The 115,343-nt window shown below is 44.4% G+C and carries 119 protein-coding genes, 1 pseudogene, 1 riboswitch and 1 other annotated feature (2 of these 122 cut by a window edge); of the genes and pseudogenes, 24 read left to right on the top strand and 96 right to left on the bottom strand.

What is annotated here, in order from left to right; all coding sequences use genetic code 11:
* The 6 genes from OKX00_RS04860 to cspD (OKX00_RS04835) all read right to left on the bottom strand — a co-directional run.
* A protein-coding gene (locus OKX00_RS04860) for a phosphoglycerate kinase (protein WP_053357094.1) crosses the window boundary here: on the bottom strand, positions 1-961 show its 5' portion. 224 nt of this gene lie to the left of the window's left edge; 961 of the gene's 1,185 nt are visible here — the first part of the coding sequence; it begins with the start codon at positions 959-961; the stop codon falls past the left edge of the window.
* 237 nt (positions 962-1,198) lie between these two features.
* Positions 1,199-2,206: a type I glyceraldehyde-3-phosphate dehydrogenase gene (gene gap, locus OKX00_RS04855; RefSeq protein WP_091002994.1), complete on the bottom strand. Its 1,008-nt coding sequence runs from the start codon at positions 2,204-2,206 to the stop codon at positions 1,199-1,201.
* An 82-nt stretch (positions 2,207-2,288) separates the two neighbouring features.
* Entirely contained in the window at positions 2,289-3,311 is a 1,023-nt protein-coding gene (locus tag OKX00_RS04850) for a sugar-binding transcriptional regulator (protein ID WP_053357092.1), read from the bottom strand.
* Between the two features lie 170 nt (positions 3,312-3,481).
* Positions 3,482-3,733, bottom strand: a complete 252-nt coding sequence (locus OKX00_RS04845) for a glutaredoxin family protein (protein WP_053357091.1) — start codon at positions 3,731-3,733, stop codon at positions 3,482-3,484.
* A gap of 195 nt (positions 3,734-3,928) precedes the next feature.
* Entirely contained in the window at positions 3,929-5,245 is a 1,317-nt protein-coding gene (rpoN, locus tag OKX00_RS04840) for an RNA polymerase factor sigma-54 (RefSeq protein WP_265409639.1), read from the bottom strand.
* A 150-nt stretch (positions 5,246-5,395) separates the two neighbouring features.
* Complete coding sequence (gene cspD / locus OKX00_RS04835; RefSeq protein WP_053357089.1) at positions 5,396-5,596, bottom strand: cold-shock protein CspD; 201 nt, start codon at positions 5,594-5,596, stop codon at positions 5,396-5,398.
* A 273-nt stretch (positions 5,597-5,869) separates the two neighbouring features.
* Between cspD (OKX00_RS04835) and yvfG the strand changes: the two genes are divergently transcribed.
* The gene (yvfG, locus tag OKX00_RS04830; protein ID WP_053357088.1) at positions 5,870-6,082 is read left to right on the top strand and encodes a protein YvfG; all 213 of its coding nucleotides are present in this window, start codon (positions 5,870-5,872) and stop codon (positions 6,080-6,082) included.
* 211 nt (positions 6,083-6,293) lie between these two features.
* Positions 6,294-6,893 carry an ATP-dependent Clp endopeptidase proteolytic subunit ClpP gene (gene clpP, locus OKX00_RS04825; protein WP_053357087.1) on the top strand — a complete coding sequence of 200 codons (600 nt, stop codon included), beginning with the start codon at positions 6,294-6,296 and terminating at the stop codon, positions 6,891-6,893.
* Between the two features lie 210 nt (positions 6,894-7,103).
* Here clpP and OKX00_RS04820 read toward each other — a convergent pair whose 3' ends face one another.
* The 17 genes from OKX00_RS04820 to OKX00_RS04740 form a co-directional block, all read right to left on the bottom strand.
* Complete coding sequence (locus OKX00_RS04820) at positions 7,104-7,322, bottom strand: hypothetical protein (RefSeq protein WP_265409638.1); 219 nt, start codon at positions 7,320-7,322, stop codon at positions 7,104-7,106.
* Positions 7,323-7,328: 6 nt separating this feature from the next.
* Positions 7,329-7,586 carry an HPr family phosphocarrier protein gene (locus OKX00_RS04815; RefSeq protein ID WP_265409637.1) on the bottom strand — a complete coding sequence of 86 codons (258 nt, stop codon included), beginning with the start codon at positions 7,584-7,586 and terminating at the stop codon, positions 7,329-7,331.
* Between the two features lie 40 nt (positions 7,587-7,626).
* Complete coding sequence (gene whiA / locus OKX00_RS04810) at positions 7,627-8,571, bottom strand: DNA-binding protein WhiA (RefSeq protein ID WP_265409636.1); 945 nt, start codon at positions 8,569-8,571, stop codon at positions 7,627-7,629.
* Between the two features lie 86 nt (positions 8,572-8,657).
* The gene (locus OKX00_RS04805; RefSeq protein WP_062237976.1) at positions 8,658-9,605 is read right to left on the bottom strand and encodes a gluconeogenesis factor YvcK family protein; all 948 of its coding nucleotides are present in this window, start codon (positions 9,603-9,605) and stop codon (positions 8,658-8,660) included.
* Positions 9,606-10,481, bottom strand: a complete 876-nt coding sequence (gene rapZ / locus OKX00_RS04800; protein ID WP_062237974.1) for an RNase adapter RapZ — start codon at positions 10,479-10,481, stop codon at positions 9,606-9,608. It lies immediately after the preceding gene.
* Between the two features lie 87 nt (positions 10,482-10,568).
* Positions 10,569-11,027 (bottom strand): NUDIX hydrolase, encoded by a 459-nt coding sequence (locus tag OKX00_RS04795; RefSeq protein ID WP_053358469.1) that lies wholly within the window; start codon positions 11,025-11,027, stop codon positions 10,569-10,571.
* 238 nt (positions 11,028-11,265) lie between these two features.
* Positions 11,266-12,210, bottom strand: coding sequence for a thioredoxin-disulfide reductase (gene trxB / locus OKX00_RS04790; RefSeq protein WP_062237972.1), 945 nt, complete (start codon positions 12,208-12,210; stop codon positions 11,266-11,268).
* Positions 12,211-12,311: 101 nt separating this feature from the next.
* Positions 12,312-13,913 (bottom strand): tetratricopeptide repeat protein, encoded by a 1,602-nt coding sequence (locus tag OKX00_RS04785; protein ID WP_265409635.1) that lies wholly within the window; start codon positions 13,911-13,913, stop codon positions 12,312-12,314.
* A 279-nt stretch (positions 13,914-14,192) separates the two neighbouring features.
* Entirely contained in the window at positions 14,193-15,437 is a 1,245-nt protein-coding gene (gene tyrS / locus OKX00_RS04780) for a tyrosine--tRNA ligase (RefSeq protein WP_265409634.1), read from the bottom strand.
* A 43-nt stretch (positions 15,438-15,480) separates the two neighbouring features.
* Positions 15,481-15,708: a binding site (T-box leader), on the bottom strand.
* 223 nt (positions 15,709-15,931) lie between these two features.
* Positions 15,932-16,714: a phosphoribosyl-AMP cyclohydrolase gene (gene hisI / locus OKX00_RS04775; protein ID WP_265409633.1), complete on the bottom strand. Its 783-nt coding sequence runs from the start codon at positions 16,712-16,714 to the stop codon at positions 15,932-15,934.
* On the bottom strand, positions 16,711-17,469 hold the full coding sequence (gene hisF, locus OKX00_RS04770) for an imidazole glycerol phosphate synthase subunit HisF (RefSeq protein WP_053357078.1): 759 nt from the start codon (positions 17,467-17,469) through the stop codon (positions 16,711-16,713). The genes hisI and hisF overlap by 4 nt, the downstream gene beginning before the upstream one ends.
* Positions 17,470-18,198 (bottom strand): 1-(5-phosphoribosyl)-5-[(5-phosphoribosylamino)methylideneamino]imidazole-4-carboxamide isomerase, encoded by a 729-nt coding sequence (hisA, locus tag OKX00_RS04765; RefSeq protein WP_265409632.1) that lies wholly within the window; start codon positions 18,196-18,198, stop codon positions 17,470-17,472.
* The gene (gene hisH, locus OKX00_RS04760; protein WP_053357076.1) at positions 18,195-18,830 is read right to left on the bottom strand and encodes an imidazole glycerol phosphate synthase subunit HisH; all 636 of its coding nucleotides are present in this window, start codon (positions 18,828-18,830) and stop codon (positions 18,195-18,197) included. Before hisH ends, hisA begins: the two co-directional genes overlap by 4 nt.
* Complete coding sequence (gene hisB, locus OKX00_RS04755; RefSeq protein WP_265409631.1) at positions 18,831-19,421, bottom strand: imidazoleglycerol-phosphate dehydratase HisB; 591 nt, start codon at positions 19,419-19,421, stop codon at positions 18,831-18,833.
* Entirely contained in the window at positions 19,414-20,694 is a 1,281-nt protein-coding gene (gene hisD, locus OKX00_RS04750) for a histidinol dehydrogenase (protein WP_265409630.1), read from the bottom strand. The genes hisB and hisD overlap by 8 nt, the downstream gene beginning before the upstream one ends.
* On the bottom strand, positions 20,691-21,335 hold the full coding sequence (gene hisG, locus OKX00_RS04745; RefSeq protein WP_091002974.1) for an ATP phosphoribosyltransferase: 645 nt from the start codon (positions 21,333-21,335) through the stop codon (positions 20,691-20,693). The genes hisD and hisG overlap by 4 nt, the downstream gene beginning before the upstream one ends.
* Positions 21,332-22,513, bottom strand: coding sequence for an ATP phosphoribosyltransferase regulatory subunit (locus OKX00_RS04740; RefSeq protein ID WP_265409629.1), 1,182 nt, complete (start codon positions 22,511-22,513; stop codon positions 21,332-21,334). The genes hisG and OKX00_RS04740 overlap by 4 nt, the downstream gene beginning before the upstream one ends.
* Before the next feature lie 258 nt (positions 22,514-22,771).
* Here OKX00_RS04740 and cax point away from each other — a divergent pair, with 258 nt between their 5' ends.
* The gene (gene cax, locus OKX00_RS04735; protein WP_265410472.1) at positions 22,772-23,830 is read left to right on the top strand and encodes a calcium/proton exchanger; all 1,059 of its coding nucleotides are present in this window, start codon (positions 22,772-22,774) and stop codon (positions 23,828-23,830) included.
* 152 nt (positions 23,831-23,982) lie between these two features.
* Here cax and OKX00_RS04730 read toward each other — a convergent pair whose 3' ends face one another.
* Entirely contained in the window at positions 23,983-24,225 is a 243-nt protein-coding gene (locus OKX00_RS04730) for a zinc ribbon domain-containing protein (RefSeq protein WP_265409628.1), read from the bottom strand.
* Between the two features lie 99 nt (positions 24,226-24,324).
* Between OKX00_RS04730 and OKX00_RS04725 the strand changes: the two genes are divergently transcribed.
* Positions 24,325-25,332 carry a peroxiredoxin family protein gene (locus tag OKX00_RS04725; RefSeq protein WP_265409627.1) on the top strand — a complete coding sequence of 336 codons (1,008 nt, stop codon included), beginning with the start codon at positions 24,325-24,327 and terminating at the stop codon, positions 25,330-25,332.
* A gap of 64 nt (positions 25,333-25,396) precedes the next feature.
* Here OKX00_RS04725 and OKX00_RS04720 read toward each other — a convergent pair whose 3' ends face one another.
* The 12 genes from OKX00_RS04720 to OKX00_RS04665 all read right to left on the bottom strand — a co-directional run bounded on the left by OKX00_RS04720 (position 25,397) and on the right by OKX00_RS04665 (position 32,652).
* On the bottom strand, positions 25,397-25,666 hold the full coding sequence (locus OKX00_RS04720; RefSeq protein WP_265409626.1) for a hypothetical protein: 270 nt from the start codon (positions 25,664-25,666) through the stop codon (positions 25,397-25,399).
* Positions 25,632-25,901: a hypothetical protein gene (locus OKX00_RS04715; protein WP_265409625.1), complete on the bottom strand. Its 270-nt coding sequence runs from the start codon at positions 25,899-25,901 to the stop codon at positions 25,632-25,634. Before OKX00_RS04715 ends, OKX00_RS04720 begins: the two co-directional genes overlap by 35 nt.
* 43 nt (positions 25,902-25,944) lie before the next feature.
* Entirely contained in the window at positions 25,945-26,526 is a 582-nt protein-coding gene (locus tag OKX00_RS04710; RefSeq protein ID WP_265409624.1) for a hypothetical protein, read from the bottom strand.
* An 87-nt stretch (positions 26,527-26,613) separates the two neighbouring features.
* Complete coding sequence (locus OKX00_RS04705; RefSeq protein WP_265409623.1) at positions 26,614-27,129, bottom strand: acyltransferase; 516 nt, start codon at positions 27,127-27,129, stop codon at positions 26,614-26,616.
* 1 nt (position 27,130) lies between these two features.
* Positions 27,131-27,772 (bottom strand): pyrophosphatase PpaX, encoded by a 642-nt coding sequence (ppaX, locus tag OKX00_RS04700; RefSeq protein ID WP_062237938.1) that lies wholly within the window; start codon positions 27,770-27,772, stop codon positions 27,131-27,133.
* A 62-nt stretch (positions 27,773-27,834) separates the two neighbouring features.
* Complete coding sequence (gene lgt / locus OKX00_RS04695) at positions 27,835-28,650, bottom strand: prolipoprotein diacylglyceryl transferase (protein WP_091002960.1); 816 nt, start codon at positions 28,648-28,650, stop codon at positions 27,835-27,837.
* 287 nt (positions 28,651-28,937) lie between these two features.
* The gene (gene hprK / locus OKX00_RS04690) at positions 28,938-29,873 is read right to left on the bottom strand and encodes an HPr(Ser) kinase/phosphatase (RefSeq protein ID WP_062237934.1); all 936 of its coding nucleotides are present in this window, start codon (positions 29,871-29,873) and stop codon (positions 28,938-28,940) included.
* Positions 29,874-30,044: 171 nt separating this feature from the next.
* Positions 30,045-30,488 (bottom strand): GNAT family N-acetyltransferase, encoded by a 444-nt coding sequence (locus tag OKX00_RS04685; RefSeq protein ID WP_322114350.1) that lies wholly within the window; start codon positions 30,486-30,488, stop codon positions 30,045-30,047.
* A gap of 130 nt (positions 30,489-30,618) precedes the next feature.
* On the bottom strand, positions 30,619-30,990 hold the full coding sequence (locus tag OKX00_RS04680; RefSeq protein ID WP_053357062.1) for a phage holin family protein: 372 nt from the start codon (positions 30,988-30,990) through the stop codon (positions 30,619-30,621).
* Entirely contained in the window at positions 30,991-31,185 is a 195-nt protein-coding gene (locus OKX00_RS04675; protein WP_265409622.1) for a PspC domain-containing protein, read from the bottom strand.
* 11 nt (positions 31,186-31,196) lie between these two features.
* The gene (locus tag OKX00_RS04670) at positions 31,197-32,255 is read right to left on the bottom strand and encodes a DUF4097 family beta strand repeat-containing protein (RefSeq protein ID WP_062237928.1); all 1,059 of its coding nucleotides are present in this window, start codon (positions 32,253-32,255) and stop codon (positions 31,197-31,199) included.
* A gap of 94 nt (positions 32,256-32,349) precedes the next feature.
* A complete protein-coding gene (locus OKX00_RS04665; protein WP_265409621.1) occupies positions 32,350-32,652 on the bottom strand; it encodes a hypothetical protein in 303 nt (100 codons plus the stop codon).
* 201 nt (positions 32,653-32,853) lie between these two features.
* Here OKX00_RS04665 and OKX00_RS04660 point away from each other — a divergent pair, with 201 nt between their 5' ends.
* Positions 32,854-33,057 carry a hypothetical protein gene (locus OKX00_RS04660; protein ID WP_053357058.1) on the top strand — a complete coding sequence of 68 codons (204 nt, stop codon included), beginning with the start codon at positions 32,854-32,856 and terminating at the stop codon, positions 33,055-33,057.
* 106 nt (positions 33,058-33,163) lie between these two features.
* On the opposite strand, the gene uvrA is transcribed toward OKX00_RS04660, so the two are convergent.
* Both uvrA and uvrB read right to left on the bottom strand, forming a co-directional pair.
* Entirely contained in the window at positions 33,164-36,040 is a 2,877-nt protein-coding gene (uvrA, locus tag OKX00_RS04655) for an excinuclease ABC subunit UvrA (protein ID WP_416054301.1), read from the bottom strand.
* Positions 36,041-36,051: 11 nt separating this feature from the next.
* Entirely contained in the window at positions 36,052-38,034 is a 1,983-nt protein-coding gene (gene uvrB / locus OKX00_RS04650; RefSeq protein ID WP_265409620.1) for an excinuclease ABC subunit UvrB, read from the bottom strand.
* Between the two features lie 194 nt (positions 38,035-38,228).
* Here uvrB and OKX00_RS04645 point away from each other — a divergent pair, with 194 nt between their 5' ends.
* Positions 38,229-39,101 carry a sulfite exporter TauE/SafE family protein gene (locus tag OKX00_RS04645; RefSeq protein WP_265409619.1) on the top strand — a complete coding sequence of 291 codons (873 nt, stop codon included), beginning with the start codon at positions 38,229-38,231 and terminating at the stop codon, positions 39,099-39,101.
* Between the two features lie 11 nt (positions 39,102-39,112).
* Here OKX00_RS04645 and OKX00_RS04640 read toward each other — a convergent pair whose 3' ends face one another.
* Complete coding sequence (locus OKX00_RS04640) at positions 39,113-39,343, bottom strand: DUF2198 family protein (protein WP_062237917.1); 231 nt, start codon at positions 39,341-39,343, stop codon at positions 39,113-39,115.
* A 254-nt stretch (positions 39,344-39,597) separates the two neighbouring features.
* Here OKX00_RS04640 and OKX00_RS04635 point away from each other — a divergent pair, with 254 nt between their 5' ends.
* Both OKX00_RS04635 and OKX00_RS04630 read left to right on the top strand, forming a co-directional pair.
* Complete coding sequence (locus OKX00_RS04635) at positions 39,598-39,870, top strand: hypothetical protein (RefSeq protein ID WP_053357053.1); 273 nt, start codon at positions 39,598-39,600, stop codon at positions 39,868-39,870.
* A 65-nt stretch (positions 39,871-39,935) separates the two neighbouring features.
* Positions 39,936-40,073 (top strand): hypothetical protein, encoded by a 138-nt coding sequence (locus tag OKX00_RS04630; protein ID WP_265409618.1) that lies wholly within the window; start codon positions 39,936-39,938, stop codon positions 40,071-40,073.
* 20 nt (positions 40,074-40,093) lie between these two features.
* On the opposite strand, the gene OKX00_RS04625 is transcribed toward OKX00_RS04630, so the two are convergent.
* The 4 genes from OKX00_RS04625 to OKX00_RS04610 all read right to left on the bottom strand — a co-directional run bounded on the left by OKX00_RS04625 (position 40,094) and on the right by OKX00_RS04610 (position 42,900).
* A complete protein-coding gene (locus OKX00_RS04625; protein WP_265409617.1) occupies positions 40,094-40,717 on the bottom strand; it encodes an HAD-IA family hydrolase in 624 nt (207 codons plus the stop codon).
* A gap of 130 nt (positions 40,718-40,847) precedes the next feature.
* Positions 40,848-41,267: an anti-sigma regulatory factor gene (locus OKX00_RS04620; RefSeq protein WP_265409616.1), complete on the bottom strand. Its 420-nt coding sequence runs from the start codon at positions 41,265-41,267 to the stop codon at positions 40,848-40,850.
* A 467-nt stretch (positions 41,268-41,734) separates the two neighbouring features.
* On the bottom strand, positions 41,735-41,914 hold the full coding sequence (locus OKX00_RS04615) for a hypothetical protein (RefSeq protein ID WP_053357050.1): 180 nt from the start codon (positions 41,912-41,914) through the stop codon (positions 41,735-41,737).
* 86 nt (positions 41,915-42,000) lie between these two features.
* The gene (locus OKX00_RS04610; protein WP_265410470.1) at positions 42,001-42,900 is read right to left on the bottom strand and encodes a cation diffusion facilitator family transporter; all 900 of its coding nucleotides are present in this window, start codon (positions 42,898-42,900) and stop codon (positions 42,001-42,003) included.
* A 252-nt stretch (positions 42,901-43,152) separates the two neighbouring features.
* On the opposite strand from OKX00_RS04610, the gene OKX00_RS04605 reads away from it, so the two are divergent.
* A complete protein-coding gene (locus tag OKX00_RS04605) occupies positions 43,153-43,494 on the top strand; it encodes a YmaF family protein (RefSeq protein WP_053357048.1) in 342 nt (113 codons plus the stop codon).
* A 15-nt stretch (positions 43,495-43,509) separates the two neighbouring features.
* On the opposite strand, the gene OKX00_RS04600 is transcribed toward OKX00_RS04605, so the two are convergent.
* The 9 genes from OKX00_RS04600 to OKX00_RS04555 form a co-directional block, all read right to left on the bottom strand.
* Positions 43,510-43,947, bottom strand: coding sequence for a GtrA family protein (locus OKX00_RS04600; RefSeq protein WP_265409615.1), 438 nt, complete (start codon positions 43,945-43,947; stop codon positions 43,510-43,512).
* 41 nt (positions 43,948-43,988) lie between these two features.
* Entirely contained in the window at positions 43,989-45,689 is a 1,701-nt protein-coding gene (locus tag OKX00_RS04595; protein WP_265409614.1) for a DUF6044 family protein, read from the bottom strand.
* A gap of 43 nt (positions 45,690-45,732) precedes the next feature.
* Positions 45,733-46,626, bottom strand: coding sequence for a UTP--glucose-1-phosphate uridylyltransferase GalU (gene galU, locus OKX00_RS04590; protein WP_265409613.1), 894 nt, complete (start codon positions 46,624-46,626; stop codon positions 45,733-45,735).
* A gap of 174 nt (positions 46,627-46,800) precedes the next feature.
* Entirely contained in the window at positions 46,801-47,787 is a 987-nt protein-coding gene (locus OKX00_RS04585) for a Gfo/Idh/MocA family protein (RefSeq protein WP_265409612.1), read from the bottom strand.
* Between the two features lie 226 nt (positions 47,788-48,013).
* Positions 48,014-49,006: a CobW family GTP-binding protein gene (locus OKX00_RS04580; protein ID WP_265409611.1), complete on the bottom strand. Its 993-nt coding sequence runs from the start codon at positions 49,004-49,006 to the stop codon at positions 48,014-48,016.
* 632 nt (positions 49,007-49,638) lie between these two features.
* Positions 49,639-49,738, bottom strand: a riboswitch (SAM riboswitch).
* Between the two features lie 182 nt (positions 49,739-49,920).
* Entirely contained in the window at positions 49,921-50,811 is an 891-nt protein-coding gene (locus OKX00_RS04575) for a manganese catalase family protein (protein WP_062237897.1), read from the bottom strand.
* Positions 50,812-50,871: 60 nt separating this feature from the next.
* Positions 50,872-51,096: a YuzF family protein gene (locus tag OKX00_RS04570; RefSeq protein WP_265409610.1), complete on the bottom strand. Its 225-nt coding sequence runs from the start codon at positions 51,094-51,096 to the stop codon at positions 50,872-50,874.
* Positions 51,097-51,217: 121 nt separating this feature from the next.
* Complete coding sequence (locus OKX00_RS23210; protein ID WP_322114349.1) at positions 51,218-52,951, bottom strand: glycine betaine ABC transporter substrate-binding protein; 1,734 nt, start codon at positions 52,949-52,951, stop codon at positions 51,218-51,220.
* On the bottom strand, positions 52,948-54,156 hold the full coding sequence (locus OKX00_RS04555; RefSeq protein WP_265409609.1) for a quaternary amine ABC transporter ATP-binding protein: 1,209 nt from the start codon (positions 54,154-54,156) through the stop codon (positions 52,948-52,950). Before OKX00_RS04555 ends, OKX00_RS23210 begins: the two co-directional genes overlap by 4 nt.
* A gap of 367 nt (positions 54,157-54,523) precedes the next feature.
* On the opposite strand from OKX00_RS04555, the gene cls reads away from it, so the two are divergent.
* Entirely contained in the window at positions 54,524-55,972 is a 1,449-nt protein-coding gene (gene cls / locus OKX00_RS04550; protein WP_265409608.1) for a cardiolipin synthase, read from the top strand.
* A 281-nt stretch (positions 55,973-56,253) separates the two neighbouring features.
* Here cls and cccB read toward each other — a convergent pair whose 3' ends face one another.
* Together cccB and OKX00_RS04540 are read right to left on the bottom strand one after the other, a co-directional pair.
* The gene (gene cccB / locus OKX00_RS04545; protein ID WP_265409607.1) at positions 56,254-56,577 is read right to left on the bottom strand and encodes a cytochrome c551; all 324 of its coding nucleotides are present in this window, start codon (positions 56,575-56,577) and stop codon (positions 56,254-56,256) included.
* Positions 56,578-56,594: 17 nt separating this feature from the next.
* Positions 56,595-57,473, bottom strand: a complete 879-nt coding sequence (locus tag OKX00_RS04540; protein ID WP_265409606.1) for a LysR family transcriptional regulator — start codon at positions 57,471-57,473, stop codon at positions 56,595-56,597.
* Positions 57,474-57,581: 108 nt separating this feature from the next.
* On the opposite strand from OKX00_RS04540, the gene OKX00_RS04535 reads away from it, so the two are divergent.
* Positions 57,582-58,688 carry a citrate synthase/methylcitrate synthase gene (locus OKX00_RS04535; RefSeq protein ID WP_416054300.1) on the top strand — a complete coding sequence of 369 codons (1,107 nt, stop codon included), beginning with the start codon at positions 57,582-57,584 and terminating at the stop codon, positions 58,686-58,688.
* A 229-nt stretch (positions 58,689-58,917) separates the two neighbouring features.
* Here OKX00_RS04535 and OKX00_RS04530 read toward each other — a convergent pair whose 3' ends face one another.
* The 8 genes from OKX00_RS04530 to OKX00_RS04495 all read right to left on the bottom strand — a co-directional run bounded on the left by OKX00_RS04530 (position 58,918) and on the right by OKX00_RS04495 (position 68,188).
* Positions 58,918-59,466, bottom strand: coding sequence for a bifunctional transcriptional activator/DNA repair enzyme AdaA (locus OKX00_RS04530; RefSeq protein WP_265409604.1), 549 nt, complete (start codon positions 59,464-59,466; stop codon positions 58,918-58,920).
* Between the two features lie 24 nt (positions 59,467-59,490).
* Positions 59,491-60,531 (bottom strand): methylated-DNA--[protein]-cysteine S-methyltransferase, encoded by a 1,041-nt coding sequence (locus tag OKX00_RS04525; protein WP_265409603.1) that lies wholly within the window; start codon positions 60,529-60,531, stop codon positions 59,491-59,493.
* Between the two features lie 132 nt (positions 60,532-60,663).
* A complete protein-coding gene (locus tag OKX00_RS04520; RefSeq protein ID WP_265409602.1) occupies positions 60,664-61,710 on the bottom strand; it encodes a hypothetical protein in 1,047 nt (348 codons plus the stop codon).
* 74 nt (positions 61,711-61,784) lie between these two features.
* Positions 61,785-63,062, bottom strand: coding sequence for a murein hydrolase activator EnvC family protein (locus tag OKX00_RS04515; RefSeq protein WP_265409601.1), 1,278 nt, complete (start codon positions 63,060-63,062; stop codon positions 61,785-61,787).
* A gap of 1,323 nt (positions 63,063-64,385) precedes the next feature.
* Positions 64,386-64,691 carry a cytochrome o ubiquinol oxidase subunit IV gene (gene cyoD, locus OKX00_RS04510; RefSeq protein ID WP_265409600.1) on the bottom strand — a complete coding sequence of 102 codons (306 nt, stop codon included), beginning with the start codon at positions 64,689-64,691 and terminating at the stop codon, positions 64,386-64,388.
* Complete coding sequence (gene cyoC, locus OKX00_RS04505) at positions 64,692-65,291, bottom strand: cytochrome o ubiquinol oxidase subunit III (protein WP_248253877.1); 600 nt, start codon at positions 65,289-65,291, stop codon at positions 64,692-64,694.
* Positions 65,291-67,249, bottom strand: coding sequence for a cytochrome aa3 quinol oxidase subunit I (qoxB, locus tag OKX00_RS04500; RefSeq protein ID WP_265409599.1), 1,959 nt, complete (start codon positions 67,247-67,249; stop codon positions 65,291-65,293). Before qoxB ends, cyoC begins: the two co-directional genes overlap by 1 nt.
* A gap of 27 nt (positions 67,250-67,276) precedes the next feature.
* A complete protein-coding gene (locus tag OKX00_RS04495; RefSeq protein WP_265409598.1) occupies positions 67,277-68,188 on the bottom strand; it encodes a ubiquinol oxidase subunit II in 912 nt (303 codons plus the stop codon).
* Positions 68,189-68,446: 258 nt separating this feature from the next.
* Between OKX00_RS04495 and OKX00_RS04490 the strand changes: the two genes are divergently transcribed.
* Together OKX00_RS04490 and OKX00_RS04485 are read left to right on the top strand one after the other, a co-directional pair.
* A complete protein-coding gene (locus tag OKX00_RS04490) occupies positions 68,447-69,043 on the top strand; it encodes a cupin domain-containing protein (RefSeq protein WP_265409597.1) in 597 nt (198 codons plus the stop codon).
* A 43-nt stretch (positions 69,044-69,086) separates the two neighbouring features.
* Complete coding sequence (locus OKX00_RS04485) at positions 69,087-69,266, top strand: hypothetical protein (RefSeq protein WP_265409596.1); 180 nt, start codon at positions 69,087-69,089, stop codon at positions 69,264-69,266.
* Between the two features lie 127 nt (positions 69,267-69,393).
* Here OKX00_RS04485 and arsC read toward each other — a convergent pair whose 3' ends face one another.
* From arsC to OKX00_RS04435, 10 genes and pseudogenes are all read right to left on the bottom strand, one after another.
* Positions 69,394-69,813: an arsenate reductase (thioredoxin) gene (arsC, locus tag OKX00_RS04480; RefSeq protein WP_265409595.1), complete on the bottom strand. Its 420-nt coding sequence runs from the start codon at positions 69,811-69,813 to the stop codon at positions 69,394-69,396.
* Between the two features lie 23 nt (positions 69,814-69,836).
* Entirely contained in the window at positions 69,837-71,135 is a 1,299-nt protein-coding gene (locus tag OKX00_RS04475) for an arsenic transporter (RefSeq protein ID WP_265409594.1), read from the bottom strand.
* 15 nt (positions 71,136-71,150) lie between these two features.
* Complete coding sequence (locus tag OKX00_RS04470; RefSeq protein ID WP_265409593.1) at positions 71,151-71,498, bottom strand: ArsR/SmtB family transcription factor; 348 nt, start codon at positions 71,496-71,498, stop codon at positions 71,151-71,153.
* A 126-nt stretch (positions 71,499-71,624) separates the two neighbouring features.
* Positions 71,625-71,882: pseudogene (locus OKX00_RS04465) on the bottom strand (VOC family protein); the annotation flags it as partial.
* A 118-nt stretch (positions 71,883-72,000) separates the two neighbouring features.
* Complete coding sequence (locus OKX00_RS04460) at positions 72,001-73,197, bottom strand: PDZ domain-containing protein (protein ID WP_265410468.1); 1,197 nt, start codon at positions 73,195-73,197, stop codon at positions 72,001-72,003.
* Between the two features lie 394 nt (positions 73,198-73,591).
* Positions 73,592-75,052, bottom strand: coding sequence for a S41 family peptidase (locus OKX00_RS04455; protein WP_265409592.1), 1,461 nt, complete (start codon positions 75,050-75,052; stop codon positions 73,592-73,594).
* A gap of 152 nt (positions 75,053-75,204) precedes the next feature.
* On the bottom strand, positions 75,205-76,410 hold the full coding sequence (locus OKX00_RS04450) for a murein hydrolase activator EnvC family protein (RefSeq protein ID WP_265409591.1): 1,206 nt from the start codon (positions 76,408-76,410) through the stop codon (positions 75,205-75,207).
* 255 nt (positions 76,411-76,665) lie between these two features.
* Positions 76,666-77,559 (bottom strand): permease-like cell division protein FtsX, encoded by an 894-nt coding sequence (gene ftsX, locus OKX00_RS04445; protein WP_053357018.1) that lies wholly within the window; start codon positions 77,557-77,559, stop codon positions 76,666-76,668.
* Positions 77,549-78,235, bottom strand: a complete 687-nt coding sequence (gene ftsE, locus OKX00_RS04440; protein WP_062237838.1) for a cell division ATP-binding protein FtsE — start codon at positions 78,233-78,235, stop codon at positions 77,549-77,551. Before ftsE ends, ftsX begins: the two co-directional genes overlap by 11 nt.
* A 460-nt stretch (positions 78,236-78,695) precedes the next feature.
* Positions 78,696-79,568 carry a YitT family protein gene (locus tag OKX00_RS04435; RefSeq protein ID WP_231689207.1) on the bottom strand — a complete coding sequence of 291 codons (873 nt, stop codon included), beginning with the start codon at positions 79,566-79,568 and terminating at the stop codon, positions 78,696-78,698.
* 499 nt (positions 79,569-80,067) lie between these two features.
* Here OKX00_RS04435 and OKX00_RS04430 point away from each other — a divergent pair, with 499 nt between their 5' ends.
* Positions 80,068-80,322, top strand: a complete 255-nt coding sequence (locus OKX00_RS04430) for a hypothetical protein (protein WP_265409590.1) — start codon at positions 80,068-80,070, stop codon at positions 80,320-80,322.
* A 225-nt stretch (positions 80,323-80,547) separates the two neighbouring features.
* Here the strand turns inward: OKX00_RS04430 and prfB are convergent.
* The 5 genes from prfB to hpf all read right to left on the bottom strand — a co-directional run bounded on the left by prfB (position 80,548) and on the right by hpf (position 87,498).
* A protein-coding gene (prfB, locus tag OKX00_RS04425) for a peptide chain release factor 2 (protein WP_265409589.1) occupies positions 80,548-81,646 on the bottom strand; the annotation gives its coding sequence in 2 pieces (ribosomal slippage) (positions 80,548-81,582 and positions 81,584-81,646; 1,098 coding nt in all).
* A 130-nt stretch (positions 81,647-81,776) separates the two neighbouring features.
* Entirely contained in the window at positions 81,777-84,293 is a 2,517-nt protein-coding gene (gene secA, locus OKX00_RS04420; RefSeq protein ID WP_265409588.1) for a preprotein translocase subunit SecA, read from the bottom strand.
* Positions 84,294-84,615: 322 nt separating this feature from the next.
* A complete protein-coding gene (locus OKX00_RS04415) occupies positions 84,616-85,869 on the bottom strand; it encodes a dicarboxylate/amino acid:cation symporter (protein ID WP_265409587.1) in 1,254 nt (417 codons plus the stop codon).
* 79 nt (positions 85,870-85,948) lie between these two features.
* The gene (locus OKX00_RS04410) at positions 85,949-86,773 is read right to left on the bottom strand and encodes a GNAT family N-acetyltransferase (RefSeq protein WP_265409586.1); all 825 of its coding nucleotides are present in this window, start codon (positions 86,771-86,773) and stop codon (positions 85,949-85,951) included.
* Positions 86,774-86,940: 167 nt separating this feature from the next.
* Complete coding sequence (gene hpf, locus OKX00_RS04405; RefSeq protein WP_053357012.1) at positions 86,941-87,498, bottom strand: ribosome hibernation-promoting factor, HPF/YfiA family; 558 nt, start codon at positions 87,496-87,498, stop codon at positions 86,941-86,943.
* A 183-nt stretch (positions 87,499-87,681) separates the two neighbouring features.
* On the opposite strand from hpf, the gene OKX00_RS04400 reads away from it, so the two are divergent.
* The gene (locus tag OKX00_RS04400) at positions 87,682-89,106 is read left to right on the top strand and encodes an amino acid permease (protein WP_416054299.1); all 1,425 of its coding nucleotides are present in this window, start codon (positions 87,682-87,684) and stop codon (positions 89,104-89,106) included.
* Positions 89,107-89,235: 129 nt separating this feature from the next.
* Here the strand turns inward: OKX00_RS04400 and cspD (OKX00_RS04395) are convergent, their stop codons facing one another.
* Positions 89,236-89,433, bottom strand: a complete 198-nt coding sequence (gene cspD, locus OKX00_RS04395; protein WP_053357010.1) for a cold-shock protein CspD — start codon at positions 89,431-89,433, stop codon at positions 89,236-89,238.
* 322 nt (positions 89,434-89,755) lie between these two features.
* Here cspD (OKX00_RS04395) and OKX00_RS23305 point away from each other — a divergent pair, with 322 nt between their 5' ends.
* Entirely contained in the window at positions 89,756-90,043 is a 288-nt protein-coding gene (locus OKX00_RS23305) for a YqhV family protein (RefSeq protein ID WP_416054298.1), read from the top strand.
* On the opposite strand, the gene OKX00_RS04385 is transcribed toward OKX00_RS23305, so the two are convergent.
* The 6 genes from OKX00_RS04385 to OKX00_RS04360 form a co-directional block, all read right to left on the bottom strand.
* On the bottom strand, positions 89,954-90,364 hold the full coding sequence (locus OKX00_RS04385) for a hypothetical protein (RefSeq protein WP_265409585.1): 411 nt from the start codon (positions 90,362-90,364) through the stop codon (positions 89,954-89,956). The two genes, OKX00_RS23305 and OKX00_RS04385, sit on opposite strands and share 90 nt — an antisense overlap.
* 61 nt (positions 90,365-90,425) lie before the next feature.
* Complete coding sequence (locus OKX00_RS04380; protein WP_265409584.1) at positions 90,426-92,438, bottom strand: methyl-accepting chemotaxis protein; 2,013 nt, start codon at positions 92,436-92,438, stop codon at positions 90,426-90,428.
* Between the two features lie 153 nt (positions 92,439-92,591).
* Positions 92,592-93,839 carry a site-2 protease family protein gene (locus OKX00_RS04375; RefSeq protein ID WP_265409583.1) on the bottom strand — a complete coding sequence of 416 codons (1,248 nt, stop codon included), beginning with the start codon at positions 93,837-93,839 and terminating at the stop codon, positions 92,592-92,594.
* 252 nt (positions 93,840-94,091) lie between these two features.
* On the bottom strand, positions 94,092-94,235 hold the full coding sequence (locus OKX00_RS04370) for a Fur-regulated basic protein FbpA (protein WP_265409582.1): 144 nt from the start codon (positions 94,233-94,235) through the stop codon (positions 94,092-94,094).
* A 17-nt stretch (positions 94,236-94,252) separates the two neighbouring features.
* Complete coding sequence (locus OKX00_RS04365; protein ID WP_256224591.1) at positions 94,253-94,954, bottom strand: LrgB family protein; 702 nt, start codon at positions 94,952-94,954, stop codon at positions 94,253-94,255.
* Positions 94,951-95,313: a CidA/LrgA family protein gene (locus OKX00_RS04360; RefSeq protein ID WP_234293321.1), complete on the bottom strand. Its 363-nt coding sequence runs from the start codon at positions 95,311-95,313 to the stop codon at positions 94,951-94,953. Before OKX00_RS04360 ends, OKX00_RS04365 begins: the two co-directional genes overlap by 4 nt.
* Before the next feature lie 211 nt (positions 95,314-95,524).
* Between OKX00_RS04360 and OKX00_RS04355 the strand changes: the two genes are divergently transcribed.
* From OKX00_RS04355 to dhaM, 5 genes are all read left to right on the top strand, one after another.
* The gene (locus tag OKX00_RS04355; protein WP_053357005.1) at positions 95,525-95,854 is read left to right on the top strand and encodes a MerR family transcriptional regulator; all 330 of its coding nucleotides are present in this window, start codon (positions 95,525-95,527) and stop codon (positions 95,852-95,854) included.
* A 130-nt stretch (positions 95,855-95,984) separates the two neighbouring features.
* Entirely contained in the window at positions 95,985-97,580 is a 1,596-nt protein-coding gene (locus OKX00_RS04350; protein ID WP_265409581.1) for an APC family permease, read from the top strand.
* Between the two features lie 192 nt (positions 97,581-97,772).
* Positions 97,773-98,759, top strand: a complete 987-nt coding sequence (gene dhaK, locus OKX00_RS04345; RefSeq protein ID WP_265409580.1) for a dihydroxyacetone kinase subunit DhaK — start codon at positions 97,773-97,775, stop codon at positions 98,757-98,759.
* 1 nt (position 98,760) lies between these two features.
* Positions 98,761-99,363: a dihydroxyacetone kinase subunit DhaL gene (gene dhaL / locus OKX00_RS04340; protein WP_265409579.1), complete on the top strand. Its 603-nt coding sequence runs from the start codon at positions 98,761-98,763 to the stop codon at positions 99,361-99,363.
* Positions 99,356-99,721, top strand: coding sequence for a dihydroxyacetone kinase phosphoryl donor subunit DhaM (gene dhaM / locus OKX00_RS04335; protein ID WP_265409578.1), 366 nt, complete (start codon positions 99,356-99,358; stop codon positions 99,719-99,721). Before dhaL ends, dhaM begins: the two co-directional genes overlap by 8 nt.
* Before the next feature lie 56 nt (positions 99,722-99,777).
* On the opposite strand, the gene OKX00_RS04330 is transcribed toward dhaM, so the two are convergent.
* The 4 genes from OKX00_RS04330 to OKX00_RS04315 form a co-directional block, all read right to left on the bottom strand.
* Positions 99,778-100,476, bottom strand: a complete 699-nt coding sequence (locus tag OKX00_RS04330) for a hypothetical protein (RefSeq protein ID WP_091002878.1) — start codon at positions 100,474-100,476, stop codon at positions 99,778-99,780.
* A gap of 27 nt (positions 100,477-100,503) precedes the next feature.
* Complete coding sequence (locus OKX00_RS04325; protein WP_265409577.1) at positions 100,504-101,649, bottom strand: pre-toxin TG domain-containing protein; 1,146 nt, start codon at positions 101,647-101,649, stop codon at positions 100,504-100,506.
* Positions 101,621-101,947 carry a hypothetical protein gene (locus OKX00_RS04320; RefSeq protein WP_265409576.1) on the bottom strand — a complete coding sequence of 109 codons (327 nt, stop codon included), beginning with the start codon at positions 101,945-101,947 and terminating at the stop codon, positions 101,621-101,623. Before OKX00_RS04320 ends, OKX00_RS04325 begins: the two co-directional genes overlap by 29 nt.
* A gap of 188 nt (positions 101,948-102,135) precedes the next feature.
* Entirely contained in the window at positions 102,136-103,311 is a 1,176-nt protein-coding gene (locus tag OKX00_RS04315) for a styrene monooxygenase/indole monooxygenase family protein (protein ID WP_265409575.1), read from the bottom strand.
* Positions 103,312-103,578: 267 nt separating this feature from the next.
* Here OKX00_RS04315 and OKX00_RS04310 point away from each other — a divergent pair, with 267 nt between their 5' ends.
* The gene (locus OKX00_RS04310) at positions 103,579-104,817 is read left to right on the top strand and encodes a helix-turn-helix domain-containing protein (RefSeq protein ID WP_053356997.1); all 1,239 of its coding nucleotides are present in this window, start codon (positions 103,579-103,581) and stop codon (positions 104,815-104,817) included.
* A gap of 81 nt (positions 104,818-104,898) precedes the next feature.
* Positions 104,899-105,654, top strand: coding sequence for a Nif3-like dinuclear metal center hexameric protein (locus OKX00_RS04305; RefSeq protein ID WP_265409574.1), 756 nt, complete (start codon positions 104,899-104,901; stop codon positions 105,652-105,654).
* Positions 105,655-105,723: 69 nt separating this feature from the next.
* Here the strand turns inward: OKX00_RS04305 and OKX00_RS04300 are convergent, their stop codons facing one another.
* The 3 genes from OKX00_RS04300 to OKX00_RS04290 all read right to left on the bottom strand — a co-directional run bounded on the left by OKX00_RS04300 (position 105,724) and on the right by OKX00_RS04290 (position 108,585).
* Positions 105,724-106,491 (bottom strand): SDR family oxidoreductase, encoded by a 768-nt coding sequence (locus tag OKX00_RS04300; RefSeq protein WP_265409573.1) that lies wholly within the window; start codon positions 106,489-106,491, stop codon positions 105,724-105,726.
* Between the two features lie 209 nt (positions 106,492-106,700).
* Entirely contained in the window at positions 106,701-106,973 is a 273-nt protein-coding gene (locus OKX00_RS04295; protein ID WP_265409572.1) for a hypothetical protein, read from the bottom strand.
* Positions 106,974-107,079: 106 nt separating this feature from the next.
* Entirely contained in the window at positions 107,080-108,585 is a 1,506-nt protein-coding gene (locus OKX00_RS04290; RefSeq protein ID WP_265410466.1) for a malate:quinone oxidoreductase, read from the bottom strand.
* A gap of 514 nt (positions 108,586-109,099) precedes the next feature.
* Here OKX00_RS04290 and OKX00_RS04285 point away from each other — a divergent pair.
* Entirely contained in the window at positions 109,100-109,816 is a 717-nt protein-coding gene (locus OKX00_RS04285; protein ID WP_265409571.1) for a DUF4163 domain-containing protein, read from the top strand.
* A 41-nt stretch (positions 109,817-109,857) separates the two neighbouring features.
* Here the strand turns inward: OKX00_RS04285 and OKX00_RS04280 are convergent, their stop codons facing one another.
* From OKX00_RS04280 to OKX00_RS04260, 5 genes are all read right to left on the bottom strand, one after another.
* Positions 109,858-110,124, bottom strand: coding sequence for a hypothetical protein (locus OKX00_RS04280; RefSeq protein WP_265409570.1), 267 nt, complete (start codon positions 110,122-110,124; stop codon positions 109,858-109,860).
* A 143-nt stretch (positions 110,125-110,267) separates the two neighbouring features.
* Positions 110,268-113,642 carry a hypothetical protein gene (locus OKX00_RS04275; protein WP_265409569.1) on the bottom strand — a complete coding sequence of 1,125 codons (3,375 nt, stop codon included), beginning with the start codon at positions 113,640-113,642 and terminating at the stop codon, positions 110,268-110,270.
* A gap of 173 nt (positions 113,643-113,815) precedes the next feature.
* A complete protein-coding gene (locus OKX00_RS04270) occupies positions 113,816-114,190 on the bottom strand; it encodes a hypothetical protein (protein ID WP_265409568.1) in 375 nt (124 codons plus the stop codon).
* 37 nt (positions 114,191-114,227) lie between these two features.
* Entirely contained in the window at positions 114,228-114,836 is a 609-nt protein-coding gene (locus OKX00_RS04265; protein ID WP_265409567.1) for a hypothetical protein, read from the bottom strand.
* A 17-nt stretch (positions 114,837-114,853) separates the two neighbouring features.
* On the bottom strand, positions 114,854-115,343 hold the end of the coding sequence (locus tag OKX00_RS04260; RefSeq protein ID WP_265409566.1) for a glycohydrolase toxin TNT-related protein. Its footprint extends 719 nt past the window's final position; the window shows 490 of its 1,209 coding nt (coding positions 720-1,209); its start codon lies beyond the right edge, outside the window; it ends in the stop codon at positions 114,854-114,856.

Genomic DNA, 115,343 nt, shown 5'->3' with positions numbered 1-115,343 from the left:
CACCCATCGGTCCGTTCCATATTACAAGTTTCGAATTCTGAATGGTATTTCGGTACTTTTCAATCGTTTTAGAACCGATATCAAGCCCTTCCCAATCAGACGGGATGGCATCGATGCCCACAACCTTCGTGTTTGCATCGTTTGAGAAGTCATCGGCAACAAGAATATCTTCAGGAATGAGGAAGTTAACTCCCTTTTCCTTCGCTTTTTCCATGAAGCCTTTAGCTGTTTCAATCTTATCTTCTTCCAATAAAGATTTACCTACATCGTGGCCTAAAGCTTTGATGAACGTGTAGCCAAGCCCTCCGCCGATGATCAGGTTGTCCACTTTATCTAGCAGATTATTGATCACGTCGATTTTGTCTTTAACTTTGGCACCGCCAATGATAGCAGTGAAAGGACGGTCAGGATTGGATAGAGCCTTTCCAAGCACATCAAGTTCTTTTTCCATCAGGAATCCTGCAACAGCTGGAAGGTGTTTTGCAACGCCTTCAGTAGATGCGTGCGCACGGTGGGCTGCACCGAATGCATCGTTCACATACACGTCAGCGAGTTCAGCAAATTTCTGTGCTAATTCAGGATCATTTTTTTCTTCTCCAGGATAAAAGCGGACGTTCTCAAGAAGAATGACGCCTCCGCTGTCAAGGCTTGACAGCGCACTCTTCACTTCTTCGCCGTATGCTTCGTCCGTTTTTACAACTTCTTTGCCAAGGAGATCGCTTAAGCGCTGTGCCACTGGGGTCAAGCGAAGCTCTTCGGCCACTTGGCCTTTCGGGCGTCCGAGATGGCTCGCCAATAAAACTTTGGCACCTTGCTCTGTTAAGTATTGAATCGTTGGGAGTGCCGCACGGATTCGAGTATCGTCGGTAATTTTCCCATTTTCCATCGGAACGTTAAAGTCAACGCGGCAGAAGACCACTTTTCCATTAACATCGATGTCACGAACTGTTTTCTTGTTCATAAGTATAACCTCCTGACAGTCTTAAATTAGAGAAGAAGAGAATCCCTTTTACACACCCTAGTTTAACCTAAAATGCGCAGGTGAAAACGGGAAGTTCCGGTACTGCGCCCGTCTTCCGTAAATCTTAAGTTTAAAAGAAAAGCTTTTAGCAACATGAAACTGCTAAGAGTTCCTTACAAGGGAAAGAGGGTAAGGGCATCTTTCAACCCTTCCCCTCTACTTTAAATCTCTCTATTATTAAAGTCCTTTTTTAGCAATAAAGTCAATAAGGTCTACAACACGGCTGGAGTATCCAGTTTCGTTGTCGTACCAAGAGATCACTTTAACCATGTTGCCTTCCATAACCATTGTAGAAAGACCGTCAACTGTAGAAGAGTTAGTGTTGCCGTTATAGTCAGTTGAAACAAGCGGCTCATCGCTGTAGCCAAGAATGCCTTTTAGTGGGCCTTCAGCTGCTTCTTTCAATGCTGCATTGATTTCTTCTGCAGAAACTTCTTTGTCGAGTTCAGCAACAAGGTCTACTAATGATACGTTTGGAGTTGGAACACGCATTGCCATACCGTTTAGTTTTCCTTTTAGTTCAGGAAGTACTAGAGAAACAGCTTTTGCAGCACCAGTTGTTGTAGGAATGATGTTTTCTGCAGCAGCACGTGCACGACGGTAGTCTTTATGCGGAAGATCAAGGATTTGCTGATCATTTGTGTATGAGTGAACAGTTGTCATCATACCGCGTTTGATACCGAATTTTTCGTTTAGTACTTTAGCGAAAGGAGCCAGGCAGTTTGTTGTACAAGAAGCGTTAGAAATTACATCGTGGCTTCCAGCATCGTATTTGTCTTCGTTAACACCCATTACTACAGTGATATCTTCGTCACTTGCAGGAGCAGAGATGATAACTTTTTTAGCGCCAGCTTCTAGGTGTTTAGCAGCGTCAGCACGTTTTGTGAAACGTCCAGTAGATTCAACAACTACTTCTACACCAAGGTCTCCCCATCCTAATTGAGCAGGGTCACGCTCAGCCAATACTTTGATTTCTTTGCCGTTTACGATCAGCGTATTTTCGCCGACTTCAACAGTCGCATCAAGCTTTCCGTGTACAGTGTCATGCTTCAATAGGAAAGCAAGCATGTTTGCGTCTGTTAAATCATTAACAGCCACCACTTCTACGTTAGGGTTGTTTAGCGCTGCACGAAATACGTTACGGCCAATACGACCGAATCCATTAATACCAACTTTAGTTGCCATTTAAAATGACCTCCTTATAATTAGAAAGAAAAATATAGTTAAAGGGAAAACCCTTTAGTCACACAATAAGTTACATAGTCTTTCACAAGCTTGCAAGAAGTTTGTTTGCTGCCCCTTCATCGGTGATCAGCACCTTCTTGGGGCCATGCTTCATGAATGCCGCGATCGCTTCTGCTTTCGAAGCACCACCTGCAACAGCCATGATGAAATCACTATTTTTCAGGTCATTCAATTGAAGACCGATCGTTCGAACACGATGCACTACTTCTCCATGATGGTCGAAGTAATAGCCGAAAGCTTCCGCTACCGCTTTTTCGTGTTCGAGTTTTTCCAGCACAGCAGAAGAAGAATTCCTTCTGTTGGCCATTGTTTTAGCATCGCCAATTCCATGGATGACTATACTTGCTGAACGGATCAGCTCCATGACTTCTTTTACCCCGGGTTCCTCAATCAGTGAAAGGTAAGTTTCCTTACTAAGTTGATCCGGTAAATGAAGCAGACGGTACTCACCTCGTGCTTTTACAGCCATCGTTGAACAGATGGTGTTTGCCTGATTTTCTACCTTTTCGCCTAGACCGCCTCTGGCTGGGACAAACAGAAGGTCTTGGTCCTTGTTTCCAGGAGTCATCATTTCAGCAACAGCAGCGATGGTTGTGCCGCCGGTCACTGCAATGACATTATTGCCTGTTAACTCCTGTTTCAGCCTCATTACTGCCGCCTTGCCCATTTCACTTTTAATCCAAGGATCTTCATCACTGTCGCCAGGAACGATAATCACTTCAGACAGGTTTAAGTTTTCCCTTAACTTCATTTCTAAAACGCGAAGTCCGGCGAGTTCATTCATTAGAACTTCCAGCCGTTCAAGAACATCTAATCCGTCAGGAGTAAGCGACATACCGCCCGGCAGGATGGAAAGCAGCCCCTGGTCTTTCAAAAAGCTGACCTCCGCACGGAGAACCCTTTCCGTCATATTGAGGTTGATGGCAAGGCTTCGTCTGCCGATGGGTTCATGAAAGCGAACAATTTTAAGTATGCTGTATCGTTTTCTCATAACCTCCAGAAGATCAGGCAAAAGCTTCTTCTGTATTTCTATCAAATCGTTCATCATGCATTCCCCTTGTCTTTTTGTACGGCAGAACATAAGAGGAGTCCAATACTTCTAGGGACATTTTTCGTCCCGGTTAGCCATTTTACGTCCCAATGATGCTATAAAAAAATGACTATGTTTAAGTCTCCTTCATTCTAACAAAACATGTGACAACATTTCAACAAAAATTACTTATCAATTGTAAGTAAACGCTTTCTTAATGATTCCTTATGAATCTGCCCGTACTGAATCTCTTCATCCGCTACCGTAATCACCGGGATCATCATCCCATATTTTTCGATGAGTTCATCTGATCGGTAAATATCAACTTTTTGGATCTCCATCGGAATTTCCTCTTGAAGTTCCTCTAATATAGTATGCGCTTTATCGCAGAGCGGACAATGGTGTTTTGTATAAAATGTGATCGAAAGTGGACTCATACTCAACATTCCCTTTTCATCTTTTTTTATTCGTACTCTTGTTATCAATATAAATTAAAAACAAAGCACCTGGCTTGGCTTAATAAGAAAAGCGCAGGCGCCCGGTTTAGGTCCGACAAGCGCTGGAACTATTGCCCCGCAACACGCTTTTTGTGTTGAAGGGCAAGAGTGAAGCATCGCTTCTACGCTCGGGTGTCAGGAATATCTTTTCCGCTTGGAAGAGGAAGCGATGTTCAGCTCCTCTCTGTACTTGGCGACCGTACGCCTTGAGATGCTCAAGCCCTTTTCGCTGGCAAGCATTTCGGCAATCGCCTGATCAGACAGCGGCTTTGCTTTATCTTCTGCTTCAATTACTTTTCTTATGGCAAGCTTGGCCGTTTGGGCAGAAGCGTTCTCTCCGTTTACCGTTTCGATTTTTGCTGTAAAAAAATATTTCAGTTCGAATGCGCCTTTCGGTGTTTGAATGACCTTGTTTTTAACCGCCCGGCTGACTGTTGATTCGTGCATGCCGATCCGTTCAGCTACTTCCCTTAAGGTAATCGGAACGAGATGTTCAGGGCCCCTTTTTAAAAAGTTCTGCTGAACTGAGACGATCTCTTTGGCGATCATGATGAGCGTGTTCTTTCTTTGTTCAAGGCTCTTCTGCAGCCATTGAAGCTTTTGATAATATTCCTGCAAGTACTGTGCAGCACCGCTGGCCTTTGATTTTAATAAATGAGCATAGCTTTCATTCAGCTGCACTTTGGGCGTGAAATGATCGTTGATGGCGAGTTTGTACGTTCCATTATCTTCAAAGACGGAAAGGTCTGGATACAAGTATCCCAGTTCACTGTGGCTGGACAGTTTTTGCCCCGGCTTCGGATCAAGAGTCAGAATAAAGTCGGCAGCCTGTTCTACAGCCTGTACATTCGTTCCAAGAGCAGCAGCAATCTGCTTAATTTTTCGGTCAGCGAGCTGATCAAGGTGAGTATCAGCGATAAGGTAGGACAGATCATCCTCCATGCCAAGCGATTTCAATTGCAGTAGAAGACATTCCCTAAGGTTACGGGCTCCAATGCCTGACGGCTCCAGCTGATGAAGCCAATCTATGGCTTCATCATATCTTTCGGTGCTGATTCCGAAACGCTGTTTAATCTCATCTTCCGTTATATCCAGGTATCCGGCCTGGTCTATATTTAAGATGAGATAGCGGACAACAGCTGCAATCTCATCTGATGCAGGTATGGCTAACGCTTGATGAAGCAGGCGGTCGTGCATGGTTTCTTCAGCAGGCTGCATCATCCCGATTACATCCGCATCTTGCGTTGTTTTACTTTTTTGAAGCGCTTTCTTTTTATCGGTATTAAAAAAGACTGGCGAATCCACCAACTCAATGAGGGGATTTTCTACCGCTTGTTCTTGTAAAAATTGAGAAAGTTCATAGCAAGGATATTGCAGGATGGCAATGGCCTGGCGAAGCTCTGCAGTCATGACAAGACTTAAATTTTGTTGTTGAAATAATCCCAGCTCCATTATAAATCCCTCCCGTTACTATGATACTATAGAATGTCAGCAGGCAACACTGAAAAAGATTTGAAGTTCCTTCCATCAGGTTAACACTGCTGGAGCTTGCGATTTTTGGGCACAAAAAAAAGGACCATTACTGGCCCTTTTATCACGCTATTAAAGTTTAGTAACGTTAGCAGCTTGAGGTCCGCGAGCACCATCAACGATTTCAAAAGATACTTCTTGACCTTCGTCTAAAGATTTGAAACCTTCAGATTGGATAGCAGAAAAGTGTACGAATACATCGTCTCCACCTTCAACTTCGATGAAACCGAATCCTTTTTCTGCGTTGAACCATTTTACTTTCCCGTTTTGCATGGGTATATCCTCCTGTCGGCGCGTTAAAGCGCTTTAAAAATTGGAACCATGTGACAATGCTACAAAAACTAAAAGAAAACACATATTGTTTACATCCAGTCATAATAACACGTATATGGTCAGCACAACTATATCATGGTAATTTCCAATTGTCAAAACAAGTCGCTTAATTTATTCTTGGTGCCTGTCACCAAGAAAATAATTTTCTGTTTTGGTGCCTGGCACCGGAATCTGATACTATATAAACAGTTGAAACGAAGGAGTGCTGCAACCATGGCTGAACAATTTTCAGTGGCTTTTTTTGAAGAAAATTTCAAACAATACATCGAACGGAACAAAGACGTGTTCACGAAATCGCACGCAATGAATGCCTATTACCGATCCATTGTCGGAACCCTCATCAATGACCATCTCAACAAAAACGCAGAAATCGTCCGCCGGATCCGAAATCTCGAAACAGCTTATACAAATGTAAAGAATAGCTGATCCTCTTTAACTACAAAACTTTTGACGTGCCATACGTTTAAAACCTGGTGTCGCGGGAATGATGATGATAGTCTAAACATATTGTTAAATAAAGGATTGTGAAGCCTCTACATAGAATTATCAACAAAGAAGCTTTTCGTTTGACCTTTTTTGACCTTTTTTGTATGATGTCAGTAACACATGAAAACACACCATAAAAGGAGGATTATTCATGAATTTAATTCCTACAGTTATTGAACAAACGAACCGTGGCGAACGTGCATATGATATTTACTCCCGTCTGTTAAAAGACCGTATTATCATGCTTGGAAGCGGCATTGATGACAATGTATCCAACTCTATCGTAGCTCAGCTGCTCTTTCTTGCTGCCGAGGACCCTGAAAAGGATATCTCCCTTTACATAAACAGTCCTGGCGGATCCATCACAGCAGGTATGGCGATTTATGATACGATGAACTTCATCAAGCCTAACGTTTCCACGATCTGCATCGGTATGGCGGCTTCCATGGGAGCATTCTTGCTTGCAGCCGGTGAAAAAGGAAAACGCTATGTACTTCCAAACTCTGAGGTTATGATTCACCAGCCTCTAGGCGGAACACGCGGACAGGCAACAGACATTGAAATTCATGCTCGCCGTATCATCCAAATGCGCGAACAGCTTAACAAAATTCTTTCTGAAAAAACAGGCCAGCCTCTTGAAGTGATCGAGCGCGATACAGACCGTGACAACTTCATGCTAGCTGAGGATGCTGTAAAATACGGACTTGTTGACCGTGTCATCTCTTCCGTAGAAGATCCTAAAAACATTTAATGAAATGAAAACAAGAAAGCCGCTCATCTTTTTACGAGCGGCTTTTATTTTGGGGAGATGATCATGAACCTATACAATGTCCTGGTTTCCATCGGAGTCATCTTCATCGCAATTTTAATATTGGCGATGTTCGCCCGGACAAAACGGTAAAGCTTCTTCGGTATCAGGGCTTTCTAGCAATGGGAGACAGTTTACTTAATATGTGTTTGGCTAGTATTTCTTATATTTTGGCCAGAAAATCCGCAGTTTCGGACAGTAAATATCATTTCCAGCCAGTATTTCTTCGTTTTGGCCAGTAACCGGCAATCTGCGAACCCTACATGCGGCAAAACGCCCCATAACAACAAAAAAACAGGGCAAAAGCTCTTCGATGATGATAGGATCATATCGAACCCGCTTTTGCCCTTTTACTTCTTCTATTTTCTTCAATAAAACCTAGTTCTGCTCCGTAATGAAGGCTTCAAGCCCCTTGATCGCTTCTTCTTCATCATGTCCGCTAACAGAAATGGTAATATCGACGCCAGATCCGATGGCCAGGCTCATGATTCCCATAATACTTTTTGCATTGACTTTTTTTCCGTCTTTTTCTACAAATACTTCAGAGTTGTAACGGTTCGCTTCCTGCACAAATAAGGCAGCCGGACGGGCTTGCAATCCGGTTTTCAATTGAACAGTTACCTTCTTCTCGATCATTGCTGTTCCTCCTTTTAAAGATTAGTGTGTAGTTTTGTTTTTATTTCGAAATGGGTTGTCCTAACCGAATTTTGTCAGCGATTTCATCAATTTTCCGAAGCCTGTGGTTGACGCCCGATTTGCTTACTGCGCCTGAAGAAACCATCTCACCTAGCTCTTTCAGGGTAATTTCCTGATGGGCGACGCGGAGTTCAGCGATCTCGCGGAGTTTGTCAGGAAGAACTTCGAGACCAACCTGGTTTTCAATAAATTTGATATTCTCGACCTGCCTCATTGCTGCACCCACTGTTTTGTTCAAATTGGCGGTTTCGCAGTTTACGAGGCGGTTGACGGAGTTTCTCATATCCTTCAAGATCCTGACGTCCTCAAAATAGAGCATAGCGTTGTGCGCTCCAATTAAAGTAAGGAACTCAGATATCTTTTCCCCGTCTTTCAAATAAATAATGTATCCTTTTTTGCGTTCAAGCATTTTTGCCTTTAGATCAAAGGTGTTCATCAGCTCGCACAGGGCTGCTGTATGTTCCTCATACATTGAAAAAATCTCAAGATGGTAACTCGTTTCCGGATGATTGATAGATCCTCCGGCAAGAAAAGCACCTCTCATGTATGATCGGCGGCAGCAGGAATTCTTTTGAATGTTTTTTGCGATCCCCCTGTTGAACGTGAAGGTTTCATCTATGATATTTAAATCCTCTAGAAGAGCTCTTGCTTCCTGAGTGAGCCTGACGATGTACACGTTGTTTTTCTTCAGCCTCATTTTTTTCCGGACCAGGAGTTCCACATGATAGGAGTACACTCTCTTGATCAATGTATAGATAAGCCGGGCAATGGCGGCATTCTCAGTTGGAATATCCAGAACGATCTGGCGGTTCGAAAAAGAGATAGAACCATTCATTCGGATCAGCGCTGCCAATTCCGCCTTTGCACAGCAATCTTTCATCTCCAGTTGGGTCAGTTCTTTTTTTGTTTCTGCCGCAAAAGACATCTTTTTCACCCCTCTTCTATCCACTACGGTAACGTGAGGGTTAGATAGCTGTTATTCAGCCTTCAATTTCTGAAAAAACTACTCCTTTATCCCAGTAATGAAAGAAGCAGTTCAGATACACGTTTCGCATCATGGCGCACTAAAGTGCCATATTGAATTATATTATCACTAATGATCTTAAAACCAAAAGATTTTAAAAGATCCATATCGCAGGTAACCTGTTCGGCTCCCTCTTCGCGATAGAGTTCCAAAAATTCTTCAGGAATAATTTCATTGTTAACGATCACGACATCAACAATTTTATCGCCGACGTGATCAATCAGTGCCTGGACATGGTCACTTGCTGAAAAGTGGTTCGTTTCCCCTTTTTGAGTCATGGCGTTACAAACATAAACTCTAGGCACCGTTGACTTGAGAACGGCATCCCGAATACCGCCAACCAATAAATTGGGCAGGATGCTCGTATAAAGGCTTCCGGGTCCCACAACAATCAAGTCAGCCTCATTGATCGCGTTTACGCTGGCCTCTAATGGTTCGATATGGTCAGGCGTAAGAAACACACGCTTAATTCGTTTATTGCGGAGAGGAATTTTGGACTCCCCGGTAATAAATGAACCATCTTCATATTCTGCGTTTAAGATGACGCTTTTATTAGCCGCCGGCAGCACTTGCCCTCGGACATTCAGCACCTTGCTCAGTTCCCTGATCCCCATGACAAAATCCCCGGTGATGTCATGCATGGCAGCCAGCAGCAAATTCCCCAGGGAATGGCCGGTAATGCCGTCACCTGTCGTAAAACGATGCTGAAAAAGCCGTTCCACTAGAGGTTCAACCTCAGAGAGTGCAGCAAGGACGTTGCGCACGTCTCCCGGTGGAGGCATATCGTAATCTTTTCGGAGTCGGCCAGAGCTGCCTCCATCATCAGCAACGGTAACGATCGCCGTAATGTCTACGGGAAAGCTCTTTAAGCCTCTGAGAAGAACGGAAAGCCCGGTGCCTCCTCCCAGAACGACTATTTTAGATATAGGTTTCATTTAAGACTTATCCTTTCCCATGTCACGATGGCTGCTCAATGTAACAAACTCTTTGGACAAAGCATTCTTAATGTACTCTGCCAGAGCAACCGAGCGGTGTTTTCCGCCTGTGCAGCCAATTCCGATAATCAGCTGGCTTTTCCCTTCCCGCTTATATTGTGGAATCATAAAATTTAATAGATCGATAAGCTTTTCAAGAAAAGTCTTTGTTTCAGGCCACCGCAATACATATTCTGAAATATCCGGTTCTAGTCCAGTTCTTGGCCGCATGTGGTCAATGTAATGTGGGTTCGGCAAAAATCGCACATCAAATACGAGATCGGCATCGATCGGCATCCCGTATTTAAAACCAAATGACATGACATTTACGGTAAATGGATGGGACTTTTCCGAAGAAAATCGCTCAATAATCTTTTCGCGGAGCTGAATCGGTTTAAGATCCGTTGTATCGATCACTTGCTGTGCAAGGCCTTTTAGCTCTTCCAGCATTCCACGTTCCTGCATGATTCCCTGAAGAGGATTTCCGCTTTTCGCCAGGGGATGCGACCGTCTTGTTTCTTTGTATCTGCGGACGAGCGCTGCATCCTTGCTTTCAAGGTAAATAATCTGTGGCTGAATGTGAGAGTGGACAGGCAGCTGATCAAGCGTTGAAAACAGCTGGTCAAAAAACTCGCGTCCCCTTAAGTCCATGACAAGTGCCACTTTATTCAGCTTTCCATGTGACTCCTCCATAAGCTCAACAAACTTTGGCAATAATGCGGGAGGAAGATTATCAACACAAAAGAAGCCCAGGTCTTCAAAACTCTGCATCGCTACTGTTTTTCCTGCCCCGGACATCCCAGTTATAATTACCATTTGAACGTCCTGCTGCTCCATAACCGTTCCCCCCTCTTATTCTAAAAATCGTTAAAATATCGTTGATGTATTGTATGTGTTTAATCCTGCCGCCGTGTAAACTGCCGATCAAGCCGGATCGAGGCGATAGGACAGCAGTTCAAAATCCGGTGTATACGTGAACGTTCCAAAAATCATTCCCGTCCCGGTGAGAACATAATCCAAAATATGATGATCTCCAGGCGCCATCGGCAATGAACGTATTTCAGAGGCCTTTTTCCAGGCTAGAATCCCTTCATCAGACTCTTCCAGTGCCTCTCCTTCAGCTTCGGTTGCCAAAAAGGTGAACATCATCCATTCAGAAATAATCTTGTCTTTTTCTTTGATAATAAAATTAAATACACCCTTCAACTGAGGGTTTTTAATATAAACTCCTGTTTCTTCACGGTATTCCCGAATGACAGAATCCCTGATGGATTCCTCTGACTCCATCTTGCCGCCAGGGGCAACCCACCAGCCTCTTCTTGGTTTCTGCAAGAGAAGCACTTCGTTTTCTTTGACTAAAACACAGTTTGTTACTCTTTGCACAATGTTCACCTCAATCACCTGTTACATTAACTTTAGTATACTAAAAAATGCCACTCCTCACAATGAACACGTATCTCCATTATTAAGGATAGAACTAGTATTCCACAAAAAAAAGGCGCGGAATGCTTCCGCGCCAAAAGTCTTGCAATTTATAAAAAGGGGGTCAATTTCTTATTATTTATAGTACCCCATTTTTATTTCACCACTGTTACAGTCTGATTAAAACAGAATTACGAATTTACGCTTTCATTCTTTCTTTTAATTCCTCGACAAAATGCTGTGCCGATTGGGCGGCAATACTTCCGTCCCCCGTAGCTGTAACGATTTGGCGAAGTGTTTTTTCCCTTACATCGCCTGCAGCAAAAATGCCGGGAATCCTTGTTTCCATAAGCTCATTCGTTTCAACATAACCCGCTTCGTTTGTAATCCCCAAATTGACGAAAGCGCCATTCAAGGGAAGCATACCAACGTAGATGAATACGCCGTCTGCAGAAAACTCACGCTCTTCACCAGTCTCGGTGCTGACAAGCGTTAATTTGCTGACCTTATTGTTCTCACCGTGGATTTCTTTAACGGTATGGTTATATAAGAAATCGACTTTCTCATTATCAAAAGCACGCTGCTGAAGAATCTGCTGGGCACGCAATTTATCACGGCGATGCACGATGGTTACTTTGCTCGCAAAACGTGTAAGGTAGACACCTTCTTCAACCGCAGAGTCTCCCCCGCCGACAACAACGAGCTCTTTATTTTTAAAGAACGCTCCGTCACATACCGCACAATAGGAAACGCCGCGTCCGCCAAGTTCCTTTTCACCTGGTACTCCTAGCTTTTTATATTCTGCGCCCGTTCCTATAATGATCGATCTTGCTTTAAATTCTTTCCTTCCGGATACGACCGTTTTGTATTCCTCGCCGTCGATGATCTCTTTCACATCACCGTAAGCATACTCCGCGCCGAATTTTTTTGCATGTTCAAACATTTTATTGGACAGTTCAGGCCCCAAGATTGTTTCAAACCCTGGATAGTTCTCTACATCTTCCGTATTGGCCATCTGTCCGCCCGGGATTCCGCGCTCAAGCATCAATGTGCTGAGGTTTGCCCTGGACGTATAGACAGCCGCAGTCATGCCCGCAGGACCTGCTCCGATGATTATAACGTCGTAAATTTTTTCTTCACTCATCATGATCCACTCCTTTGATCCTTCCCCAGAACATCTGTCTGCAAATCTTTATATTGTAGTTACATGGTATCGGCCAAAGGCTTTTTCGTCCATAGATTTGCTCAATCTACCCGTTCAAGACCTCTTTTGATAAATTGAATGCGCGAGGAGAGCATGGAAACCGTTATCCCATACAGCTCGGCGATCTGGCGCTGGGTTGCTCCGTCTTTTCGTTTTCTGGATACATAATCAATAGCCGCAGCAATCGCCTTATCATTTCTGAGCAGCGAGCTGTCAGAACGAGCCAGAATCATCGTTTCCAGCCATAAGAACGTCACATCGTCATCAATGGAAGCTCCATTTTCCTTCATGATAGAAAGGATGCTCAGCCCACTTGCAATGGTCGGAGAAACATTCTCAATGATCTGCTCTCCATCTTCTCCTTGAATAGAAACCTTTGTACCCGGACTCATCTCTACTAAAAGACTGGCCGCTACTTCTTTAAGGACGGTATGTTCATCATCCCTTGTGCAAAATTCCTGTAGGGTTTCAATATTTTCTTCGCTATTATTCCCACGCAGTAAGGTTAAATGCACCAATTTACTTTTTTGCAGACCGCGTGCCACGTTATTAAAGCGCTGCATGAAATCCCTTTTTTGGGCATTCTCCTGTTTCACATACGAAGGCGCCCGGTATTGATAATCAGCACCCGTGACAGTCAGATCGTCATTTTGTGCTTTCTCAAGGTAATAAGAAACGACCTGGCTTTTCGGATCAAGTTCCTTTGCCTTTGACCAGCAGTTCATTGCCCGCTCGGTCCGGCCAAGCGCATAGAATGAAACAGCCAGTAAATGAAGATAGGAAGGATCATTGTAGTAGTAATGTTTGTTGATGGATGCCAGCCAGCGGTTAGCCCAGGCATGCTCATTAAAGATGCCGAACGTGCTGCCGAGTTTATAGCGATGGTCCGGATGAATTGGATAGACCTTTTTCATCCCCTCAACCAATTCAGCAGCCTCTTCTTTTTTCCCCAATTGCTCGTAAAAAATAGCAAGATTACAGAGGGCATTCAAATTGCCCGGATTTTTATCCAGGATGGACGTGAGCACGTTCAATGCTTCCTCAAATTCATTTAAATAAAAATGAGTAAGAGCAAGATTGTTATACGCAGCCCAAAACGCAGGATGCTTGCTGATGAGTTCAGCCAGCTGTTTTTTTGCTTCCTTCAAGTCGCCTTTTTCAATACTGTGCCGGGCCTCTTCATGGCCGATGATCAATTCCTCTTCCTCTGTTAAAGCTTCACTTCCGTTCTCAAAATTGATCAAATCGATCAGTTCAAGTGCATCATCAAAAAATTCACCGTCAGGATCTTTTTTCATATAAAGCGAGGCATAGGTTTCGGCTTCTGAAAACATTCCCAAATGCGCATAGTTGTTTGCCATAAAAAAGTAACACTCACTAATGTCCTGTCCCATTGTTTCAAGCACCTGCACTAAATACAGGTTAGATTTATCATATTCACCCAGCTCGGCCAATGTGGATGCAAGCTGGCAATAAAATGCCGGTTCTTCGGGCTGCAGGTACACAGCTCGTTCAAATAATTTTCTTGCTTTATCTAAATCCTTCTTTTGGTAAGCTTTAATACCCCGGTGGAAATAATATTCTCCATCCTGCATGAAAGGAAGTATGCGCATGTCACTTTCCGCGTGATTTTCCTTTTTCATTCTTTCCTCCAATTTCTATGTAAAAAGCATATTACATAGCCTTTATTTCTAGCCGTTCGTTTTCAACCCAAAAAAGTATACCATACACCAAAAGCGTCTTACATACCCTTTTTAAACTTTGTCAATGAAACTTTCGACAAAGGTTTTATTAAGATTTCATTTTAATCTATGGATCTTTAAAAAACAGCAAGCAAATGGAAAAAATATTGCTGTTTTTGTCCAGAAGCTTCTTATGACAGAAAACCACCGTCTCCTGAAGCTGAAAACGGTGGCCTCAATTTATACAGTTAATTTAACAAACTTTCTTTTTCCTACTTGAACGATTGTATCATCTTTTATCTCAATCTCAAGTTTTACGTCTGACACCTTTTTTCCATTAAGCTTCACCCCGCCGTTCTGAATCATTTTCCGGGCTTCACTTTTGGAACTTAACAACTGCAGATCAACAAGAAGTTCAACGACAGCAACATTTCGATCGCCATTCCACTTCACTTCCGGGATTTCTTCAGGCAATGCTCCTTTTTGGAAAACACGCAGAAAATGCTGTTCTGCTTTTTCTGCTGCTTCCTTTCCGTGGAACATCCGGACAAAAGTCTTGCCTAGCTGGATTTTCGCGTCACGAGGGTGAAGGGTGCCTTCATTTAGATTCTCTTTCAGCTTGTTCTTTTCATCCACCGTGTAGTCTGTGGCCAAATCAATATACTTCGGCATCAGTTCATCAGGAATGGACATCGTTTTGCCGAACATCTCATTCGGCTCTTCATTGATTCCAATGTAGTTGCCTTTTGATTTTGACATCTTTTCAACACCGTCAAGACCTTCAAGTAAAGGCAGCAGCATCACGGCCTGCTTCTCTTTTTTATAGTGTTCCTGCAGGTGCCTCCCCATCAGCACGTTAAAATGCTGATCGGTTCCCCCGAGTTCAAGGTCACTTTCCAGAACAACAGAATCATAGCCTTGCATGAGCGGGTAAAAGAATTCATGAAGAGAAATCGGCTTGCCCGTAGAGATCCGCTCTGTAAAATCATTTCGTTCAAGAAGCCGCGCAACGGTTATTTTGCCTGCCAACTGGATGACATCCTCAAAGTTCAATTTGGAAAGCCAGTCGGCATTATAATGAAGCTCCACCTTTTCCATATCCAGCACTTTGCCGAACTGCTCAAAATAGGTCTTCGCATTGTGTTCCACTTCTTCATCAGTAAGCTGCTTCCGTACAGCGGATTTGCCGGTAGGATCCCCGATCTTGCCTGTAAAATCACCAATAATGAGCTGGATAATGTGCCCGTTTTGCTGAAACTGCTTCAGCTTCTGCAGAACGACCGTGTGTCCGATATGAACGTCCGGAGCAGAGGGATCCAAGCCAAGCTTTACTTTTAAAGGCTTATTCTTAAGCAAAGACTTCGCGATTTTCTGTTTAAACTCGTCAGCAGGAATGATCTCTTGTACACCATTGGCATACAGTGCATATTGCCGCTCCAGCTCGCTTTTTTGGTCAGCTGACAATAGTTGAATCAAGTCTTTCATCCTAATCATTCCTCCTTAAAAATATAAAAAACCACATCCCTAAAAAAGGGACGTGGTTTTTGCACGCGGTACCACCCTTGTTGAAGCTTAAAGCTTCCACTCAAGCGAATTAACGGTTCAGGCCGTTCTCTGCTACTGATCTGAAATCATAGACCCGTTCACAAAGAAAGTTCGAGGAGGTAATTCATACTTATCTGTGACCGGTTCTCACCACCCACCGGCTCTCTGAAACAGGGAGATAACTACTACTGATTCCTCTCATTACTTTTATCTCTTTTGGCTTTTAACTAGTTTAGTGTATTCAGCGGGAGAATTCAAGTTAATTCCAGGTGTTTTGGTTTGGAGGCGGTTGTTGTGGTGGTGAAGAAGTCTGAATAGTTAGATTGGATCAATTAAGTGCTTGTTTGGCTCAATTATCCCTGATTTACACTCAATTCCATCATTTCATCGCACAAAAAGGCCGCCGAACATCCCGGCGGCCCCACAATTACTCTTTATTTTCGATCCTTGGAAGTATGTCGCTCTTCCAATACGCCCAAAACTTCAGCAAACGGAAGCTTTTGTTCCTGCAAAAGGACAAGAAGGTGATAAATCAAGTCGGCGGCTTCCCATTTCAGTTCTTCTTTGTCGCGATTTTTCGCAGCAATGATCACCTCTGAAGCTTCTTCTCCAACCTTTTTCAATATCTTGTCCACACCTTTATCAAAAAGATAGGTAGTGTATGCTCCCTCAGGCATCTGCCGCTCTCGCTCGGCAATCAGCCCCTGCAGCACATTAAGTATTTCAGGAGATTTACTTCCTCCTGCTTTACCCGGAACAACATCCCCGTAGGATGTTTTCCCTTCAGTGGCTGATCCATCGGTGACTGGCACGTCGGTGGCTGGCACGTCGGTGACTGGCACCGAACTTATGGTGCCTGTAACCGAACCTCGCAGGGACTCACCTGTAACCGAACCTCGCAGTGATGATTCCCCAGAAAAACAACTCTCAGCCCCGGTATGGCACGCAGGCCCCTTCGGATCGACAAACACGATGAGCGCATCCTGGTCGCAGTCCATGCGGATGTCCACGACTTTTTGCGTGTTGCCGGACGTTTCACCCTTGTGCCAGAGCTCCTGGCGGGAACGGCTGTAGAATACCGTTTCACCAATCTCGAGTGTTTTTTTCAGCGACTCTTCATTCATATACGCAAGGGTAAGCACCGTTTTCGTACGGGCGTCCTGAACGATGGCCGGCACCAGCCCTTTTTCATCAAACTTTACGGAAGACACATTCATCGGATCACCACTCCTTTTTCTTTTAGCTCTTTCTTTACTTCTCTAACCGACGTTTCCTTATAATGAAAGATGCTGGCAGCAAGACCTGCATCTGCTTTTCCTTCTGTAAAAGCTTCATGGAAGTGCTGTGCATTCCCCGCTCCGCCGGATGCGATGACCGGAACCGTAACTGCTTCACTTACTGCTTTTGTCAGTGCCAGATTAAAACCGCTCTTTTCTCCGTCCTGATCCATGCTCGTCAGCAAAATTTCGCCTGCACCCCGCTTGACCGCTTCTTTCGCCCATGCCGTTACTTCCCACTCGGTCGGTTTCCTGCCCCCATGAGTATAGACACGCCAAGAACCAAGAGATTCATCATACTTGGCATCGATCGCTGTGACAATACATTGGGAACCGAAGTAATCAGCGCCTTCTGTAATGAGCTCAGGGCGCAAAAGTGCAGCTGTATTAACAGAAACCTTATCAGCGCCTGCTCGCAGCACACGTTTCATGTCTTCCAGTGAATTGATGCCGCCACCTACCGTAAACGGGATGGCGAGCTGGCTCGCCACCCGGTCCACAACATCGATCATCGTCTGCCGGCCTTCATGAGAAGCGGAAATATCAAGAAAGACAAGCTCATCCGCGCCTTCCCGGTCATAAAAAGCTGCAAGCTCGACCGGATCACCAGCGTCAATGAGGTTGACGAACTGTACGCCTTTTACAACTCTGCCTTCTTTGACATCAAGACAGGGAATGATTCGTTTTGTCAGCATTTATTTCACCTTCTCCAGCGCTTCCTCTAGTGTCAATCTGCCTGTGTACAGCGCTTTCCCGATAATCGCACCGCCGATGCCGCGGTGGTCTTTTTTCAGCGCCTCAAGATCAGCCAGAGAGCTGATTCCTCCTGATGCGATCACGTTTTTACCCGTTAGACCGGCTAGCTGGCCAATCGCTTCGGTGTTCGGCCCTTGCAGGGTACCGTCCTTCGAGATATCTGTAAAAATAAACGTCTCTGCTCCTTCATTCGATAGCCGCTCAGCAAGATCAGCCGCTTTGATCTCAGACATGTTCAGCCATCCTTCAGTCGCCACATAGCCGTCTCGAGCATCAATGCCAATTGCAATCTGTTCTCCGTAAGTACGAAGCATTTTTAGTACAAACTCCGGATTGGAAATCGCCGCGCTTCCCAAGATTACACGGTTCACTCCCTCTTCCAGATAGAAGGCCACATCCTCTTCCGTGCGTATTCCGCCTCCTATTTGTACAGAAACCTGAAGTTCTTTGGCGACTCGGACAGCATGCTGGTGATTGACCCTCTCCCCCGCCTTTGCACCATCAAGATCAACCATATGAATCCATTTTGCACCTGCTTCCGCGAATTGCTTGGCCATGTCAAAAGGGGAATCTCCATAAACGGTTTCCTGATTATAATCTCCCTGCAGCAGCCTTACACATTTACCGCCGCGCATATCAATGGCTGGATACAATAAAAATTCACTCATGCCTTCGCCTCCTCTGCCAGATTGCAAAAATTGCTTAAAATCGTCATGCCTACTTCTGAACTTTTTTCCGGATGAAATTGTGTACCGAAAATATTGTTCTGTCCGACTACAGCGGGCACGCTTTGGCCACCGTATTGGGCCTGGGCAATCAAACAATCGCTGTCACCCGTTTGGACCGCATAGGAATGAACAAAATAAACATAGCCTTCATCCAGGTTTTCAATCAGCGGAGAAGTTCGGTTGTACTCAAGCTTATTCCAACCCATATGCGGCACTTTGTACGTCTCACCGCTGCTCGTTTTTCCTGAGAAACGTTCGACTGTTCCGGGAAGCAGACCTAACCCTTTGGTGATGCCATTTTCCTCGCTTTCTTCAAAAAGAAGCTGCATGCCGAGGCAGATACCGAGCAGCGGCTTTCCTGCAGCGGCTTCTTCTTTAATAAAATCTGCCAGCCCTGTTCCGTTTAAAATGGCCATGGCATCCTTAAACGATCCTACACCCGGCAGGAGAAGCTTATCTGCTTTTGCCAGCTCTTCTTTTTGATCAGAAAGAAAGTAAGGCTGATCAAGGCGTTTGAGGGCGGAACTTACGGAGTGCAGGTTCCCCATCCCGTAATCGATAATGCCGATCATTTATAACATCCCCTTTGTTGAAGGAACACCCTTCACACGGGGATCGATAAGGGTCGCTTCATCTAACGCTTTCGCGAAGGCCTTGAAGACGGCTTCAATCATATGATGGGTGTTTGTCCCGTAATGAACAATCACATGAAGATTCATTCGTGCTTCCAGTGCAAGCTTCCAGAAAAACTCGTGCACAAGCTCCGTATCAAATTTCCCTACCTTTTGAGAAGGAAATTCTGCACGAAACTCAAGATGAGGACGGTTGCTTAAGTCGATGGCCACTTGGGCCAGGGTTTCATCCATCGGCACAAAAGCGTTCCCATAGCGCTTAATCCCCTTTTTATCGCCAAGTGCTTCCTTGATTGCTGTTCCAAGACAGATTCCAACATCCTCAGTCGTGTGGTGATCATCAATCTCCGTATCGCCTGTGGCTTTCACCGATAGATTAAATAAGCCATGCCGGGTAAACCCGTCCAGCATGTGGTTTAAGAAAGGAACAGGTGTGTCGATATCCGATTGTCCTTCGCCATCAATGGAAAACTCCAGGGCGATCTGCGTTTCTTTTGTATTTCTTTCTATTGAATAGGTTCGGTTACTCATGTTCGGTTTCCCCCAATCGCTTCTCTACTGCCCGTGCGTGTGCTTCCAGTCCTTCGAGCCGGGCAAATGCGGCTATCTTTTTAGCATTATCCTTAATGGCTGTTTCACTGTACATGATGACACTTGATTTTTTCGTAAAATCGTCCACATTGAGCGGCGATGAAAAACGTGCGGTTCCACTGGTCGGCAAAACATGGTTGCTGCCGGCAAAGTAATCGCCAACAGGCTCTGAGCTGTTCGGGCCAAGAAAAATTGCTCCCGCATGTTTAATTTGCCCCAGCAGTTCCATCGGGCTTTCCGTCATCACTTCCAAATGCTCAGGAGCAATCTCATTGATCAAATCAATACCTTCTTTTAAGGTATCCACAAGATAGATGGCTCCATAATTCCGCACCGCTTCTTCTGCGATCTCTCTGCGTGGAAGCGTCTGCAGCTGCTTGTCCACTTCTTCTGCCACTTGTTCTGCCAGGACTTCTGATGTTGTTACCAAAACAGCCGCTGATCTCGGATCATGCTCCGCCTGTGACAGCAAGTCAGCCGCAATGTAGGAAGGATTGGCTGTCTGGTCCGCCAATACGGCGATTTCACTCGGACCTGCAATCATATCAATATCGACCGTTCCAAATACTTCACGTTTCGCGAGTGCCACATAAAGGTTTCCGGGTCCAACAATTTTATCTACGTTCTGGATCGTTTCTGTTCCATAAGCAAGAGCCCCGATGGCCTGTGCTCCGCCGCTTTTAAAGATCGCAGCCACTCCGCTTTCATTGGCGGCTACCAGTACACCAGCCGGGAGCTTGCCGTTTTTGTCAGGCGGAGAAATCAGCACGATCCGCTCTACGCCAGCCACCTTTGCTGGTGTTACACCCATAAGCACAGACGAAGGATAAGCTGCTGTACCACCGGGAACATACACACCTACGGAATCAAGCGGTGTAATTTTCTGGCCAAGCACTGTACCATCCTGTCTAGTAAAAAACCATGATTGCTTTTTTTGCTGAACATGGTATTCCTCTATGTTTCTGGCGGCTTCTTTTATGATTTCAACCATTTCATCGTCGATTTCATCGTATGCCTGCTGAATTTCTTCTGGTAACACCTGCAATTCCTTCAGCTGTACCCCGTCAAACTTCTCTGTCAGCTCAAAAAGCGCGGCATCTCCCTGTTCTTTTACCTGGTTTAAGATACTTTTAACAGAAGTAAGCTGTGCTTCAGAATCCTGATCGATGTTTCGCTTTAAACTTTTTAAGTCTATCGCTCTCTCAATCTTCACAGTACTTCCTCCTTGCTCTCTACCACTTTGCTAAGACGTTCGACCAGCTCATCAATAACCCCTGCTTTCATGCGGTAGCTCGCTGGATTGACGATAATTCTGGATGTAATTTCCCGGATTTTCTCCATTTCTACAAGGCCATTCTCCTTCAATGTTCTTCCGGTAGAAACGATATCGACAATGCGGTCCGCCAATCCGATCAGCGGAGCGAGCTCAATGGATCCATTCAATTTGATGATCTCCACCTGTTCTCCCTGCTCCCGGAAATACTGTGCCGCCACATTCGGATATTTCGTCGCAATCTTGGGTGCCACTGAGTTTTCTCTTTGTCCGGGAAGTCCGGCCACAGCCAGATAACAGTCGCTGATTTTCAGGTCCAGGACTTCATATACATCCCGTTCTTCTTCAAGCATTACGTCTTTTCCAGCGATCCCTGCATCTGCAACGCCGTGCTCCACATAAGTGGGAACGTCCATGGGCTTGGCCAGGATAAAACGCATCCCTGCTTCTTCTATTTCAATAATGAGTTTTCTCGAATCTTCAAATTCGGGAGGCAGCGGATAACCCGCCTGGCGCAAAAGCTCTACTGCTTCCTGAAAAATCCGCCCTTTTGGCATTGCTACCGTTAATAAGCTGCTCATTGTACCTCCCCTTTCTCCGGTTTGCCGATATAATAAATGACTTCTTGAAAACGGCCGCTGTATTCATCAACGTTGCCGACCCCTGAAATATCCTGAACAATAGCAGATAGCCCTTTTTCGCGAAGTTCTCTTGATTTTTCGATGGCTTCTTTTCTGCGTTCCGGACTAAAAACGATGCATGTCCGAGGGTTAAGTGGCTCTTTCACGTTCAATGCCTCTATCAAGTAATCAAGCCGGATACCGAAACCGATCGCCTGCGCACTCCTGCCGAATTCACCGAGCAGCTGATCATACCTCCCTCCGCTGCATAGCGGAAAGCCTAGCTCATTGGTATATCCTTCGAATACGATACCCGTGTAATAGCTCATATGGCTGAAGAGCGTAAAATCAAGGACGACTTTATCTTTTACTCCGTACAAATCTAAAATTGAATAAAGCTCTTGTAAATCAGCAACTGCTTTTTTCCCTTCAGGTGCTGACATACCTTTGGCCTCATCCAGGATCTCTTCCCCCCCTCGCAGGTGAAGCAGATCCAGCAATCGTTTTTTATCAATGGACGACAGTGCCAGGTTTTTCACATGACTGGCGTAGCCTACATAATTTTTTTCATATAAATATCGCAAAAGTTCTTCTGCTCGCTCAGCGTTTCCGAGCACTTCAAGAAAAAGTTCATTAAGGAACCCAATATGCCCCACGGCCACTTTACATTCTTGCAGTCCTGCCTTTGAGAGGGCTGACACCATGAGCGCAATAACCTCCGCATCTGCACTTGATGTTCCATCGCCAATCAGTTCGACGCCTACTTGTTCAAATTCTGCAGGGCGGCCTCCTTCCCGCTGCTGTGAACGGAATACAGCCGAATCATACGCCAGACGAATGGGATACGAAACATCTTTCATGCTCGAAGAAACCACTCGGGCGATCGGCGCTGTCATGTCTGGCCTGAGGACGAGCGTTTTTCCTTCTGAATCCATTAGTTTAAAGAGCTGCTGATCCAAGATCGCAGATGCTTCGCCTACTGTATCGTAATATTCTAAAGTAGGGGTTTGAATGAACTGATAGCCCCATCCTTTGATCTCTTGTTCCATCACCTTACGAACCTGCTGCTTTACTTGATATAACACGGGAAGAGTATCTCTCATCCCCATTGGTTTTTCGAAAACAAACGGCTTTGACATTGACTCACACCTTCACTTCGCTTTAGTTCGCTAATATACTACCGAGTTAAAATATACGTTGTAGTCTACACCTCTTTTTGTCATTCGTCAACCGAAAGAGCGGGAAGGCAACACTTGCAGGCTTGACCCTTTTATCGATAAAATACGTTACAGACGGATGAAAAAGGGAATACTTGATGGGAGCTAAAAACATAGGAATCACTGCAGTTAATTTAGTATTTCACAAAAAAACTCTACTATAAAGGAGCATACATATTGATTAATCGCATTTTTTTCATCGGAATTATACTAGGAATTCCTTTATCTGTCGCCGCCAGCCTGATGCATTGGCCGGCAGTTGCTTCATTTATTATTTACTGTGTAACGATTGTTGCCCTGGCTTCATTCATGGGAAGAGCGACCGAGAGCCTTGCCATTACAGTTGGCCCCAGGGTCGGAGGGCTGCTTAACGCCACCTTTGGCAATGCCGTAGAACTGATCATTTCTATTTTCGCCTTAAAAGCTGGATTAGTTTCAGTCGTGCTCGCATCTTTGACAGGTTCAGTATTGGGGAACCTTTTGCTTGTCGGGGGACTTTCGTTCTTTATGGGCGGCTTGAAGTTTAAAAGGCAAAAGTTTAATGTGCATGATGCCCAGCACAACGCGGGATTAATGATTTTTGCTATTGTTGTAGCTTTTGTTTTCCCTGAAGTATTCTCATTGACACTTGATAATCACGAATCTTTTACATTAAGCATATGGGTTTCTGCGATCATGATCGTCCTTTACTTGGCTGCCCTCTACTTTAAGCTTGTGACTCATCGCGGCGTTTATGCCTATGACGAGGAAAGCGGAGAGCATGATGAAGAAGAAGCAGCAGAGTGGACGAAGAAGAAATCAATCAACGTTCTATTCCTCGCAACCTTGGCTGTTGCGTACATTTCAGAAAACCTCGTGCATACGTTTGAAGAAGTAGGCAGAGCACTTGGCTGGAGCGAAGTATTCATCGGGATTATCATCGTCGCAATCGTTGGTAATGCAGCGGAACATGCTTCTGCTGTATTGATGGCCTACAAAAACAAAATTGGAGTAACTGTTGAAATCGCCGTCGGTTCAACACTCCAGATCGCCATGTTTGTTGCTCCTGTTCTAGTTCTTGCTTCCATGTTTTTTGAGAAGCAGATGTCACTTGTCTTCTCACTGCCTGAACTCGTTTCGATGGTCTTGGCTGTATTCCTGACCATCTCCATTACGAATGATGGGGATACCAACTGGTTTGAAGGCTTGACCCTTCTCGCAGCCTACCTGATCATGGGTGTCGGATTCTATCTTTTGTAACAAAAGACATATTGTTTATCCAAGATGATGAATAAGGGTATGTTTGGATGACTTGAGGGGCTCTCTCAAGCATCAGTATGAGAGGTTTGACATGTCAATCGTAAAAAAAGCTTCAACAGCGAGAACATGATGTTCCGCTGCTGAAGCTTTTTTCATCCGAAGAAGATGTCCAAGATCGTCCCGAGCTGCCCTTTCTTCCCTTCCAGAATGGACGGATTGTAAACCTCCACATATCCGCAGTTCTCACACGAAACAAACAAATAATGGTTATGCTGGATATCGAGAAGCTTGCTTAAGCCCGATCCTGTCATGGCAAGTTCCTTCGTTTGACATTGGTCATGCTGGCATTTCACACATTTAAATCTTGAGCGTATTTCATCCGTTACACGACTCATTATTCATCACCCTTTTTATGATTTTCTCTATCATACTTGTCCCTTACCGTGGATAAGGTAATAGTAATCATATGTTTTTAAGGAAGGCGGTTATGATCGATGCCAGAAGTTATTCAGCTGGGGCTCTTACACTTGAACACTCAGCTTTTGCTCCTATTGTTATCTGGAATGTTTGCTTATGGAGTGGTGCATTTTAAAGCCAAAGAGGAAAACAAAGGGTATGCAGAAATCAATCTAGTCTGGAATGCCGCAACCCTTATCCTTTTCATATGGAAAATAAGCTATTTTTTTCTACACCCGTTATTGACGATTAAGCACCCCAGTTACCTTCTCTATTTCTCAGGAGGCACACCGGGGCTGGTTTTTGGGACGATCGCTGCTGGTTTGTATGTTTTAATTGCTCTGAGCAGAACGCATGCATCAGCATCCTCTTTATTATTCACTGGCACACTCTCCGGAACTGCCTTCTACATGTTTTACGAGGGTGTTCATGCTTTCTATGAAAAAAGCATCGTGTCCGCTGCCTTTTCCACCGTATCATGCGGGATATTTTTTGTTCTTCTTTTCATGAAAAACAAACGTGTTCACAGACTCAGCTCGCTTGTACTAGCAGCTCTTGTTTTGCTTTCTTTAGCAGGAACCGGCACTATCGAGAATAAAAAGCTTCCAGCTGCTGAAGCAGGAGTATCAGGTTTGAAAAGAGGCAACACCCCGCCTGATTTCAAACTAAACTCTTTGGACGGAAAAACGATCTCACTTTCCCAATATAAAGGAAAAACAGTGTTTCTGAACTTTTGGGCCAGCTGGTGCCCTCCGTGCCAGGCTGAGATGCCGGAGATGCAGCGGTTTTATAAAGAACATCGAAGCAAAGATGTGGTCATTCTCGCCGTGAATCTTACATCAGAAGATTCACGTGAAGCGGCCAAAACATTTGCCAAAAAGCATCACGTCACCTTCCCTGTTTTATATGATGAAAAGGGGAAGGTGGGTGGAAAGTATCATGCGTTTACCTTACCAACGACGTATGTCATAGACAAAAGCGGCACGATCGCCCAGCTTCATATTGGTCCCCTGAACGCAGACATGATGGAATCACTCATTCAATAGATCATTCACAGCTTTTTTCCAGGATAATCTTTGGCTCTCCCTTGCTGTCGGTACACGTCCTAAATTATATCAAAACCACATTCTGTTCATAGCCCATCTTAAATCCAGCCAGCTCTCCATTCCGTGAAACGGCAAGGATGGAGAGATTTTTCTTGCCCTCAAACCCCGCGAACAATATTTTTCGGTCCTGTCCAAAAATATCTTCATAGAGCTGATGCAGTTCTTCATGATGGACGGCTTCAGATTCCGATATAAAATGATATAAAAAAGGGGCTGTCCAGAAAGTCGAAAATTGACCTTCAGGCAGCCCCTTTTTGGCTTGAAAAATCTTCAATGAAAAGTTGATTTAAGTGGAAGATGCGAGACTCCTCGAAAATGAATTTCACATTTTCTTCGTGCGATATAACGCTGCCGAAGCCTTCCTTGTCCTGCGGGACTAGAGTGACAAGTGAGACTCCCGTCGGTGCTTGCACCAAAAAGTAGGCGTTCACGCCGGTAAGGCTCACCGCACGCCCCGCGAAAGTAGGAGCTCGCGCCGGTAAAAGCGAGCAGCCTGGAACGGAAATCAACAGCTTACAGACTTCTTGGACAGCCCATTTTTCTCAGCAAAATTTAATGTTTTCTGCGCAGCCTTTTAACTTTTACAAATTGAGATACGAATTTTTCCACTTCTAAATCCCGGCATAATAAATAAAACCGGTGATGGTGTCCGTCCTTCATTTCAGACAGATGGCAATCCAGGTGTTCGTCCAATTCGTCCCGTGAAACGTTGACTGTATATTTTTTACCATGGTTCGGAATTTCGATGGTTACATGATTAAGGAAATGGAGTTCTTTCAGCAAATAAACCGTGGAATCAAGGAGTAGTTGGTACACTGCTTCTTCAGTGCCTAAGTAGTGTAAGTAGTCTTCCTTCCCGAGTGCAGAATGAGGTACTAGCCTGCGATAGGATGCATAATCACCATAATAATAGATACTGGCTTTATCATCATGCAGCTCATAGTGCTTTACAAATGCACTTCCTTTTAACCGGGAAACTGTAGTGCGAAAACGGTAAGCGTCTCTTGTTGCAAGAAGTTCTGTGTTGCTGCTGGCTTGGGATGCAGAATGTTGACCGATGGTGCTATCGTCCATGAGATGGCCTACTTTGAATGTATCTCTTACAAAAAATATAGAAAAAGATTTTCGATTCAAGTTTCTTCCCTCCTGCTTACCGAGTTGTCTTGTTTCTAGTATACTCCTTGCGCAATAAAAACCCAAGAGCCGAAAGCACGACAAAATTCAACTTTTTTCCCGCTCCCGGCCTTCCATTTCTTCTTTCGTATAAATGATTTGCATGGGATTTCCGCCGACAAAGGCCCCTGCGGGTACGTCTTTATGAACGAGTGTGCCTGCAGAAACAACTGCACCATGTCCAATCGTGACCCCTGGAAGGATCGTGCTGTTTGCACCGATCATCACTTCATCCCCGATGGTCACATCACCAAGCCGGTACTCCCGGATCAAGTATTCATGTGCGAGAATCGTCGTGTTATAACCGATGACCGTATTTCGGCCAATCGAAATCCGCTCGGGAAACATGATATCCATCATCACCATAAGGGCGACCGCTGTATCTTCTCCTACCTTCATCCCGAGAAAAGTTCGGTAGATCCAGTTTTTCACGGGCAGAAAGGGAGTATAGCGCGATACCTGGATGGCAGCAAAATTCTTTGCCACCTTCCAAAAAGGCACCGTGGCATAGACCTGGTAAAGCGAATTTTTGCCTTGAACAGGGTACCGTTCCGTTTTTCTCACTTTATTTCTCTCCTAAAATGGCCAGCAGGTCCGTCATTTCATCCAGCATATAATCTGGTGAAAACTCCTCAAGATACTCACGGCCACGGATGGTCCAGGCCACTCCTGCTGTTTTTGTCCCCGCATTTTTTCCTGACAGAATATCATACTTGCTGTCACCAATCATAATAGCTTCCTCGGGCTTGGCATTCAGTAGAGCCAGTGCTTTTTCCACAGGTTCCGCATCAGGCTTGGCCCTCTCCACATCATCGAGCGTAACGATCGTATCAAAATAGCAGTCAAGACCGGCAAGTTTAAGCCCCAGGTTAACGGAACGTCTCATCTTTGTGGTCACGATGCCAAGTTTGTAGCCGTTTTTATGCAGCGTCTCGATCGTTTCAATCACCCCTTCAAACTCTGTAACGAGTTCATCATGGTGAGAAAGGTTATGGTCTTTGTACGTTTCAATGAGCTCTTTGACTTGGTTCTTGTCAAAGTGCTCCATCGTTTCGGTCAGGGGCATCCCCATCAGAGGAATAATATGTTCGCGATTGTATTGTTCAGGGAAAAACTTATCAAGCGTATGAAGATAGGAGGCAATGATTAGTTCGTTCGTGTTGATAAGCGTTCCGTCTAAATCAAATAAAGCCGTATTGATTTTCATAGCATGAGAGTCCTTTCGTGTTTGTTCTGTCTGGCTTTTACTTAAAGGGCAGCCGAGAGGGCTTACCCTTCCAGGTAGCGCTTCTCAGACAGTCCCGCTTTGCGGCGGTAGATGATTAAAATGATTGACACGGCGATCAGGACGAGAGAGATCACTTGAGCGATCCTTAATGTTGAGGTGAGCATCAAGCTGTCCGTCCGCAGTCCTTCAACAAAAAATCTTCCGATCGAATACCAGATGACATAGCTGAAAAACAGCTCACCCCGTTTGAGATTAGCTTTTCTTAACAACATCAGGATCACAAATCCCGCCAAGTCCCAAAGTGATTCATATAAGAAAGTAGGGTGATAGTACGTTCCATTAATGTACATTTGATTCACGATAAAGTCGGGTAGGTGCAGGGTGTTTTCCAAAAAGCTGCGGCTGACGGGGCCTCCGTGTGCTTCCTGATTCATAAAATTGCCCCAGCGTCCGATTCCCTGGCCGAGTATGATACTGGGAGCCGCGATGTCCGCCAGTTTCCAGAACGAAATGCCACGGATTTTTGAAAAAATAAAAGCGGTTAAAAAAGAACCGATGAGCGCCCCATGGATGGCGATGCCGCCTTCCCAGATGGCAATAATTTTTTCGGGATGCTTACTGTAGAAATCCCATTCAAACGCAACATAATATATCCGTGCACAGATAATGGCGATCGGCACTGCCCACATAACAACGTCCACGAACATATCTTTCCCAAGCCCGCGGCGTTCAGACTCCCTGACGGCAATCCAAAGCCCGAGCAAAGCTCCAAGCCCGATAATAACCCCATACCAATAGACGGTAATGGGGCCTAGTTCAAATGCAACCCGGTCAATCGGATGAATACTAGCGTCCACGATTCACACTTCCTTCTATCTATCTTTTTCTATGATTTAGGCTGTTTCCGTAAAATTTGTTGCCCTTGGTAGTAGTTGATTTCCGTTTCAGGATGCTCGCTTTTACCGGCGTAAACGCCTACTTTCGCGGGGCGGGCGGTGAGCCTTACCGCCGCAAGCGCCTGTGGGTCTCACCTTTCCCGCTTCTCCTAGCCGTAGTCTCGCCCCTTGCACTCCAATCAACTTATCAAAGAAGATTCTTTACTAAATCGTCCCAAAGCAAAAATCATTTAGAAAAGAGCCATGATTTATAAATCTTCTTCATCGCCAGACGCAATAGCATCTGTCAGTCTGTCGTTAAACTGCTTGGCAGCATTCATACCCATTCGTTTCAGGCGGAAGTTCATCGCAGCCACTTCTATAATGACAGCAAGGTTACGTCCCGGACGGACGGGCACCGTTAAAATCGGCACCTCAGCGTCCAGAATTGGCATGGTCTCTTCTTCAAGTCCAAGACGGTCGTATACCTTTTTGGAATCCCAGGTTTCCAGGTTGATAATGAGAGAAATCTTTTTATAGTTTCGAATCGCTCCCGCACCAAACAGCGTCATGACGTTGATGATACCGAGACCTCGGATCTCCAGCAGATGCTGGATCAGTTCTGGCGCACTTCCGACGAGAGTCTCTTCATCTTCCTGGCGGATTTCTACAGAATCATCCGCAACCAGACGATGTCCCCGTTTCACTAGCTCCAGCGCAGTTTCACTTTTTCCTACCCCGCTGTCTCCTTTAATGAGCACTCCGATTCCATATATATCAACCAATACACCATGAACAGCAGTCATTGGTGCTAGGCGGCTTTCCAAATAATTGGTCAGTCTGCTCGACAGGCGGGTAGTGGTCATTTTCGTCCGCATGATCGGCACGCCTGTCCCATGAGAGGCAATCAGCAGCTCTTTAGGCACTTCCATTTCCCTTGAGATAATAATGCCCGGTGTTTCATCCGTACACAGCTGTTCCATCCGCTCTATGCGAATTTGAGAAGGCAGCTCGCTGATAAAAGAAAGTTCTGTTTTTCCAAGAAGCTGAAGCCGTTCAGCAGGATAATAAGTAAAATACCCAGCCATCTCAAGTCCCGGACGGGAAATATCACTGGTCGTAATCGTGCGGTGCACACCTTCTTCCCCGCTGACCAGTTCAAGCTGAAATTTATCGATCAACTCTTTTGTATGTACTTTCGCCATGGTTTCCTCCTATTTTTCTTCCATTCAACTATTATTGTACACTAAGGGCAATAAGGTAACAAAATTCATTTTTCAAAAATATTCATATCCTTGCCATCCTGTAGCCCTAGTGTCTGCTATTATCCTGAAGCATAAATACGAGTACGGCTTCCGTTAAAGAACACCGTTTTTTCATAGGCCATGCCGATTTTTTTTTGCCACAGCAATGGACGCAGTATTCTTGGGATGAATAAGAGAGATCATCCTTCCATACTTCAGCTGAATCTTTCCGTAGGACATGAAAAAGGCAGCTGCTTCTGATGCAAACCCCTTCCCCCAAAAAGGTTTTGCGAGCCAATAGCCGATCTCCGTCTCTCTTCTCCCCTCCACAATCTGCCGGACCAGGCCAGCGTGCCCGATAGGCTCCCCTGTCTCTTTATGCAGTATGATATAAAGGCCCAAACCATTTTTGTAGCCTGGAAGGATCCAATTCTCTAAACTTTTCGTGGCTTCCTTTTTTGTTTTTGTTAACCCTTTCCCTATGTATTGAACAACATCAGATTGTCCCCATAGAGAAGCATAAAACTCCAAATCCTCCATCGAATACTCCCTAAACTGCAGCCTTTCAGATTCCATTTTTCGCCTCCTTCTGTTTGCTGTAAGCAAACTTGGTGCCTTGGTGCCTGGCACCGAACAAAACTAAATCACCCCATTGCAAAGGTGCCTGGCACCAAACCTCCTCGATTTAACTACCAAAAAAGCGCCCCTATCTGGAACGCTTCTTTTTTTGCATAGGTTCAATTATAAAATTTTGAATCAACAGGTTTAATACTGAGATAATGATCGCTGCCAAAAAGGCGGCGCCAAATCCGTCGATATTAAACTGATCTCCCATGACTTTCGCTGTCAGCATAAGCAGAATGGCGTTGATCACGATAAGAAACAGACCGAAAGACAATACGGTGACGGGGAGCGTCAGCAGGATCAGTATGGGCTTGATAAATAAGTTGAAAATGGAAAGGATGATGCTGGCTAAAAAAGCAGCACCGACCCCTTCCAGGTGAAAAGGCGGATAATAGCCTGCAACCACCATAAGAACTACAGTGTTCACAAGTAAAGAGATTAACCAGTTAAACATTTAGTGCACTTCACTTTCTTCAGGAATGATAAATATGGCAATCAAATAGCCGATAACAACAGGGGCTATAGCTGTCGCGATAAGGGCAACAATAACGATCAGACGAACAATTACAGGATCAATGGCGAAATAGTCCGCAATGCCCCCGCAGACACCGGCTAATTTCCGGTCACTAGAACGAACAAGTCTTTTCATGATGTCACTCCTTATTTAACCTTCAGGATGGCAATGGAGCCTGTCTTGGCTTCCGCTTCCATACGGTAAGCCGGTTCGTTTCCTTTATTAGCAATAAAACGAAGAAACTTCTTGGTTACTTCCTTTTTTTGCTCCAAGACTTCCATTCCGTCAAAATCACTGACAAGACCGCCAACATAGGTTTTTAAACTAGCCTCTACTTCCAGTGATTCAGGTAATTCTGCTTCTATTTTACCCGTGACAGTTTTTAATGATGCATACCCTGTCGCCGGAGTGTCTAAACGATAATAAATGGAGCCGTTGATCGTTTCGATTCGAATGTCATCCACCTGCCCGTTCAGCCGCACGGGACCGTTCATCGTCTCGGCGATCAGCTCTTTCCATTGGCTTTCCTTTAAGGTGATGCTGCCGTTTGACGCTTCGGCCTTCAGCTTCTCTCCACTGCAATTATTGACGAAAAGTGAGCCGATCGTGGTCTTTAAGGCCATCTGCCGGCCTTCACAATCACCGATCTTAATTCCGCCGTTGAACGTGACGAGCTTTACCTCCTGATAGTTTTTCCGCGGTACAGAGATGACCGCATTCACTTTCTGATGTTTATTTCTTGCATAAAAGCGAAGGCGAGTCGCATCACAATCATAAAACGTTTCGTTGCGGAACTTTGTTTTTGCTGCTGTCCCTTCAGGAATCTTGTAAACTTCCGCCTCACATTCAATCTGGACGTCATTCCTGTCCCATGGAACAATCGTAATAGATCCATTATAAATCTCGATATCTATGGCTTCAAACATGACATGCCGGTCTTCAAAAATGTAGTGAACGTCCTCATGCGGGCCAAAATTCAGATCAAAATCAACCGTCTTGATCCGCTTAACGACCCTGTTGAAGAATTTGCCCATTTTAAAGCCCTTAGAAGGATCCTTTTTTGTATCCTTTGGTTTTTTAGTCAAAGTCCCGGATGGCAGCGCAAACGCTTTTTTATGGTTAACAGCAAGCAATAGCTTTTCAGCTTCCTCTGCTGAAATCTTGCCTTCATTAAGCATGTTTAAAATCATTTTTCGCTCTTCCATGTGAAATTGACGCCCCCTTCAATGTTTTAAAAACCGGCGCCGGCTGATTCTAGGCTGCTGTCTTCTGTTCCGGTCAATGGATGCTGAACTGCATCTATCGGGTAAAAACTTTAATTCCCTGAATAATATTCCACACCATCACGGCAAACGAAGTAAGGCCGAATAGAATAACACTGATAATAATAGCCGTCATGTTGAATTCCGTTTCAGCTGAAATGATAATCCCGAGCGGTATAGCAATGAGTGGAAAAAGGTGCGATAAAAATGAGCGTTTGGCATGGTAGGTAATACCATGGTCCTGCACAGCGAAATAAACCACTGCCGGGAAAAGAAAAGGTGCAAAAAACAGACTGAAATAACAAATGGCCGATAAAATACGCTTTACTTTTGGATTCATGCTGTGTTTCCTCCTGAACTATAGAACAATGAAAAGGACTACTTCTTGTAATTCTACTTAAGAAATATACATCCTTTAAAAATTCACATGTCGATTTGTTTTTCTCCCTTATTATAGGCTATCTTAGATGAGGATACTTCTTTTTTGGCATCCAGACCTTCCCTACCCATTCTTGTAAGGGAAATCATATTGGAGGATAACATGTTTTCAACCCAAAAAGCGATAAAATCTTTCTTTACTTTTTTAACGATACTTATGCTGGCCGGAATCATATTTGGAGCCCTGGGCGATTCCAGCGCCGATTATTCTGCAGGAGAAAGGCTCATCGCGGCTATTGTAGGTAGCCTGATCGTCCTGTTAATAAACTTTCTTATATACAAGCTATTACTTTTCCTAAAAAAATAGAAGAGCTCTGCGATTTATTTTATCGCAGGCTCTTAAATTTAAAGTGCCAGGCACCACCATTACACACTTGTGTAATCGCGGTGCCTGGCACTCGCTGTGAAAAGATTTATTTAGCCACTGATTCTTTTTGTTTCAGAATAGCGTCCATTCGCTTCTTATCGCGTTTGATGATCGGAGCAAGATAGCGGCCGGTATGTGATTCAGGTATGCCAGCCAGTTTCTCCGGCGTCCCTGCACCGACGAGTGTTCCGCCTTTGTCTCCGCCTTCAGGACCAAGGTCGATCAAATAGTCACACTGCTTGATGACATCAAGATTGTGTTCAATGACTACAACTGAATCTCCATTATCGACTAAGCGCTGCAGCACCTTTAACAAACGGGAGATATCATCCACATGAAGGCCGGTTGTCGGCTCATCCAGAATGTAGATCGTTTTTCCGGTAGAGCGCTTATGAAGCTGGGATGCCAGTTTCACCCGCTGTGCTTCTCCTCCGGAAAGGGTAGTTGCCGACTGGCCAAGCTTGATATAGCCTAGACCAACATCTAAAATAGTAGCCAGCTTACGGTTAATCTTAGGAATGTTGGCAAAGAAATCTACACTTTCCTCAACCGTCATATCTAGAATATCCGCAATGTTCTTCCCTTTATACTTCACTTCAAGCGTTTCACGGTTGTACCGTTTTCCGTGGCATACTTCGCAAGGCACGTACACATCAGGAAGGAAATGCATCTCGATCTTGATGATCCCGTCTCCACGGCATGCTTCACAGCGGCCGCCTTTTACATTAAAGCTGAATCGGCCTTTTTTGTAGCCTCTGACCTTCGCTTCGTTGGTGGAGGCAAAGACATCCCGGATATCATCAAAAACACCTGTATAGGTAGCCGGATTGGAACGCGGTGTTCTTCCGATAGGCGACTGATCGATGTCAATGACTTTGTCCACATGTTCCAAGCCTTTAATTTCTTTATGAGCTCCTGGTTTATCCTTGGCTTTATGAAGCTTTTGAGCCAATGCTTTATGCAGGATTTCATTAACGAGCGTACTTTTTCCGGAACCGGAAACACCTGTTACCCCTGTAAAAAGTCCAAGAGGAATCTTTACCTTTACATTTTTCAGGTTGTTTTCGGAAGCTCCGATGACTTCAATGTTTCGGCCGTCCGGCTTTCTTCTCGCCTTTGGAAGAGGGATGAACTTTTTACCGGAAAGATACTGCCCGGTAAGAGAGTTCGGATCATCCATGATTTCATTCGGAGAGCCTTGGGCAGTAATGACGCCTCCATGAGCTCCAGCACCAGGGCCGATATCAATAATATAATCAGCGGCCAGCATCGTGTCCTCATCGTGTTCAACGACGATCAGTGTATTACCAAGGCTGCGCATCTCTTCAAGCGTGCGGATCAGCCGGTCGTTGTCCCGCTGATGAAGTCCGATAGAAGGCTCGTCCAAGATATACAGAACACCCATCAGCCTTGAACCGACCTGTGTTGCCAGACGGATACGCTGGGCTTCTCCTCCAGATAACGTTCCAGCTGCACGGTTTAGTGACAAATAATCCAGGCCGACGTTAACAAGGAACCCGATCCGATCAACGATCTCACGTAAAATCAAGCGTGCGATCGCCTGCTCTTTTTCCGTCAGATCAAGATTTTCAAAGAATTCTTTCGCTTCTGTCACGGATAGAGCCGTGGCTTCACCGATATGCTGGCCGTTAATGAGAACAGCCTGCGATTCTTTTTTTAGACGGTAGCCTTTGCAGGCAGGGCAGGCTTTCTGGCCCATATACCCTTCCATCTGTTCCCGGATGTAATCAGAACCTGTTTCTTTATAGCGGCGTTCAACATTAGCCAGAACGCCTTCAAAATAAATATCATTCGTTTTAATTTGTCCAAAATCATTTTTATAACGGAAACGGATTCTCTCCGTGTCACTGCCATAAAGTACTTTATCCAGCTGCTCTTTAGGCAGGTCTTTAACAGGAGTGTCCATATCGATTCCAAAATGAGTGCAAACACTTTTCAGGAGCTGCGGGTAGTATTGGGAGCTTACAGGTGTCCATGGGGCAATCGCGTTCTCATTTAAGGACAGGCTCCAATCAGGGATGACGAGCTCCGGATCCACTTCAAGCTTCATTCCAAGGCCGTCACATGAAGGACATGCCCCGAATGGGCTGTTAAATGAAAACAGTCGCGGTTCGAGCTCACCAATTGAAAATCCGCAATACGGGCAGGCATGATTTTGGGAGAATAACAGTTCTTCTTCTCCCATGACATCGACCGTAACCGTCCCACTGGAGAGGTTCAGCGCCGTTTCGAGGGAATCAGCGAGACGGGTGGCGATTCCTTCTTTTACGACAATACGGTCGATGACCACATCAATCGAATGCTTTTTATTCTTTTCGAGCTTGATTTCATCACCGATGTCGCGCAGTTCACCATCCACTCTGACACGAACATAGCCTTGCTTTTTAATGTCTTCAAGCACTTTAACGTGTTCACCTTTGCGTCCGGAAACCACAGGTGCAAGAATCTGCAGCTTGGTACGTTCCGGATACTCGAGTATGCGGTCGACCATCTGCTCGATCGTCTGGGATGTAATCTCTATTCCGTGATTTGGGCAGACCGGACGACCGATTCGGGCAAAGAGAAGCCGAAGGTAGTCATAAATCTCTGTAACGGTCCCTACAGTCGAACGCGGGTTGCGGCTCGTCGTTTTCTGGTCGATCGAGATCGCAGGAGAAAGGCCTTCAATCGAGTCGACATCCGGCTTATCCATTTGGCCAAGAAATTGGCGCGCATAAGCAGACAAAGATTCAACATAGCGCCTTTGCCCTTCTGCATAAATGGTATCAAAAGCAAGTGAGGACTTGCCTGATCCTGATAGACCGGTCAATACGACCAGTTTATCCCTTGGAATCGTAATATCTATATTCTTTAAATTATGGGCGCGTGCACCCTTTACAATAATGTTTTGGTTTGTAGACAACTACAATCACCTTACCCTTCAGCCTTAAGCTCAAGAATCATATCACGAAGCTCTGCGGCGCGCTCAAACTGCAGATTTCTTGCTGCATCTTTCATTTCAACTTCGAGGCGTTCAACAAATGCTTCGCGGTCTTTCTTGCTCATTTTTTGTTTTGGTGCTTTAGATGTATACTCCTCGGCTTCTTCAGCGGCTTGAGTGGCACTTATGACATCGTGCACTGCTTTTTTAATCGTTTGCGGCGTGATCCCGTGCTCCTCGTTATACTGCATCTGAACATTCCGGCGCCTCTGTGTTTCTCCGATGGCAATCTCCATGGATTTCGTAATACGGTCGGCATACATGATGACGTGGCCATTGCTGTTACGCGCTGCACGGCCCATCGTCTGGATGAGAGACCTTTCTGAACGAAGGAACCCTTCCTTATCGGCATCCAGGATCGTAACCAAAGATACCTCAGGAATGTCCAAGCCTTCCCGCAGGAGATTGATCCCAACCAGCACGTCAAACACACCGAGCCTGAGATCTCTGATGATCTGAATCCGCTCCAGCGTTTTGATCTCGGAATGGAGGTATCTTACCTTTATACCCATTTCCTGCAGATAATCTGTCAGATCCTCGGACATTTTTTTCGTGAGCGTTGTTACGAGCACCCGTTCTTTCTTCGCCACACGATCATTGATTTCCCCGAGAAGGTCATCAATCTGCCCTTTGCTTTTCCTCACTTCGATGGTCGGATCAAGCAATCCTGTCGGGCGGATGATCTGCTGGATCGGTTCAGGGGCATGCTCCGCTTCATAAGGTCCTGGGGTCGCGGAAACGTATATATGCTGAAACTTATCTTTTCCTTCAAATTCATCAAACGTGAGCGGACGGTTGTCCTTGGCTGACGGCAGACGGAAGCCGTGCTCCACCAGTACATTCTTTCTTGCCTGGTCTCCGTTATACATTCCACGAATCTGCGGCAATGTAACATGGGACTCATCAATGACGATCATTGAATCATCAGGAAAATAATCAAGGAGAGTATACGGTGTAGACCCAATCGGGCGAAGCGTAAGGTGCAGGGAATAGTTTTCAATTCCTGAGCAGAAGCCCATCTCGCTCATCATTTCAATATCATAGCGCGTACGCTGTTCAAGGCGCTGGGCTTCAAGCAGCTTCCCTGCATCATTCAGCTCCTTCAGCCTCTCTTCCAGCTCGGCTTCGATCCGCTGAATGGCCAGTTTCATTTTTTCTTCACGTGTTACGAAGTGGGATGCCGGGAAAATGGCAACATGGTTCCGTTCGCCGACAATTTCTCCAGTAAGGGCGTCCACCTCGGTAATCCGGTCAATCTCATCACCAAAGAACTCTACTCTGAGACAGCGTTCATCACGTGAAGCCGGGAAGATCTCCACAACATCTCCACGCACGCGGAAAGTACCGCGTGTGAAATTGATATCATTTCGGTTGTACTGGATATCTACCAAATCACGCAGAAGCTGATCCCTGTCTCTTTCCATGCCTGTACGCAAGGAAATAACCAGGCTTTTGTACTCTTCCGGTGAACCAAGCCCATAGATGCAGGAAACACTGGAAACGATGATAACGTCCTTCCGTTCAAATAACGAAGAGGTGGCACTGTGTCTGAGTTTATCAATTTCGTCGTTGATGCTCGCATCTTTTTCAATGAACGTATCGGACTGCGGGATATATGCTTCCGGCTGATAGTAATCGTAGTAGCTCACAAAGTATTCAACCGCGTTATTCGGAAAGAATTCTTTGAACTCACTGTACAGCTGTCCAGCCAATGTTTTGTTATGGGCGATAACCAGCGTTGGTTTATTCACCTCTTTTATGACATTTGAAACCGTAAATGTCTTACCTGTACCTGTGGCGCCAAGCAGTGTCATTTTTTGCTTCTTCTCTTTGATTCCCTGAACCAGCTTGCGGATCGCTTTAGGCTGGTCTCCCTGCGGTTCGTAAGAAGAAACGAGCTGAAAAGACTCACTCATTTCACAACCTCCGTTCCTAAATTTTGCTAATAAGATTATAACACAGCTGACCTGTGAAACTCTAATTTTTGCGAACAAATATTCGTGCGTTAAATGCTGGAAAAAACATTTAAGTCTGTAAAATGTCTTTTCTTTACTTCTTCTTTTGGTGTACACTTTGAATGTTGCACAGAACGTCAAAAGGAGAATGCATCATGGATTTGCTCTATATTTTCCTGGGTCTTGCTGTTGGGATTATTTCTGGGTTTTTCGGACTTGGGGGAGGCTTTATTTTAACCCCTGTTTTAATATTGTTTGGCTATGAGCCGGTTACCGCGATCGCGACCAGTCTCATGTATTCGATCGGGACGAGTGTTTCAGGGGTATTTGCTCATCTTCGCATGAAGAATATCTATTGGAAAACAGCCATCACCCTTGGCTTGTCAGGAGTACTTGCCACACAGGCTGCACACCCTGCTGTCATGTGGCTTAGCGAAAAGCATTGGGATAAAATTGTAATACCGGCCTTATACATCATACTGATGGGATACTTTGCTGTTCAGCTGCTCAGGAAAAAGAAAAATACAATTACTGCTGAGATGCCTGCGGAAAATGACTTTTCAATGACGAAAGCGCTGATGATTGGGTTTACTGGCGGATTTCTTTCGACTACCCTTGGAGTCGGCGGCGGCTTTGTCATGGTTCCACTGATGATTTCCGTATTAAAACTTGAACCAAGAAAAGCAGTTGGGACAAGCCTTGTCAGTGTTTTTGCCATTGTTTCAGCAGGGTTCCTGACCTATGCACAATCGATCACACTGAACTATCACATCGGCATCTTTTTAATCATCGGCGCATTGATCGGCGCTCAGCTGGGGGCCAGACTAACCTCGCTCTATCAAAATCATCAAATGGAAACGTATCTCGGCGGAATCTATGCCGCAACAATCGTATCCGTCTTTCTGCAGCTTTTACACTTCGGCCATATCGGCCTCGGCGTTGTTTCGGTCTATATTATCATACTGCTCCTTGTTTTTTTAAAGGATTCAGCTCGCTACTCTCGAAAAAAAGCGTCCGCCCCTTCTTGAGGCGAACGCTTTTATTTCATTTTACGCGCTTGTTTTTTATGGATGTTTAAACCGAGCCAATATCCGGCCAATACAGAACATAGTGCTGTTGCCTGAAGATACAGCGGCTGATTCAGGCCATCGAACGCAAACAGCAAAATTAGCAATGTAATCATGACAGGCAGATACTTTGAAAAGAGCACCCGGTTAAAAAGAAGCTGTAAAACAATCGGCAAAAGCGCTGCCAGTAACACCTCAACCATACGTGCATACCCCTATCTGTTCAAATACTTCCTCATTCACTATACCACATCATTTAAAGCATAAAAAAACCAAAACCGTTATGGCTCTGGCTTAAAAAAGGGGGGGGTTGCTTCAAAATGCTTTTACCCTTCACAGAACAAAATCAAACCTAAACCCTTTATAATTTTTTGAAATAGGTTTTAAAGTATAACCATTGCGGGAATTTACAGAATATCCCCTTAAATTCCCGCTTTAAAATTGAGGAGGTTTGCCTATGAATACTCGCAGAGTTATTGGCATTTACCCATCAGAGAAAAAAGTATTAAACAAGCTGAAACTATTAAAAAAAGACGGAATGGACACGAAGCATATGATGATTGTAGGACCTTACGAAACATGCAAGCTCCCGCCCTCTGAAAAAAACATCCACCAAAAACTGATCAAGATTGGTGTATCTGAAAGCGAGGCCAAGTTATACTCGGCTGTCCTCGATCAAGGACAGTACATTTTACTGAACACTGTGATCCAGCAGGAATATCTGGCCTAGAAAATAAAAAAAGCATAATGCCTCAACTCCTTCATAGATTAATATGAAGAGGGGGCACATAAGAAATGAATGAATCCGATCAGGCTAAAGCACTGAACCAACTGCTTGAAATCATCCATTATAAAGGCAATAAGAGAAGGCTGCCGTTTTTGCTTATGCAGCAAAAGAAGCGGAAACTGCCATACAAAACCCTGCATCCTTGACGCAGGGTTTTATCATGTGATCAGTTCAATACCGTTAAAATATCCTTGGGATGGAAAACCATAAAATCCGGTTTTTCCTTTTCTGCAGCTTCCCTTGCGTCATAGCCCCAGCCTACCCAGATGATTTTAATGCCGCATTTTCTGCAGGCGGCAATATCTCTGGCTTCATCACCGACATAGATCACTTCTTCCTTGGCCATTCCGTTCTTTTTAAGATAGCTTTTAATATGGCGATCCTTACCAAAAAGCCGGTTGGAGCAAATGATTTCTTCCATATGATGGAGGCGGTTTCGGGATAGAAAAGCTTCAACATTCTTTTTCGAATTGGAAGATATTATGGCCGACCTGTATCCCCTGCTGTTTACTTCTGATAAAAGTTCAGCCATGCCAGGTACCATTGTCACATCCCCTAATGCTTGATTATAAAGCTCGTAAAATTCAGCGCTCGATGCTGGTATTTTGTGCATTGGGAAATTCAGATGTTTGATCCTTTCCATCATCGAAAGCTTCCTCAGAAACTCCATCTCTTCGACATCTACTTTCCGAAAACCATGTTTTGCTGCCAGCTGATTAAACACCGATAAGAACACGAGCCTTGAGTCAGCGAGCGTGCCATCAAAATCAAAAATAACAGACTTTATCATAAATAAGGGTTCTCCTTATCGTACGGCTTATTGTGTATTATAGAGGAGAGACATCCTGTTTGTAGTTTTTCCCACAAAAAAGGGCAAAATTTAACCGCCGGCTCCCTTTTTCTTCACGGGAATTCGGCGGCTATTTCATCATTTTTTCACTGCACCATTTAATGGCCGTGATTTCAGTACCCAAATTAAGCGTCGATTGAACATTGATGATATCCATTAATTTTTGGACCCCCGGCAAACCGGCTCCCAATCCTCCTGAACTCGTATATCCTGCTTGAAGCGCCATTTTAATGTCTTGAATACCTGGACCTTGATCAATGGCCGATACCCTGATCCCTGCCCGGTTTTCTTCTTCAATCGCTTCGACAATGATTTCACCCTCGCCTGCATAAAGGTATATGTTTCTGGCAAGCTCGGATATCACGGTTTTGATCCGGACTTGATTAACGGAATTAAAACCGATGATTCTAGCAAGTTCTTTCCCTTCTTGACGGGCAATAGAGATATCCAATTCATTTTTTATTTCAACCGTAACCTGATGATAATTCATGGTAAGCACCTCTATTCCTGTTTTATTAGTAGTGCTTACTTTCTACGGGCATACGGATTTTGTTTTATGGAATTTCAGTGAACAGATACTGGATTACTTACCCTTCATACATTTCAACAATTTAAGTATTTTTCCTTTTTATTTCAACAAAATCATTTCATTTTGAGGACATTTTACTAGAGCAGACTTACATAAACGACCATAATACTAATTTCGACATCACGTATTTATCTCCTTTAAAGAGATAAAGGATTCCAACATATTTCTATCTTATTTTACGTTCTTATTTTACGTTCCTGATTGCCGAAAAAAACGAAAAAGACCCTGTCCTGGGACAAGGTCTAAAGATCAATGGTTATTTTTTTATAATTTTCATATCCTGGCAGCTGCTCATCTGGGGTTGACTGCCCGCCTGCGGAATTGTTGTGATCCGGGATAATGGTCGTCCGTTTTCCCGAAGCATCAGGCTAGGCTTTGTTTGACTGTGAACTGGCTGAGTTATCTTCATCTTCTTTACCAAAATCTCCAATCGAAACGACTTTCAGCCCCAAATCACTTAAATTATCATTTAATTTCCCGCGAAGATCTTTATCAAACGTTTCAGGAGCTTCTTCTGTATACTCAAGCAGAACATGAATAGATTTCATTTAATTTCTCCTCCTTTTAAAGGATTTGTTTATGCAACCTATTCCCGATTTTTCTTGTGATAAACAAAAAACACCCAGGCCGGGTGTCAATTTTTGTCAGGAAAGTACGGATTAATATGAATAAATACCTCAGATATGTCCGGAAATCTTTTTTGTATCTCGTCTCTTAAATTTCTTGCAATATCATGGCCTTCTTTAATGCTCAGATCATAATTGAGCGAAATTCTTAAGTCCAGAATGATGTAGTGGCCATGTGTCCTCGCTCTCATGCGGTCAATCCGCTTCACTTCTTTAAATTCCATGACAACTTTTCGGTATTGTGTCAGCAGCGGTTTTTCAATATTCTTATCCATCAATACATCAACAGATGAACCGAGCAGTTTCAGTGAGATTTTCAGGATAAGGAAAGCGACGATCAGACTGGCCGCAGCATCGCCGTATAAGAGATAAGGCAAGTTGAATTTATCCCCGATAATGGATAGTATGACGCCAAAAAAAGCAGCAAGGGAGGCTACAATGTCAGCTTTGTGGTCAAATGCGATCGCTATTATGGCTTTGCTGTTATATTTTTCACCCAGCTTCATGGAGTTATGGTAAAGCAGGTGCTTTGCAATATAAGAAAATAGAGCGGCGAACAATGCAATGTACTCAGGTGCTTTCGGTGTTCCGATTAAGCCCAGGATACCTTCAACAACAATATATATAGAAACAAGAAATAAAATAATACCTACAAAGCCTTCACTAAGCACTTCAGCTTTACCATGTCCGAATGGATGGTCCTCATCAGGCGGCTTGTTGGAGATTCCTACCACGGCCAGTACAGCAATAGAAGCTACAATGTCTGCAGCGGAGTGGATACCGTCCGCAAAGACCGATTCACTTCCTGCATTCAGCCCGACCGCAACCTTTCCAATGGTTAATATACAGTTGCTGATCACAGCCAGCCAGGCCACTTTTTTACCTATTCTTTCTCTTTCATGTACAATCTCCATGTTCCCCTCCTAAAATAATGTTTCCCAAAGGAAAAAAAAACCCTAAGCCGAAGGCGGCTTAGGGCAGGTATGTGATTTTGAATTTTGGGTTTTTCATATCCATCATCCTTATAATTACGGCAAAAGTCCAGTTCATTAATCATACTCTTTTCACAAGAGAAAATCAATGAAACATAAAATTTTGGAAAATAAAACAAAACAGAACATAACTATTGATTAGACCAAATGTTACAGGAGGAGATTCCTATGAACAACAAAGTGGGAAAGGATGACTTTGTCCAAGGGTTTGTTCCCAACCACAATCATGGTTCCGTTGATTATACTTCCATGGCTGGAGACCACGTCCATCAATGCCTTGATGTCACTTCTCCACCCATTCCTACACAGGACGGAGGCCACATCCATTTTACGGAAGGGTACGTGATGTTTGAAAATGGCCATACCCACCATTACCGAGCCTATTCTGGTCCGCCTATTCCAGTAGGCAACGGCATGCATGTTCACTATTACGACTTTTACACAAGTGTAGACGATGGCCATCAGCATCATGTAAAAGGGGTAGATCATCCCGCACCCGGAACGAAGTAAAGAACTGTTATTTAATTACTCCCGCGTCATAGTGCCCGCTTTACCAGAGCTGCTGCTCTCCGTAAACACGAAGCGTTTTTGTCCGGCATAATTCAGAACCGTATACAGTCCTGTTCCTATCAAAACAGCGGCATCTTTGGCAAAGTGTTTTGGCAGAGGAATTATTGCAGAGAAGGCCCAGTCTGCAATCCGAATTCCGGCATAATAGGCGATAAAATAGCAGAGAAGAATGACGATAGCAAACCGTACCATACTTCCCGCTACTGGTGAGGAGCTTTTAAACGTGAACATCCGGTTTAGCACATAGCTCACACATGCGCCAACTGCGTTTCCTAAAAATGTTGCCAGCCAATACGATACATCTGCCGCATGAATCAGCAGATAGATCACCGATAATCCGACCAATGTATTGATTACACCAACTATCAAAAACCGTACAAATGAATGTTTCATTTCTCATCAGCCATCTCTTCCGGCTACTCCTTTTGCCATTTTTAGTCCATTTCTTCAGCACGATACAAATAAATCCTCCAAGCCGATTCCTTTTGAGAAAATGCTTTTACAAAATGCAGGTGATTTTCTTCTGCATTATCAATCGGAAGCGCGGAAAAGATATACCGGCCTCCCATTTGAGTAAAGACTTTCGTGTTCAGCTGGAGATGCTGAATGCGTTTCTTTGAATGTTTCGTGTAATGGTACTTCTTTCCCAGCTCATCTGCAAAAAGATAGCACCGGTTTCCCCATTGATCAAAGTAATTTTTTAGCATCCGGTCTTTATCAAGTTCTTTGGCAATAATTCTTCGAAACTTATGCTTATAAGACAGCGGATAATAATTGTTGTATGTATCAAGGGTGTAAAAGCCGTTATACTGGGCGATGGCAGGATGGATCCCGATGCTCGCCACTCGATAGGAAGACTGCGGCTTTCCGATATAGTGCTCCATCTCCTCGAATTGTTTGACGGCATAAAACTCCTTGAAGGACGGTGCATGGACAACACGATAATAAATCTCCTCATGAGCACAGCATAAAATAAAAATCTGTAGAGCCAAACCGGCCTTTATCCATGTCCGCCAGCCTTCTATTTTCCATAGAATCCAGCTTCCTAAAGCAAACAAAACATAAATAACGAGCGGGCGCAAAAAATGAAAACGTGCAAAATTGAACGTCGCAAGAAAAGCAACCTTCTCTTTTACAGGCGTCCAGCCCTTGTAAAACCAAAAGGCATACCAGACAGACAGCAAGAAGTTAAGCAAGAATAAGAGAAGGAACGATTTTTTAATCTCCCCACTGCTTCTATCTTTCCAAATCTTCCAAAGTGCAGCAAACATAATGGGTAAAATGACCGCTGTATGTAAAGTGAGGACATGCGTGTGGCCCAGAAAATAGTTTTTGAAAACAAGCCGTATCGTATGCCAGAACGAAAGCTTCGAGCTCATGAATTCATTCCGGCTTGTCGGTGCTTCCGGCACTACCAGCGAGTATACGAGTCTATATTCAATCAGCAAATAAAGGACCGTCATCAATACAATGCTGAATAAAAAGCGCATGTTCCACCGCTTTTTTGTAACTGCATCATAAAGCCAGATCACACCCACTGCAGTGAGAAAAAAGAAAAATCCAAGCACAAAACTGGAGTATAGGGGCAGGAGTACAAGCGTAAGCCATTCCCTCCAGGTTTCTTTGTGCTTTCTAATATTTAAAAATGCCCATAAAGCAAGGGGCTGCCCTAGCGTACTGAGCATTCCCGACGGCCAAAAGGGAGTAAGTGCAAAGGCAAGTGAAACCCACACGGTTATGGGATAAGCCTTTTCATCTTTCATAAAATGCTTCGACAGCAGCAAATACATCCCGATGAACGCAAAAATCCGGGTAATCCCCTGGCTTATGGCATAAGCTGTCATAGGCGGAAACCAGTGATGAAGCCATTGGATCAGACTGAACTCGGTTCCGAAAGCATTCCTGGGAAGGCCGTTGATAATTTGCGGAATGACGGTGTCCATCGGACCGAACAGCTGCCCGCTTTCTTTTAACACCTTGTACCACGCAATGTTGGAATCCATATTGTCATGTACTCGGATATGAGAATGCTCACCGAGAATAAACGGAGGGGCCATGAACAAAACCAGCAGCACCCATGCCAATGTCAGATGTTTATTTTCCGGACTCAAGGCTGACCAGTATTTCACAATCATGGAACCCCTTCTGTTTAGGATACGCCCTTAAATCGGCAATGGCTTACATTTTTGGATCAGCCTGCACGTTCATCAGCTTTTCTTTTAAATAATGCATAAGAGGCTCGTTAAGCTCTTTGTTCTTCAATGCAAATTCAATCGTGGTTGTTATAAAACCAAGCTTTTCCCCTACATCATACCGATCACCCTCAAACTCATAAGCATAAACGTTCTGTTCCTGGTTCAGCCTATGAATGGCATCGGTAAGCTGAATCTCCCCTCCGGCCCCGATTTCCTGGTTATCGAGAATGGAAAAGATCTCGGGAGTAAGAACGTAGCGCCCCATGATCGCCAGGTTGGAAGGAGCTTCGCCTTTTGAAGGTTTTTCTACAAAATTTGAGACCTCATACAGGCGTCCCGCTTGTTTTCTCGTTTCAATGATCCCGTACCGGTCTGTTTCTTCTTCTGGAACAGGCTTTACCCCGATAACAGATGATCCTGTTTTCTCATACTGCTGGATCAGCTGGCGAATGCACGGTGTTTCCGATTGGACAATATCATCACCAAGCAGGACAGCGAACGGCTCATCTCCAATAAATTTCCTTGCACTCCATACAGCATGCCCAAGCCCCTTCGGCTGCTTCTGGCGGATGTAATGAATATCTGCCATTTCTGACGAGCGCTGAACTTCCTGAAGCAGCTTCACCTTTCCTTTGCTGAACAGACTCTGCTCCAGATCAAATGAATAATCAAAATGATCCTCGATCGCACGTTTTCCTTTACCTGTTACGATCAGAATATCTTCTATCCCGGAATTAATCGCTTCTTCCACAATATATTGAATGGTTGGTTTGTCTACGATAGGCAGCATTTCTTTCGGCATTGCTTTCGTGGCCGGCAGGAATCTCGTCCCAAGACCAGCTGCCGGAATAATGGCTTTCTTCACTTTTTTCGTCATGTCTTCCACTCCTCATTGCCTAATAGTTTCCCTATTAATGAAAGGATCGTCACCTTTAGTGTGACCAATGCACTCTCATCCAAACCCCCATTTTCATATGGTACGTACTATTTCATTCTCACAGCCTATCTAAACAAGAACTGCCCAGAAAAAACTCTGAGCAGTTCAAATCGGTTATTTTCGGTCGCTTGGATAGACAACACCAATCTGGCTGCGGACTTCATCCATAATCTCCATGACTGTAAGAGAATTTTCGTGAGAGTTGATGTCTGATTCCAGTTTTCCCTGCTGAATCAGAGAGATGAATTCTTTTGCCTCATAATACATCGGTTCATGTTGGGCTGTTTGAGAGACATCTTCCACCGATCCACCTCGATGGCGAATCTCAACCTTTTCCGGTGTATGAATCCGGTCAATGATGATGCTCCCTTTCTCCCCCTGAATTTCAGAAGGAAGGAACGAATCCGTAATCTTTGAATACGTAATGACAGCCTCCATCGACTCATACGTCAAAAGGACGCTGCCTTCCCCATCCACACCGGATTCCAGCATGACCCCGCTCGCCTTTACGCTGATCGGCTTGCCGAACAGAACTACAAGCGGATAGATGCAGTACGTTCCCAAGTCCATGAGCGCTCCATTTGAAAACTGAGGCTTAAACGCATTCAAAATGTTTCCTTCTTTATAGGCATCATAGCGGGAAGAATACTGGCAGTAGTTTCCCACGTATCTTCTTATGGTCTCGATTTTGGGCAAACTTTCTTGAATTGCTTTGAATCCCGGAAGCATGGTTGATTTTAGCGCCTCCATCAGAACAATCTTGTTTGCTTTTGCCGCTTCGATCATTTCTTTGACTTCCTCTGCGTTGGAAGCAAGCGGCTTTTCGCAGAGCACATGCTTGCCATGGTTCATCAGCGTGATGGCATGCTTCGAGTGAAAAGAGTTCGGGCTGGCAACATAAACCGCATCGATCACATCGGATTTTGCCATCTCTTCCACATCGGTAAAAACCGTATGTACCCCGTACTTATCCGCGAACTCTCTCCCTTTCTCCAACGTCCTTGAATAGACGGCAGCCAGCTCAAGGTCTTCCAAGTCACCTGCTGCTTTCAGGAAAGCATCGGTAATCCAGTTTGTTCCGATTACTCCAAAACGTATCACGATATATCCTCCTTCAACTTACACTCTTATCATCATGAATTAATGTAGCATGTTTTATACGATTTTGCTGAATGGGAGATTGTGTGAATTGTGGTGTTGGCGGGCAAATATGCAAATTCCGCGGGTAAATTCGTTTTGGCGGGTAACTTTTGCATTTCCGCGCGTATTTGTCCCAAAACGGCGGGTAAACCTCCACCCGCCACTGAATCCAGCTTGCCAAACGTACCTAGATGCTGATGGTTTGCAGCACTTCCTGCTGAAAAGAAACTCGAATTTCCTCAATCGGCATGTTATAGCCAATTAAAATGAGGCATGTCCTGCAATTTTGATCTTCCATCCGCTCCATTTCTACCTCTTTCGATGCAAATTGGAATTGATAGAGTCCTGAGGGGGACGCCAGTGATACCATTCCTTTTCCTCGCAGCACACTTTCTGGCAGCTTTTTCAGCCATTTTTCAAACCGGATCCGTTCAACCGCCGGGAAATCTTCAATTTTAAATGCCTTAAATGGATGCTCATGGTGGTGGTGATCTTCATGTTCATGATGAGAATGGCCAGCATTTCCTGTTTCCTTGCTTAACGATACCGCGACAGTGCTCATCCGTTTCTTCAGCAACTCGTCCAGTTCCACATCGCCATATACTGTCTCGATGATCTCTACTTCCGCTTTTAATTGCTTTCTAAGCTTTTTATAGATTTTATCTTTCGTTTTCTCGTTAACAAGATCCATCTTGTTTAAAAGAATAAGTGTAGCGCTCGTTATTTGTTCATTGAGCATCTCGCGTATCTCTCTTGAACTGGAGAATATGCTTTGATACTCAAGAAACTTACTTGCATCGGCCAGACTGATGATCGATTGCGTTTCAAAACCGTCACGAAGCCGCGGATCCGTCAGTGCTTCAAGAATTTCCTTCGGATTTGCAACTCCTGTACCTTCAATCAGCAAAATATCCACAGCATTCTCATCCTGTAAAAAGAACTGCAGTTCTTCGCGAAGGTCGTCCTGGATCGTACAGCAAATACAGCCATCCAGCATCTCCAGCATTTTTTCACCTTTGAACATATGCCCTTCTACATTCACTTGTCCGAGTTCATTCAGAACGATGCCCGGCTTGAGCCCCCTGCTTTTAAAATCAGACAGCATCTTCAGCAGCACGGTCGTTTTCCCGCTCCCTAAAAAGCCGCTTAATATATAGGTTGGTATCTTTGGTTGAGACATAACAGGATCCTCCTTAAACAAAATAAAACGTAATCATTATGTTTTATCTTACCATGGTTAAAATGCTCCTTAATAGAAAAACAAACAAATTACATAAGAATCAAAAAACCTTATCCCCTTTTTATGAGATAAGGTCTTTTAACGATAAGATCACCCTTCCTTCTTCTTGTCCGGATAGATCTTATGCCAGACAACGAGGCCGATCACCCAAAGCAAGGTCAATAGACTCCAATAGACCGTAAACATGCGCTTCCCTCCCCTGTTTTTTTACAAATTAAAATGACACTTTTCTTAATAATTGTTGCTTTTGTTGGGAGCATTTTTGCAAAGAAACCTTCATTGCTAAGTTGATTGGAGTGCAAGGTGCGAGACTCCTTGAAAATGAATTTCACATTTTCTTCGTGCGATATAACGCTGCCGGAGCCTTCCTTGTCCTGCGGGACGAGCGTGACAGGTGAAACCCGCAGGAGCAACAAAGGTTACGCAAACAGCCAATTAAAAAGACCCGCTTAAACAGGTCTATTCCCGCTTAAACGAGCCTCTAGATGTCTAGTCAGCTCTTACTGTATGTAATTAAAAAGGCTTCTCCAAATCTGGAGAAGGCGGCACATTCATTTTGACGATTTCATGTCTGCTTATCTTTCAAAATAGATTCTTGTCTGAAATTGGCACCGCCCATTTGCGGGTTGCCGGACTTCATAGGGTCAGTCCCTCAGCCGCTCTGGATATGCTTTTATTTTTTAGTATAGTACCTTAATTTAAGGATGAATGTCAAGGTTTTCCGGGTGAAATAGTATGAATAATAAGTTGGAATCCATTATTTGGAGTTAGGCTCAATTATGTATTATTTTGGCTCAATACCCACAAAGACAGAAGCCGAACCGCAAAAAACTCATCAGCGACCCGGCATCCCCTTATATATTCGACATCAGCCGCTTCAAAATCCGCTGATAATCATCCTGATCAATGCCCGGAGCAAATTCTTCAGGCAGTTCCTCAAAATCAGGAACCTTTGCTCCTTCCGGCATGCCGTCAATGACCGTTAACTGCTGTCCCGTCTCAGGATTTTTTCCTTTCCAGATTTTACTGATATCCCGGTACTCCGGCTCCCCCCATGTATATAAAACATTGGAAAGCCCTTTATCTATAAATGGCTTAGCATAATCAAACTTGTTGTTATCCAGGCTCGGCACGGGCAGCATCTTACCAACCTCAACCCCTGTTGCCACTTCCAGTGCTTTGGCATAAGCGATGATATGAGTGCCGCCGCGGACGAGCAAATAACCGATCATCGTTCTTGCGGTTGGGTGATCGGTCATCTCATAACAGCGCATTTTATGGGTTCTTGCCCCGATCTCGAGCAAATAGTTATGAAGCAAATCACCCACAAGACTTCCGGAGTTGGTGACAAAGTCTCCATTCCACGGCCGGCCCATTCCGTCCCCCGGGTAAGCAGCCTGTGCCGTTGTCGTAAAGTGGAGGGAATAACGCGCATCTTTTCCATTCTGAAGAGGCGTACTGTCAGGGTCGCCTGGAAACGTATTTCCGAACGACATCAGATTAATCGTGTTTGCGACGAGCTCGACGTGGCCGAACTCTTCTGCCGTAATACTCGCAACGAGGTCATAAAAGGGTTTAAACTTCTTTTTCCCCCGAAAATTAAACGATTGATACATATAATTGTTTAACGTGGACATTTCACCAAACTTGCCGCCCAATAGTTCCTGAACCGCCGCGGCTCCGTTCATGTCACCGTGTTCCGGCCTAGGAAGCTCTATCGCTATTTTGTTCACACGCTTCATCATCGTGCTTCACCCCCGCTGTGATCCGTTCTACCTCAATGCTTATGCGTGGCGAAGGTTGTATTATTCGGGAACCAATTGCGGATTTGGTACCACCCAGATGATCTGCTGCGTGCGGATGTAAAAAGAGTTTCCTGCAGATTCGACAACAATATGATCGGGAACCACCTGTTTGAGCGTTCCTCTCACAGAACCGCGCTCGGTCTGAACGACAACCGGTTTGCCTACTACCGTCTGAAGCACCTGATACACATATGGATCACTCACAACCCAGTTGATGTTATTCATGCTGTCCTCTCCCTTGACAAACAATTTGCAGTATCCCCTATAGTTTATTAGAAGAATTTGGCCAATAGTCTACCTAAAAAAGAGGACAGCTATCAGTATGCTGTCCTCGGCTGAATCTTTATTATTTTTTTAAATCTTCAATGGAATCAATCGGCATATATTTTGGAACGGTCAGACCAAGCTTCGTTCCTTCAAGGTTTGGTCCAAGATCCTCAAATTTGCCTTTGTATTTGTTGTAGTAATCTTTATGGGTTGTCGGCAGCCATGCCGCGACCATCGCGTCGGCACTTCCTCCTGCCACACCAGCAAACATCGGGCCGGCTTCAACTTGCTGAAGTTTTACTTTATAGCCTTGCTGTTCAAGAACTTTAGCTACAACGTTTGTACTTGCAATTTCCGATTCCCAGGCCACATACACAAGTTTAACTTCTTTTCCGTTGCCTTTTGGCGCACCTTTCGTCCATTGGCTGGCTTCTTTTTTGTGGGATTTTATCCATTTAGCTGCAGCTTTTTCAGGCGTTGTGCCATCCTGAACGTCTACCATCACCGCTTCCATGTCAGAAGGCTTCCAGTAGAACTCATCCAGAATTTTGTTGGCTCCTGGATTTTCCTGCTTGAATCCTTTTTTCGTTAAGGTATGGATACTTTCACCCTTACCGTATGAACCTTTAGGATCCTTCAGGTATTTAAGGTCGTATTTCTTAAACATCCAGTGCGGCGTCCAGCCAGTAACGATGATCGGTTCTTTCTTTTCATACGCTTTTTTCAATTCGGCGGTCATCGCTGCGGCTGAACCTTCTTTCAGTGTCCAGTCTTTCTTCAGACCGTAGTCTTTCATTGCTTTTTCTGTTGATTTCATCAATCCTGCACCAGGATCAATCCCTGTAATTTCATAGTTCACTTGTTCACCGACATTTTTGGAGCTCGCCTTTTCCGGTTTTGCCTGTGCGATCGCTGTAGCAGCATACGCTACGATCAGCACCACTGCTAGAACAGAATAAACAATTTTCTTATTGATGATATTGCCGAAAAGCGGTTTTCGCAAGTTCTGAGAGATACGGTCCAGAATGATCGCGATGATAACGATCGAAATTCCGGCTTCAAAACCTTCACCGACTTTAATTTGAGTAACAGCCCGGTAAACTTCTGCTCCAAGTCCAGGTGCACCAACAAGTGAAGCGATAACGACCATGGACAGGGCAAGCATGATACTCTGGTTCACACCAGCAAGGATAGTTGGTGCAGCAAGAGGAAGCTGTACTTTAAACAGCTTTTGCCCTGTTGTTGAACCAAAGGCCTCTGTGGCTTCAATTAAATCTTTCGGTACTTCACGGATCCCTAGATTCGTCAGCCGGATCGTCGGCGGTACCGCAAAGATAACAGACGCCAGAATCCCCGGTACCACACCGATTCCGAAGAACAAAATCGAAGGAATCAGATATACAAAGGCCGGCATCGTCTGCATGAAGTCCAGAATAGGAGTTATGATCCGTTTGGCCGTATCATTTTGGGAAGCCCATATTCCAAGCGGTATCCCGATTACGATGGTCAAAACAACGGATGACAATACGAGTGCAAGCGTATCGACCGTGGCATCCCAATATCCGAGATTATCGATCAGCAATAATCCGATCAAGGTAAATAAAGCGACACCCCACCTGCTCGTATAGAGAGCGAAAAGGGTAATGATTAAAATTAAAACAATGGATGGCCCCATTCCAAGAAGGGTGACAAGATTGTCAATCAGCCCTTCAATAAAGCCTGTAATGGCATTAAAGATCGGATCAAAGGTATTCGTGATCCAGTTCACAAGATGGTCAACCCATTGTGCTAAAGGGATTTTCGGAAAATTCATTCGTCATCCTCCTTTCCGTTCAGCCCATCGCGGTTTCCAGCAAGCGCGCCAATGACAGCGCCGCGGATGATAACTCCTTTTAACCGTTTTTCTTCATCAATTACAGCAAGAGGAATATTAGTATTCGCCATCGGTTCAAGCAAGTCAGAAAGAAGTGTATCTTCACTTGCAGTCAGCACATCTTTATTCATGACTTCCTCGATCGTCTTGTTTTCCTTAATGGCCTTAGAGGCATCATCTGCTGTTACGGCCCCAAGCAATCTTTGCTTGCGGTCAACGATAAAGATGCTCGAATATCCTTGATCTTTCATAATCTGCAGCGCGACCCTCGGGCCTCTGTCAGGAGAAATCTTTTCTGCCCGTTTCATAACGTGAGAAGCGGTAAGAACGCGTGATATATCCACATCTTCTACAAATCGCTCAACGTATTCATTGGCAGGATTCATCATAATTTCTTCAGGTGTTCCAATCTGAATGATGCTTCCGTCTTTCATAAGGGCGATACGGTCGCCGATACGTAAAGCTTCATCCAGATCATGGGTAATAAAAATGATCGTTTTTTTCATGGAATCCTGAATTTCAAGGAGTTCGTCCTGCATGTCTTTCCGAATCAAGGGATCAAGGGCACTGAACGCTTCATCCATCAAAAGGATATCTGTATCGCTTGCCAGTGCTCTTGCCAGTCCCACCCGCTGCTGCATTCCGCCGCTCAGCTGGGATGGCAGCTGATGTTCATACCCTTTTAATCCAACGATTTCAAGGGATCTCATCGCTTTCTCCTTGCGTTCGGATGGGGAGACATTTTGTATTTCCAATCCGTATTCCGTATTTTCCAACACGGTTTTATGGGGAAATAGTGCGAAGTTTTGAAACACCATGCTGATGTTTTTACGTCTTACTTCTCTTAGTTGAGAAGAAGGCATCTTAACAATGTCTTGATTATCGATAAGTATTTCACCGCTTGAAGGATCGATCAGACGGTTGAGCATTCGGATCAATGTGGATTTTCCGCTTCCGGATAACCCCATGACCACGAAGATTTCGCCGGGATAGATATCAAACGATGCGTTATTTACACCGACCGTGCTGCCCGTTTCTTTTAATATGTCTTTCTTCGAGTAACCTTTTTTAAGTAATTGAACGGCAGCTTTCGGAGATTTGCCAAATACTTTGGTTACATTTCGTACACTCACTTTTGCTTCCATTAACATCACCTCTAGTTTCACGACATTTTTCGACAACGTTCGACCGCAACTTTTTAATTGTATAGAAGTTTCTTCGCTGCACCAAATTATGTATCCTTTGATATAGGAGTGTGTGACCGTTACTATTAGGAATCCCAACAGTTAGCCATAATATACTTACATATATGGACATATCCTCTTATATCCTCCCATATGCTTTCTTTTTCAATAGTCATTAGGAGATAAATGGTACTATGATACACTTTATTTAGGGTTATGGAAAAAATTCAATCCGGTCATACTGCTTGTTATTTGAAGAACTGGGAATATACAAGGAGAGTATGGTATGTTATACATCTACCGTACTCTTGCTTGTTAAGGAGAATTTATGCATATTTTTTCTATATTACTTATGCTTGTTACCATTTTGAATATATTGCTTGCGGCCGTCATCGTATTTCGGGAACGCCGTGATGCCAGTTCCACCTGGGCATGGCTCCTTGTCTTAGTGTTCATTCCTTTAGGTGGCTTTTTTCTTTATTTATTGTTCGGACGAAACTTAAGCAGACACCGGCTATTTCAATGGGATGACCGAAAAAAGCTTGGTTTGGAGAAAACCTTAAAAAGCCAGATGAAGCATCTTCGGGACGGGTCCTTTGAGTTTTGCAACGAACCTGAGAGAGCAAGCCAGGACTTGATCTACATGCAGCTCGTCAATAACGAGGCTCCCTTTTCACGGGATAACTCCGTTGAAATTTTTACTGATGGAGGGAAAAAGTTCGAGAATCTGATTCAAGATATCGAACGGGCAGAACATCACATACACCTGCAATATTACATTATTAAAAAAGATAATCTTGGCAGAAAGATAAGGGATGTCTTGGTCGAAAAAGCAAAACAAGGGGTTAAGGTCAGGGTCTTATATGATGAATTGGGATCACGAAGACTCACCAAACGCTTTTTCTCCGAACTCCGAAAGGCCGGGGGAGAGGTTGAAGTCTTTTTCCCCACAAGGTTTGCCTTCATTAATTTTCGGATGAACTACCGAAATCACCGAAAGATCGTTATTATCGACGGCAAGATCGGTTATGTCGGCGGTTTTAACGTAGGGGATGAATACCTGGGGCTTAACCCGAGGTTTGGTTTTTGGCGTGATACACACTTAAAGATTCAGGGCACAGCCGTACACTCCATGCAAACCCGTTTTATACTAGACTGGAACCAAGCCTCATATGGACATGATATTGATTATGATCCTGTCCTTTTTCCTGAGGAAATCGGCAAAGGCGCTATCGGCATGCAGATTGTTACGAGCGGGCCCGAATCGGAGTGGCCGCAGATCAAAGACGGCTACATCAAGATGATCTCCCTTGCCAAACATTCGATCACCATTCAAACTCCGTACTTTGTTCCTGATGCCAGTCTGCTGGATACTCTGCGGATCGCCTGCCATTCGGGTGTAGACGTAAAGATCATGATACCGAATAAACCCGATCATCTTTTCGTATATTGGGCTTCGTTATCCAATATCGGAGACTTGCTGAAGGCTGGTGCGAAAGTCTATATCTATGACAACGGCTTTATCCATGCCAAATCGATTGTTGTAGATGATGAGATATCATCCGTCGGGACCGCCAATTTCGATATCCGAAGCTTAAAGCTGAACTTTGAAATCAATGCTTTTATATACAACAAAACAATAGCCAAAAAGCTGATGGACGCTTTTCACGAGGATGTAAAGCTTTCCCGTAAATTAACGTGGGAACAATATCAGGAGCGTTCGAAGTGGATCCGCTTCAGAGAATCCATCTCCCGCCTGCTCTCCCCCCTATTATAAAACACAAAAACCGCCTAAAAAGGCGGTTTTTGTTATGTACCTTGTTAGAGCGTATTATTGCTAATCTCTCAAAAACATCTCGCTTACTGATGCTAAGAGAGACCCTCAAATCTATTGACTTTTAGAACAGGAATGGGACTGCTGGCGAAGACAGTCAGTTTGTGAAACAAATGCAGAGCCTGAATAGAAATCAAGGAAAAGCTGGCTTATCCTTGGTTTCTAAGAATGGCTATGCAATCCCATTCCTCACGAGCTACAAGACCATTCCCCTACAAGGTGTCCTATTTGTGTTCTTTCTTGAGCCACTCCGCCACAAGCCTCGCGTCTCCGCCAGTCAATAAACCGGCCGGCATACCATTTCGCCCTTTTAAAATAATGCTCATGATTTCTTTTTCCGAATATTTACTTCCGATATGTTTTAGAGAAGGCCCTGCTGCTCCTTCAAGATTGTTTCCGTGGCAGCTTGCACAGTTTTGCTTGAACACGCTGTCAGCTGCTTCGAGATTTTGCTTTTCATGCTTCTTCTGCTCGTCCTGTCCGTTATTGGATGAACATGCAGCCAAAAGCAGCATCACCATACTGATCATGGCCATTTTCTTTTTCATTGGTTTCTCTCCTTTTTTTAAATTCTATGGTTGGAAACAAAGGAAAGGAATTCTCTTTGTTTGGAGTGATCGTATTTTGTCAGTGCATAGGTATTGGCGTCAGGCAGCTGAATAGAATGGCAGTCCACTTCCAGCATCCTTCCCTCCAGCAGTTCTCGCCTGACTGTAGAGGCAGGCAGAAAGGATACCCCAAGCCCTTCTATAATAAATCTTTTCGTAATATGCACTTGTGACACTTTCATCATTCGCACACCAGGATATTTAGCTTTAATCGTTTTAATCAAGCCTCCCCAGTAACCTGGGTGATTATGAGTCAATAGATAATTCAATTCGAATACTTCTGCTTCTTCCAGAGGCGGTGCGGATTCTGAATCCCGGCCATCGTGTGTACAAACCAAGATCACTTTGTCTCTGTATAGGAGATTACAGATTAAATTGGAATTGGATGTAGGAAGACATGATAGACCAATATCCACTTCATCGTTCAATACCGCTTGTTCGATGTGTTCTGATTCTATGATTTTCACCGATATTTCTGTTTCAGGATGCTTATTTAAGTATCGCTTCAGCACAAAGGGAAGAATCGTGTCAGCGATCAGCGGTGAGATGGCCAGGATAAGCTTGCTCGTATAGCCCTGGCTGAAGGAAGCAAGATCTTCAAGCCCGTTTTCATAAACGGCAATCAGCTTTTTGGCATGATCCAAGTATCGTTTTCCGTCTTCCGTCAGTTTAACTTTCTTTCCTTCCCGATGAAAGAGCAATACCCCGATTTCTTTTTCAAGCTGCTTAATATGAACCGTTACGGAAGGCTGTGATATGTAAAGAATCTCTGCTGTTTTTCTAAAATTCCCCGTTTCTGCCGCCGTTAAAAAGGTATATAGCCAATTAAACTCCATTATTATCTCCTTATTAATGATCCTAATCAAGTTCTTTAAAAAGATTTAATTTTCTTAATTATATATATTCTATACAATGTTATCAAAGAAGAAAAGGAGAGATGATTGATGGAAAAAGGTCTTAAAGGTGTTGTGGCAGCACAGACGTCCATCAGCCATGTGGATGGCCTGAATGGGAAATTGCTGTACAGAGGTTTAGATATCGGCGAAGTGACAAAGCACTATTCATTCGAAGAAACAGCCTACTTTCTATGGCATGGAAAATTTCCAAATGAAAATGAACTGAACAATCTGAAGAATGAGTTAAAAAGAAACAGGAAGCTTTCAGGTTCGATTAAAGAGATCATTGATCACCTTCCGAAGAACATGGATTTGATGAGCGTGATCCGAACCGCCATCTCTTCAGAAGGCTCTGAAGAATATGGCTGGAAACCTACGATTGCTCAAGCGATTAGACTGACAGCGCTCGTTCCGAGTATCATAGCCTATCGGATACGCAGCATAGAAGGCAGGCCGTTTGTTTCTCCCTTCGAGGACTTAGATCATGTTGAAAACTATCTTTATATGATCAACGGCACACCACCTTTAAAAGCACATGCTGAAGCGCTGGAAACCTATATGATCTTGACGCTGGAGCATGGGATGAACGCATCAACATTTTCAGCAAGGGTAACAGCTTCCACAGAATCGGACCTCGTTTCTGCTGCAACATCAGCCATTGGGACGATGAAAGGCCCCCTTCACGGAGGTGCCCCTTCCGGTGTGATCGCACTGCTGGATGAAGTGGCGGAAGCAGGCGATCCCGAAAGAGTAATTCGAGAGAAGTTAGTTCGTGGTGAGAAGCTGATGGGATTTGGCCATCGCGTATATAAAACACTTGATCCGAGAGCGGCCGCTTTGAAGGAGCGTCTCTTAAACATGACAGGAAAAGACCAATGGCTTGATCTGGCTCTTGAGACAGAACGCACGGCTGTTGCTCTATTGCAGGAATTTAAACCAGGACGTTCGCTGTATACGAACGTAGAATTTTATGCTGCAGCGATTATGAAGGCCATTCAAATGGATGACGAGCTGTTCACGCCCACCTTTACGGCCAGCCGAATGGTAGGCTGGACCGCCCATGTTCTTGAACAGTCAGAAGACAACACGATATTCAGGCCAGAATCCGTATACATCGGTCCTGAGCGCAGTATGGCAGAAGTGAAAAACAACTAAACAAATCACCAAAAGGAACTGTCCAAAAAGTCATAGATGCGGGACGCGCGTGACAGGTGAAACCCGCAGGCGCTTGCGCCGAGAAAGTAGGCGCTCGCGCCGGTAGGTTCAGCGCACGCCCAGCGAAAGTAGGCGTTTACGCCGGTAAAAGCGAGCAGCTTGGAACGGAAATCAGCTGCCTCTAGATAGCAAGGTTTGGCTTATTGGGACCAGCCTCTTTTCATAGGCTTCATTTTAATCGGCGGTACTCACTCGGGGAACAGTTCAGAACCGTTTGAAAGACTTTATAGAAATTTGAAGTGCTCTGAAACCCTGCCTCGAAGCAGATTTCAAGATTGGTCAGGCTGGAATGCTTTAGGAGATACACGGCCTTGTCCACTCTAATCCTTTCAAGGTAGGTACGCGGAGTTTCAGATGTCGCCTCCTTAAATTGCCGTTCGAGGTAAAACGGACTCAAACCGGCATGATCGGCAATGTCCTGTAAAATAAGAGGCTCTTTATAGTGCATCAGCAGAAACGATTTCACCCTGGTGACGATCTCCATCTGAGGAGAAAGCCCGGCATCCGGCTGGCATCGTTTACAGGCTCGAAAGCCCGCCTCTACTGCTTCAGGAATAGTTCCATAGAAATCCACGTTGATCTTCTTCGGTTTTCTCGAGCGGCAGGAAGGACGGCAATAAATTTTTGTCGTTTTGACAGCAGTATAAAATAAACCGTCATACGAACTGTCGCACGCCATAATTTTTTCCCACATCTCATCAAATGAGAGATTGTCCATCTTCACTGTCCCCTTCCTCTGCTCCTATTGTAAACTTCTGTTATTTTCAAGTTCAAGTAAAAATTGTTTTCGATCCAATCCACCTGCAAATCCTCTCAGGTCACCATTATCCCCGATCACCCGATGGCAAGGAATAAGGATGCAGATGCGGTTCTTGCCGTTTGCGTTGGCCACTGCCCTGACAGCTTTGGGACGTCCCAGATGCTCCGCCTGCCCTTTATAGCTGCGCGTCGTGCCATAAGGTATATCCTTCAGCGCTTTCCATGTTTGCACTTGAAATTCCGTTCCGATACTGGCAACCGGCACGGAAAATCCCTTGCGTGACCCGGAGAAATACTCTTGGAGCTCGAAACCTAATTGGCGGCTCAATGGGCTTGATCTCTTTTTGAGATTGGCTTTAAGTCTCTTTTTCAGAAAAACAAGCTCGGTCTCAAGCGCCCGCCGGTCCATAAATTCCAGCAAACAGCATTCCCCCTCATAAAAACAGGCGATCAAAACACCGATCGGCGTCCAGTATCTCTGGAAGCTAAGGGTATTCGGGAGCTCTTCGTCACGGTTGCTTCCGCTGCGGAGCATGTCGTTTACCCGCTTGACGTACACGTACTTTTGCAGATCTCCGTCATGCTGCTTCAAAAACCATCTCCTCGCACGGCTATAAGAGGAATCATCCGGAGAGATCTGCTTCAAATATTTTTCCGGATGTTGTTCCTTCTGTATCAGGTCAACAAAGTTCCGGATGTCCTCTCGTTCGGTCCCATGGGTTAACGGCTTGCAAACTTTGCATTCTCTGAACCCGAAGCAGACGAGATCAAATAATCTTTTGGAAAAGACGGTGTTCTGCTTGTGGGGAGGTGTAGCGCTGCAGCCAAAGCGGCATGCGATGCCAGTTGTCGTCACGCCGATATAATAGCCAGCGTAATCATCCTTCCTAAGCAGTTTTTCGTAAAGGGCAGCATGCTTATCGTTTTCAGGTTCAATATAGTCATACCGTTTCTGAAGCACAGGATTCACCAAAAGCAAATCATTGCCTTGATGCAGTTCGTTAAACCGCTCGATCTGATTCATCTCATCACTCACCTCTTCATTATTCTGCCCTCATTCTATCAGCTTTCATCGGTGTAAATCGTCCTCATTCTTGCTCTTATGGTCTTACTCGCCGTATTAAAAAAGACATGCCCTTAATCCGGGGGCATGCCTTTACTTATTTTTATTAATATCAGGGTTCGCCGCCATAAGGGCATTGGCGGTGTCCCATACAGCCGGCAGAAAGCTGATCACTTCCTGTGCCCTGTCAAAGATATCTCTTGTGGTTGCAATACCTAAATCAGCGAGGATTTCGGTAAAAGCAGGAGCCAGTGATTCTTGCAAATCAGGCGGGGCATCTGCTGCAAGGATCGTTCGGCATCGCGCAAACGTGGCTGCAATCCAAAATACAGCTTCTCGATGAAAACCGTCCTGAATCAGTTTCCTGCTTCCATCAATGGCGATCGGACGGGCAATTTTCGTAATATCTGTACTGAAAAAGAACGGCGTCCTGGAGACCGCCGCTGCACCATCGAAGGTTTCTTCAAGGTTGGCTAGGTGGTGCTCCACTTTTTCAGAAGTAAAATGCCCACAGCCGAGCAGCCTCAGCAGATCCGTATATAATCCCTCCTGTCCGTATTCCACCAGTACCTCGCGCGCTTTAAGGTAACGGAGCCGGACGGTCGGATTCTGCATGGCAGCAACGAGAAGAACGTGGGTCGTGACCCCTGCCGGAAACAGCCAGCTTGTTACTTGTTCATGAATCGGTGCATTCGGCTGAATTGCAGCGAGCCCGGATTCAATTCTTCTCATTGCATTTTCGCATCGGTTCTTCACCCATTTTTTCTCCGGAAAATACTTGGACACTTGCTGTTGGAGTTTCTGCAAATGTCCTGTGGGGTCAGCAATGATCGTGTTCGTACGGAAGCTTCCTGCCAGGTGGTAAGAGGATAGCACTTCTTGGGCTGATTTCAATAATTTTTGAGATAGATACGTAGCTTCCAGCAAGGTATCACGATAGAGGAACTTGCCGGGTTTCAGCGGTGGTTCATCCTCTGCAGTAACAAGCACAATATCGACGTCTGATCCAACCGGCAGTTCTTCGTCGTCTGCGAGTCCGATGGTCGATCCGCTGAAATACGCACCCAAAAACCATCTTTCAGAGCTGGCGTACTTCTTCACCCAATCTTCTGCGTTTTTACGAGCTTGACCGGCCTTCATCTTCTCACCCCGCTTTTTTTATAAATAAAAAGGGAAGCATGGAGATGTCTCCTTGTGCTTCCCTGATGTGTTGATTAACGAAGATATGGGATTGGATTTACAGCGTTTGATTTCGCGTAGTTCCACTCGCCTTTATGAAGTTCGAAATGCAAATGCTGTCCAGTGGAATGTCCAGTATTACCCATCGTACCAAGTCGTTGTCCTTGAGTTACACTTTGTCCTGTGCTGACTGCACGCTCACTCATATGTGCATAAACAGTCGTGTACAGCTGGCCGTCAATGAAAGAAGAAATAAATACGACATTACCGTAAGAAGACGATAGGTAAGAACGGGCAACCGTACCTGAAGCCGCTGCTGAGATCGCATTGTCCGATCCAGCTTGAGCGATATCGATACCCGGATGGAAATCACTGCCGCCAAAACGCTTGCCAAATGGCGATGAAACGTAGCCATTGGCAGGCCAGATAAAGTTCGCTGAAACACTTGGCTCGCTATGAGTCGGCGCAGGTGAAGGCGCTGAATCATGCCGCTCTTGTTGGCGTTCAGCCGCACGTTTGGCTGCCTCTTTACGGGCTGCTTCTTCACGCTTGCGCTGTTCAGCTTCTCTTTTTGCTCTTGCCATCTCTTCTTTTACCGCTTTTTCCTGTGCGGAAAGAATTTGATTTTTCTCTTCAATACTTGTCACGTCTTCATGAAGATGCGTTTCCTTCTTCTTTAATGAAGCGGACAGTCTGTTTTTTGCTTCTTTTTGGGCGCTGAGCTTATCATTCAGCCCATTTAATTCCTGAAGCTTCGCATTCAAGGAATTCAGCTTTTGTTCTACATGCTGTTTATCCTGTTCAACTGCTGCTTTATCTCGCTTTTGATCTTCCAAAATGGACTTATCAGATTCTGCGATCAAATTTAATGAGATCAAGCGGTCAAGGAAATCACCGAAGTTTTGTGAGCCAAGTACGACATCAAGGTACTTCACCGCTCCGCCACTTTCATACATGGAACGGACACGCTCTTTTAAGATCGCATCGCGTTCTTTGATGCGTTTTTGAATCTTGGCAATTTGGTCTTTCAAGCTTTGAATCTCGTTTTTCGTATCATTGATTTCTGTTTTTTTCGTCTGAATATCGTTCAGCGTCTGCTGCAGAGTAGACTCAATTTTTTGCAGTTCCTCAAGCACCTGGTCCTGCTGTCCTTGCACGTCTTTAATTTCTGCGTTCTTTTTTTGTTTTTTGGCCTGGTTTTCAGCTTGCTTTTGATGTATATCACTTAACGTTTGCGCGTTAGCAGAAGTGTATGTAAAAGCGCTCAAGCCAATGCTTAGAGATAATAACCCCTTTAATATCTTTCTTTTCAATGGTATTGCCTCCTCCATACGTTCTCCTACACCCTCTTTTAATCCCAAGTGCAATTATATCATTTAGATAATAGAGTTTTTGGGCAATTACATTACAACTATATTTCAAATTGTTACAAAACTCGCGAAAATAACCTAAGAAATGTAAGAATGAGTGATTAATTGACATAAATGATGGGTTTTACTTTGCAGGAACTGACAATGAATGAGGATAATGTAGGGGTTTTTGTGGAAATTAAGCCGGTTTAGTTGAGCGCAGTTATCTGAATTTTTAGTTTGGATCAATTATTTTGAGTTACGCTCAATTAAATGTTGTTCGGCTCAATTAATTGAGCGTACGGTACAATTCCTCTCCTTTTCTGCTCAATTCTTCACATAAACTCCCCATCCGCTCTCCTCCCTCCATAAAACCACCCTTCTAAAGCAGGAAAATCTACTAAAAAAGAGAAATCTATCTAATAAGGAGTGTTGCTATGATCGTCAAATCTATACAAAATCCCTCTTATCATCAAAAAACTAGAAGCCTTGCTTCGCAGACTGCCCCCAAACCATCCAAAACGGCCAATCATCGAAAAAGAGCGGGCCAGCCGGTTCAAAGGATACCGCAGCGAACAGTCCCTCGACTTTTATCTGCAAGAATTTCCATCGAAGGACCATCTATTTTCAGGCTTACTTCTTTTTGACGAAACACATCAACAGCAGATTCGTACACACGAAGGTAAAGAAGAAGGATTTGCATATCCGATCATACAAATCCACCGCCATAAAAAGCTGTTAACCGAATGGCTTACAAAGAACCGTCTACCACCGCTCCCCATTGAATGCCTCGTTGTTATCAGCAGTCCCCGGACCATCATTCGAATCAAAGGCAGTCCTGGTAACCTCAAGTACATTACCCGAAGCTCTTTAGTCCCTAAAAAAATAGAACACCTTAACCAACTGCACACAAATGAGATTCTGAGCAAAAAGCAGTTAAAACGGTTGTCCACTCTTCTTATCAAACAGCATACACCTAAAACATTCGATCCCCTCGAATACTTCCTCATACCTCCAACCGACCTTCTCACCGGCGTGCATTGCCCGGTATGTTTTACCCTTCTCATGAAAAGAAAAAGAGGAAAATGGGTCTGCATCGCCTGCCTTCATTCTTCAAGCGATGCTCACATTTCCTCTTTACAAGATTATTTTTACTTATTCAGCCAAGGATCACCAATCAGCAGTGCCGGCACTTTCTCCAGCTTTCATCTCGATTTATCGCTCATGATCTGCTTTCCGACATGCAGCTCCAGCACACAGGAACTACAAAAGGTAAAGTCTATTCCCTTAATGAACCTGAGAATTAAACGTCATGATCCAGATGGAGCCGGCTACGATCGTGAACACCATGACAGCTCCAAGCACAAGTGCCATCACATGATACCTCGGCTTCTCTCCTTCTCTAATGTGCATGAAGAAGAAAAACTGAATGATGAGCTGCAGTAAAGCGATCAAAAGAATGGAAACCGTCAGCATGCTCTTGCTCATCAACTGCTGGATCACAAGCCACAGCGGGATGATCGTTAAAATGATGGAAAAGAGAAAACCCATAATGTATGTCTTTGCTGAACCATGGTTTTCATGTCCGTTCATCTACATCACCCCCAACAGATAAACAACGGTAAAGATGAAAATCCAGACGACATCGAGAAAATGCCAGTACAGACCGACAATCGTTACTTTTTCTTTGGTCAGATGGTCGATGCCGTGCCTCCCGATCTGAACCATTACACCAATCATCCAGATCAAACCGAACGTGACGTGAAGTCCGTGCGTTCCGACCAGTGTAAAAAAGGAAGAAAGAAACGCGTTAGTGGATATCGTTGCTCCCTCAGCTGCCATTTTGGCAAACTCCGTAATTTCAAGTCCCACAAAGGACATACCGAGCAATACGGTGACCGCCAGCCATGCCATCAGCTGTTTTTTGTTTCCTTTATGCATCGCGAGTGAAGCAAGCCCGCTCGTAAAGCTGCTTGCCAAAAGGATGAAGGTTTCAGCAGTAAAGCCCTTGACCTCAAACAGCTCATGCCCTGTAAGATCTCCATCTGTGTGAGTCCTCAAGACGGCATATACAGCAAACAAACAAGCGAAAATGATACAGTCTGTTACAAGAAAAATCCAAAAGCCCAGCAATTTAAACGTATCGTGATGCGCCTCGTGGCGGGTATCCATAGACGTTACCGATTGTGCCATCACACGACCCTCCCTAAAGAAGCTTCCGTCCGCTTGATTTCATCTACAGGAATGTAGTAGTCCGTTTTCCGCTGGAAGGAACGGGCCAGCAAGCAGATGGCTACACCAGCCAAGCCGGCGATTCCTACCCACACCCATTCAAAAGTAAGCCCAAATCCAGCTACAAACCAGCACGCCGCCATGAAAAATGGAATACCTGAGTTTTTAGGCATGTGGATCGGTTCAAACTCTTTATTTTCTTTTTCAGATGCAGCTCCATGCTTATGTTCCTTCATATCCCACCAGGCATCATCACTCTTCACCCCTGGAATATGGGCAAAGTTATAAAGCGGAGCAGGAGATGGAATGGACCACTCCAGCGTCCGGCCGTTCCACGGATCTCCTGTAAGATCGCGCTCGCCGTTCTTGATGCTGTAGAGGATCTGCCACACCTGGAACACGAAGCCGATTCCCATAAGGAACGCGCCACCCGTGGAAACAAGGTTGTACGGCGCCCAGCCCATGTCCCATCCGTACGTATAGACACGGCGGGTCATGCCCATGAATCCAAGCGCATATTGCGGCATGAAGCATACATAGAACCCGATGTTCCATGTCCAGAATGCCCATTTGCCGAGGCGGTCGTTCAATTTAAAGCCGAACATTTTCGGCCACCAGTAGTAGAGTCCTGCCAAATACCCGAAGACGACCCCGCCAATCAAGACCTGATGAAAGTGGGCAATCAGGAAATAGCTGTTATGGTACTGATAGTCAGCCGGCGCAACAGCCAGCATGACCCCTGTCGCTCCCCCAACGACAAAGCAGGGAATAAAAGCGAGCGTCCAGAGCATCGGCTGCGTCATGCTGATGCGGCCGCGGAACATCGTGAACAGCCAGTTGAATACTTTAACACCGGTTGGAATACCGATTGCCATCGTTGTTATGGCAAAGAACGTATTCACATCGGCTCCGGCACCCATCGTGAAAAAGTGATGGACCCACGTAAAGTAGGAAAGTACACTGATGATCATCATGGAAAATACCATGGATTTATAGCCGAAAATTTTCTTTTTCGAGAAGGTGCTGACGACCTCTGAGTATATACCGAACGCCGGCAGCACTACGATATACACTTCTGGATGTCCCCACATCCAGATCAGGTTGACATACATCATCGGGTTTCCGCCTCCGGTTGCCGTAAAGATATGGGCACCGAAAAAGCGGTCAACAAACAATAGCGCCAGCGTTACCGTCAATACAGGAAACGCGAAGATGATCGTGATGCAGCTGGCCAGTACAGACCAGGAGAACAGCGGCATCTTCATGAGTTTCATGCCGGGAGCACGCATCTTTAAAATGGTGACGAGAAAGTTAATTCCAGTTGCCAGACTTCCAATCCCAGAGATTTGAATTCCCCAGATATAGAAGTTTTGTCCCGGCCCCGGGCTTCCCGCAAGTTCGGATAACGGCGGATAGCTCAGCCAGCCGGCATCCGGCGATCCTCCCACAACAAAGGATAAGTTGAACAGCATGGCGCCAAAGAAAAACAGCCAGAAGCTCAGCGCGTTCAAGAACGGATACGCGACATCGCGCGCTCCGAGCTGCAGCGGCACCACAATGTTAAACAGTGCAAACATAAAGGGCATCGCCATAAACAAAATCATGATTGTGCCGTGCGTCGTAAAAATCTCATTGTAATGCTGTGAATCCAAAAAGTGTGAATTCGGGAACGCCAGCTGCATTCTCATGAGCAGTGCGTCAACTCCTCCCCTGAACAGCATGAGGAGGGAGGATACCAAATACATAATTCCGATTTTTTTATGATCAACGGTTGTGAGCCACTCGCGCCACAGCCAGCCCCATTTTTTGAAAAACGTAAGAAAAACCAAAATACCAAGAAGCGTGATCACAATGGCAACATCCGCGCCATAAATCAGCGGATCACCGGTTACAAAAAATCCTTTCGCCTTGTCTGCCATCTGTTTTTCCCCCTTTCTTCTTTTCTATTATTTATCGTGGTCCATCATCGACATGTCATGTCCCCCGTGCTTCATCTCAGGCTTCATATATTTGCCGCCGTTGCGGTCGATCGTGTTATGAAACAAGGATTCAGGATACGAAGAAAATGATTGTTTCTCTGCCAGTCCTTTTTTCGTCAGCAGATCAAATCTCTCCTGAGTTAGCGCCGGAGCTGATTTTTTAATTTGTTGTGCCCATTGGTTAAATTCAGCCTGCGGCTTGGCAACCACCTTAAATTTCATATGGGCAAAACCTTTTCCGGTAAAGTTGGCACCAGATCCGAAGTACGTTCCCGGCTTGTCTGCCTGCAGCCAGAGCCTCATCGCCATTCCCGGCATCGTATATTCTTGTCCGCCAAGCTCCGGAACCCAGAACGAGTTCATCATCGAATCCGATGTTAATTGGAATTGAACTGGAACGCCAGCCGGAATTTCCGCGTAGTTGACGGTCGCAATTTTTTGATCGGGATACTGAAACAGCCACTTCCAATCGAGTGAGGTGACCTGAATGGTAATCGGTTTTACATCTGTCACCGGCGGTTTGACAAGAAAATACGTTGTTTTGGCAGTGTAAACGCCTAAAATACAAATGATGATGACCGGAATTCCCCACCACACGATCTCCAATATTTTGCTGTCATTCCACTCTGGCGTATACGGTGCTTTATTGCCCGGTTTGTCACGGTACCTGTATACGATATAAAACAGCAAAACTAAAACCGGTATCACCACAGCGGCACATAAAACCGCTGACAATACAATTAAGTCAAGCTCCTTTTGCGCGACAGGGCCGGACGGATTAAAGACGAGATACCGCCGGTCGCATCCTGTTAGAAGTGCTAACAGGGTGATGCCCAGAGCAGAAATCTTCCAAAGATAGCCGGACGTATGTTTCTTCATGTGTGACCTCTCCTTTCATAACCTGAAACAGTGTTTCTATCTTCCTGACGGAGTGTAATAAGTACTATTTCATGCTATAACGGAGGGGCGTTTCTCATATGTGATATAAATCACACTTTCATAAAAATAAGGCTTGTTCTGCTTCATTTGTCACAAAGTGGACAAATGAGGCCGCAGCAGGAAAAAATACTGTCACGCCATCTGGGCATCTGCATAGGGTATGGTAGTGACCATCTGCCAATAGAAAGAGGGTAAACTATGGTGCAAAACTTGGATTACACATCACCAGCCACTCAATACACCGCCGATGTCAGCAGCAACGTGTTCACCAAAGACCGCGAGAATTATATAAATGTTTTGGGGATCCAGCAGTTAAACACGTTGGACAATGTTTCCTTATTGGATATTTTCTTGAGCACCAATAACGTCGTCGAACCTCATTATCACCAAAATGCCGCAGAGCTTGTGTACTGCATTTCTGGTTCTGCTGTTGTTTCCATCTTCAATCCGTTTACGAAACAGTTCCATCACTATTCGATCGGACCCCGGCAGGTTGCTAACGTTCCTCAAGGCTGGTGGCATTATGAAGTGGCTGCCTCTGACCAAACCCACCTGCTGGCTATATTCAATTCACCGACACCGGATGTCATCCTGGGTTCCGATCTATTAAAATTCACCCCGTCCAACATCATGGCTCACACATATTGCATGAATGAAAAACAATGGATCCAAACGGTCGCACCCGTCCAGTCCACCACGTTTATCGGGCCGCCGAAAAACTGCAGTGGAGAACAACGCCAAGATCAGTATTATCCAAGCCATTATCCTCAGACTTTCTATCATCCGCCATATTAAAACGGCAAAAAAAAAAGGGGCTGTCCAAGAAGTCTATAAGCTGTTGATTTCCGTTCCAGGGTGCTCGCTTTTACCGGCGCGAGCTCCTACTTTCGCGGGGCGTGCGGGGAGCCTTACCGGCGTGAACGCCTGCTTTTTGGCGCTAGCGCCGGCGGGAGTCTCACCTATCACGCTAATCCCGCAGGACAAGGAAGGCTCCGGCAGCTTTTTATCGCACGGATAAAATGTGAAGTTCATTTTCGAGGAGTCTCGCATCTTCCACTTCAATTAACTTTTCATTGAAGATTTTTCAAGCCAAAAAGGGGCTGCCTGAAGGTCAATTTTCGACTTTCTGGACAGCCCCTTGCTTGTTATTTTCCTGTTTTCGCGAACGTTGCAATACGTTCTCCGATTTCATCACGGACTCGCTGGAACACCTTCCATTTTTCCTCTTCTGTTCCTTCCGCTTTCGCCGGATCATCAAATCCCCAGTGATTCCTTTTTACATGCAGAGGAGTCATCGGGCACTTGTAAGCCGCATCCCCGCAGAGCGTGACAACAAGATCTGCGTTATTTAAAATATCCGGATCAATGATGTCAGATGTTTGATTCGAAATATCAATCTCCACTTCATTCATCGCTTTTACCGCATTGGGGTTCAAGCCATGTGCTTCAATCCCTGCGCTTTTTACTTCCCATTCTTCACCAAGATGCTTTTTAGCCCAGCCTTCTGCCATCTGGCTTCTGCATGAATTTCCGGTACATAAGAAATAGATTGTTTTTTTAGCCATTCTCAAACACTCCTTAACTCAATTTAATGAAGGATAATTAACCATAGATAGAGACCTGTCAACGTTATAAACAAGGTTGGAACGGTTAAAACGACCCCAATTTTAAAGTAGTATCCCCATGTTATTTTCACGCCTTTGGTATTCAGCACATGAAGCCATAATAATGTAGCTAACGAACCAATTGGTGTAAGTTTCGGCCCCAAGTCCGAACCGATTACGTTCGCATAAATCAAGGCTTCCCTCATGACACCTGTCGTATGGGTATCAGATATGGCTAACGCATCAATCATAACGGTTGGCATATTATTCATCACAGAAGAGATGACTGCTGCGATAAAGCCCATTCCAATCGTTCCTGCAAATAGTCCATGATGTGTGACGGATTCAATGGCACTAGCCAATAGATTGGTAAGTCCTGCATTTCGCAAACCATACACGACAACATACATACCGATAGAAAAGAATACGACCGCCCAAGGTGCACCTTTTATTACTGTTCTTGTCTGGATGGCTGAGCTTTTTCTTGCAGCTGCCAAGAAAATAACCGCGATGACTCCTGCGATGAAGGATACAGGCACCGAGAAGAATTCTCCTATAAAGTATCCAGCGAGCAGAACAGCTAGAACATACCATGACAATGTAAACATTTTTACATCTTTAATGGCCTCTGCCGGTTTTTTCAGCTGATTGACATCGTAAGTCTTTAGTATGCTTTTTCTGAAATAAAGATAGAGTACAAGAATGCTTGCCAGCAGACTAAATAGATTGGGAATGATCATACGGCTGGCATACTCCGAAAAACTGATGCCGAAAAAGTCAGCTGACACAATATTCACCAGATTGCTGACGATCAGCGGCAAGGAAGTCGTATCTGCAATAAACCCGCTGGCCATGATAAATGGAATCACCATTTTGTGCTCAAATTTCAAATGGCGAACCATTGCTAAAACGATCGGAGTCAAGATTAACGCAGCTCCGTCGTTGGCAAAGAAAGCGGACACCACTGCTCCCAATACCGTTACCAGCAAAAACATTCTGATCCCGTTTCCATTTGCATAGCGGGCCACATGAAGAGCCGCCCACTCAAAGAACCCTACCTCATCTAAAATAAGAGAAATAATGATAATAGCAACAAATGTGAGAGTAGCGTTCCAAACAATTCCCGTTACATCTATTACATCCTGAAAGGAGACCACTTGAAAGAGCAAAGCAATAAGAGCTCCTCCACAAGCTGACCATCCAATACTAAGACCTCTTGGCTGCCAGATCACAAACGTCAGTGTGGCTAAAAAAATGATACTGGCAATAATGACTGCACTCACAAATATAATACCTCCTTAACTATCACAGGAAATTCGTTTTCCCTGTGCCTCTAATTCTTCTATACGATACTGCTGACTCGGTAAGCTCTGAATGACTTGCAGGACAAACGAAAGAAAAGGATAAGCAGCATTTAATGAATAATAGATCCATTGCCCGTTTCTCCGTTCTTTAACTAAACCGATATCCCTTAACTTTCGCAGGTGCTGACTAACGGCTGGCTGGCTCATCTGAAACAGATCGACAAATTCACAGACACAGCATTCGTTCTCAGACAATATTTTCACCATGGCTAACCGTGTTTTATCGCCTAATAATTTTAGTATGTTAGCAGCGGTTTCCAATTTTAATTCTTGACTGGCCATCCCGCAAGCACCTCCAATATCATCACATTATCCGTCATCATCATATAAGTATATCCTTATGTACGCAACCATAAATTCGTATCAACAAAAAGTCACCTGCCAGAATGACAGGTGACATAGTATGATTTAGCAGCAAGACGCTGATTTTGTTGGTTCATGTACTTCTCTATCACTCTTCGTATAAAAGAATTCCCACTCATTCCCGTCTGGATCCGTCACCCAAAATTTATCTTGAGTGGCATAGCAGCAGTATACATCCATTTCTTCACGGGCAAAAAATCCTAACTTCTCTAAACGATCCTTGTGTTTTATCACTTCTTCCTCGTTTTCCACTTGGAAACCGAAATGGCCGACCTGATTTCCTACTATTTCGGGTTTTATATTCTACTTGATTTAAGAGATGATAAAAAGGAGGTCTCATCACTTGAGACCTCCCTCTATTCTGTCAACCTTTTTTTCAATCCTCAATGTCTGTTTCAGTATCGATTACGTTCATAGGAAATTACGATACTACCACACTCTTCTTTTCTGTCACTTCATGCACGAACAGCAAGCCGAGCTCGTGATGTTCATTCTCATAGAGCGACCGCTGGGAAAAACGGAGCTCTCCTCTATGATCCAGAACTTCGAGTTTACAAAAGGCTGCATTAATCTGCAAAGCACGGTAGAATTCACGCTCATTATTTAAGGCGACTCCGTTCACCTTCATGATGACTTCCCCTACCTGGATACCCATCTTGGCAGCAGGGGTGCCAGGCACCACACCGAGGACGACGAGTCCTTCATTCCGGCGTGTGAAGAATGGCTTGCCGCTCTCATCACGCTGGCTGTTAATGACGGTAATGAGCTCACGGCCGAGCGTTCCTCCAATGATAGCGATAACCGCAAGCAGCGGCAAGCCAGTAAAGAAACCAACCAGCGCAATCGCCACAATAAGTGCGCCGAGAGCCAGTACTTGTTTTCCGGTCGCTTTAATCGCCTCCTGTGGAAGGGAATGAGAATTCAGCTGACGGAAACCTACCGCAAACGGGACAAGGAGAATGGAGTATCCTACAGCCTGCAATCCGAAGATCGGCCAATCTCCCTGTGCGGGTATGGCACCGATCGGGATGAGCAAAAATTGCGGGACAAGCCAGAACCTTGTTGCCTCATGCGCACCCACGTATTGACCTCTCTTGCCTTTCAACAGACGGGGAGACGTTCGGTTTGACCCTTTCCAGATGATCAAAATCCCTTCCTGAATGAGGAGGAGAGCCATTAGAATACCGAGAGCATCAAGCGGTGTGTTGCGGATATCCCTCAGCCATGTATCCAGCAGATCAACATTTGTCGAGATATGCGGGAGAACAAGTGCAACTATTGATGCGAGTCCGATCGCATAAGCCGGGTTTAAAAACCTTGTTCTCAGTGTTAAGCCAAGCAACGCGTACATTGCGCCGATCAAGGCCACCATTCCCATCGGAACGACGACACCGGCGCCGAGCAGAACAACTGAAAAAATAATACCAATGACAAGACCAGGAAAAAACGATTGAATTAAATTATCAATCACAGGGTGGACCTTTACTTTAAATTCTTTTCGTTCCCGTTTTACTCGCTTAAAACCAATAACAAAAGCAACAATCACAAACACGTATGAAAGTGGATGTAAAAAAAGAGCCGCTATGCCCTCAAGCAGTTCCTTTACATAGATATCCATCACGCAAACCTCTCCTTAATGCTTCTTTTCTCAACGTTCTTAATCTATTCAAAATGTGATTCCGGCTTCTGCCTGGAATGTAAATTTACACAAGCATTATGTAGTTAATATTTTTAAGTATAACCCGAAAAGAACAAGGAGTGTGAGAAAAATGTGTAGCTTTTCATAAAGAAAGGCGCTTGCAGATCGTTTGTCAGAAGATGAGCAGACGTTCGTTGGGTTTACATGCGTGTTTTCATGAATTACGTGCGGGTTTTTAGCATTTACGTGCCAGTTTAGTCACTTTACGTACGGCTTTATTGCCTAACCTCCTTTTACATGCCAAACACAGCATTTCTCCGGCTTCTCAATCAACAAAAAAAATTCCGCAGGCAAGAACCTGCGGAATCCTTCGTTATTTTTTCTTTTCTGCCGCCATCTCCAAAGCAGTTTGAAGCTGGACGTCGTTTTTCTTGTTTCTGATCTCAGTGATGATCTTGCTTTCCAGCTTGCCGGCTGTTTTTTGATCCACTTTGCCGGATGGGCTGAGCTTGTTGGCTTTTTGGAAAGCAGTAACGGCTGTTTCTGTTTTTTCGTCAAAATAGCCGTCTGTGCGTCCCGGATCAAAGCCAAGGCCCTGAAGCATTTTCTGTGCATTTTTTACTTGTTCGCTGTTCATGTCAAAAACAAGCGGTTTTTCGATTGTAAGCGGGCTTGTGTAGAAGTAAGCCGGCTGTTTTACGGCATAATTTGGCTTGATGCCTTTTTTATGGATCCAATTGCCGTCCGGAGTCAGCCATTTAGCAAGCGTCAGCTTCACATTGCTGCCGTCCCCCAGATCGATGGTCTGCTGAACCGTTCCTTTTCCGAACGTTTTCTCGCCGACTAGCGGATAACCGCCTGCTTCTTTTAATGCTCCAGCCATGATTTCAGAAGCTGAGGCACTTCCTCCATCTACGAGACCGACAATAGGATAGGCTTTCTTCTCTTTCAGCTGAGAAACATACCGTTCCTTGTTGCCTTTACGGTCTTGAATTTGAACGAAAGGTTTGCCTGCCGGAATAATTTCCTTCAGCATGCTGTCGACCGCATTCAGATAGCCGCCTGGATTTCCGCGGACATCGATGACAAGCCCTTGGATACCTTTGCTTTCAAGTTCTCCCAGTTTATTTTTAAAATCGGTTCCTGTATCTTCAGAGAAAGAGGTAATGTTGAGGACACCGATTTTTTTGCTGTTTACGTTTCGAACGTTAGAATAAACTGTCTCAATCGGAATCGTGTCGCGTTTCACATCGATGTTAAGCGTGTCATTAACACCTTTTCGCTTAATGCCGAGTGTAACTGTAGAACCTTTTTTGCCTCGGATTTTTAGAACAGCCTGATATAGATCAAGCCCTTCGAGACTTTTGCCGTCAACTGAAACGATCTGGTCATTCGGCTTCACACCTGAACGTTCTGCAGGTGAATCTTTAAATGGTGCGATAACGGTTACTTTTCCGTCCTGCATGCTTACTTCTGTTCCAATACCTTCAAAGGAAGAATCCAGTGATTGGGTAAACTGGCTGGCCGTGTCTTCATCCATATAGACAGAGTAAGGATCTTTTAATGTCCTTACCATCCCGTCGATGGCACCTTCAAGCAGTTTCTCTGAATCTACTTTCTGATAATACCTCGAGGAGATCAGCTCGTACGTTTTTTGAAGCTTCGCAAATTCCTGATTCTGATTCACCGGCGCTTTGGTGCTTTTCATCTCACTGACCGAACCGGCGTTGCCCAATGATTGATCTTTATTGGACCATTTCATATAGCCGTACATTCCGCCGGCTCCAATAACAAGCGATAAAACCATAAGAAGCGCAACAACTTTTCTTTTCAATTTCGCTCACCTCATTTTTGGCAGAAAAAGGCATCACACCTTCCCGATGCGATGCCAATTTTCAAAGTAAGAGATGGACCTGATGTGTCCGCCCGAAACTCCTACTCTATATTATGAACAGCTTGTATTTTTATGTCCATATATTTCTCTGATTACATATACGGACGAGGGTCAACTGCATTGGATTTCGATGCGTTCCATGGCCCTTTGTGAAGTTCAAAATGCAAGTGCTGGCCTGTTGAATGGCCGGTGTTCCCCATATATCCGATCAGCTGGCCGCGTTTTACAGAACCGCCCTGAACGACACGCTCTCTCATGTGCCCGTAAACCGTGGTCCACGTTTGTCCATTGATCGAGTGGGTAATGAAGATTACATTTCCATAGGATGAAGAGTAATCTGAACGGATGACAGTACCATCTGCCGCTGCGTAGATCGGAACTGTACCTGGCTTGGCAATATCAACACCCGCGTGGAACTTGTTCCAGCGAGAACCGATCCCGGAAGTAAAGATACCCGCTGCCGGCTTCATGATCATTCCTGATCCGGTATTCGCAGCATTTCCGCCTGCGCTTCCCTTCGAGCTGTTTTGCTCCTCAGCCTGTTTGGCTCGAGCTTGTTCTTCTTTAATGGCCTTCTCCTGGCTGCTTAGAAGCTCAGCTGAATGCTCATACTTTTCCACTTCGTCCTCAATTTCAGAATGCTTTTTCTTTAATGAAGACATCAAACGGGTTTTCTCTTCCATTTGTGCATCAAGCTGCTTCTTCAGCTCCTGAAGCTCACGCATTTTATCCTGGAGAGCAGAAAGCTGATCTTCAACCTTTTGTTTCTTCTGCTCTAAAAGGTCCTTATCTTTCTTTTGCTCTTCCAATAGCTGGCGGTCCTGATCTGCAATCAGGTTCAATGCGACAACCCGGTCAAGAAAGTCACCGAAGTTTTTTGATCCGAGAACCACATCAAGATACTGGACAGCTCCGCCGCTCTCGTACATGGAGCTGACGCGTTCTTTCAGCAGCTGGTCCCGCTTGTCAATCCGCTTTTGAACAAGATCAATTTCGTTCTTAAGCTGATCGATCTGATCCTGCGTTGATTGGATCTCGTTTTCTTTCTTTTTAATCTGGCTTTCTGTAGCCATCGTTGATTTATCGATGCGTTCAATTTCCTTTTTTGTAGCTGCCTGATTCTTTTCATTGAGCTTTAGTTTTGCGTTAGCGGCGCCTTGTTTCTTTTTATTCGCCTCTTTTTTCTCTTGTATGCTCTTTAGCGTTTCTGCGCTGGCTGTCGTGGATGATTGGTATGCTGTAATACCGCTAAGAGCGAGGCTTAATGAAAGTGTTAATCCTGCGATCTTTCTGTTCAAATCAAGTCCTCCCCTTTTCTACCCCAATTTTCATGTATATCTTTCGTAATCTTTGTGGCTTTTGGAAGCAGTTGATTTCCGTTCCAGGCTGCTCACTTTCCTCGGGGCGTGCGCTGAACCCCTCGGCGCATGCGCCTGTGGGTTTCAACTGTCACGCTTCTCCTAGCCGTAGTCTCGCACCTTGCACTCCATCAACTTGTCCATGAAGTCTCTTTGCAAAATTGTTTCCAAAGCACAATCTTGCTAAAAATGAACCTATACTTTTAAGAATTTACGTACGGATGAAATGCTTCCCCATACTCCAATCAATCCACCGATAATGGCCAGCAATGCTGAAAGCTGAAGCACCATCGGATAGACCGGCAGCAGTCTGACAAAGACGGTATCAAGCTGATTATTGACTGAGCCGTGGAGGAATTCGTATCCGAACACGATAACGAGGATCGGAACAATCGCCCCCATCACACCCAGTACAAACCCTTCAATGAAGAAAGGCCAGCGAATAAAGCCATTTGTTGCACCAACAAGTTTCATAATTTCAATTTCTTTACGCCGGGATACAATTGTAAGTTTAATCGTGTTTGAAATGAGGAACATTGCTGTAAAGATCAATCCAACGATCAATACAATCCCAACATTTCTGGCAGCGCCTGTCACTTTAAACAGCCGTTCTACGGTTCCCTGGCCGTAATCAACCTTCTTGATGTGGTCAAATTTCTCTATTTCAGAAGCAACAGATGCGGTATCCTGAGGCTTCTTCGTTTTAATGATGTATGCATCTGGCAATGGATTCTCTTTTTTCAGAGATGAGAAAGCTTTTCCTTCATCTCCAAGGCTTTTGATCAATTCTTTCAATCCATCTTCTTTGGATTGGAATTTCACTTCATTGACATGCGGAACCTGTTCCATTTTTTGCTGCAGATCAGCATACTCCGTCTGTTTTGTCGTGCGGTCAATATACGCCCGAATCTCTACATCGCCTTCAATCTGGCTTGCAAGATGATTTAAGTTTAATAGGACCACTAGAAAAACGCCGACAAGCAATAAAGTAACCGTTACTGCACTAACGGAGGCAAATGACATCCAGCCATTTCTCCCAAGACTTTTAAATGCTTCTGTAAAGTGACGCTTTAGGGTTCTAGATTTCATAGCCGTATTCCCCCTTCTGCTCGTCACGCACGATTCGTCCGCCTTCGATGGCGATTACGCGCTTTTGAAAACTGTTAACAATATCTTTATTGTGAGTGGCCATGACAACTGTCGTACCACGTTCGTTGATTTCCTTGAAGATGTCCATGATCTCCCATGCCGTTTCAGGGTCAAGGTTTCCTGTCGGCTCATCCGCAATAATAACTGGAGGATGATTAACGATGGAGCGGGCGATCGATACACGCTGCTGCTCTCCGCCTGATAGCTCATCGGGAAAAGAACGTGCTTTGTTTTTCAGCCGAACCAGATCGAGAACTTCCATGACGCGCTGGCGGATTACTTTTGGAGTCTCTTCGATAACTTCAAGTGCAAAAGCAACATTTTCATATACTGTCAGCTTTGGCAAAAGTTTAAAGTCCTGAAAGACTACTCCAATTTTCCTGCGCATTTTAGGAATGTTTCGTTCCCTTAATTTTGCCAGATCTGTGCCTTGTATGAGGATCGAACCTTTTGTCGGCTTCTCTTCTCTGTACATGCACTTGATGAATGTAGATTTACCGGCTCCACTCGGCCCTACTACATAAACAAATTCTCCTTTATCTATGTAGATATCGATCCCATTTAAAGCCATAACACCATTGGGATATGTTTTCCATACATCTTTCATTTCTATCAAAATTCATCACTTCCTTAATTCAGAACTGCGTATTTCCCCATCCGCCTTTTAAATTCGACAATCTATAACAACCAATTTATTAAAATCAGTGTTTTTTTCCCGTAATTCCTATTATAACATCGGAAACTGTAAAATTTATTACAGTTTCATTTCAAGTTACGACGTTATTTTCGAATAACAAGTGACTTTTTCACTATCTTTACAGCTTTTCGACAAATATATTACGACATTATTCGCATTTTTCTGTCAGCGGTTGGAGAATACGTTATTTACGATTTTAATTAAGCTGTAATGTACTAAAAAATCACTGCTATTTACTTAGCCGACAAACATACCCATTCGTATTTTTTTCTGTTATCATGTCGGTACGTTTCATGAAATCGGACAAAATCCATCATTTCTCAGTCTTTTCATAAAAAAAACCGGCGAGCAATTTGCTCACCGGTGTGTTTTTTATCGATTATGCACGCTTAAATCCTTCGCCCAGAACTTCATTGGCGTTCAACAGGATAATGAACGCAGAAGGATCTATACTTTTGACAAATTGCTTCAGTTTGGTCACCTCATATTGAGCGACTACACACATGAGCATCGGACGCTCATCCTGTGTATATCCCCCGAACGCATTGATCTTTGTTACACCTCTGTAGATCTCGGTAAGAATCCCTTGGCGCATTTCTTCCTCCTGATCCGAGATGATCAGTGCCACTTTAGAAACGCCAAGCCCCATTTGCACAACGTCAATCGTTTTTGCCGTCAGGAACATGGCTATCAAAGCGTAAAGAGCTTTTTCAAGACCGAAAACAAGTGCGGATGTACAAACAATCGTTCCATCAATAAACAGAATGCATGTCCCGAGGGAGATTCCGGCATATTTGTGAAGAATCTGCGCCAGCAAGTCAACACCGCCTGTTGATGCTTTTCCTCGGAATACGATGCCCAGTCCGGCTCCAACACCCAATCCTCCGAATAACGCACCAAGCAGCGGATCGTTCGTAGCTGGTCCCCAACCGCTGAATACAAAAACGAAGAGGGGTAAAACGACAGTGCCGACGAGTGTTTTAGCGCCAAACTGCCTTCCGAGAAAAATTATACCGGCAAAAAACAGCGGAATGTTAAGTGCCCATTGGACAATCGACGGATCCCAGCCTACCACCCATTTTAAGATGGTACTGATCCCGCTCACCCCGCCGGAAGCAATCTTGTTCGGCAGCAAAAACACAGAAAAGGCAAGCGCTACGAAGGCCGAACCGATCACCACAAATATATATTCCAAAGCGAGCTCTGCCTTTGGCGGCAAAACCCCATTACGTCTTCGCAAAGCTGTCATCATTGCTACATTACCCTACTTTCTAAACCACCTAAGTTCGTAAAATGGTAAAACCCGAATCATTATATCACTACTAGTCTGCCCTGTGAACGCGATCCCGATGACGCGGTAAAGGAATAAAATTGAAATTTCCGATTATATTTTTAACCGTAAATTAGATGAAATTTATTTAAACAAGAATTAAACAATACGCTTCAGCAGATGGCTCTGCGTCCGATCAGGCCGCTCAAACCAACAGCTCCATACAAGAAGCATCTAAAGAGCAGCTTGAGACCGTTCAGCACGTATTGGAAATCTCACAACCGCTAACTGACCTGACTGAAGAGCTCAACCATCTTTTATCCGCAACAGATAATGAATAATCCACCATCCCGCCGCGTCCGGTCTGCCTCCGGGAACCTGGCGGGCTTTCTTTTGTCGAACGGTTTTTTACAAATTCAGACAGCTTTCCGTTAAACTAGTAACAACATATTGAGGGACAGGAAAGGGGATAAAAATTGAGATGGATGAAAAAAAGCTGTATCTCCTCCTTTTGCAGCGTATGGAGGAAGCACTCGGCAGACTCGACCGTTATCAAGCTAAAATTGAAATCATTGAAACCAATTTCAATAAGCTTGATCAAGGAATGGAAAACTATCATTCCGCCGTACTCCAGCGTTTTGAGCAGATGGAACACTATATATCCCAACTGGAGCATGAGATCGAAATACTTCAGCGCAATGTGCCCGGAGCTGATGAGGCCTTGCCTCTGCAATAATTACATAGAGAAAGAATCGAAACTATCCAGGGTGCGATCTGGATAGTTTTTTTGTTCATTTTGGAATGGAAAGATCTATGTTAGCAGGCTCTGCCAAGGCTCCTGCGTACCATTGCGTGCCGTTACTTGCGGTTCGACTAGGTTTACTTGCAAAACGCATCATTTTCATAAAAAAAAAACAAAAAAAGGCTGGCCCACCCTGGACCAGCCTTTTCCCTTATCCTATTAAATTTTAGAACGCAGATACGCGTCGATAAAGCTTTCGATGTCTCCGTCCATAACTGCTTGAACGTTCCCCATCTCCGTATTGGTACGGTGGTCTTTTACGAGGCTGTATGGATGGAAAACGTAGGAACGAATCTGGCTTCCCCACCCGATCTCTTTTTGTTCTCCGCGGATTTCAGCCAATTCTGCCTGCTGCTCTTCAATCTTCCGCTGAAGAAGTTTCGCTTTCAGCATTTTCATCGCATGGTCACGGTTCTTGATCTGTGAGCGTTCAGTTTGGCACGATACGACGGTGTTTGTAGGAATATGGGTAATCCGTACGGCAGAGTCCGTCGTGTTAACGTGCTGGCCGCCTGCTCCGCTGGCCCGGTACGTATCCACTTTTAAATCTTCGGTACGAACATCAATTTCAGAATCATCATTGATCTCTGGAACGACGTCGCATGATACGAACGAAGTATGCCGGCGTCCCGATGAGTCAAATGGAGAGATCCTGACCAATCGGTGAACTCCTTTTTCCGCTTTTAAATATCCGTATGCATTGTGGCCTTTAATGCCAAGCGTTACGCTTTTTACACCCGCTTCATCTCCAGGCAGGTAATCCAGCGTTTCTACCTTGAACCCTTTTCGTTCCGCATAGCGTGTGTACATGCGGAGAAGCATGGAAGCCCAGTCCTGTGACTCGGTCCCCCCCGCACCCGGATGAAGTTCGAGTATCGCATTGTTCCTGTCGTATGGCTGGTTTAAAAGAAGAGAAAGCTCAAATGTATTTAAAGCATTGGACAGTTCCTTTAAATCACGCTCAAGTTCCTTCTGCATGTCAGCATCGGGTTCTTCCTTCAGCATTTCATGTGCGACTTCAAGATCTTCGTAACGTCCGTTTAAATCTTCGAACTGGTTCACTTGCTCTTTCAGTCCGTTTGCTTCACTGATGACCGTTTGCGCAGCATTCTGGTCATCCCAGAATGCCGGTGCGCTCATTTTTTCATCGAGCTCTGCTATCTTTGCTTTTTTGTTATCGAGGTCAAAGAGACCCCCTGAAGTCCGCTAATCGCTTAGCCATAATGTTCAGTTCCTGCTTAATCTCTACTAATTCCATTCTGCCACCTCGTGTTTTTGGTTATATCCTAATCGTGAGTATATGTTGTTTTGATGTGAAAAAACACAGCAAAGAGAGCCTTAAAACCCGACTCTCCTGCTTCTTCCTTTATTATATCACCACGGCGGGATTAATTCTCCGCTGCACCGTGACATTGTTTATATTTTTTGCCGCTGCCGCATGGACATAAGGCGTTTCGGCCGATATCCTGTTTCTTTTTAACTGGCTGGCGCTTGGTCTCCTGCTTATCGCTAGGAACAACCGCTTTACCTTCAGCCACTTGCTCACGCTGCATGTTCTGCTCCACTTGAGCTTTCATGATATACATTGCGACTTCTTCTTCAATTGCAGCAATCATGGACTCGAACATCTCAAATCCTTCAAATTGGTACTCGCGAAGTGGATCGTTTTGTCCGTATGCACGAAGGTGGATCCCTTGTCGAAGCTGTTCCATCTGGTCGATGTGATCCATCCATTTGGAGTCAACAGAACGCAGGATGACCGCTTTTTCAAACTCGCGCATATGTTCAGGCTCGATCATCGCTTCTTTCTCAGCAAAAGCGTTGTGCGCTTTTTCTTTCAGAAGCTCGATGATTTCTTCCTGATCCAGTCCTTCAAGCTCTTTGACTGTCACGTCATCTTCATTTAGGAAAGTAGCGGCAGCGTAATTTACAATCTCAGTAAGATCCCATTCTTCCTGAACCATTTCGTCAGCAGTATGTGCTTTAACGATACGGTCAATAACGGAATCCACCATTCTAAGAACGATGTCACCTAGATTTTCAGCATCAAGCACTTCCTGGCGCTGTTTGTAGATGATCTCACGCTGCTGGCGCATAACATCGTCATATTGAAGAAGCTGCTTACGAGCATCAAAGTTGGATCCTTCAACACGTTTTTGCGCAGATTCAACCGCTTTGGTGACGAGCTTGCTTTCAATTGGCGTATCTTCATCCATCCCAAGGCGTTCCATCATGTTCATCATATTATCTGAACCGAATCGGCGCATCAGCTCATCTTCCATGGAGATGTAGAATTGAGAAGAACCTGGATCTCCCTGACGTCCGGAACGTCCGCGGAGCTGGTTATCGATACGGCGTGATTCATGGCGTTCTGTACCTAAAATATGGAGGCCTCCAAGTTCACGGACACCTTCTCCAAGCTTGATATCCGTACCACGGCCCGCCATGTTTGTGGCGATGGTAACCATGCCGGCCTGGCCTGCATTTTCAATGATTTCTGCTTCACGCTCGTGGTTTTTCGCATTCAAAACATTATGCGGAATCCCTTTTTTGCGAAGCATTTGTGAAAGCAGCTCAGATGTTTCAACTGCAACCGTACCGACGAGGATCGGCTGTCCGGTCTCATGGCGTTCCTGAATTTCTTTAACGATGGCGCGGAATTTGCCTGCCATTGATTTATAAACAAAATCGGAGTTATCTTCACGCGCAATCGGACGGTTCGTCGGAATCGCGACAACCTCCATATTGTAAATGTTGCGGAATTCTTCTTCTTCCGTTTTTGCTGTACCCGTCATACCGGAAAGCTTATTGTACATACGGAAGTAGTTTTGGAAGGTAATCGTTGCAAGCGTCATGCTCTCGCGCTGAATTTCCAGACCTTCTTTTGCTTCAATCGCCTGGTGGAGACCTTCGCTGTAGCGGCGGCCTGCCATCAGCCGGCCGGTGAACGGGTCAACGATGACAACTTCGCCATCCTGAACAACGTAATCCACATCAAGAATCATAATGATATTCGCTTTAAGCGCCTGGTTGATATGGTGGTTCAGGGTAACGTGGTTATAATCATACAAGTTATCAATATTAAAATATTTTTCTGCTTTTGTAATCCCATCTTCTGTGAGCTGAACGTTTTTTGTCTTCACATCAACGGTGTAATCTTCTTCTTTTTTCAGTGTGCGGACAAACATGTTGGCCATCATGTACATTTCCGTAGACTTTTGAGCTGAACCCGAAATGATCAGCGGTGTACGGGCTTCGTCAATAAGAATGGAGTCCACCTCATCGACAATGGCATAGTTCAACGGACGCTGAACCATTTGTTCTTTATAAACAACCATGTTGTCACGAAGATAATCAAAGCCATATTCGTTGTTTGTACCGTACGTGATGTCGGCTGCATACGCTTCCTTCTTTTCTTCTCTGGAAAGGTCGGAGATGTTCAGACCAACCGAAAGGCCAAGAAAATTATACAGAGGACTCATCAATTCGGAGTCACGGCGGGCAAGGTATTCATTGACTGTGACCACGTGAACGCCTTTGCCTTCAAGGGCATTCAAATAAACAGGCATCGTCGCTACGAGTGTTTTACCTTCACCGGTTTTCATTTCAGAAATGTTTCCTTCATGAAGTGCAGTCGCCCCCATGATTTGAACAGGATATGGACGCATTCCGAGTACACGTTCCGCCGCTTCTCTGACAACCGCAAACGCCTCAGGAAGAAGGGCATCCAAAGATTCCCCTTTGGCGATGCGCTCTCTGAATTCCTCCGTTTTTTGACGAAGTTCATCCTCGGAAAGACCTTTAAGAGCATCCCCCAGTCCATCTACCTGATCAGCGATCTTCTGGTATCTATTTAAATTTCGATCGTTCGTACTTGGAAAAATCTTTTTAAGCAATCCTATCATCTGCTAACGCTCCTCTGTTCAGGAAATAAGTGCTATTACTTATTCTATCAGTTTGTGAATTTTACGACAAGAAAGCTGAAATCTCTTCAACTGTCAATTCAATTTTTGGCACGTCCTTTCACAAACTCTCTGTTTCTCAGTATAAAGAATAATGAATTGAATGGTGGAAATGTAAAAGAATTTACAAAAAGCCGTAACACAAGCTAAAGCTAAATTGGCAAAGGCATTTTCCTTTCATCCATAAGGATACACTCCCTGCTGTCCTTTTAAACGCATGATAACATACAAAAAAGCACAGCCTCCATGGCTGTGCCCTGAGCTGTTACGCTCCTTTTTGTTCTCCAAGTTTCATGACGGTTTCTTTCATTCTCTTTTTGCCTTCTACGAGTCGTGCTGTCAGCATGCTGGCCACATTATCTCCCGTCGCATTCAGCAGGGTAGCCGGCGGATCGATAATCGTACTGATCGCAGCGGCGATCGGCAAGGCTTCAACCGGGAACCCGAAGAGTGAAAGAATCAGCATTTCACCGATCATCCCGCCTTGCGGAATCGCACCCATGACCATTCCTACCAATAAAGAAACGATAAGAACGAGAAGGTACGTACCGATCCCAGAGAAATTATGTCCAAAGATCCCGAACAAGAAAGTGATCTTCAGGACACCGCCCATTACTGAGCCGTCTTTATGAAGCGTCGCTCCAAGCGGAATGGCCGTCTCACTGATATCGTGTGGCACACCCATCTTTTTGGAGGCTTCCAGGTTAACCGGAATAGAAGCGGCCGAGCTGCAAGTGGCAAGAGCCGTCAGCGATGGAGAAAGCATGTTTTTCCAGAAATGACGGACACCTTCTTTTCCACTGGCCATAAACGCATACAGCGAGAAAAATCCAAAGAAATAAATAATAGCAAGCGGGTAGTAATACAGAACCGCGCGGAAATAAGATCCAAGAAGCGTCGGTCCGAACTCTCCAATTAAGGCTGCAAAATAAGCACCAAGACCAATCGGCGCATAATACATGACGAGGCTGACCATCTTCAGCATCACTTCGCTTCCTGATTTCAGGAAGTTCGCAAATGGTTTTCCTTTTTCACCGATCATAGAAACGGCTACTCCCATCAACACAGAAAATAGGATGAGAGCGAGCATGTTATTGCGTGAAAACAGCTCAGAGAAATCAGAAACGGTTAATGTTTGGACAATCTGGTCACCCAGCGACACCTTTTCCGCAGCATCTTCAGGTTTTACAAGATCAATGTTAACTCCTTTAGATGGCGAGTAAAGCTTTACTCCTGCCATGGCTATCACGGAAGCAACGACTCCTGTAAAAAGGAAAACGACCATCATTGAGCCCATCACTTTTCCGAACCGCTTGACTCCTCCCATAGAGGCAATGGCTGATGAAATGGAAAAGAAAACGAGCGGTACGACGATCATAAACATCGCATTCAAAAATATATCACCAAACGGTTTTAATACGGCGGCATCCTTGCCTTCCGTAAAACCGATGATGCTTCCGATGACGATCGACAGCAGAAGAATGAGCGGAAAACGGTAAGTCTTTAAAATACTCTTCATAGTTAATATCCCCTTTATCATGATCATGTAAATTATAGGCATTATTGCAGAAAATTACAATGAGGGTTCAACAGATCAATCAATTGGATAAACGAAAATAATCCTGAGTGTAGTACGCTTTAAAACCGCAAGCTTCATAAAGCTTCAAGGCATGGTTATTTTTCGCTTCCACTTCCAGCAAGACCGAATTTCCCTTCGCGTTCTGAGCTGCGATAATGGTCTTCAGTGTCTTTCGGCCGATTCCTTTTCCCTGTTCCGACGGAGTAACCGCAAAACCATAAATCCAGGCTTCTCCAGAATCAGCTGCCACTCGTACTTTTCCTACCGCTTTTCCATCATTCTCAATGATGTAGAATTGCTGTTTATCATCATTTTTTATTCGATGGTTGTAGTCTTTTGCCTTTTCAGGGTTAAACCCAAAACAGTCAACATCAACCTGTACCTCAAACATCAGATCTTCTGTACGGGACGCCCTTAACGTGACTCCCTCTTCAAGCTGAAGCGGTCCCTGCTGCCATTTCATCTGGTGTTCAGAAAACGCGAAACGGCACGGAACGGTTTTAAAATATTCTTTTGCTGTATTCGAATTGGCTGGTGCATTCAAAAGGATCTGTTCATAGCCCTGGTATTTAACAGCTTCCAGCGCTTCCTTGAACAAGGAGGTGAACAGCCCTTTTCGCCGATATTCCGGTGAGACCATCCCGCAAAGCTCTACTTTATTGCCAAAGCCATAAAGACCAATAAAAGCAGCTAATTCACCTGCCTCATAATGAAAAAAATCCTCCTTTCTCTCATCAGTCCGCTGTTCAAGCATGTCCCAGTTCAGCTTTAATTTCAGGTTTTCATCTGATTCGCATTGCTGCTGAAGTTTTTTGATATCTGACAGCTGTTTTTCTGTTAGCATGTGGATCCCCCAATTTTTTCTCTTTCTTTCTCATTTCTTGCCGAGCAGCAAAAGTCCTTTAATGAAATCAGGAATGAGGAAAAGGCAGGCAAAATAAAAGCCGGCTCAAAGGGCACTGTATGTCCCTCGAGCCGGCTGATTTTTTTATTTTTAGTAAAAGTAAAAAGTTATTCTGGGCTGATCAAGCCATATCTTCCATCTCTGCGTTTGTACACCACGTTTGTAGTACCGGTTTCCGCATGATTATATACGAAAAAGTTGTGGCCGAGCAAATCCATCTGTAAGATGGCTTCTTCAGTATCCATCGGTTTTAAATCAAATCGTTTTTCACGGACGATTTCAAACTCGTCTTCCTCTTCGTCATCAATGACTAAAGTTGTTGTTGCATCTGCACTGTTGGCAATCATTTCATGAATGCCTCCGTTTTGTTTGGAACGGCGGTTCACCTTCGTTTTATGTTTACGAATCTGACGCTCTAGTTTTTCAATCACGAGGTCGATTGCAGCATACATATCCGTATGGCTTTCCTCAGCACGGAGCAGCAGCCCTGTCATAGGGATGGTCACCTCAACAGATTGGTCATTGTTATAGACCTTTAAGTTGACATGCGCGTCAGTGTTCGGAGTTTCGTTAAAATAGCGTTGAAGTTTAGCAACTTTCTTTTCCACATACTCCCTTAAAGCTGGAGTCACCTCAATGTTTTCTCCACGAATGTTAAATTGCATATCTTAACTCCTCCTTCCGTGATGTATATATATTTCGATATACCCTTTATCAATTCCTTCGTAAACTTAAAAATCTCTTGACAAAAAATTTACTTTATCGACATATCTTTCATTTTGCATTTACATTTATGGAAGTGATAGGTTCCGGGAACAATGGGTATGTATAAATCAGGAGGGATGACCGTGCATAATCAAATTGTTGTAAAACAAAGTGTTAAAAATGTGCAAAAGGGCAAGGTTGAAAAAGGCAAGTCCCATAAGCTTGCCTGGTGGCAGCTCTCACTGATCGGGATCGGATCAGTCATTGGAGCTGGATTTTTTCTGGGTTCAGGCCTTTCCATCCATTCAGCAGGCCCTTCGGTTCTGATCGGTTATGTTCTCGCAGGCCTGACTGCCTATTTTGTATTCAGCGCCCTGGCAGAGATGACGGTGCAGGATCCGCAGCCAGGTTCGTTCCGGACATACGCCGGCCAGGCATTCGGCCACCCGGTCGGTTTTATGAGCGGATGGATTTATTGGACGGCAGGCGTACTGATCATGTCCAGTGAGGTAACGGCTCTGGCCATCTTTACACAGCTCTGGCTTCCACATGTGCCTCTATGGCTTTTATCCGTTGTGTATTCTGTGCTGGCTCTTGGAATTAACCTTCTTGGCGTAAAAAACTTTGGCAGCATTGAATCTTTTTTTGCAGTCATCAAAATATCTACCCTCGTTGCCTTTATCGGATTTGGCGCATTGGCAGTAACCGGGGTGATATCACCGGGGACCGTCCATGATGGACTGTCGTCATCCTCCTTTTCCGGCGGCTGGTTCCCGAACGGTTTTTCGGGCTTCTGGTCCGCGATGATCTTTATTTTGTTTTCCTATGGCGGCATTGAAGTTCTCGGCGTTTTATCTACCGAATTACGAAATAAAAAAGACGTGCCAAAAGCCGGCACGTTTCTTGTCATCGCTTTAACCGTGATGTATGCCATCAGTATTTTCTTTATCCTGATGATGGTCTCTTTTAGGGTGATCAATGAGGATAAAAGTCCGTTTGTCAAAGCACTGTCCCATTTCCCGATTCCCTATCTGGACAGTATCTTTAACGTCATATTAATCAGCGCCGCATTCTCCACGATGGTCGGTGCGCTGTTCTCCATTACCAGCATCATGGTTTCACTGGCTAAAGACGGTGACGCACCGGGGCGCCTGCAGAAGAAAAACAGTCGAGGTGTAGCTTCAGGAGCGCTGATGCTCAGCGGAATCGGGCTTGCCATCTCTGTACTGTTTTCTTTTTTGCTTCCGGATACCGTTTATGAATACATGACCACCTCTGCAGGCATCATGCTTATTTTGAACTGGCTGATTATCCTGGCCTCTCATATTAAAAAAAGAAAGCTGATCGGTGCGGAGGAAGAACACTACCGTTCTGCATCCTACCCAGTGACTTCTTATTTAGGAATCGCGCTGATCGCATTTACAATCGCTGGTTCCCTGCTCCACACGAACCAGCGCGTCGGCTTCTTTATCAGTCTGGGCTTTGTCGCCGTCATCCTCGGCGCTTACTTCCTCGGCTCCCGCTTCGGCAAGTTCAAGAAAGTCCACAAATCCGAAGAAGAGTATTGATTGGTTTATGCGGTGCCTTTAGTTGGTGCCTCATTATGTGGTGCCAGGCACCACCTCAAAAATCAGAACATAAATAACCCGGCATTCTGTGAATGCCGGGTTATTATCCGATGTATCGGTTAGTTTAAATTATAGTTTCGTTACGTTAGCTGCTTGAGGTCCGCGAGCTCCATCTACGATTTCAAACTCAACTTCTTGGCCCTCATCAAGAGATTTGTAACCATCAGAATTGATTGCTGAGAAATGTACGAATACATCGTCTCCGTCTTCTCTTTCAATAAAACCGAAACCTTTTTCTGCGTTAAACCATTTTACTTTACCTTGCATGCACTTTCACTATCCCTTCATCATGACGATCTGTATAGTTACCCTATACAATCATAGTATTACATATTTAAAAATTTGTTGTCAAACTCTTCATTTAGCGAATAGTGAGAAGTTTTGTCGAATAATCTTTTTCCGGATATATTCTTTTAAAATACTAAATAAAAACACCCGGATGTGTGAAAAATCCTGCTTAATCCATGGATAAGAATCCGGGAAATATTATTCACTTCTACTTCCATGTGGACAACATATAGTGTATGGAGCAGACGGTGCCAGGCACCGCTTTTACATATGTGTGTAATCCTGGTGCCTGGCACCCGCAATGGGGGTTGAAGATATGTTTCAGGTGTTTGAGAAGATTGTCCTTGGAATGGCATTGATCCGAATGGTTTCCGGCTTATGCGAAGTATCCGCCGCTTTCCTGATGCTCCGCTTTAATTCTGTGGAAAAAGCACTGCTGATCAATTCCACTTTATCCATCATCGGCCCATTCATCTTCTTTTCCACGATGTCCCTGGGGCTAGTCGGCATCACCGCCAAGATCAGTACAGGTAAACTGCTGTGGATCCTGGCAGGACTGGGGCTCATCGTCTACGGAATAAGGAAATGAATAAGTTATCCCAAATGCTAAAAGGGGCTGTCCTGAAAGTCGAAAGTTGACCTTTAGCAGCTCCTTTTTGGCTTGAAAATCTTCAATGAAAAGTTGAGTGAAGTGGAAGGTGCGAGACTCCTCGAAAATGAACTTCACATTTTCTTCGTGCGATAAAACGCTGCCGGAGTCTTCCTTGTCCTGCGGGACTAGCGTGACAGGTGAGACTCCCGCAGGCGCTAGCGCCAAAAAGTAGGCGTTCACGCCGGTAAGGCTCACCGCACGCCCCGCGAAAGTAGGAGCTCGCGCCGGTAAAAGCGAGCACCCTGGAACGGAAATCAACAGCTTACAGACTTCTTGGACAGCCCCTTAACATTCGAATGCTATAGTAAGATATCTAATTTTACGACTCGAGGTTAAAGTGCTTAATCTGATCCTGTAAATGGCTGCTTGCTGCATTGAGTTCGTTTGCCGATTGAGCCACACTACCAAGTGCACGGACCTGTTCATCGGTTGAAGCGCTGACTTGTTCTGAAGCTGCTGCAGATTGTTCCGCTACTGCAGCGATATTTTGAATGGATCCCACAACTTCTTCTTTAAATGATTGAACAAATTCTACCTCTTTACGAACGCCTGAGATGGAATCTACAATTTGCAGGACCGTATTTGAGATCAGCTGAAAAGCTTCGATGGTGTTCTTAACACTTTCTTTTTGCTCAACTGAGATGTTTTTGGTGTTCTCCATTTCTTTAACGGCACGTGCTGTCTCCGTTTCAATCCCCTCAATGGTTTGGCGGATACGCTCAGTCGCGTTTTTGGATTGCTCTGCCAGTTTTCTGACCTCATTCGCAACAACCGCAAAGCCTTTTCCGCTTTCTCCAGCCCTGGCAGCCTCAATACTGGCGTTGAGAGCTAATAGATTCGTTTGATTGGATATGTCGGTGATGGTTTGAACAACCTCTTCTATCTCCTGTACTTTTTCTGATAGCCCTAGAATAACGAAGCCGATTGTTTCGAGCACATTACTCGTCTCTTCTGATTTTTCATCCAATAAAGTTATCTTTGAAATACCTGTTTCATTCGCTTCAAAGGCTTGATCAGATAAGCCCAGCATCTTGTCTGTCTCGCTATTAAGCTGCTGAATGTGATGAGCCAGTTCCAGTGTTCTATTATTCGTTTCTTCGGCATCCTCTGCTTGCTTCATAGCTCCTGTAGCAATTTCTGTAACGGCGGTTGCCACTTCATCACTTGTTGCTATCGTTTCTTCTGCGATTGCACTTAAATTTGAGGCTGAATCCGTAACTTGAAAGATAGACGTTTCAACAGAACTGATCAAACTTCGTATATCACCAACCATTTTATTAAAATGAACGGTAAGCTGAGCTATCTCATCTCTCCCTTTTTCCTGCATTTTGATGGTCAAGTTCCCTTCTGCCACCAATCCCATCTTATTTCTCATTTCACTGATAGGTTTTGCGATGCTCCTGGAAAGAAAGAAAGTAACAATTAACGAAGCGATAACCGATAACAGGGTAATAAACAACATGATTTTACCTTGCTTGGCGGCACCAGCCATTAATACTTTTTGATCGTAAACTACACCTATTTTCCAATGAGTCTTATCTACCGTTTGGTAAAACAGATCAAATTTGCTGCTGTTGCTCGTGAAATGTGCCAAGCCGCCTTTGCGCTCCAGCATCTTTTTTACATATCCTGTTTTAGAAAGATTTTTCTTTTGCTGTGAGGGATGTACTAGCGCAATCCCTTTTCCATCTAATAATATCGGATACCCTTTATAGCCAACATTCGTTTCATTGATCATCTTGGATAAACCGGCCAAACTTAAATCAAGTCCAACTACCCCCAGAACTTTACCGCTTCCAGGTTGAATGACACTCTTAGCAACCGTAACCACGTATTCTCCTGAACTTGCATCAACATATGGATCGGTCCACAGAATTTTACCTGGCTGCTTCACAGCATTTTGGTACCACGGTCTTGAAGTAGGGTCAAAACTGGGAGGAAGGTCAATTTTTGGGGTCGTTTTAAATTGCTTTGTTGCTGCCCCTACATACAATACTGCCACATTTTTATTTAAATTTAAGAAAGATTGATAATCCTGATCCACTAAAGGCCACTTTTGATCAAGACCTTTCTTTTCATTCTTTTCCAATGTAGTTAAATAACTGATTACCCGGCTGTCATTGCTGTATCGTTCGATCGTATCACCATATAACGTCAGATACATTTCAGTGGTTTTCTTCAAATGGCCTGTAACCCCTGTTGCTTGCTCTTCAATATTGGTCTGCATTTCACCGCTCGTCTGACGGTACGTAAATAAGGACACTGTTACTAGTGAAACTGCAACTAGTATCCCAATGGATACCATAAGCTTGGTCTGTAATTTTTTAAACATCCTCTGATCCCCCTAAAGCTGTAGAAAGTTGTATTTTCCTTTTTATCGGTTTTAAGGAGAAAAAATTTATATGAAAATTCAGAAATAGGGTGCCAGGCACCGCGTTTACACACTTGTGTAAAGACGGTGCCTGGCACCTGAATTTTTTTAATATTATCTTCCCAGCAGCTCGCGGTGGACTTCCATGATGGTATGCCCATAAACGGCAAAGCAGGATAACACACCAGCGAGTGCAAGATACAGGATCAGCACAATAACTTTCGTTTTCATGTTTGCGACATAATAATTCTTACGCCGTTCGACCTCTTCCTGCTGTTTATCTGCTTCTTCTCTCACAGCCGAAAGATAAGCCTCAACCACGATTTCAGGACGTCCGCCCTCCGGCTCTTCCCAATGGGTTTCTTCCTCTGGATGCAAAGATCTCTCTGCAAGAATACGCGCTTTCTCCCGCTCTTTCATGACTTCTTCTTTGTAGATAAGCAGGAACCATTTTTCCCGTTTAGCGAGCAATTCAAGCTCCGTCAGCAATGCGGCTTTTTTCAGACGTTTTTTATCATGAAAGAATGGAATATTCCTTCCTGTTGGAATCTGGCGCATCAAACGCTGCTGCTGCACCCTTCCTTCATCGATAAAAGTATCCACAATGTATGGAAAGTTAGGAAGCTCCCGGTATTCATTCATGTCTCCCACGAGAGAATGAATCTTTTCTTCTTCTCTGCGGCAGATTTCCAGCGCCTGGCTGCTCTCCTGCAGGACATAATCCTCTCTCACCCGTCTCCACCATGTGGCGATACCGAACAAGAAGATCAAAAAGATAATCGGATCAGGTGAAATAAACATGTATGGAATCATACAGATCAGCCCGATCAGCCATAATTTTGTGGAAAGAACACCTACAATCCGGCCCCCGTCCAGCGGAGATACCGGAAACAGGTTGAAAAGGTTCAGCATCGCGCCTAAAAATACAACCAATCCCCAGAATGGCGATCCTTGTGTCTCGTACAAATAAACGGCAGGCAAAAAGGACAGCAAACCGAACAGCGGCCCGGCATAAGCTACAAATGCTTCGTCCTTTGCGTTCTTGGGCATTTCTTTCATTCCCACGACCGCACCCATAAAGGGGATAAAAATCGCCGGCGAGGTAGGTATGCCCTTTCGCTTCATGGCGACCAAATGGCCCATCTCATGGACAAAAAGGAGGTACACAAGGGCAACAGCAAACTTCCATCCGTAAAAGACGGCGTAGGCGCCGACCGACAGGAACATGGAAATGAGCGTTGCAAATTTTCCAAGCTTCAATAATCCAAATACCCATTTTAATTTTCCTAGAATAAATACACCAATTGCAGCCAGAACCGTCAAAATTTTAGACTGGCTCTTTTTTTCAGCTCTTTCAGCCATTCATCATACCCCCAATAATCTCTGCGGCAAGAAGTAAGAATCTGTAATTTTATCTATCCAAACCATACCACATATACGTACCAATGTGGAAAAAGTTACAGACCCGCAGAAGAAAAACCGCCTAGGATCAGGCGGTTTATTTTGACTCTCCATCTTCTCTTTTTCAGCACGTGGTGCCTCAGCACTGTGGTGCCAGGCACCGCTTTTACATACTTGTGTAACGTTGGTGCCTGGCACCACCAATGCCACGCTCTATTGATACAGCGCCTTAAGTTTCAGCGTCTGGTATTCTTTCAGTAGTTCCTCTGCGCTCAGTTCGTGCAGATGGCCGTTCTCTGATTTATAGTAGCCTGCATCAATCAGCTTACTGATCAAGACTTGCTTTTTCTGTTCCATACTGATGATAACCTCCTTTATAGATACGCAATTATTATCATGCCCGCTGGAATGAAAACAGAAACAAGAACAGCTGTGGTTGTCATTCCGACACTTCCCATCACACCTTCTTCTTCTCCCCACTGGAACGACCGGTTGGCTCCGAGCGCCTGTGCTGAAACACCCATTGCCAGTCCCCGGGCCGTTTTACTTTTAATGTTGCATCGGTCCAATACGCGGGGGCCGACGATCAGCGAAAATAAAGCAGAGAACAATACAAAAAGAATAGTTAAGGATGCTGTTCCTCCAAGGGAATTCGAAACAGATAAAGCTACGGGCAAGGTTGCCGCTTTTGGGAGCAATGATGCGACCACGTTTCCTTTAAATCCGAGCAGGACAGCGAACGCACCTGCAGAGACAACTCCTGCCAGCCCGCCGCTGACAATTCCGACCGTGATTTTCTTTATATTTTTCTTAATGAGCGGGTATTGTTTGTAAACAGGAATAGCAAGCGATACAATCGCCGTCTGAAGAAGAATGGAAAAGATGCTGCTTCCTTTTTCATACGTTTTTACATCCATATGAAGAAAAGGCAGCAGAAGAAACAGCAGCAGCGTAACCGTATATAGCGGATTCAGCCAGACGTTATGATTGGACTTGCGATAGACCTTCAACCCGCACAAATACGCGAGGCTCGTTGTGACAATACTTATCATGGCATTCCCCAACATCATGCTCATCGATTTCTCCTCCTCTTTCTCTTTTCGTAGTATTCAACAGAAAATCCCGTACCCAGTAAAATACATAAACTGCTCAATGAAAGCACGAGCAGCACCTTCCATATCTGAACATGAACGGTTCCCCAGTTCAACAGGAGTCCGACAACCGGCGGAATAAACAAAAGCGTCATGTGCCGGAGATGATAGTTTGCCGCTCCTTCCACCCATTCCAGCTTCACGATTCCGGCCAGCAGGCCAAGCAACAGTAAAAACATTCCGATGATACTTCCGGACAGCGGCAAATGAAAAAATGATGCAGCTGCGTTTCCAGCTCCTAAGGCCATAAGGATGATCCCAAACTGCCATAGCAATGTTTTCAAAATGATCCCCCCTCAGTTACCCGGAACGGTTAAGGCTATTATAAAAAAGAAAAATACAGAAATCTCCCATTCTGTCAGATTACCTTACGCACTTTTTTCAAAGAGCAAAAACTCATGTGAGAAAATCTAACATACTTCTTTTCATTAAGGTAAGAAAACATTATAGTAATGGAAAGAACTTCGTGCCACCACTGACAAAGGAGTGATGTGGGTGTCTAATGAGAGTTCCTCATATAAAGAGAAAAAAGTGATTTCCATCGGCACGGTTAAAGACTTAACGGGGTTATCGGTCAGGCAGATCCGGTATTATGAAGAGCGGAATTTAATCTTTCCTGCCCGGACGGAAAAAGGCACACGCAAGTATTCCTTTTCAGATGTGGAGATGCTGATGAGCATAGCAGACAAGAGAGAAGACGGGGTTCAGACGCATGAAATCAGGAAGGAGCTGAAAAAAGCAGAGGAACGAACGAGAAAAGAACAGTTGCGGGATACGATGATCAGGGGGCAGTTGAACGCGCATTTTAATATGATAAAAAGATAGAAAAGATGCCAGTTTCTGCAGGTTATAGCCTGAAAGAACTGGTTTTTATTTTTGAACAGCGTTTATGCCGCTGATTTTCAGGGGAATTTTACTATATATACACTTTACCAAAATTAAGGAGGTGCCTTAAGTGGCGGCGGATCAAAGCAATGGTAAATTTAAACGGAGACTAAGCACATTGGACTTAACGTTTCTCGGGCTCGGTTCCATTATCGGATCAGGATGGCTTTATGCAGCGGCCACCGGTGCTCAATACGCAGGACCCTATGCCTGGATTTCCTGGCTCATCGGGGCTGTCATCATCATGTTCATCGGACTTGTTTATGCAGAACTTGGCGCGGCTATCCCCGTTGCAGGCGGCTTTGTCCGCTATCCGGATTTCACTCACGGATCCATCGTCGGTTTTCTGATCGGATTCATCTCCATGCTGGCCTATTCAGCGGTCATCAGTATTGAATCGCAAGCGGTCAGGGGGTACCTGGAATACTGGTTTGACGCCCTCGGCCATAAAGACGGAACGCCTACGTTCGCAGGTTTTGCCGTTCAGATCGGTCTCATCCTTCTGTTCTTTTTCCTTAATTACTGGAGCGTCGCATTATTCGGCAAGATCAATACTTTTCTTACTGTCTTTAAATTCGTCGTTCCTTCCATCATTATCATCGTTCTGTTCATGCACTTTGATCCCTCTAACTTTGCTGTAGGCGGTGCACAGCCTGGCGGAGCCAAAGGGATATTCGCTGCCGTTACAGGAGCCGGTATCGTGTTTGCTTTTAACGGCTTCCGACAGCCGATCGAATTTGCCGGTGAAGCGAAGCGTCCGGAGAAAAGCATTCCGTTTGCCATTATCTACGCCGTACTGATCGGCCTCCTTGTCTACATGCTGCTGCAGATTGCCTACATAGGAGCCGTACCGTCAAATATGCTGGATAAAGGCTGGAGCGGCCTCCACTTCGACTCTCCATGGGCAGACTTGGCTTCGGCACTCGGAATCGTATGGCTTGCCAACCTGGTGCTCGTCGATGCGGTCATCTCGCCTTCCGCTACCGGGAATATCTATTTCTCAGCAACAGCCCGCTCTCTCTTCGCGTGGGCAAAGAATGGGTATTTCTTTAAAATCTTTCAGAAGATTGATAAAAAAAGCGGATTGCCGCGTGCGGCACTTTGGCTTACTCTTGCGCTGGCCATCATCTGGATGCTTCCCTACCGGTTCCAGGCATGGGCAGACTTGGTCGATGCCAGCACCTCGCTGAAAGCGCTAACCTTTGTCGTCGGGCCTGTATCCTTAATGTCCCTTCGCCATAGAGCGCCCGAACTCAAGCGTCCATTCTTGCTCAAAGCGGCCGACATCGTCACTCCGCTTGCTTTTGTCGGTGCAACACTGGTGATCTATTGGAGCAAATGGAAGGTTGTCTCGTTCATCATTCCGATCATTATTTTATCACTTATTCTATATTTCATTTTTGCGTACCGTGAAGCATCATATTCAAAAGAAAAAGTCAGGCTTCATTTGAAATCCGGAAGGTGGCTCATCATCTATTACTTATTCCTGCTTGCCATGTCATATGTCGGCAGCTATGGCCCGGGAACGAGAGCAGACCATCTCATCCACGCACCTTGGGACACGTTGGTGGCCGGCGTTCTTTCACTCATATTCTATTATTGGGGCGTTCATTCAGCTCTCGACGACCCAGAGATCAAAATGGATGATGTGGAAAGCACCCATTGATCGTTAACCCCTGTCAGTTAAGCGGCAGGGGTTTTTAAATTTCGAGACTGCTATTCTATGATTAAAGCAAAAGAGCGCGGGGAATAGTAAGAAAGCGTTTTAATTCCTTGACAGTTTTCCGGATTTCCAGCGAAAGTTATAATAACGGGTTCTTATCAGTACTCGATTTCAAGCAGAGAAGGAGAGATGAAGTTGGACAAACTCATGCAGGATCCCAATCAATTCGTAACAGACATCGTTGACGGACTCGTACGTTCCCACCCCGATCAATACGAAAAAGTGGAAAGCGTAAATGTGATTAAAAGAAAAGGCGGTACACCTTCAGGACACGTCGGTCTCGTTTCCGGAGGAGGAAGCGGGCACGAACCTGCCCACGCAGGCTATGTCGGTGATGGCATGCTTAGTGCGGCAGTATGCGGAGAAATTTTCACCTCCCCGACGCCGGACATGGTTTTTGAAGGAATCAAGTCGGCAGATGCAGGTGCCGGTGTCCTTTTGATTGTAAAAAACTATTCAGGCGATGTGATGAACTTTGACATGGCGAAAGAATTGGCAGAACTTGAAGGCATCCAGGTCGAAACGGTAATCGTCAACGACGACATCGCCATAAAGAATCATGATGACCGGCGCGGTGTTGCAGGTACTGTGTTCGTTCATAAAATTGCTGGAGCCGCAGCGGCTGCAGGGAAATCGTTAAAGGATGTAAAAAAGATCGCAGAAAAAGCCATTTCCCAGGTGCGTTCCATTGGGATGGCCCTCTCCCCTTGCTATATGCCGGAAAGCGGAAAACCGGGATTTGAACTGCACGAAGATGAAATGGAGATCGGCATTGGCATCCATGGAGAGAAAGGCATCGAACGGAAACCCATTGCTTCGGTAAAAGAGATTGTCGCTCAGATGCTGGAGAAACTGACCGCAGAAGTGACAGACAAACGGATCGCCGTCATGGTGAACGGGATGGGCGGCACCCCGGTGTCCGAACTCTATCTAACCTATAAATATGTGAGTGAACAATTGGAACAGAAAGAATATGAAATCGTCCGCAGCTATACAGGAAACTATATGACAGCTCTAGAGATGCACGGTTTTTCCATCACGCTGCTAGCTGTAGATGATGAATTACTGGGGTACTTGGATGCCCCGTCAAATACGATAGGATTTCCAGTGAGAGGTGAATAAGATGAAACTAACTGCAAAAGGATTGCAAAAAGTGCTGCTTCAAACCGCAGAACAGATCGAACAGCAAAAAGATGAACTCACAGACCTTGACCGCGAAATTGGAGACGGTGACCACGGCATCAACATGTCACGCGGTTATCAGGCGGTAAAAAAAGAACTGGAGAACAAGGATTCTTTTGAAGATCTCGGTGAGCTTTCCAAGCTTGTCGGAATGACCTTGATCAAAACAGTCGGCGGCGCATCCGGACCCCTCTTCGGTACCGTTTTTGTAAAATTCGCAGCCAAGTGGAAAGGCAAAGATGCGGTGGAAGGTGATGAGTTGTACAACGGATTTAAGGAAGCCGTTGATGGCATTTCCGCCCGCGGAAAATCCGAGGCCGGCCAAAAGACCATGCTGGATGTTTGGATGCCGTTTACCGAAGCTCTTAAGAGTGATGAACCCCTTGAGACAGTGATTGAAAAAGCATTGGCTAATACGAAGGAATTGAAGGCAACAAAAGGACGGGCCTCCTACTTCGGCGACGCCTCCAAGGGTGTTCAGGATCCAGGTGCGTTGTCCAGTTCCCTTCTGCTTCGCCAGTTCGCGGAGGTGCTTAATGGTTAATCTGATTCTCGTATCTCACAGTGAAAAATTGGTTGACGGTCTTAAAGAACTGCTCGCCGAAATGGTGTCGGATGTGGTGATTCACAATGCTGCAGGCTTAGAAGGCGGAAAGATCGGAACAGATGTCTCCCGGATTGAAGAAGCTTTTTCTTCAGTAACCGACGACGCCATCATCTTAACAGACATCGGCTCAGCGACCATGAACGCCGAGATGGCACTGGAGCTCTACACCGGTGACCGAACCATTCAATTTGTGGACGTTCCCCTTGTGGAAGGCGCTTTTCTTGCTGCTGTCCAAAGCGGTCAGGGGCAATCGGTGGAGGAGATTGTGAAGGCGTTGGAGGGGGAGTTTTCTTAATAAAGGTAAAAAGAAGCCCTGGAATAATAAATCCAGGGCTTCTTCACTCTTAATTATTATATTTGAGTAAGAACGTAAACTAGCGGATTCTCAAGGCTTGCTGTCCCAAAAAAGTAAATATTATTACCTAAAAAAAGTTCATAATAATCCCTGTTTGAAGGTTCTTGCTTTTTAGTTAAGCTTAGTTTCACTTGTGAAGGTGCATCAGGTAATTTTTCAAATTTAAAATCTTCAAGCAACTGCATCAGGAAAACCATAGGTTCTGTTTTATTATAGCTGCCCGGAGTTTCATCATCAGCTACCCAATTTGGGGAACCTCCAATTTTATTATTAAATATTTCTTTATCAATCTCTTCAATCAAAGTAATCCTTTTGAATTTTACTTTTTCTTTATAGTTAGTCTGAATAGCTCCATCAGTTGTTTTAAAAACTTCTATTCTGAAATTTTTCTGATATTCTCTTAAAAAATCACTCGGTATATTAATTCCAGATAGCTCGTCCTCAAGCATCTCTGGAATAAAATATCCTTCATGAGCACAAGAAGTGCATGCAAAAACTGCCATACTGAATTCATTCCATTTATGATTCTCTGGAAAAGCAATTTGAAAGAAAAAAGATTGTTCTTCTCCACATAATTCACATTTAGGTATATCAATAGATTTAGGTACTCTAGGTTTTCCGCCTAAAAAAGAAAGGTCGCTCTGACTTTGCGTCTCTTCACTATCACTTATCTTTATTCGATAGCAGTCACTCAAAATTAACACTCCTTTAATCTAGAACTACTAGGGATTAGGAAAAATCCTTTTAATCGTCTGACCATCAATACGTACCTGATAAAGTATTTCATAAGGTCTTGTAGATCCACTATGATATTTAGGCACTACCCTAACAAAAACCTCTTTACCTGAGAATACCTCTTGCGAAATTTCTTTTTCAAATTGTCTAAAGTCACCACGATTTACGCTTGGAGTTTGAGGAAAGATATTACCAGAATTAGACCCTCCAGGTCCTCCTAATTTTTTCCCTATCGCATGCCCTGCATCATCCGTTGATTTGCCAAGTACTCTAGCCAATTCACGAGATGAAGTATTGGTAGCGGTACCTGTGTTTATATGATGTTTTTCAATTTTTGCAAATGCGGACAATAATTCTCCATTTTCGCCATGTGTGGTTCTGTATTTAAGACCCCCTGAAGAGGTTCTTAAAACTTTTCCGGATTTTTTTAAAGTTGTTCCTGCGCTGCCATTTGCGACAGAAAATAATTGTCCTAAATCTTTAACCTTATAAAAATCAATAACATTATGCCCAGTAGTTAATTGAGAAATAGTTCTAGGATACAAAGGGAACTCTTTTATGCCAGCTAATGCTCTGTTAAAAGCATTTTTTATAATCTTAGGATCTAGCACCTTCATCATACCGCGGAAAGTTTCGACGGCTTTGTCGCCCATCTTTAAAACCTTCGCACCTTTAATGATCGCTTTGCCTCCCAATCCCGCTAGTTTTGCAGGTGGAAAGATGGTCAGCGCCGTCCAGCCAACAGCTTGAAGCCTGTCCCATCCATCAAGCTTTTCACCGGTTACCGGGTCATACTCGGCAAAAATACGGACAACGTCGTTTACGCCGACGAGCTCCATGCCCCATTCCTTCGCCTTGCCAAACCAACCCTGATCAGCTTCACGAAACTGGGCTTCCGTTCTTTTGACGACTTCCTGCGCATTGTTCAGCAAAGTCTTATAATGATCAAGTTTTTGAATAAGGCTATGGTAGAGTCCTCCTGCATGGGTATTGTCGATATCCCAGTAGGTTGCATGGAGGAGATTATAGTTCCATTTTAACGCATCTTGAATGTCGTCGCACTGATCTTCTAATTTCTCTATATCATTGGCCAGGGCTTCGAGTTCATCGGGCTTGACGTTGATTTGGCTCATCCAGCTTCTCCTGCCTTTCCAATTCATTCGCCATTTCTCTCAGCCGGGCTGCTTCTCTTTTTAACGCTTCTTTCAATTGTTCTCCTGTACTTGCCGAAGCAAAGTGAGTGCTTGCTGCTTCTGACATGATTTGCAGGTAAGTGGCTTTGCTTTTGCTTTCCCATGTATCAGCTTTTGTCAGCACACGGTTTCGATCCCATCTAAGCTGGTCGAGTTTTTGCATCGATTCATTCACTTTATGCGAATACCAATCCAGCATCTCTGCCTGCATCCTGTATTTCTGCTTATCAAAAATCACGACATCACCGCCTGCTCAATCTCTGTCTCTCTATTGTAAAAAAGAAAAAGGGATGGAGGTACTAGACTAAGTTACTAAAATTTGCTAAAAGACGGGATGATTGGACTAGACATGAGAAAAAAAAAGGAAAGGGTGCCAGGCACCGAGATTACACAAGTGTGTAAAACCGGTGCCTGGCACCCTCGCTATCACACCTTCGCGAGAAATGCCTGGTGAGCGGTGGATGGGTTTTCGAACCAGCGGGCGATCTGATCCGCTTTTTGCTGATCTTCTGCAGCACTCAGCAGCATCTGAATGACATGCCCTGGAAGTGGTTGTGTCATGGCGTTCGTCCACTCTGTCACCTCTTTGACGAAGGGCTTTATACGCTCCCAGTATAAACGGCCGAGTTCTTCATCCCATCGATCAGAATGCTTATGTTCAATCAGCAAGTCAGACAGCTGTTCCGCGCAATAGGATGAGAGATTGCTTCCCTGTCCGGTAATCGGATCGTTGAGAATTACGCTGTCTCCACAGCCAAGGAACAGCTTATCGTTCACGTTGAGATAAGGTATGCGTACCTCTGGAGTAATCGCGATTTGTAAGAAGCCGTTCTCATCACATAGAGCGAACTCGATATCTACAATTCGCTCATGGATTTCAGGAAAAAACATTTCGACGGCTTCTCTCATTTTTATCGTGAATGCTTCAGGTGTCTTGATGCCTTTAAACATATCCAGCGGCCCTTCAGGAACAGCCGTGATGAACAGGATCGTAACAGGACCGTACTCCGTTTCAGAAGGAATTTCGAACATTTCCCCAAGTTCCGGAATCACCGTCACACTGACACCTAGAGGAGAAGTTGGTTTCACTCCTTTAAAATACCCGACGATACATTTTCGCTGCGGGGTTTGAAATGGAGTGAGTTCTTTTTCGACTGGAAACGGAACAAGCGGACCGTTTTTTCCTGTACAATCAATAACCAGATCAAACTCGTCACTGAATGCTTCAATCTCCTCTTTTATGACCTTTTTCTGCTGAAAGGACACACCAGCTCTCTCTAATTCTTCTGCATAACGAGAGTATGCCAGACGCTGATCGACGGATAATGCCGGTTTTTCAAGCATACCCGCAAACAGCTTTTGGTCACCGACCGTGATATGAATGCTTTCAATCATTGAATCGCTTTCCCACTTCGGCATATGAAATCGTTCCTCGCGGGCTCGTGTTGGACTGAAATGAACCTGCGTGGACATGATCCGCCCGCTGCGCAGCTGTTCTGGTGTACGATGAGAAACAATGGCCACTTCAAAATCATCATTTAAAGCATAAGCCAGCTGCAATCCGGTCGTTCCGCTTCCCACAATTCCAATACGCTTTTTCAAAACCCTCAACTCCTTTATTAAAAATTCTTATGCCTAACTTCTTCTTTGAGGGGTAAAGTCCTTTTTTACCTTTAAAAACAGGAAATATAGAACAAGTTTCGACAGATTATTTCCTAGGAAATTCGACTTATCCTCTTTGAAATCAAACCTCCTTGCCCTTTACAGACAAAGTAGGATAGAAATCGGCAAAATTATGTATTAATAGGAAAAATCAGTTTTTTTATATGATATGATAGAAAAAACTAGAATGGATTAAAGAGGTGGATCATGATTAGAGGGGAGAAAATTAAGTATTTTAGAGAAAAAAATAAACTTACCCAAAAAGAACTCACTTCTGGCATATGTTCAGTTCCCTACCTTAGTAAAGTCGAGAACAACAGCATCGTCCCTTCTCGGGAAATTCTAATTTTGCTTTGCAAAAGGCTGAATATTGAATACGATGAGCTGCTGCAATCCTCCTCAAGCGATGGCATCAAGAAGATGATTTTTAATTGGTATGAAGATATAAAAGCAAGAAATCGACCTGCTTCCGCCGACCATTACGCAGCGATCGAGAAGAAGATTAAAGGCATCACCGACATAGAACTTTTAACGATGTTTCACCTGGCCGCTACCCGGCATTTTTTGCTAATTAGGGAATTTAACAAAGCCGAAGAGCAGCTGGCTTTTGCAGAAAAATACATGACGTATATGCCAAAAGAGATTGAAGGATACTACTTTTACTTTTCAGGATTGAATGAATACTTAAAAGGACACTTTCAAAAAGCGCTGGAGCTGTATTTAAAAGCAAGCGAATATGTAAATGAGCCGGAGTACCATTACCAGCTTGCACTCATCTACAGCCGGTTGGGTAAGATTACACTTTCCATCTTTCACTCCGAGCGGGCGATGGAAGAGTTCAACAAAAACATCTTATTTTTTAAAGTGGTCGATTGCTACATCCTGTTGGGCATCAACTACAACCGGATCAACGAACACGCAACTGCCCTCTCCTATTTTAAAAAGGCGCTGAAAGGCATCGAATCCCTGCCGGACATCGGCCATTTAAAGATACATATCTATCATAATATTGGGATTGTCTATCATAAGCAAAAGAAGCCGTGGGAAGCGATCGATTATTTCTTAAAATCTCTTAATGTGCGCAAAGATCTGCAAGGCGGGGAGCTTACGATCTACCTTCTCGCCAGTAACCTTTTTCAGCTGAACGAGATTGAAGATGCCACCCGCTGGATTGAAAAAGGGCTAGTGCTGTTAAAAGGCGAACTGAACGAAACCTACTGCCTGCTGAAGATCCTGCAATTTCAAGTGCAAAAAAGACGTAACGAAGAAGATTATAAGATTTTTCTTGAAGAGACCGCCCTTCCCATCTTCAAGCAGAAGGATGAATTCATGTATATCCGGATGTGCTATGAACAGCTGGGCGATTATTATTACCGGAAGAAACAGTACAAGCGCTCAAGCGAATGCTACTGTGAAGCCAACAGCGTCGAGAGCTCATTCATTTAAAAACCGGGTGCCAGGCACCGCTTTTACATACTTGTGTAATTGCGGTGCCTGGCACCTACAAAATCAAAAGGAGTTCCACTTATGAACCTGGATCGATTTGAAGATACGATTAAATCACTTTTTCCTGAAGAGCTTCTTAGTGAGTTTCATGATGATTATGGTTTCACGAGCTGTGTAAAGAACGAGATTAACAGAGTTGGCTACTGCACAAATCTTTCCCTGGAAGCCATAGAGCTTGCAGCCGCTCAAAACGTTGACCTGCTGCTGACGCATCATGATGCGTGGGATTTCCTCTACGGCTTGCGGGATGTCTGCATGGAAAAGTTAAAAGAATACAACATGAGCCACTTCTATATTCATGGGCCACTTGATTATGTGGAATTTGGAACGTGCACATCGCTGATGAACGCACTTGAGATCAACAATATCATTCAGCTCTCCATCTATGATGAGGGCCACATTCCAGGGATCGGAGAGTTGACTGAACCGCAATCCTTTGAAGTCTTGACTGAAAAAACAACCCAAACCTTAAACGAACAAGTTCGTGCCTGGAAGCATCATGACCGGCCAGTGAAACGGATCGGTATGGTGACGGGAGCGGGCCATTCCTCCAACACTATCAAAAAGGCAGTGGATGCCGGATGTGATACCTACATAACAGGTGAAGCTACGTTATACAGTATCCAATATGCCCAGTTTGCAGGAATCAATCTTATTGCCGGAAGCCATACGTTTACCGAGATATTTGGTGTAGAAAGCCTGGCAAAAAAAATAAAAGAGCAGCATGAAAAGATCAGTATCGCCAGGATTGAAGAGTCTCATTTTGAGGCCAGATAAAGAGCACAAAATGGAGTTATTCACCCGGTAACAACAAAATCCCCTTTCCAAATGAAAGGGGATTGAATATTACTTCATAAAATCCGGATTGTTCTTCTGAAAGTTTTGCCACGCCATCTTGATTCCTTGTTGAATTTCTTCCCTCGGAGCGCTAAGACGCTCTTCTGTCCCGCCGTAACCAACCTCCAATTTTTCCTTTTTCAATCCTTCAAAAATGGTATCTGCGAAATCATCCAACGGAGCACCGAACGTATGCAAACCTACCCCTCCCAGGTCGGTATTTACAGCAGGAGGAATCACTTCCACGATCTCAATATTCGTGTCTGCCAGCTGATGTCTTAGTGTAAGCGTAAAGGAGTGCATCGCAGCTTTTGTCGCACTATAAATCGGAACCCAGACTCCTGGCTGTATCGCCAATCCTGATGTTATGTTCATGATGCCTGCCCTTTTTTGTTTCTTCAAATGAGGAATTAACAGCATGGACAAATGGATGGGGCCTTCAATATTGATCGCCAACTCATTTTGATAATAACTCCAGTCATGGGTGGCGTTTTTCAAATTTACTCGCTGCTGAATTCCGGCATTATTCACCAATAGATTGAGATCCGGAAATTCATTGACTGCCCACTCAACCAGTTCAATGCGTTCTTCCTCTTTGGAAACATCACACACTTTTGTATGCAGTTCCGGGAGCATCTCTTTTGCTTCTGCCAGCTTTTCTTCCCGCCGGCCAACTGCAATAACCTTGTTTCCTTCTTTTATAAAACGTTCAGCGAAAGAAAATCCGATCCCTGAAGCCCCGCCTGTTATCAAAATGGTGTTTCCCGTAAGATCCATTGCTGTTCCTCCTGACTGGAATTTTTAGGTTCATTCTATCAACCCCTTTTCTTTTATACAAACAATTGAACGTAAAAAAACCTATTTTGGCCAAAATAAAAAGACATTTAATTAGATGCCTTTCTGCAATTGCAGCCCGTTAGTTGATGCGAATTTTTAAAAAAGAACCTTCAATCCAAAGATGGATCAAAGGTTCTGTTTTTAATTTTTTATTTTAGGCTCTTTTCTAAAAGATTGTTGCTTTGGGAACCTTTTTGTATATAGGCTTCATTGACAAGTTGATTGGAGTGCAAGATGCGAGACTCCTCGAAAATAAATTTCACATTTTCTTCGTGCGATATAACGCTGCCGAAGCCTTCCTTGTACTGCGGGACTAGCGGGACAGGTGAGACCCACAGGCGCTTGCGCCGGTAAGGCTCACCGCCCGCCCCGCGGAAAGCGAGCATCCTGAAACGGAAATCAACAACTCTCAAAAGCAACAAAGGTTACGAAAACAGCCTTATTTTATCTCTGTTTTATTCAATCATTGTCTTTTCAATCTCTTCATCATAGAAAGCTTGTCCATTAATGGTTACTACATCCAAAGAATTAACTAAAGGCCATCTCTTTTTTTTTCCTTAGACCAAGCGCCTGTGCTGTTGAAGAATGAATTTCGTGCAGAAGCTCTGGGTTTTCCATTAGTGAAACACCATAAGAAGGAATCATTTCTTTGATTTTCGGTTCCCACTCTTCCATATGCTGCGGGAAGCATTTTTTGATTACCTCAAGCATAACGTGAACGGCAGTAGAAGCACCCGGAGATGCGCCTAGTAATGCTGCGATCGAGCCATCAGCAGCAGTAATCACTTCCGTACCAAATTGAAGGGTTCCTTTGCCGCCTGCCTCTGTATCTTTAATAACTTGCACACGTTGGCCAGCTACGACTAAATCCCAATCTTCGCTTTTGGCGGTCGGAATAAATTCCCGCAGCTCTTCCATGCGCTGTTCTTTTGATAACATAACTTGCTGAATCAGATACTTTGTCAATGACATCTCTTTTGCACCTGCCGCCAGCATCGTTAAGACATTATCCGGTTTTACGGAAGTTACTAAATCGAACAAGGAACCAGTTTTTAAGAACTTTGGCGAGAAGCCGGCAAATGGTCCAAATAGCAACGATTTCTTATTGTCGATATATCTGGTATCAAGATGCGGAACAGACATTGGCGGAGCCCCAACCTTGGCTTTGCCGTACACTTTTGCATGCTGCTGCGCTATGACATCCGGATTATTGCATACCATGAAGATTCCGCTTACCGGGAATCCTCCGATATGTTTCCCTTCAGGAATACCGGATTTTTGCAGTAAATGCAGGCTTCCTCCTCCGCCACCAATAAAGACAAATTTTGCCGTATGGCGTTCTGCGCTGCCGCTATCGAGATTTTTCACTTTCAATTCCCACGAGCCATCGCTTGTACGTTTAATATTATCAACACTATGTTTGTATTTGATATCGACGTTTTTAGTCTTTAAATGGTCAAACAACATACGCGTCAACGCACCAAAGTTGACATCTGTTCCAGAGTCAATTTTGGTAGCTGCAATCGGTTCATTCAATGAACGGCCTTCCATGATAAGCGGAATCCATTCCAACAGTTTTTCCGGAACATCGGAAAATTCCATCCCTTGAAATAGCGGATTGTTTGACAGCGCTTTAAAACGTTTCTTTAAAAACGCTACGTTTTCTTCCCCTTGTACTAAACTCATATGGGGCAAAGGCATGATAAAATTCTCTGGATTACGTATCAGCTTGCCGTTTACAAGATAGGACCAGAACTGCGTTGAAAGCTGAAACTGTTCATTAATTTTTATAGCTTTACTAATATCTACAGACCCATCCGGTTTTTCGACCGTGTAGTTAAGCTCGCACAGTGCCGCATGCCCCGTTCCCGCATTATTCCATTCGTTAGAGCTTTCCTCTCCTGCGTTTTCGAGCTTCTCAAACACTTTAATTTCCCATTCCGGTACTAATTCTTTCAAGATTGTCCCTAAAGTCGCACTCATGATTCCGGCGCCAATTAAAATGACGTCAGTGTTAGTTTCTCTGCTGCTCATTTTTACCAACCTTTTCGCCTAAAATTTGCAGAAAAGATGCAGGCCTCACACCAAGCTAAGGTGCGATCTAGTCACACACTTTTTCTGTCAAGTTATAACCATATCATAATGTATTACAATCATTTAAATACTAAATCATCTACTATTATATGATAATTATAAGTTTTTTAAAAGTTGATAAAAGTGATTAGTCCGTCCAAAAGGCCTAGAAACACACAAAAACCAAAGCATTAATGATTTTTTGTCCCAAAAACTTCTTTTACCGTATGTTAAAATGCAGTTTGGGATGAAATATATTAAGGAGATTTTACCCGCGTAATTCAAACTCTGCTGGATATCATCAACGTACTGTGCAATATACATACCCTTAAATAAAATTTTGTAACTTCCTACTAGACATTTCGACTAACATATAAAGGGTTATTGGCGTAGGATATTAATACCAAAGTTCAAGCGGAGAATTTCTTTACCCATATGATCAATTAGAAATCTTTTGGGACTGGGAGGATTTCACATGAAAAAACGATCATCTTTTTTGAGAATGATCTCAGCAGTTCTGTTAATTATGGTTTTTTCCTTTTCTTTTTTCGCGCCAAGTACAGACTCTGATGCAAGCTCACAAAAAGCTGAATTTACAAAACATTCATATAAAGGTATTTATTTATTACGGTATCCTCAAGTTTACGGAATCAATAAAAATGCGGCCAGTAAGATTAATTCCACACTTAAAAAAGCAGCTGAAAAATCGTACAATTCTTACCTTAATGTTAAGAAAGCAGAAAAAGAGGTTCCAAAAAAAGAGTTATGTAAAAAAACTCCAAAATGTAAATATTCATTCAACTCTCTTTATCAAGTAAAGTATAATTCAAATGGTAAATTGAGTATCTATTATTTGGAATACACTTATACTGGGGGAGCACATGGAAAAGGCAAAGTAACAATGTATAACTTTGACCTTTCAACAGGTAAACACTATAAAATTGATGATATTCTTAAAACATCTTGCAATTATAAAAAAGTACAAAAGTATGCATTTAAATATCTTAGTACACATAAACCGTATTCTGATTCTGTATTTCAATTAAGCGACGTTCCAGTTAACAAAAACTCTCAATTCTCGTTTTATAAAGACGGAATTTATCTGCTATTTCAAGATTATGATGAATATGAAATTGCATCACACGATGATGGGAATCCATTTATTAAAATTCCAAAGTCAGTTTATCAATAAGTGATCCGAATTGGCGTAAGATATTTTTATTAAGCTGTTTTCTAAAAGATTGTTGCTTGGGAACCTTCTTGTAAAGATGCTTCATTGATAAGTTGATTGGAGTGTAAGGTGCGAGACTCCTCGAAAATGAATTTCACATTTTCTTCGTGCGATATAATGTTGCCGAAGCCTTCCTTGTCCTGCGGGAGCAGCGGGACAGGTGAGACCCACAGGCGCTGGCGCCGGTAAGGCTCATCGCACGCCCCGCGAAAGTAGGCGTTTACGCCGGTAAAAGCGAGCATCCTGAAACGGAAATCAACCACTCCCAAAAGCAACAAAGCTTACGAAAAAAGCCTTTTATTAAATCCTATTTAGCATCTTTATACCAATAATGTACAAGTACGATGAACAATCTTTCCGCAAACACCCCAAAAAAGACAGCTCCTATAAGAGGAACTGTCCTTTCGCTATTTTACTTCCAGGCCCCGAACCACGTGCCCCATTTTCGGAGGAGCTGTTCTTTCAGCGATGGGGATTCAATGCCCTTCTGTTTTTTAAATTCATTATAGCCGGCAAACCCGATCAGCAGGATTCCTGCGATCAACAGGTACACCCACCACGGCATGTTGCCCCAGTATGGCCGGGTCTGCACAAGCACATTGACCAGCAGCACGATCAAACCGCTGAAAAAGTAGCTTTTTTGTTTGGAAACAAAGCCATAGAGGATAGCGATGACGGCGAGTGATCCAAGAATAATCGCATCGACGATTTTATAGCTGTACATCGCATCGATCATGAGGATTAATGAGATGGCGCCGATCAAGCTGTATTGAACATACATGATTACTTTTTCGCTGAGATTCCATGTTTTTCTCGTCAGAAGGTAACTAACCAGGATCCAAGGCAAGACATACAGTTCAGTCATGAGATAGTCTGGGAAATCAATCATGTCGATGATCGTATAATAGGTTAACAGACCAACGAGCAGCGACAGCGTTTGAAGGACTTTTTGCGCGATGGGAATCTCATTGATCCGTCTTGAATGCTGATACAGCAATACCGCGATCAGGGTGAATCCTGCGATAAATACCCATTCCACAGCCTGCATGCTGCCGGTCCATACATAGACCAGCCCCGCTATTCCGTAAAAATCAACTTTTTCTTCATTCGCGTGATGATACATTTTTTCATATAAAAACATTCCGATGGCGGTAAACAGAATACCGATCGCATACCACACGATCGCACGGAGTGGAGAAGAAAGACTGTAAATATCCATCAAATCGGCCATCCCGAGCCAGAAAAAAATCAGTGGGAAGACCGCAGCCGTTCTCCAAAATCCTTTAAGAGAATGGAAAAACGCCATGAAAACAAAGATAACACCAATATAGAACCAAAGAGAGATTATGTCTCCGCTGTAATAGGAATCAGCCAGGTATTCGGCCATCACCAGAATGGAGAACGGAACGATATACCATCTGAGCCGTTCCTTCCAGGCTTCTGAAAGAACAAAATAAGCAGCCAGCAGCAACAGGCTGTAGACGAGACGGTTCTCGTTAGGAAACCATTCATTGACCATGAAACCAAATGCCGCGGATAAAACGGTCAGTCCAGCGTACAGACTGTATTTTCTCTCCGCTTCATACACCGAACGCCATACATATAACCCAAATAAAATCGCCAGCAAGAGATACGGCAGCGTTTCACCAGAAGTAATGAAGTTATAGAATACCGCGTACAGAAGAGCCGCTTGGCTGACAACCAGCGCAGGCAGATGGCTTTGGCGTTCCACCCGCTTTAACACTTCATAGGAAACAAAAAGGAGAGCGGCAATCGTGATCAGTGTGAGCCGTTCGCTCAGCGGATCTGCCGTCAAGTGAAGCAGCGCATAAAAAACAAAGAACAATCCTGCCTGCACCACTCCATAACCGACACTCTGTTTAAAATACCGCGTCCCCACGAACATCATACAACTAAACAGCAAACTGCAGACGAGACGAATCCAGTCGGCTTCCGTGTCAAAGGAGGCAAGAAAACTGATAAGAGAAACGAACATCGCACCGATCAATGCGTATTGACCGAGAATGCGGTCTGTTTTTTTCCAATAATACAGTGCAGCCAGAAGTATTGTTCCTATTCCAATCGCGAGCGCACGATCTGGGTCAGGAATAAGCGCCATTCCCATTGAAAAGCCCGCAAAGAACAGGAAGACCGAGACACCTGCACCAAATATTTTTTGGGAGATGCCCTGCCCGGTCAAATAATGTATAGCCCCAAGTCCTGTCAGCAGAAGGGAGAGAACAACTGTCTGCCAATACTCAGGAATCAGCAGCGTCAATCCGAAACCAGCCATCAGGAACGCTCCGCCAACATAAAGGCTGGAACGACGGATTGGCACAATGAACTGGCCGATTACATACGCAACCAGCCCGGATATTCCGATAGCAAGCGGCCAATACTTTATGCTGGACGGGCTTGTGAGATGATACACCTCCAGCGCAGCGCTGAAAATGTAAAAAGGCGCAAGATACGTAAAGAGGCGGAAAGCCGTGTTATAGCTTAAGTAAACAAAGTTACCGGCAATCACGAGATACCCCAGAAACATCCACACGCTTCCCTCGCCGCTTGAAAGCATCAGCCCTTTTCCCGTAACGAATAAAAACGCAAGAGCAGAGACAGCCCCGTTGGCGATCTGATAGTACTTTTTCAAATTGCCCTTCGAATAGCGGGCAACAGCGAGAAGCACCACTGGCACGATTGGAATGAGTACCAGGCTCAGGCCGGCACCAGCCGCTTGTTCAACGAGCTGATAGAGGCCATACGAAACAAAAGCCATAAACAAGAGCTCATACTCCACCCGTTTGTTGACCATTCTCATCGCCAAATACAGAACAGCGGTCAATATCAGGTTAAAGCTCTGAGAAAGCGGCTGTTCAAACGAAATGATAATGAATAACGTGGATAAGATCAGATTGCTTTGAATAAAGATGGGCAAGACCTTTTGAGAAATGTCTGCCTCCTTCGCTTTTCGTACATGAAAAAGATAGATGTAACCCGCATTTCCGAGGGCATATGCAAAATAGAACGCGTTCTTCTCAATACCGAATGCCAAAAGAACAAACGCATAGCCGATAGCTGAAGCAATCAGCGTAAACCAGGCGAACAATTTGGATGAAAACAACTTCGTGAACAACCAATAAATAGGCAGACAGATCAGACTGGTTACAGCCCCCAGCACATACTTACCGTTCCCCGAAAAACTCAGCCAGCTGCCAAACAGCTCAAAATATCCTGCCGACAGAATGGTGATCGGCACGAATAGCGCAAACAGCACAAAGAACGCAAATGCTGTCTTCCTGATGTGAAGCACCCGCTGTGACAATGCACCGAGCCCTCCGAATAGAGCGGCGATTCCGCCTACAAGCAAGGTTTTCGCCAGAGAACTGAATACGTCCCAGTTGCTCGTTGCAAGGGTAAGCCCGCCAAGCAGAAGAAGCACGACACCCGCTGTCATGAGCAGCGTCAAGTTCCGCTCCCGCTTTTGTTCAGCGGTCCGTGCCGGCTTGGGGGCTGGTTGAGTCACTGGCCTCGGCTTCGGTACAGGCTGATCCTGAGCCGCTGGCACCGTGCTGGTCATGATCGGCTGTTCCCTCTCGATTTGGGGTGTTTCCTCCGAGCGCTTTGGTCCGGATGTTGCCTGTATATACGGTTCCTTCCCTTCCGCAATCCTTCTCTGGTCCTTTTCATAGCGGTTGATCGCTTCAACCACTCTTAAGTAATCTTCATATTTTATATATCCCTTTTCCTTCAGGTCAAACAAGTCCTTGATCAATTCTGGACCCTTCATGCGACACCCCGCTTTTACATCGTTATTGCTAAAAACCAACTAATGAACATTTATTCATTCTATGTATCAACCACATTATACATCACTTTTGGAAATAAAAGGGTTGCTATTGCAGACATTTCTACAAAAAATGAGCTTTAGAAGCACAGCCTCTAAAGCCAGGAGTCTTACGATTATATCTCTCGTACCTTCCCGTTGGACCTAAACAACCCATTTAAGTAATCCTTTCTGTTTAAACAAATATAAAAAGGGGCTGTCCAGAAAGTCGAAAATTGACCTTCAGGCAGCCCCTTTTTGGCTTGAAAAATCTTCAATGAAAAGTTAATTGAAGTGGGGATGCGAGACTCCTCGAAAATGAACTTCACATTTTCTTCGTGCGATAAAAAGCTGCCGAAGCTTTCCTTGTCCTGCGGGACTAGCGTGACAGGTGAGACTCCCGCCGGTGCCTGCACCAAAAAGTAGGCGTTCACGCCGGTAAGGCTCACCGCACGCCCCGCGAAAGTAGGGGCTCGCGCCGGTAAAAGCGAGCAGCCTGGAACGGGAATCAACAGCTTACAGACTTCTTGGACAGCCCCGTTCGAAAAATTATTTAATAAAAGTTTCAATATCTTGATCATTAAAACTAGTATTTAATATGTTGTCTTCTTTTAGTTTCTCTTCGACCATCTTTAAAATATGCAAGAAATGAGTAAGTCTATACATAACAAAAAATCCTCTTTCAAGCGGCAAAGGCATAGTAGTAAATTGCTTCTGCTTCTTTTCGTTAATATAACTAATTATTAAGGTTTGATTTTTGTCCATCTCACCATGTATTTGCTGAGCTTCAACATCTCTAAAACTGTATAGCCTTTCCTTAATCCCTATATCATCAAAAAGATCTTTTAATTCTTGAGTACTTTTTACATTATGTGCTGGATTATTAGGAGGAAATACCTCATAGAAATACACTTCTTTTAAAACATTTATAAAAAAATGTGTAATCGCAGACTCTTCATCCGAAAAAACTTTTACATTGGTTTTCTCAGGGGGTGTCCGCCTTTCAAAATTAAGGACTGAATACTCCCAATTACCATCTATATATTCAATTTGACTGTAGGCCTCATAGTCTCCTTTTACTTGTAAGATGTTATCTTGATTAATTTTTATCTTAATATTTAGCTCGTCACAAGCATCTATCAATTGGTTTCTATTCAACGCTATCATCCCTTTTACTATTTAATGATCTCTATATATCCGTATTTAATTAAGTTCTCAACAGTGGCCTCAACTGAATTACCATAATCGTCAATAATATTTATTTTGGTATGATATTGTACTCCCCCGCCTACCTCATCAAACCATGGAGCTATTTCGCCACTTCTTACATGAAAATCACGCTTAATTATATATTTGGAATAAGGCTGTTCTATCATATGCGGGGGTAAAGCTCTACTTTCATAACTTGCTCCCTTGGGAGAAAAAAATTGTCCATTTAGATTACTTCCATATCTATCTATTTCTTTTCCTGATTCCAAGAGATTTACTTCGAACTTACCATCAACAAAACCATCAATATTTGGATCACCCTTTGTTCCAGGCCAGTTAATTTCTCCAGTTTCTTGATTATAGTATTTGGGGTTATCGTAGACATCTTTATGTTTGAAATACTTTTCTTCAGAAGGTGGGTATTTCCAGTTTTTAAGCTTTAATCTATCTGTTTCA

Source organism: Fictibacillus sp. KU28468 (assembly GCF_026153615.1).
Taxonomy (GTDB): Bacteria; Bacillota; Bacilli; order Bacillales; family Fictibacillaceae; genus Fictibacillus_C; species Fictibacillus_C marinisediminis.
The sequence above is the reverse complement of the archived record's forward strand: the minus strand, read 5'-3'. Positions and strand labels throughout refer to the sequence as shown.

What these genes read in the sequence shown, in the direction of transcription:
- OKX00_RS04380 (WP_265409584.1), bottom strand. Translation starts at nt 92,438, where the DNA reads ATGTTTAAAAAATTACAGACCAAGCTTATGGTATCCATTGGGATACTA.
- hisF (WP_053357078.1), bottom strand. Translation starts at nt 17,469, where the DNA reads ATGCTGACAAAACGAATCATTCCCTGTCTTGATGTCAAAGAAGGCAGA.
- ftsX (WP_053357018.1), bottom strand. Translation starts at nt 77,559, where the DNA reads ATGAAATCTAGAACCCTAAAGCGTCACTTTACAGAAGCATTTAAAAGT.
- trxB (WP_062237972.1), bottom strand. Translation starts at nt 12,210, where the DNA reads ATGAGTGAAGAAAAAATTTACGACGTTATAATCATCGGAGCAGGTCCT.
- OKX00_RS04435 (WP_231689207.1), bottom strand. Translation starts at nt 79,568, where the DNA reads ATGATGACAGCTTTGCGAAGACGTAATGGGGTTTTGCCGCCAAAGGCA.
- OKX00_RS04275 (WP_265409569.1), bottom strand. Translation starts at nt 113,642, where the DNA reads ATGAAGGGTCCAGAATTGATCAAGGACTTGTTTGACCTGAAGGAAAAG.
- OKX00_RS04490 (WP_265409597.1), top strand. Translation starts at nt 68,447, where the DNA reads ATGGTGCAAAACTTGGATTACACATCACCAGCCACTCAATACACCGCC.
- hisH (WP_053357076.1), bottom strand. Translation starts at nt 18,830, where the DNA reads ATGATCGGCATTATCGATTACGGGATGGGGAACCTGCACTCCGTAAGT.
- rapZ (WP_062237974.1), bottom strand. Translation starts at nt 10,481, where the DNA reads ATGGAGCAGCAGGACGTTCAAATGGTAATTATAACTGGGATGTCCGGG.
- hpf (WP_053357012.1), bottom strand. Translation starts at nt 87,498, where the DNA reads ATGCAATTTAACATTCGTGGAGAAAACATTGAGGTGACTCCAGCTTTA.
- OKX00_RS04410 (WP_265409586.1), bottom strand. Translation starts at nt 86,773, where the DNA reads ATGCTAACAGAAAAACAGCTGTCAGATATCAAAAAACTTCAGCAGCAA.
- OKX00_RS04730 (WP_265409628.1), bottom strand. Translation starts at nt 24,225, where the DNA reads ATGAGTCGTGTAACGGATGAAATACGCTCAAGATTTAAATGTGTGAAA.
- OKX00_RS04680 (WP_053357062.1), bottom strand. Translation starts at nt 30,990, where the DNA reads ATGTTTAACTGGTTAATCTCTTTACTTGTGAACACTGTAGTTCTTATG.
- tyrS (WP_265409634.1), bottom strand. Translation starts at nt 15,437, where the DNA reads ATGAAAGACTTGATTCAACTATTGTCAGCTGACCAAAAAAGCGAGCTG.
- secA (WP_265409588.1), bottom strand. Translation starts at nt 84,293, where the DNA reads ATGATAGGATTGCTTAAAAAGATTTTTCCAAGTACGAACGATCGAAAT.
- OKX00_RS04815 (WP_265409637.1), bottom strand. Translation starts at nt 7,586, where the DNA reads ATGATCGAGAAGAAGGTAACTGTTCAATTGAAAACCGGATTGCAAGCC.
- OKX00_RS04785 (WP_265409635.1), bottom strand. Translation starts at nt 13,913, where the DNA reads ATGAAAAAGGAAAATCACGCGGAAAGTGACATGCGCATACTTCCTTTC.
- OKX00_RS04375 (WP_265409583.1), bottom strand. Translation starts at nt 93,839, where the DNA reads ATGGCTGAAAGAGCTGAAAAAAAGAGCCAGTCTAAAATTTTGACGGTT.
- galU (WP_265409613.1), bottom strand. Translation starts at nt 46,626, where the DNA reads ATGACGAAAAAAGTGAAGAAAGCCATTATTCCGGCAGCTGGTCTTGGG.
- whiA (WP_265409636.1), bottom strand. Translation starts at nt 8,571, where the DNA reads ATGTCTTTTGCGGCAGAAACAAAAAAAGAACTGACCCAACTGGAGATG.
- cccB (WP_265409607.1), bottom strand. Translation starts at nt 56,577, where the DNA reads ATGAAAAAGAAAATGGCCATGATCAGTATGGTGATGCTGCTTTTGGCT.
- OKX00_RS23305 (WP_416054298.1), top strand. Translation starts at nt 89,756, where the DNA reads ATGGGGGTTGAAGATATGTTTCAGGTGTTTGAGAAGATTGTCCTTGGA.
- OKX00_RS04635 (WP_053357053.1), top strand. Translation starts at nt 39,598, where the DNA reads ATGAATACTCGCAGAGTTATTGGCATTTACCCATCAGAGAAAAAAGTA.
- hisG (WP_091002974.1), bottom strand. Translation starts at nt 21,335, where the DNA reads ATGAGCAGCTTATTAACGGTAGCAATGCCAAAAGGGCGGATTTTTCAG.
- OKX00_RS04540 (WP_265409606.1), bottom strand. Translation starts at nt 57,473, where the DNA reads ATGGAGTTTAATTGGCTATATACCTTTTTAACGGCGGCAGAAACGGGG.
- hisB (WP_265409631.1), bottom strand. Translation starts at nt 19,421, where the DNA reads ATGAGTAACCGAACCTATTCAATAGAAAGAAATACAAAAGAAACGCAG.
- cyoD (WP_265409600.1), bottom strand. Translation starts at nt 64,691, where the DNA reads ATGAACGGACATGAAAACCATGGTTCAGCAAAGACATACATTATGGGT.
- OKX00_RS04430 (WP_265409590.1), top strand. Translation starts at nt 80,068, where the DNA reads ATGGATGAAAAAAAGCTGTATCTCCTCCTTTTGCAGCGTATGGAGGAA.
- OKX00_RS04300 (WP_265409573.1), bottom strand. Translation starts at nt 106,491, where the DNA reads ATGGATCTTACGGGAAACACCATTTTGATAACAGGCGGGGCTTCAGGG.
- OKX00_RS04365 (WP_256224591.1), bottom strand. Translation starts at nt 94,954, where the DNA reads ATGAGCATGATGTTGGGGAATGCCATGATAAGTATTGTCACAACGAGC.
- OKX00_RS04525 (WP_265409603.1), bottom strand. Translation starts at nt 60,531, where the DNA reads ATGAATCAGATCGAGCGGTTTAACGAACTGCATCAAGGCAATGATTTG.
- OKX00_RS04555 (WP_265409609.1), bottom strand. Translation starts at nt 54,156, where the DNA reads ATGGAAGCAAAAGTGAGTGTACGAAATGTAACCAAAGTATTTGGCAAA.
- OKX00_RS04630 (WP_265409618.1), top strand. Translation starts at nt 39,936, where the DNA reads ATGAATGAATCCGATCAGGCTAAAGCACTGAACCAACTGCTTGAAATC.
- OKX00_RS04850 (WP_053357092.1), bottom strand. Translation starts at nt 3,311, where the DNA reads ATGAACGATTTGATAGAAATACAGAAGAAGCTTTTGCCTGATCTTCTG.
- clpP (WP_053357087.1), top strand. Translation starts at nt 6,294, where the DNA reads ATGAATTTAATTCCTACAGTTATTGAACAAACGAACCGTGGCGAACGT.
- OKX00_RS04660 (WP_053357058.1), top strand. Translation starts at nt 32,854, where the DNA reads ATGTTTTCAACCCAAAAAGCGATAAAATCTTTCTTTACTTTTTTAACG.
- OKX00_RS04325 (WP_265409577.1), bottom strand. Translation starts at nt 101,649, where the DNA reads ATGAGCCAAATCAACGTCAAGCCCGATGAACTCGAAGCCCTGGCCAAT.
- OKX00_RS04665 (WP_265409621.1), bottom strand. Translation starts at nt 32,652, where the DNA reads ATGAATCCAAAAGTAAAGCGTATTTTATCGGCCATTTGTTATTTCAGT.
- OKX00_RS04605 (WP_053357048.1), top strand. Translation starts at nt 43,153, where the DNA reads ATGAACAACAAAGTGGGAAAGGATGACTTTGTCCAAGGGTTTGTTCCC.
- OKX00_RS04470 (WP_265409593.1), bottom strand. Translation starts at nt 71,498, where the DNA reads ATGGCCAGTCAAGAATTAAAATTGGAAACCGCTGCTAACATACTAAAA.
- uvrB (WP_265409620.1), bottom strand. Translation starts at nt 38,034, where the DNA reads ATGAGTGAGTCTTTTCAGCTCGTTTCTTCTTACGAACCGCAGGGAGAC.
- dhaM (WP_265409578.1), top strand. Translation starts at nt 99,356, where the DNA reads ATGGTTAATCTGATTCTCGTATCTCACAGTGAAAAATTGGTTGACGGT.
- OKX00_RS04460 (WP_265410468.1), bottom strand. Translation starts at nt 73,197, where the DNA reads ATGGATATCTATGTAAAGGAACTGCTTGAGGGCATAGCGGCTCTTTTT.
- rpoN (WP_265409639.1), bottom strand. Translation starts at nt 5,245, where the DNA reads ATGGAGCTGGGATTATTTCAACAACAAAATTTAAGTCTTGTCATGACT.
- hisA (WP_265409632.1), bottom strand. Translation starts at nt 18,198, where the DNA reads ATGAGTGAATTTTTATTGTATCCAGCCATTGATATGCGCGGCGGTAAA.
- OKX00_RS04675 (WP_265409622.1), bottom strand. Translation starts at nt 31,185, where the DNA reads ATGAAAAGACTTGTTCGTTCTAGTGACCGGAAATTAGCCGGTGTCTGC.
- cls (WP_265409608.1), top strand. Translation starts at nt 54,524, where the DNA reads ATGCATATTTTTTCTATATTACTTATGCTTGTTACCATTTTGAATATA.
- OKX00_RS04570 (WP_265409610.1), bottom strand. Translation starts at nt 51,096, where the DNA reads ATGAATAACATCAACTGGGTTGTGAGTGATCCATATGTGTATCAGGTG.
- hisI (WP_265409633.1), bottom strand. Translation starts at nt 16,714, where the DNA reads ATGAATGTGTCTTCCGTAAAGTTTGATGAAAAAGGGCTGGTGCCGGCC.
- cyoC (WP_248253877.1), bottom strand. Translation starts at nt 65,291, where the DNA reads ATGGCACAATCGGTAACGTCTATGGATACCCGCCACGAGGCGCATCAC.
- OKX00_RS04670 (WP_062237928.1), bottom strand. Translation starts at nt 32,255, where the DNA reads ATGGAAGAGCGAAAAATGATTTTAAACATGCTTAATGAAGGCAAGATT.
- OKX00_RS04415 (WP_265409587.1), bottom strand. Translation starts at nt 85,869, where the DNA reads ATGAAGAGTATTTTAAAGACTTACCGTTTTCCGCTCATTCTTCTGCTG.
- cspD (WP_053357089.1), bottom strand. Translation starts at nt 5,596, where the DNA reads ATGCAAAACGGGAAAGTAAAATGGTTCAACGCAGAAAAAGGATTCGGT.
- gap (WP_091002994.1), bottom strand. Translation starts at nt 2,206, where the DNA reads ATGGCAACTAAAGTTGGTATTAATGGATTCGGTCGTATTGGCCGTAAC.
- OKX00_RS04285 (WP_265409571.1), top strand. Translation starts at nt 109,100, where the DNA reads ATGAAAAAACGATCATCTTTTTTGAGAATGATCTCAGCAGTTCTGTTA.
- OKX00_RS04290 (WP_265410466.1), bottom strand. Translation starts at nt 108,585, where the DNA reads ATGAGCAGCAGAGAAACTAACACTGACGTCATTTTAATTGGCGCCGGA.
- OKX00_RS04535 (WP_416054300.1), top strand. Translation starts at nt 57,582, where the DNA reads ATGGAAAAAGGTCTTAAAGGTGTTGTGGCAGCACAGACGTCCATCAGC.
- dhaL (WP_265409579.1), top strand. Translation starts at nt 98,761, where the DNA reads ATGAAACTAACTGCAAAAGGATTGCAAAAAGTGCTGCTTCAAACCGCA.
- OKX00_RS04575 (WP_062237897.1), bottom strand. Translation starts at nt 50,811, where the DNA reads ATGATGAAGCGTGTGAACAAAATAGCGATAGAGCTTCCTAGGCCGGAA.
- OKX00_RS04725 (WP_265409627.1), top strand. Translation starts at nt 24,325, where the DNA reads ATGCCAGAAGTTATTCAGCTGGGGCTCTTACACTTGAACACTCAGCTT.
- OKX00_RS04625 (WP_265409617.1), bottom strand. Translation starts at nt 40,717, where the DNA reads ATGATAAAGTCTGTTATTTTTGATTTTGATGGCACGCTCGCTGACTCA.
- OKX00_RS04495 (WP_265409598.1), bottom strand. Translation starts at nt 68,188, where the DNA reads ATGAAGAAACATACGTCCGGCTATCTTTGGAAGATTTCTGCTCTGGGC.
- OKX00_RS04645 (WP_265409619.1), top strand. Translation starts at nt 38,229, where the DNA reads ATGGATTTGCTCTATATTTTCCTGGGTCTTGCTGTTGGGATTATTTCT.
- yvfG (WP_053357088.1), top strand. Translation starts at nt 5,870, where the DNA reads ATGGCTGAACAATTTTCAGTGGCTTTTTTTGAAGAAAATTTCAAACAA.
- OKX00_RS04305 (WP_265409574.1), top strand. Translation starts at nt 104,899, where the DNA reads ATGAACCTGGATCGATTTGAAGATACGATTAAATCACTTTTTCCTGAA.
- OKX00_RS04310 (WP_053356997.1), top strand. Translation starts at nt 103,579, where the DNA reads ATGATTAGAGGGGAGAAAATTAAGTATTTTAGAGAAAAAAATAAACTT.
- arsC (WP_265409595.1), bottom strand. Translation starts at nt 69,813, where the DNA reads ATGGCTAAAAAAACAATCTATTTCTTATGTACCGGAAATTCATGCAGA.
- OKX00_RS04805 (WP_062237976.1), bottom strand. Translation starts at nt 9,605, where the DNA reads ATGAAACCTATATCTAAAATAGTCGTTCTGGGAGGAGGCACCGGGCTT.
- OKX00_RS04740 (WP_265409629.1), bottom strand. Translation starts at nt 22,513, where the DNA reads ATGTCAAAGCCGTTTGTTTTCGAAAAACCAATGGGGATGAGAGATACT.
- qoxB (WP_265409599.1), bottom strand. Translation starts at nt 67,249, where the DNA reads ATGGCAGACAAGGCGAAAGGATTTTTTGTAACCGGTGATCCGCTGATT.
- cspD (WP_053357010.1), bottom strand. Translation starts at nt 89,433, where the DNA reads ATGCAAGGTAAAGTAAAATGGTTTAACGCAGAAAAAGGTTTCGGTTTT.
- hprK (WP_062237934.1), bottom strand. Translation starts at nt 29,873, where the DNA reads ATGGCGAAAGTACATACAAAAGAGTTGATCGATAAATTTCAGCTTGAA.
- OKX00_RS04845 (WP_053357091.1), bottom strand. Translation starts at nt 3,733, where the DNA reads ATGAGTCCACTTTCGATCACATTTTATACAAAACACCATTGTCCGCTC.
- OKX00_RS04620 (WP_265409616.1), bottom strand. Translation starts at nt 41,267, where the DNA reads ATGAATTATCATCAGGTTACGGTTGAAATAAAAAATGAATTGGATATC.
- OKX00_RS04530 (WP_265409604.1), bottom strand. Translation starts at nt 59,466, where the DNA reads ATGGACAATCTCTCATTTGATGAGATGTGGGAAAAAATTATGGCGTGC.
- ppaX (WP_062237938.1), bottom strand. Translation starts at nt 27,772, where the DNA reads ATGAAAATCAATACGGCTTTATTTGATTTAGACGGAACGCTTATCAAC.
- OKX00_RS04615 (WP_053357050.1), bottom strand. Translation starts at nt 41,914, where the DNA reads ATGAAATCTATTCATGTTCTGCTTGAGTATACAGAAGAAGCTCCTGAA.
- OKX00_RS04580 (WP_265409611.1), bottom strand. Translation starts at nt 49,006, where the DNA reads ATGTCTCAACCAAAGATACCAACCTATATATTAAGCGGCTTTTTAGGG.
- OKX00_RS04595 (WP_265409614.1), bottom strand. Translation starts at nt 45,689, where the DNA reads ATGATTGTGAAATACTGGTCAGCCTTGAGTCCGGAAAATAAACATCTG.
- OKX00_RS04520 (WP_265409602.1), bottom strand. Translation starts at nt 61,710, where the DNA reads ATGAAGGCCGGTCAAGCTCGTAAAAACGCAGAAGATTGGGTGAAGAAG.
- OKX00_RS04685 (WP_322114350.1), bottom strand. Translation starts at nt 30,488, where the DNA reads ATGGAATCTGAAAGGCTGCAGTTTAGGGAGTATTCGATGGAGGATTTG.
- OKX00_RS04640 (WP_062237917.1), bottom strand. Translation starts at nt 39,343, where the DNA reads ATGGTTGAGGTGTTACTGGCAGCGCTTTTGCCGATTGTTTTACAGCTT.
- OKX00_RS23210 (WP_322114349.1), bottom strand. Translation starts at nt 52,951, where the DNA reads ATGAATTTTCCGAAAATCCCTTTAGCACAATGGGTTGACCATCTTGTG.
- OKX00_RS04600 (WP_265409615.1), bottom strand. Translation starts at nt 43,947, where the DNA reads ATGAAACATTCATTTGTACGGTTTTTGATAGTTGGTGTAATCAATACA.
- OKX00_RS04370 (WP_265409582.1), bottom strand. Translation starts at nt 94,235, where the DNA reads ATGGAACAGAAAAAGCAAGTCTTGATCAGTAAGCTGATTGATGCAGGC.